General features: G+C 37.9%; 95 protein-coding genes and 3 pseudogenes. 54 read left to right on the forward strand and 44 right to left on the reverse strand.

The annotated features are described in order from the left end of the window. From AC1DDX_RS01365 to AC1DDX_RS01375, 3 genes are all read left to right on the forward strand, one after another. Positions 1-1883: TonB-dependent receptor domain-containing protein (locus tag AC1DDX_RS01365; RefSeq protein ID WP_477621722.1), on the forward strand; the 1883-nt coding region annotated here is incomplete at its 5' end. A gap of 30 nt (positions 1884-1913) precedes the next feature. Beyond that, complete coding sequence (locus AC1DDX_RS01370; protein WP_172661768.1) at positions 1914-3167, forward strand: right-handed parallel beta-helix repeat-containing protein; 1254 nt, start codon at positions 1914-1916, stop codon at positions 3165-3167. 53 nt (positions 3168-3220) lie between these two features. Then, complete coding sequence (locus AC1DDX_RS01375) at positions 3221-4288, forward strand: phytase (RefSeq protein ID WP_216854416.1); 1068 nt, start codon at positions 3221-3223, stop codon at positions 4286-4288. 10 nt (positions 4289-4298) lie between these two features. Here AC1DDX_RS01375 and AC1DDX_RS01380 read toward each other — a convergent pair whose 3' ends face one another. Together AC1DDX_RS01380 and AC1DDX_RS01385 are read right to left on the reverse strand one after the other, a co-directional pair. Further along, positions 4299-6101, reverse strand: coding sequence for a hypothetical protein (locus AC1DDX_RS01380; protein ID WP_172661770.1), 1803 nt, complete (start codon positions 6099-6101; stop codon positions 4299-4301). Positions 6102-6146: 45 nt separating this feature from the next. Then, positions 6147-8033, reverse strand: coding sequence for an AsmA family protein (locus tag AC1DDX_RS01385; protein ID WP_337717306.1), 1887 nt, complete (start codon positions 8031-8033; stop codon positions 6147-6149). Positions 8034-8099: 66 nt separating this feature from the next. Between AC1DDX_RS01385 and miaB the strand changes: the two genes are divergently transcribed. From miaB to AC1DDX_RS01430, 9 genes are all read left to right on the forward strand, one after another. Beyond that, entirely contained in the window at positions 8100-9548 is a 1449-nt protein-coding gene (gene miaB / locus AC1DDX_RS01390; RefSeq protein ID WP_172661772.1) for a tRNA (N6-isopentenyl adenosine(37)-C2)-methylthiotransferase MiaB, read from the forward strand. 16 nt (positions 9549-9564) lie between these two features. Continuing rightward, complete coding sequence (locus tag AC1DDX_RS01395) at positions 9565-10800, forward strand: sigma-54 interaction domain-containing protein (protein ID WP_172661775.1); 1236 nt, start codon at positions 9565-9567, stop codon at positions 10798-10800. Positions 10801-10802: 2 nt separating this feature from the next. Continuing rightward, on the forward strand, positions 10803-11300 hold the full coding sequence (locus tag AC1DDX_RS01400; protein WP_172661776.1) for an LptE family protein: 498 nt from the start codon (positions 10803-10805) through the stop codon (positions 11298-11300). Between the two features lie 45 nt (positions 11301-11345). Further along, the gene (locus tag AC1DDX_RS01405; RefSeq protein ID WP_216854417.1) at positions 11346-12482 is read left to right on the forward strand and encodes a hypothetical protein; all 1137 of its coding nucleotides are present in this window, start codon (positions 11346-11348) and stop codon (positions 12480-12482) included. A gap of 14 nt (positions 12483-12496) precedes the next feature. Then, entirely contained in the window at positions 12497-12856 is a 360-nt protein-coding gene (gene secG / locus AC1DDX_RS01410; RefSeq protein WP_048907793.1) for a preprotein translocase subunit SecG, read from the forward strand. 226 nt (positions 12857-13082) lie between these two features. Continuing rightward, positions 13083-13376 carry a co-chaperone GroES gene (groES, locus tag AC1DDX_RS01415; protein ID WP_048907794.1) on the forward strand — a complete coding sequence of 98 codons (294 nt, stop codon included), beginning with the start codon at positions 13083-13085 and terminating at the stop codon, positions 13374-13376. 76 nt (positions 13377-13452) lie between these two features. Further along, complete coding sequence (gene groL / locus AC1DDX_RS01420) at positions 13453-15093, forward strand: chaperonin GroEL (protein WP_048907795.1); 1641 nt, start codon at positions 13453-13455, stop codon at positions 15091-15093. Positions 15094-15183: 90 nt separating this feature from the next. Beyond that, positions 15184-15843, forward strand: coding sequence for an MgtC/SapB family protein (locus tag AC1DDX_RS01425; RefSeq protein WP_246269625.1), 660 nt, complete (start codon positions 15184-15186; stop codon positions 15841-15843). Between the two features lie 16 nt (positions 15844-15859). Beyond that, entirely contained in the window at positions 15860-17287 is a 1428-nt protein-coding gene (locus AC1DDX_RS01430) for an L-serine ammonia-lyase (protein ID WP_172661780.1), read from the forward strand. 7 nt (positions 17288-17294) lie between these two features. On the opposite strand, the gene AC1DDX_RS01435 is transcribed toward AC1DDX_RS01430, so the two are convergent. From AC1DDX_RS01435 to AC1DDX_RS01460, 6 genes are all read right to left on the reverse strand, one after another. Next, the gene (locus AC1DDX_RS01435) at positions 17295-18641 is read right to left on the reverse strand and encodes a DUF58 domain-containing protein (protein WP_288883779.1); all 1347 of its coding nucleotides are present in this window, start codon (positions 18639-18641) and stop codon (positions 17295-17297) included. 11 nt (positions 18642-18652) lie between these two features. Then, positions 18653-19630 carry an AAA family ATPase gene (locus tag AC1DDX_RS01440; protein WP_172661784.1) on the reverse strand — a complete coding sequence of 326 codons (978 nt, stop codon included), beginning with the start codon at positions 19628-19630 and terminating at the stop codon, positions 18653-18655. A gap of 3 nt (positions 19631-19633) precedes the next feature. Next, positions 19634-20551: a DUF4350 domain-containing protein gene (locus AC1DDX_RS01445; protein WP_477621723.1), complete on the reverse strand. Its 918-nt coding sequence runs from the start codon at positions 20549-20551 to the stop codon at positions 19634-19636. Between the two features lie 255 nt (positions 20552-20806). After that, positions 20807-21529: a DUF4129 domain-containing protein gene (locus tag AC1DDX_RS01450; protein WP_337717304.1), complete on the reverse strand. Its 723-nt coding sequence runs from the start codon at positions 21527-21529 to the stop codon at positions 20807-20809. A 1-nt stretch (position 21530) separates the two neighbouring features. Next, positions 21531-22253, reverse strand: coding sequence for a hypothetical protein (locus AC1DDX_RS01455; RefSeq protein WP_477621724.1), 723 nt, complete (start codon positions 22251-22253; stop codon positions 21531-21533). Further along, positions 22246-23205, reverse strand: coding sequence for a stage II sporulation protein M (locus AC1DDX_RS01460; protein ID WP_172661789.1), 960 nt, complete (start codon positions 23203-23205; stop codon positions 22246-22248). The genes AC1DDX_RS01455 and AC1DDX_RS01460 overlap by 8 nt, the downstream gene beginning before the upstream one ends. Positions 23206-23335: 130 nt before the next feature. On the opposite strand from AC1DDX_RS01460, the gene AC1DDX_RS01465 reads away from it, so the two are divergent. Then, entirely contained in the window at positions 23336-24067 is a 732-nt protein-coding gene (locus tag AC1DDX_RS01465) for an RDD family protein (RefSeq protein ID WP_288883775.1), read from the forward strand. Positions 24068-24074: 7 nt separating this feature from the next. Here AC1DDX_RS01465 and AC1DDX_RS01470 read toward each other — a convergent pair whose 3' ends face one another. From AC1DDX_RS01470 to AC1DDX_RS01490, 5 genes are all read right to left on the reverse strand, one after another. Further along, positions 24075-24788 carry a GDSL-type esterase/lipase family protein gene (locus tag AC1DDX_RS01470; RefSeq protein ID WP_172661791.1) on the reverse strand — a complete coding sequence of 238 codons (714 nt, stop codon included), beginning with the start codon at positions 24786-24788 and terminating at the stop codon, positions 24075-24077. Between the two features lie 47 nt (positions 24789-24835). After that, positions 24836-25171 (reverse strand): DUF2752 domain-containing protein, encoded by a 336-nt coding sequence (locus tag AC1DDX_RS01475; protein ID WP_172661792.1) that lies wholly within the window; start codon positions 25169-25171, stop codon positions 24836-24838. 6 nt (positions 25172-25177) lie between these two features. Further along, positions 25178-25657: a DUF5684 domain-containing protein gene (locus AC1DDX_RS01480; RefSeq protein ID WP_048907804.1), complete on the reverse strand. Its 480-nt coding sequence runs from the start codon at positions 25655-25657 to the stop codon at positions 25178-25180. 79 nt (positions 25658-25736) lie between these two features. Next, complete coding sequence (gene lipB / locus AC1DDX_RS01485) at positions 25737-26432, reverse strand: lipoyl(octanoyl) transferase LipB (RefSeq protein ID WP_172661793.1); 696 nt, start codon at positions 26430-26432, stop codon at positions 25737-25739. 11 nt (positions 26433-26443) lie between these two features. Further along, complete coding sequence (locus AC1DDX_RS01490; protein ID WP_172661794.1) at positions 26444-27085, reverse strand: 4'-phosphopantetheinyl transferase family protein; 642 nt, start codon at positions 27083-27085, stop codon at positions 26444-26446. Positions 27086-27152: 67 nt separating this feature from the next. Between AC1DDX_RS01490 and dcd the strand changes: the two genes are divergently transcribed. Genes dcd through AC1DDX_RS01510 form a run of 4 tightly spaced genes read left to right on the forward strand, consistent with a single transcriptional unit; the run spans position 27153 to position 32068 of the window. Next, positions 27153-27689, forward strand: a complete 537-nt coding sequence (gene dcd, locus AC1DDX_RS01495) for a dCTP deaminase (RefSeq protein WP_048907807.1) — start codon at positions 27153-27155, stop codon at positions 27687-27689. Between the two features lie 47 nt (positions 27690-27736). Next, positions 27737-30421, forward strand: coding sequence for a carboxypeptidase-like regulatory domain-containing protein (locus AC1DDX_RS01500; protein ID WP_288883773.1), 2685 nt, complete (start codon positions 27737-27739; stop codon positions 30419-30421). Between the two features lie 6 nt (positions 30422-30427). Beyond that, a complete protein-coding gene (locus tag AC1DDX_RS01505) occupies positions 30428-31189 on the forward strand; it encodes an enoyl-CoA hydratase/isomerase family protein (protein ID WP_337717301.1) in 762 nt (253 codons plus the stop codon). A 3-nt stretch (positions 31190-31192) separates the two neighbouring features. Next, positions 31193-32068 carry an SDR family oxidoreductase gene (locus AC1DDX_RS01510; RefSeq protein ID WP_288883771.1) on the forward strand — a complete coding sequence of 292 codons (876 nt, stop codon included), beginning with the start codon at positions 31193-31195 and terminating at the stop codon, positions 32066-32068. A 12-nt stretch (positions 32069-32080) separates the two neighbouring features. On the opposite strand, the gene AC1DDX_RS01515 is transcribed toward AC1DDX_RS01510, so the two are convergent. After that, positions 32081-33127, reverse strand: a complete 1047-nt coding sequence (locus tag AC1DDX_RS01515; protein ID WP_172661798.1) for a 3-oxoacyl-ACP synthase III family protein — start codon at positions 33125-33127, stop codon at positions 32081-32083. A gap of 80 nt (positions 33128-33207) precedes the next feature. On the opposite strand from AC1DDX_RS01515, the gene AC1DDX_RS01520 reads away from it, so the two are divergent. Next, complete coding sequence (locus AC1DDX_RS01520) at positions 33208-33489, forward strand: ATP-dependent Clp protease adaptor ClpS (RefSeq protein WP_048907811.1); 282 nt, start codon at positions 33208-33210, stop codon at positions 33487-33489. Here AC1DDX_RS01520 and AC1DDX_RS01525 read toward each other — a convergent pair. Further along, positions 33486-34085 (reverse strand): thioredoxin family protein, encoded by a 600-nt coding sequence (locus AC1DDX_RS01525; protein ID WP_288883770.1) that lies wholly within the window; start codon positions 34083-34085, stop codon positions 33486-33488. The two genes, AC1DDX_RS01520 and AC1DDX_RS01525, sit on opposite strands and share 4 nt — an antisense overlap. 96 nt (positions 34086-34181) lie before the next feature. Between AC1DDX_RS01525 and AC1DDX_RS01530 the strand changes: the two genes are divergently transcribed. Genes AC1DDX_RS01530 through AC1DDX_RS01540 form a run of 3 tightly spaced genes read left to right on the forward strand, consistent with a single transcriptional unit; the run spans position 34182 to position 37949 of the window. Beyond that, positions 34182-36587 (forward strand): TonB-dependent receptor, encoded by a 2406-nt coding sequence (locus AC1DDX_RS01530; RefSeq protein WP_477621725.1) that lies wholly within the window; start codon positions 34182-34184, stop codon positions 36585-36587. Between the two features lie 20 nt (positions 36588-36607). Beyond that, positions 36608-37162 carry an NUDIX domain-containing protein gene (locus AC1DDX_RS01535; RefSeq protein WP_172661801.1) on the forward strand — a complete coding sequence of 185 codons (555 nt, stop codon included), beginning with the start codon at positions 36608-36610 and terminating at the stop codon, positions 37160-37162. A 40-nt stretch (positions 37163-37202) separates the two neighbouring features. Then, on the forward strand, positions 37203-37949 hold the full coding sequence (locus tag AC1DDX_RS01540; protein ID WP_288883768.1) for a lysophospholipid acyltransferase family protein: 747 nt from the start codon (positions 37203-37205) through the stop codon (positions 37947-37949). A gap of 13 nt (positions 37950-37962) precedes the next feature. Here the strand turns inward: AC1DDX_RS01540 and AC1DDX_RS01545 are convergent, their stop codons facing one another. Both AC1DDX_RS01545 and AC1DDX_RS01550 read right to left on the reverse strand, forming a co-directional pair. Continuing rightward, the gene (locus AC1DDX_RS01545; protein ID WP_172661803.1) at positions 37963-38712 is read right to left on the reverse strand and encodes a LytR/AlgR family response regulator transcription factor; all 750 of its coding nucleotides are present in this window, start codon (positions 38710-38712) and stop codon (positions 37963-37965) included. Further along, positions 38709-39740, reverse strand: a complete 1032-nt coding sequence (locus AC1DDX_RS01550; protein ID WP_172661804.1) for a sensor histidine kinase — start codon at positions 39738-39740, stop codon at positions 38709-38711. The genes AC1DDX_RS01545 and AC1DDX_RS01550 overlap by 4 nt, the downstream gene beginning before the upstream one ends. A 229-nt stretch (positions 39741-39969) precedes the next feature. On the opposite strand from AC1DDX_RS01550, the gene AC1DDX_RS01555 reads away from it, so the two are divergent. Continuing rightward, complete coding sequence (locus AC1DDX_RS01555) at positions 39970-40146, forward strand: hypothetical protein (RefSeq protein WP_161662359.1); 177 nt, start codon at positions 39970-39972, stop codon at positions 40144-40146. Positions 40147-40254: 108 nt separating this feature from the next. Here the strand turns inward: AC1DDX_RS01555 and AC1DDX_RS01560 are convergent, their stop codons facing one another. Further along, positions 40255-41613 (reverse strand): M20/M25/M40 family metallo-hydrolase, encoded by a 1359-nt coding sequence (locus tag AC1DDX_RS01560; RefSeq protein ID WP_288883767.1) that lies wholly within the window; start codon positions 41611-41613, stop codon positions 40255-40257. A 168-nt stretch (positions 41614-41781) separates the two neighbouring features. On the opposite strand from AC1DDX_RS01560, the gene AC1DDX_RS01565 reads away from it, so the two are divergent. Beyond that, positions 41782-42159: a BlaI/MecI/CopY family transcriptional regulator gene (locus AC1DDX_RS01565; RefSeq protein WP_048907820.1), complete on the forward strand. Its 378-nt coding sequence runs from the start codon at positions 41782-41784 to the stop codon at positions 42157-42159. Beyond that, a complete protein-coding gene (locus AC1DDX_RS01570) occupies positions 42156-44456 on the forward strand; it encodes a TonB family protein (protein ID WP_337717299.1) in 2301 nt (766 codons plus the stop codon). Before AC1DDX_RS01565 ends, AC1DDX_RS01570 begins: the two co-directional genes overlap by 4 nt. Before the next feature lie 77 nt (positions 44457-44533). Here the strand turns inward: AC1DDX_RS01570 and AC1DDX_RS01575 are convergent, their stop codons facing one another. From AC1DDX_RS01575 to AC1DDX_RS01590, 4 genes are all read right to left on the reverse strand, one after another. Continuing rightward, on the reverse strand, positions 44534-45304 hold the full coding sequence (locus tag AC1DDX_RS01575; RefSeq protein WP_172661807.1) for a succinate dehydrogenase/fumarate reductase iron-sulfur subunit: 771 nt from the start codon (positions 45302-45304) through the stop codon (positions 44534-44536). Positions 45305-45327: 23 nt separating this feature from the next. Then, positions 45328-47307, reverse strand: coding sequence for a fumarate reductase/succinate dehydrogenase flavoprotein subunit (locus tag AC1DDX_RS01580; RefSeq protein WP_288884288.1), 1980 nt, complete (start codon positions 47305-47307; stop codon positions 45328-45330). Between the two features lie 24 nt (positions 47308-47331). Next, positions 47332-48012: a succinate dehydrogenase cytochrome b subunit gene (locus AC1DDX_RS01585; RefSeq protein WP_172661809.1), complete on the reverse strand. Its 681-nt coding sequence runs from the start codon at positions 48010-48012 to the stop codon at positions 47332-47334. A gap of 170 nt (positions 48013-48182) precedes the next feature. Continuing rightward, positions 48183-49706: a Do family serine endopeptidase gene (locus tag AC1DDX_RS01590; RefSeq protein ID WP_288884287.1), complete on the reverse strand. Its 1524-nt coding sequence runs from the start codon at positions 49704-49706 to the stop codon at positions 48183-48185. Between the two features lie 174 nt (positions 49707-49880). On the opposite strand from AC1DDX_RS01590, the gene dapF reads away from it, so the two are divergent. Continuing rightward, positions 49881-50666 carry a diaminopimelate epimerase gene (dapF, locus tag AC1DDX_RS01595; RefSeq protein ID WP_288884290.1) on the forward strand — a complete coding sequence of 262 codons (786 nt, stop codon included), beginning with the start codon at positions 49881-49883 and terminating at the stop codon, positions 50664-50666. Between the two features lie 5 nt (positions 50667-50671). Here dapF and AC1DDX_RS01600 read toward each other — a convergent pair whose 3' ends face one another. Beyond that, positions 50672-52966, reverse strand: a complete 2295-nt coding sequence (locus tag AC1DDX_RS01600; protein ID WP_288884286.1) for a helix-turn-helix domain-containing protein — start codon at positions 52964-52966, stop codon at positions 50672-50674. A 151-nt stretch (positions 52967-53117) separates the two neighbouring features. Between AC1DDX_RS01600 and AC1DDX_RS01605 the strand changes: the two genes are divergently transcribed. Then, on the forward strand, positions 53118-55925 hold the full coding sequence (locus AC1DDX_RS01605) for an outer membrane beta-barrel protein (protein WP_477621726.1): 2808 nt from the start codon (positions 53118-53120) through the stop codon (positions 55923-55925). Positions 55926-55929: 4 nt separating this feature from the next. Continuing rightward, positions 55930-56706, forward strand: a complete 777-nt coding sequence (locus AC1DDX_RS01610) for a GLPGLI family protein (protein WP_337717297.1) — start codon at positions 55930-55932, stop codon at positions 56704-56706. On the opposite strand, the gene AC1DDX_RS01615 is transcribed toward AC1DDX_RS01610, so the two are convergent. The 3 genes from AC1DDX_RS01615 to AC1DDX_RS01625 all read right to left on the reverse strand — a co-directional run bounded on the left by AC1DDX_RS01615 (position 56703) and on the right by AC1DDX_RS01625 (position 59979). Beyond that, on the reverse strand, positions 56703-57398 hold the full coding sequence (locus tag AC1DDX_RS01615) for a response regulator transcription factor (protein WP_477621727.1): 696 nt from the start codon (positions 57396-57398) through the stop codon (positions 56703-56705). The genes AC1DDX_RS01610 and AC1DDX_RS01615 overlap by 4 nt on opposite strands. Before the next feature lie 10 nt (positions 57399-57408). Continuing rightward, a complete protein-coding gene (locus AC1DDX_RS01620) occupies positions 57409-59250 on the reverse strand; it encodes a sensor histidine kinase (protein WP_172661815.1) in 1842 nt (613 codons plus the stop codon). Positions 59251-59613: 363 nt separating this feature from the next. Then, on the reverse strand, positions 59614-59979 hold the full coding sequence (locus tag AC1DDX_RS01625; RefSeq protein ID WP_068887713.1) for a DUF3127 domain-containing protein: 366 nt from the start codon (positions 59977-59979) through the stop codon (positions 59614-59616). Positions 59980-60051: 72 nt separating this feature from the next. Between AC1DDX_RS01625 and AC1DDX_RS01630 the strand changes: the two genes are divergently transcribed. The 5 genes from AC1DDX_RS01630 (at position 60052) to AC1DDX_RS01650 (ending at position 64730) form a co-directional block, all read left to right on the forward strand. Then, positions 60052-61239, forward strand: a complete 1188-nt coding sequence (locus AC1DDX_RS01630) for a THUMP domain-containing class I SAM-dependent RNA methyltransferase (protein ID WP_172661816.1) — start codon at positions 60052-60054, stop codon at positions 61237-61239. A gap of 4 nt (positions 61240-61243) precedes the next feature. Further along, positions 61244-61891, forward strand: a complete 648-nt coding sequence (locus tag AC1DDX_RS01635) for an HD domain-containing protein (protein ID WP_172661817.1) — start codon at positions 61244-61246, stop codon at positions 61889-61891. 62 nt (positions 61892-61953) lie between these two features. Continuing rightward, positions 61954-62982: a sensor histidine kinase gene (locus AC1DDX_RS01640; RefSeq protein WP_172661818.1), complete on the forward strand. Its 1029-nt coding sequence runs from the start codon at positions 61954-61956 to the stop codon at positions 62980-62982. Positions 62983-63066: 84 nt separating this feature from the next. Then, a complete protein-coding gene (locus AC1DDX_RS01645) occupies positions 63067-63708 on the forward strand; it encodes a DUF47 domain-containing protein (protein ID WP_048907832.1) in 642 nt (213 codons plus the stop codon). An 11-nt stretch (positions 63709-63719) separates the two neighbouring features. After that, complete coding sequence (locus AC1DDX_RS01650) at positions 63720-64730, forward strand: inorganic phosphate transporter (protein WP_172661819.1); 1011 nt, start codon at positions 63720-63722, stop codon at positions 64728-64730. Here the strand turns inward: AC1DDX_RS01650 and AC1DDX_RS01655 are convergent. Both AC1DDX_RS01655 and AC1DDX_RS01660 read right to left on the reverse strand, forming a co-directional pair. Beyond that, positions 64727-65833 carry a hypothetical protein gene (locus tag AC1DDX_RS01655; protein ID WP_216854419.1) on the reverse strand — a complete coding sequence of 369 codons (1107 nt, stop codon included), beginning with the start codon at positions 65831-65833 and terminating at the stop codon, positions 64727-64729. The two genes, AC1DDX_RS01650 and AC1DDX_RS01655, sit on opposite strands and share 4 nt — an antisense overlap. Then, entirely contained in the window at positions 65826-66404 is a 579-nt protein-coding gene (locus AC1DDX_RS01660) for an RNA polymerase sigma factor (protein WP_172661887.1), read from the reverse strand. Before AC1DDX_RS01660 ends, AC1DDX_RS01655 begins: the two co-directional genes overlap by 8 nt. A 98-nt stretch (positions 66405-66502) precedes the next feature. Here AC1DDX_RS01660 and AC1DDX_RS01665 point away from each other — a divergent pair, with 98 nt between their 5' ends. The 8 genes and pseudogenes from AC1DDX_RS01665 (at position 66503) to AC1DDX_RS01700 (ending at position 75797) form a co-directional block, all read left to right on the forward strand. Beyond that, entirely contained in the window at positions 66503-68962 is a 2460-nt protein-coding gene (locus tag AC1DDX_RS01665; RefSeq protein ID WP_477621728.1) for a DUF4197 family protein, read from the forward strand. Positions 68963-69052: 90 nt separating this feature from the next. Then, entirely contained in the window at positions 69053-69889 is an 837-nt protein-coding gene (locus AC1DDX_RS01670) for a M23 family metallopeptidase (protein ID WP_288884325.1), read from the forward strand. Then, positions 69889-70275: a bactofilin family protein gene (locus AC1DDX_RS01675; protein ID WP_172661824.1), complete on the forward strand. Its 387-nt coding sequence runs from the start codon at positions 69889-69891 to the stop codon at positions 70273-70275. The genes AC1DDX_RS01670 and AC1DDX_RS01675 overlap by 1 nt, the downstream gene beginning before the upstream one ends. Positions 70276-70330: 55 nt before the next feature. Beyond that, positions 70331-71563, forward strand: coding sequence for a DEAD/DEAH box helicase (locus AC1DDX_RS01680; protein ID WP_172661825.1), 1233 nt, complete (start codon positions 70331-70333; stop codon positions 71561-71563). A 46-nt stretch (positions 71564-71609) separates the two neighbouring features. After that, a pseudogene (locus tag AC1DDX_RS01685) lies at positions 71610-72772 on the forward strand (replication-associated recombination protein A). Between the two features lies 1 nt (position 72773). Further along, positions 72774-74246 carry a DUF5687 family protein gene (locus AC1DDX_RS01690; protein ID WP_172661827.1) on the forward strand — a complete coding sequence of 491 codons (1473 nt, stop codon included), beginning with the start codon at positions 72774-72776 and terminating at the stop codon, positions 74244-74246. Between the two features lie 2 nt (positions 74247-74248). After that, a complete protein-coding gene (locus tag AC1DDX_RS01695) occupies positions 74249-74947 on the forward strand; it encodes an ABC transporter ATP-binding protein (protein WP_172661828.1) in 699 nt (232 codons plus the stop codon). A 169-nt stretch (positions 74948-75116) separates the two neighbouring features. Continuing rightward, the gene (locus tag AC1DDX_RS01700; protein ID WP_099440429.1) at positions 75117-75797 is read left to right on the forward strand and encodes a YiaD family glycine zipper/OmpA-like lipoprotein; all 681 of its coding nucleotides are present in this window, start codon (positions 75117-75119) and stop codon (positions 75795-75797) included. A gap of 78 nt (positions 75798-75875) precedes the next feature. On the opposite strand, the gene AC1DDX_RS01705 is transcribed toward AC1DDX_RS01700, so the two are convergent. Then, positions 75876-76220, reverse strand: a complete 345-nt coding sequence (locus AC1DDX_RS01705) for a hypothetical protein (protein ID WP_048907844.1) — start codon at positions 76218-76220, stop codon at positions 75876-75878. Positions 76221-76354: 134 nt separating this feature from the next. Between AC1DDX_RS01705 and AC1DDX_RS01710 the strand changes: the two genes are divergently transcribed. Then, a complete protein-coding gene (locus AC1DDX_RS01710) occupies positions 76355-77368 on the forward strand; it encodes a Gfo/Idh/MocA family oxidoreductase (protein ID WP_288884367.1) in 1014 nt (337 codons plus the stop codon). Between the two features lie 3 nt (positions 77369-77371). Next, a complete protein-coding gene (locus AC1DDX_RS01715) occupies positions 77372-78151 on the forward strand; it encodes a M90 family metallopeptidase (RefSeq protein ID WP_288884366.1) in 780 nt (259 codons plus the stop codon). On the opposite strand, the gene AC1DDX_RS01720 is transcribed toward AC1DDX_RS01715, so the two are convergent. Next, positions 78146-79135 carry an alpha/beta fold hydrolase gene (locus AC1DDX_RS01720; protein WP_288884365.1) on the reverse strand — a complete coding sequence of 330 codons (990 nt, stop codon included), beginning with the start codon at positions 79133-79135 and terminating at the stop codon, positions 78146-78148. The two genes, AC1DDX_RS01715 and AC1DDX_RS01720, sit on opposite strands and share 6 nt — an antisense overlap. A gap of 88 nt (positions 79136-79223) precedes the next feature. Here AC1DDX_RS01720 and hutH point away from each other — a divergent pair, with 88 nt between their 5' ends. Further along, the gene (gene hutH, locus AC1DDX_RS01725; protein WP_288884364.1) at positions 79224-80714 is read left to right on the forward strand and encodes a histidine ammonia-lyase; all 1491 of its coding nucleotides are present in this window, start codon (positions 79224-79226) and stop codon (positions 80712-80714) included. 65 nt (positions 80715-80779) lie between these two features. On the opposite strand, the gene AC1DDX_RS01730 is transcribed toward hutH, so the two are convergent. The 3 genes from AC1DDX_RS01730 to AC1DDX_RS01740 form a co-directional block, all read right to left on the reverse strand. Beyond that, positions 80780-83101: a TonB-dependent receptor gene (locus AC1DDX_RS01730; protein ID WP_337717293.1), complete on the reverse strand. Its 2322-nt coding sequence runs from the start codon at positions 83099-83101 to the stop codon at positions 80780-80782. A gap of 124 nt (positions 83102-83225) precedes the next feature. Further along, on the reverse strand, positions 83226-83570 hold the full coding sequence (locus tag AC1DDX_RS01735) for a hypothetical protein (protein ID WP_288884283.1): 345 nt from the start codon (positions 83568-83570) through the stop codon (positions 83226-83228). A gap of 116 nt (positions 83571-83686) precedes the next feature. Next, on the reverse strand, positions 83687-84769 hold the full coding sequence (locus tag AC1DDX_RS01740; protein ID WP_288884282.1) for an RNA-guided endonuclease InsQ/TnpB family protein: 1083 nt from the start codon (positions 84767-84769) through the stop codon (positions 83687-83689). Between the two features lie 159 nt (positions 84770-84928). Here AC1DDX_RS01740 and hutU point away from each other — a divergent pair, with 159 nt between their 5' ends. The 5 genes from hutU (at position 84929) to AC1DDX_RS01765 (ending at position 89763) form a co-directional block, all read left to right on the forward strand. Beyond that, a complete protein-coding gene (gene hutU, locus AC1DDX_RS01745; protein ID WP_288884281.1) occupies positions 84929-86581 on the forward strand; it encodes a urocanate hydratase in 1653 nt (550 codons plus the stop codon). Between the two features lie 111 nt (positions 86582-86692). Continuing rightward, positions 86693-87346, forward strand: a complete 654-nt coding sequence (locus tag AC1DDX_RS01750; protein WP_288884280.1) for a TetR family transcriptional regulator C-terminal domain-containing protein — start codon at positions 86693-86695, stop codon at positions 87344-87346. Between the two features lie 6 nt (positions 87347-87352). Next, positions 87353-88654: an ABC1 kinase family protein gene (locus AC1DDX_RS01755; protein ID WP_288884279.1), complete on the forward strand. Its 1302-nt coding sequence runs from the start codon at positions 87353-87355 to the stop codon at positions 88652-88654. Positions 88655-88837: 183 nt separating this feature from the next. Beyond that, entirely contained in the window at positions 88838-89266 is a 429-nt protein-coding gene (locus tag AC1DDX_RS01760) for a response regulator transcription factor (RefSeq protein WP_235207291.1), read from the forward strand. Between the two features lie 20 nt (positions 89267-89286). Continuing rightward, positions 89287-89763 (forward strand): nuclear transport factor 2 family protein, encoded by a 477-nt coding sequence (locus AC1DDX_RS01765; RefSeq protein ID WP_288884278.1) that lies wholly within the window; start codon positions 89287-89289, stop codon positions 89761-89763. On the opposite strand, the gene hisS is transcribed toward AC1DDX_RS01765, so the two are convergent. From hisS to pdhA, 3 genes are all read right to left on the reverse strand, one after another. Next, positions 89756-91144, reverse strand: coding sequence for a histidine--tRNA ligase (gene hisS, locus AC1DDX_RS01770; protein ID WP_337717291.1), 1389 nt, complete (start codon positions 91142-91144; stop codon positions 89756-89758). The two genes, AC1DDX_RS01765 and hisS, sit on opposite strands and share 8 nt — an antisense overlap. A 96-nt stretch (positions 91145-91240) precedes the next feature. Further along, positions 91241-92893 carry a pyruvate dehydrogenase complex dihydrolipoamide acetyltransferase gene (locus AC1DDX_RS01775; protein ID WP_337717288.1) on the reverse strand — a complete coding sequence of 551 codons (1653 nt, stop codon included), beginning with the start codon at positions 92891-92893 and terminating at the stop codon, positions 91241-91243. A 29-nt stretch (positions 92894-92922) separates the two neighbouring features. Then, positions 92923-93918, reverse strand: coding sequence for a pyruvate dehydrogenase (acetyl-transferring) E1 component subunit alpha (gene pdhA, locus AC1DDX_RS01780; RefSeq protein ID WP_172661841.1), 996 nt, complete (start codon positions 93916-93918; stop codon positions 92923-92925). A 233-nt stretch (positions 93919-94151) separates the two neighbouring features. Here pdhA and AC1DDX_RS01785 point away from each other — a divergent pair. After that, positions 94152-94706: pseudogene (locus AC1DDX_RS01785) on the forward strand (C40 family peptidase). Positions 94707-94775: 69 nt separating this feature from the next. Beyond that, the gene (locus AC1DDX_RS01790) at positions 94776-95888 is read left to right on the forward strand and encodes a CapA family protein (RefSeq protein ID WP_288884276.1); all 1113 of its coding nucleotides are present in this window, start codon (positions 94776-94778) and stop codon (positions 95886-95888) included. On the opposite strand, the gene AC1DDX_RS01795 is transcribed toward AC1DDX_RS01790, so the two are convergent. Further along, entirely contained in the window at positions 95885-96142 is a 258-nt protein-coding gene (locus tag AC1DDX_RS01795) for a hypothetical protein (RefSeq protein ID WP_246269628.1), read from the reverse strand. The two genes, AC1DDX_RS01790 and AC1DDX_RS01795, sit on opposite strands and share 4 nt — an antisense overlap. 22 nt (positions 96143-96164) lie before the next feature. On the opposite strand from AC1DDX_RS01795, the gene AC1DDX_RS01800 reads away from it, so the two are divergent. Next, a complete protein-coding gene (locus AC1DDX_RS01800) occupies positions 96165-97097 on the forward strand; it encodes an SPFH domain-containing protein (protein WP_172661844.1) in 933 nt (310 codons plus the stop codon). 71 nt (positions 97098-97168) lie between these two features. On the opposite strand, the gene AC1DDX_RS01805 is transcribed toward AC1DDX_RS01800, so the two are convergent. From AC1DDX_RS01805 to AC1DDX_RS01825, 5 genes are all read right to left on the reverse strand, one after another. After that, positions 97169-99358, reverse strand: coding sequence for a carboxy terminal-processing peptidase (locus tag AC1DDX_RS01805; RefSeq protein ID WP_288884347.1), 2190 nt, complete (start codon positions 99356-99358; stop codon positions 97169-97171). Positions 99359-99520: 162 nt separating this feature from the next. Continuing rightward, positions 99521-100225 (reverse strand): tetratricopeptide repeat protein, encoded by a 705-nt coding sequence (locus tag AC1DDX_RS01810; protein WP_172661846.1) that lies wholly within the window; start codon positions 100223-100225, stop codon positions 99521-99523. A 53-nt stretch (positions 100226-100278) separates the two neighbouring features. Beyond that, positions 100279-102810 (reverse strand): phosphocholine-specific phospholipase C, encoded by a 2532-nt coding sequence (locus tag AC1DDX_RS01815; protein ID WP_172661889.1) that lies wholly within the window; start codon positions 102808-102810, stop codon positions 100279-100281. Positions 102811-102950: 140 nt separating this feature from the next. Further along, positions 102951-103793: an isoaspartyl peptidase/L-asparaginase gene (locus tag AC1DDX_RS01820; protein ID WP_477621729.1), complete on the reverse strand. Its 843-nt coding sequence runs from the start codon at positions 103791-103793 to the stop codon at positions 102951-102953. Between the two features lies 1 nt (position 103794). After that, positions 103795-104670, reverse strand: a complete 876-nt coding sequence (locus AC1DDX_RS01825) for a cyanophycinase (protein WP_477621730.1) — start codon at positions 104668-104670, stop codon at positions 103795-103797. 361 nt (positions 104671-105031) lie between these two features. Between AC1DDX_RS01825 and cphA the strand changes: the two genes are divergently transcribed. Further along, positions 105032-107647 (forward strand): cyanophycin synthetase, encoded by a 2616-nt coding sequence (gene cphA / locus AC1DDX_RS01830; protein WP_172661849.1) that lies wholly within the window; start codon positions 105032-105034, stop codon positions 107645-107647. A gap of 238 nt (positions 107648-107885) precedes the next feature. After that, the gene (locus AC1DDX_RS01835; RefSeq protein WP_477621731.1) at positions 107886-108953 is read left to right on the forward strand and encodes an IS4 family transposase; all 1068 of its coding nucleotides are present in this window, start codon (positions 107886-107888) and stop codon (positions 108951-108953) included. Between the two features lie 33 nt (positions 108954-108986). On the opposite strand, the pseudogene AC1DDX_RS01840 reads toward AC1DDX_RS01835, so the two are convergent. Beyond that, a pseudogene (locus tag AC1DDX_RS01840) lies at positions 108987-109298 on the reverse strand (sigma factor); the annotation flags it as partial. A gap of 168 nt (positions 109299-109466) precedes the next feature. Next, complete coding sequence (murB, locus tag AC1DDX_RS01845; protein WP_172660478.1) at positions 109467-110483, reverse strand: UDP-N-acetylmuramate dehydrogenase; 1017 nt, start codon at positions 110481-110483, stop codon at positions 109467-109469. A 184-nt stretch (positions 110484-110667) separates the two neighbouring features. Between murB and AC1DDX_RS01850 the strand changes: the two genes are divergently transcribed. Beyond that, positions 110668-111273, forward strand: a complete 606-nt coding sequence (locus tag AC1DDX_RS01850) for a TetR/AcrR family transcriptional regulator (protein ID WP_337718246.1) — start codon at positions 110668-110670, stop codon at positions 111271-111273. Positions 111274-111331 lie beyond the last annotated feature (58 nt).

Raw genomic sequence — 111331 nt, forward strand, 5'->3', positions numbered from 1 at the left:
GTACTGCAGATTACAAGTCGAGCCACCCTGCTCCTAACCTAGTAGGTGGTTTATCTATAGGGCAACGTTTTCTTGACAATAAGCTTGGGTTAATTATTGCAGGAAGCTATCAGAACACCTATCGTGGTAGCAACGGCACTTTCTATCGCTCGTCGGCAGCCAATGCATCAAATAAGTTTGCAACAATCACAAGCATGAACGAACGCCAGTATTCGGAACAACAGAAACGCTATGGTTTTCATGGTAAGCTGGATTACGCATTCAACGAAAACAATAAGCTAAGTCTTTATAATGCCTACGTGGATCTGAATAACATTCAGGTTAGAGATGAAAAATCTACAGATTTCTCTACCGGCTATGAACCAGCCGCAGGAAAAGCACAGTTGGAATACGCTACACGATCGAGGGTAACGGAACAACAGATCTATAACAGCACGCTTCATGGAGATCATCAGATTATTCCGGACAAGTTGAAGATTTCGTGGTCGGCAGTCTATTCGTCTGCCAAAAATGAAGTGCCAGATAACACAACCATTACCTTAAGTGGAAAACGCGAGAATTTTATTGACACTCGCACTGTTGCAAAAACAAATGGCACAACGCATCGCTGGGAACGTAACACGGATGAAGACAAAGCCGGATATCTTGACATTAGCTATAAAGTTCCTGTTGGCCAACTCAAAGTAGAATTTTCTGCAGGAGGATTATACCGCGACAAGCAGCGCAGCAGTTTCTTTAACAATTACACTTTAACTCCGGTAAATACCGCAGCTAAATATGGGGTTGATTTTAATAATTATACTGAGATAGACTGGACAGTTCAAACACCGGGTGGAGCCGTAAACAATCCCCTTACTTATGATGCCTCGGAAAAACTTGCTGCTGGTTATGGGATGTTTAACATAAGTAAGGATGCAGTTGAGGTAGTTGGGGGGTTACGCGTTGAACACACAAACCAGGGTTACGCAATGCTGTTCCCTGCCGGAGAACTTCGCCCGAAGGGTAATCAGGTTTATACTGATTTTCTTCCATCTGTAAATGTGAAGTATAAACTGAGTGGAAAGCAGCAGTTAAGGGCATCGTACTTCCGCTCTTTAAACCGTCCCGGGTTTTATGAACTTATTCCGGGAGGTGTGGTTCAGGATGACTACAAGGAAAAAGGAGATCCAGATCTTAAGCGCGCTATTGCGGATAACTTTGATTTGCGCTACGAGCTATTTCCAAATAGTAATGATCAACTATTGGTTGGAACGTTTTATAAAGCGATTAAAAACCCGATTGAATATAGCTTTCAGGCAGACCCTATCCGCCCTCAGGACACCTATTATCTGCCAGGTAATTTCGGAACTGCAAGGAACTACGGCTTGGAAATTGACTACATAAAATTCATTAATCAGTTTGGAATAAAGGCAAACTATACCTATACCCATTCCAGAATTACAACACCAAAGGATTTATTGACAATAGACCCCGAAACCAACGATTCTAAAAAAATCACTGTGTTGCAATCGCGTCCGCTTTACGGACAGTCGGAACATATCGCCAACCTATCCCTTATCTATAAAAACACCAAAAGTGGATGGGATGCCCAGGTTGCCGGCTCCTATACAGGTCCGCGCATTAATACCGTATCACAATTCCTTGATAATGACCTTTGGCAAAAGGGCTTTATCCAGATGGATGCCTCTGCTGAGAAAAAATTCAAGAAAAACCTTAGTGTGTTCATAAAAGCGGGAAACCTGTTAAACACACCTTCGAAGTTATTTATTAAAGGTATTAATCCGGCAAATGCAGATACCGGGAATCAGTTTGATGGTAAAACATTAATCCGCAACGACTATTACGAGCAAACGTACCTGTTAGGCTTGCGCTATAAATTATAAATCAATCTTATTTATTATAAAAGAGAAAAAATGAAAGCAAAACATTTGTTTATCTATCTGGCCATTTTAACATCAGTTATTGCAGGATGCAAAAAGGCCAATATTGATGTGGATCCTGATACGGGAAACGGGACTGTTACCGGTGAGGTTTCGGGAATCTGGCTAAAAGGAAGTACACAATTTATTAAAGGCGATATCATTATTCCAGAGGGCAAATCCTTAACCATTGAAGAGGGCGTTACAATTGTAATGGATACTGTTGCAAAGCCGGAGATTATTGTAAAAGGAAATTTATATGCGCAGGGTACTGCAGATTTTCCAATAAAATTTACAGTTGCAGAGGAATTTAGAACTGAAGCAAAAAAGTTTGGAAGGCTTTGGGGAGGAATTCTTGCTGCACCAAGCTGCGAGGAGTTATTGCTTGACCATACGATAATAGAATATGCAGGTGCAACAACTTCTGATGCTTCAACTTCTGTGAAGCAACACTTGTACAAGGCAGTAGCTGGTGAAAACTTGCCAGCACTTTGGTTTTCGAATGTAAATGGCAAACTAGTAGTAACAAATAGCATTTTCAGAAATCTGCAGGAAGACTGTACTTACATAGATGGTGGTAAAGTAATTTTCGCAAACAATTCCTTTTACACTACTGGAGTTACTGGTGGCGAGGCCATCAATTTGAAATCTGGCTGTGTGGCTGATGTTGCTTACAATTTAGTTTACAGTACAAACACCAATGCATTAAAGTTATCAAACAGTGGCGACCGCACACCGCAGGCTTACATTGTTGTTTATAACAATACTATGGTAAATACAGGATGGCGACGTCCTACAGCAAAGGGAGGATCTATCTGGGTAGAGGCAACGGTACGCGTAAGTGTTTATAACAATATGTTTGCAAATACTCGTTTTGGAATTAAAAGAGATACAAAAAAACCAGAGGACGATAGGTCTGTATTCGGGAATAATTACTATTATGGATTTAATCAGGTTACTGTAGATCAGTTCCAACCAACAAAAGAGATCATTGCAGGGACAAATGATATCATCAGCAAAACAGCCGGGGATAATGATCCTATGTTCATAAATTACCCATTGAACATTCCGGTTGATAATGCAACTTTTAATACCGCATGGGATTTCCATTTAAAACCAGGCTCTCCGGCGCTTGGAAAAGGTACAACAAACTTTACCAGACATTATGCTTCGGGACTGGTTTTAAATGGGGTGACCTATAAATCACCTGACCCATCTGGCTACATTGGTGCATATGGCACAAACTAGCTTAATTAAGAAGTTACCACTTTAAAGAATAAGAAATATTAAATTAATACCTAATGAATAAATACACCCAGATATTTATATTCCCGGCGATGCTTATATCGATAAACATGGCCTGCACCCAACAAAAAACAGATACCAATGACGCGGTAAAGCCTTTATACACTACAGAACCAGTGCAATTTGACTCTGATGATCCGGCAATATGGATTAACCCGGTAGATTCTTCAAAATCATTGATCATTGGAACTGACAAAGACGAAAATGGCGGTTTATATGTGTTTGATCTGAAAGGCAAGATCATTAAGGACAAGACTATAAAAGGATTAAAACGACCTAATAACGTTGATATCGCATATGGTCTGCTGCTTGGAAGTAAAAAGACGGATATAGCAGTTACAACAGAGAGAATGACACATAAACTCCGCATCTATTCTCTACCTGATATGAAGCCCCTCGATAATGGTGGTGTTCCCGTTTATGAAGGTGAGAAAGGTGAAATGTACAGAGACCTGATGGGCATTGCAATGTACACCAGTCCTAAGGGTGAAATCTATGCCATTGCCGGTAGAAAAACAGGGCCTAAAGACGGTTCTTATTTATGGCAATATTTGCTTGAAGACGATGGTACAGGACACATCAAGGCAACCCTGAAGCGCAAATTTGGAAACTACAGCGGCAAAAAAGAAATAGAGTCGATTGCAGTAGACAACGAGATGGGCTATATCTATTACTCAGATGAGCAGTTTGGCGTTCGCAAATATTATGCTGATCCGGCTAAAGGGAATAAAGAGCTGGCCTTATTTGCCAAAGAGGGTTTTACTGAGGATAATGAGGGCATTAGTATCTATAAAACTACGGACACAACAGGTTACATCCTGGTATCAGATCAAAGTGCAAACCACTTTAAAGTCTATAGCAGAGAAGGTGTAAAAAATAAGAACGACCACCAACTCATTACAAGTATTAAGGTATCAACCAACCAGAGTGATGGCTCAGACATTTACTCGAAACCACTTAATGCCGATTTTAAGCATGGAATTTTTGTTGCGATGAGTGACAACAAAACATTTCAGTATTACAGATGGGAAGACCTGGCAGGTAAATTATTAAAAGTAAACTAAAACTGACGGATTAAAAGCTACTCTTTTCTCGGGTAGCTTTTCTTTTTTGTCTGATAAGTCTGCGTTTTTCTCTGTCAGCTTTTATTTTTTCGAATTTCGCTATTTGTTCCTTTATCTTTTTTTCCTTTTGTGGAGTTACACCGACACTGTACTTTATCCCCTGAAAAAGTGTTTTCCAGATAAAACTAAAAAAGGAAGCTGTTTTTTCCCGTTCAAATTTTATTGATGCCGCTATAAGTACACCGTCTGTTTTAGGATTATCTGAATTAATAATCATTGCATTCGCCAAAAAAGACATTAGCCCCTGTTTAACTAAATGATCACGCCCTTCTTCTTTTTTAAGCAGTGCTACAGAAAGGTCGTTAAAAGCAAATTTGACTTTACCAGTTGCAAGGGTTTCATTTGCATCGATATTAAACTCAAGTTTTTTAACGTGCCCGCTTTTCACTTCAACCATTCCTAACGGCTTGGTAATTCTATTAAGCACCCTTCCATCCATCTGGCCCAAAGTTCCTGAGTAAGAAAAAGCGCCATCATTTGCGGCAAGATTAAACTTAAAATTCACATCCAGTTTACCCTGTCCCATCATGTAGCTCGTTAATTTAGCAAACATATAGGGGTTTTTATTTTTGATTTTTTCTGAATTGGTTATGTTGGTTATGCTTCCTGAGGTTTTTTCAAAGGTGATTCTCCCCTTCTGCTTACTATCCTTATCGAATTCCGCATAGGTCAAATCTATATTACTTAAATTAAGCTGTTTAACTGTAAGCAATCCCTTAACCTTTTGCAATAGTTGATGAGGATATTTCCCTATTTTAATCTCGGTTCTTTTAGGAAGTTCATTATTATTAAAAACGGATACGGAGCCATTGTTTACATTCATCTCGGTAGCGTAAAGCTCCTGTTTACGAACATACAAAGGCAGATTAATGCCTTCTAAACTAATGTCACTCATCTGAATATCAAACCTGTCTTTTGAAAAACCTACTGTTTTTCCAAACTTCATTTCATCGTACCGTGGAACAACACTAAAACTCTTTATATTGAGCTTACCTGATGATGCTCTAAAATCTAACTGATTAAGATTGATATGATACAAACTATCGGGCGTGGCGAAAGTGTAATTATTTAAATTTATGACTACGTCTTTAAGCAAATAAAACCTACTGGTATCCCTAACTGAGTTTTTATCGATCAACCAGTTTTTTAGTGTGACATTTAGATTCTTAATGGAATCAATCTCTGGTTTGGCTAGGTTTTTATTAACGTATTTAAAGGAAATGTTTTTAAGGTCGATGGTTTTTACTTTAAGCTCCTTTACAAATTTAGAAATGTAGTCATAAGGCGATTTATCAGAAAATGGCTTTTTGAGTTCATTAAACTCTAACTGTTTATTTACCATTATAATTTCCGGATTATCAAACAATAGGAGGTCGATTTTTACCTTTTTATATCGCAGCAGATCAATAGGATGAAAGTTTTTTATAACCAGCTCTTTTAGCTGTATGTAATAGATGTTATTTGGTGCGTGTTTTAGACGAACCATCTTTTTCAGAATATTAGTATCGGGGGTAATTTTAACGTCTGACAATGAGGCTCTCCCCGTAATAAAATTTGTACCGACGTCAGAAAATTCTATGCTATACAAGCTGTCCGTGGCATTTAAAACGAGGTCTCTGACTTGTGCCTTAATTATTGGTTGAAACCTGACGCTTAGGTGTCTGGATGCCGCAACCAACAGTAAAATAAAGAAAAGCATGATCCCGGAAACCCATTTAAGCGTACTATAACTCTTTCGGACTTTTTTGATCATAGGCCTTAGTGGTTTAACCTAATATACGAATTTATTCATCAGGCGTTAGGTATCAGTCTTTTTTTTCTCGGCCTTTCTTTCGGCGCGTTTCTTCTTTCTTTCTTCTCTTTTTTCGCGCCGTTCCTGTTTTTTATCCTTTACTTTTTCCATTGCTTGTTCGGGTGTTTTCACGGGAACAATGCCTAATCCAACGGTCTCCCTCATACCTATAAAAATACCTTTCCAAAGTAAATTAAAAAACGAGGCAGCAGGTGTTCTTTCAAAAGTAACCCTGGCTGTTCTTAGTGCCGCTCCTTTGCCCGGATTTGCATCTTCAATTAAAAGACTATTTGCAAGAAAAGATAAAAATCCTTTCTTCTTACCTATTCCCCCATTTTCACCTTCTTTAAGCAATTTTATTTTAAGGTCTTTATAATAGAAATGAACAATGCCCGAAGCACCTTTCATATTGGCTTGAATATCGAAATCAGTTCCCTGCATCTGTCCGCTTTCTATTTCAACTAAGCCCATGTTCTTTGCCATTGGGTTTAAAACAAGCATGTTCATTGCTCCTACATTCCCTTTGTAGGTAAAAGAAGCATCTCTAGCTGTTAGGTTAAAATTTATAGTAACCTTAATACGGCTGGTTTTCATTACCAGTGCTGTTAAATTTGCAATAGCATGGTTGTTCTTTGCAAGTCTAACTGAGTCATTAGTTAAATTGAGAATATTCCCAGTCAGGTTCTGGAAATACACTGTTCCTCTTTTTTGAGTGATCGGATTGTACTCTGTATAGGCAACATCGATATTGGATAACTTAACGGTATCGATAATTGTTTCAATAGGTAATCTTTTAAGTGCAATATGAGGGAAGTTATGAGCCTTATCAAAATTAGGGGGAGGAGGCAATTCTCTATTCACAAAAATGCCCGCATTTGCAGGGCCTACCTTTAGGGCTCTTGCATATAAACTGCCTTCAGCACTTAGTTTATTAAAATCTACTCCTGTAAAGGTTATTTCATTAAATTTTAAATCGTACCGATCTTTACCATATTTATATTTTCTGGTAAATGCTAAGTCTGGATGAAGTGGGATCATTTGCAGACCTTTTATACGAATATTTTTATTACTAACCGAACCAGCAACTGTATCTATTTTTGTAGTATACATCCCATCTTTACCCGTAGCTCTATATCCTGTTAATTCAAAACTGATGTCTTTTGTATAATAAAAACGTGTGGTATCAGACTTAGAAAGAGAATCGATAAGCAGATCTTTAACAGTGATATTTAGATGTTTTATTGAATTTAAGGGTTTAGAAGTAGCTCCGTTAATATAATCAAAGTCGGCATCTATTATTTTAATGGCCTTTACATGGATGGATTTTAGTGTTTTAGATATCTGATCATACAAACTGCGCTTATCTGCAGCGGTATCTGTTTTTTTGACAACTTTATAATGAATCATATTAATGGAGGGTTGCTCCATAATGATGGAATTCATGTTTATCCGTTTCTTAAAGTAGGCAGTAAGTACACCAATTCTGCTTAACTGTAGACGCGCCAGTTTTATTTGGAACAAGTTAGCAGGAGCAAGCTGAAGTTCTTTTAGCTGATTAAAAACTGTAGTATCAGGCGTTAAAGTAACACTATCGAGTACTGCACTTCCGGTGATCAGATTAAGGCGAATGTCTTTAAAATTAATCCTATAAAGTTTCTGAGAACCGTTGTAAACCCCATCTTTTATTTTTTCGGTAAGTAGTGGCTTCCATTTTGCACTAAAATATAGAGCAACACCCCCTACTAGGAGGATCAAGGCTGTAAGAATACCCACAAGCCACTTTATTACTTTGTATTTTCCTGATTTATTGGACGTCATATTTGTGTAGCCTGCAATATCAAGGCCATAATGAGAAATAAGGCTGGCTATTGTCACAAAATATTCATTTAGCATTCTGCCAATTTGTCATTTGTAAATTAAATTACGTATTTTTGAAGCCCATAAAACAATTGACCATTTATGATTGATTTACAGCTTACAGATAAGACACATGATGAAGAGCGCCAGGGCGAGGCTTTAATTGTTGATGCACCTTTGGTGCGCAATGGCCGCAAACTGTATATTGAAAGTTATGGTTGCCAAATGAATTTTGCGGATAGCGAAATTGTTGCATCTATATTATTAGATCAGGGATTTGAAACTACTGGTGATTACAAGGAGGCTGATGTAGTATTTATAAATACTTGCTCTATCCGTGAAAACGCAGAACAAAGAGTACGTAACCGCCTATCGCAATTTGGTGCCGAAAAGCGCAGAAACCCTAAACTTATTGTAGGTGTTCTGGGCTGTATGGCTGAACGTTTGAAATCAAAATTTCTTGAAGAAGAGAAATTGGTTGATGTAGTTGTTGGACCGGATGCATACCGTGAATTGCCACAACTGCTAAGTGAAGTAGAAAGTGGTCATAAAGCTATAAATGTGCTATTATCCCGTGAGGAAACTTATGCAGACATTAGTCCTGTTAGGTTAAACGGGAATGGCATTACCGCATTTATTTCTATTATGCGCGGTTGTGATAACATGTGTTCTTTTTGCGTAGTTCCTTTTACAAGAGGTAGAGAGCGTAGCAGAGACCCACATTCGATTATGGCGGAAGCTCAGGACCTATTTGACCGGGGCTATAAAGAAGTTACTTTACTTGGTCAGAATGTAGATTCATACAAATGGAAGGGTAATGATGCTGATGATAGTACTGAAATTGAAGTTAACTTTGCTCAATTGCTTGAAAAAGTAGCTTTGATTAGTCCTGACTTAAGAATTCGTTTCTCTACTTCTCACCCTAAAGACATTACCGACGAAGTTTTATACACCATCGCTAAATACGATAATATATGCAACTATATACACTTGCCTATTCAATCAGGAAGTAGCAGGGTATTAGAATTAATGAACCGTACTTACACCAGAGAGTGGTACATTAACAGGATTGATGCGATCAGGAATATCATTCCTGACTGCGCAATTTCATCTGATATTATTGCAGGTTTTTGTACAGAAACAGAAGAAGAACATCAGGAAACGCTTAGCATTATGGACTATGTGAAATATGATTTCGCATTTACCTTTAGTTATTCTGAGCGACCAGGAACCCTTGCTGCACGTAAGTTTGAAGATGATATTCCGGAAGATGTTAAAAAACGCAGGTTAAGTGAGATCCTGATTAAACAACAGGAAACTTCTTTATATCGTTTACAACAATTTGTTGGAAAAACTGTTAGGATTTTAGTGGAAGGGACTTCAAAAAAATCAGATAAAGATTTCTGCGGCAGAAATGATCAGAATGCAATGGTGGTTTTCCCGGCAACAGAAGGTGTTAGCGCAGGGCAATATGTATATGTGCACATAGACCGTTGTACCTCGGCAACCTTATTAGGAACTGTTGTAGTTGAAGAGCCTGAAATTGTTTAATTAAACACAGATTACATTGGACGTACAAGACATAAAAAATCGTTTTGGGATAATTGGTGGTTCTCCGCTATTAAACCGGGCTATAGATATTGCCAGGCAGGTTGCGCCAACCGACATGTCTGTTTTAATTACGGGTGAAAGTGGTAGTGGTAAAGAGGTTTTCTCTCATATTATCCACCAGATGAGCACCCGCAAACACGGGGCCTTTATTGCTGTAAACTGCGGGGCCATTCCGGAAGGAACCATTGACTCTGAATTATTTGGCCACGAAAAAGGATCTTTTACCGGAGCCCATGAAGCCCGCAAAGGTTATTTTGAGGTAGCAAACGGAGGCACCATTTTTCTTGATGAGGTTGCAGAATTGCCTTTAGGTACTCAGGCACGTTTGTTACGTATCCTTGAAAGCGGTGAGTACCTTAGAGTCGGCTCATCCAAAGTGCAAAAAACAGATGTACGAATTATTGCAGCAACCAATGTTGATGTTTATAACCGTGTAAAATCTGGTAAATTCCGTGAAGATTTATATTATAGATTAAATACTGTTCCATTGCGCATTCCTGCCTTGCACGAACGCAAAGAAGACATTTATTTATTATTCAGAAAATTCTCTGCAGACTTTAGTGATAAATACCGCAGCCCGGGCATACAGCTTGAGCCTGAAGCAATACAGATTTTGAGCAATTACAGTTGGCCGGGAAATGTACGTCAGTTAAAAAATATTGCCGAACAGATCTGTGTTCTGGAGAAAGACCGGAATGTTACAGCAGCAGCTTTGCTGAACTACATCCCTAATGAAAGCGCCACAAATCTACCTGTAGCAATTAACGGGAATACGAAAGAAGATTATACAGAAAGAGATATCCTTTACAAGGTTCTTTTTGATATGAAAAAAGATATGATGGAATTGAAAAAGCTGGTAGCAGAAATCATTCAGAGTGGAGGAAATACTTCGCACATCATGGCAGACAACCCTCATTATATCAATCAGCTTTATCAGGAGGTGGATCAGACTTATGGCAATGAGCAAGCCACCCTTACTATTAAAAAGCCTGTTCAAAATGCTCCTGTGGATTACAACTATACCCATGAAGCAGAAGAAGTTGAGGAATCTCTATCTTTAATAGATAAGGAATCTGATCTGATCAAAAAAGCATTGAAAAAACACAAAGGAAAGCGCAAATTTGCTGCTCAGGAATTAGGCATCTCCGAACGTACGTTATATAGAAAAATTAAAGAATTGAATTTAAACTAAGGATGAAAAATCTATCTATAATCATATTACTATTCTTTTTTAGTAGCTGTACAGTAGGGCTAAAAGGAACTTCCATTCCTCCTGAAATGAAAACAATCAGCGTTAAGGTTTTTGAAAACAATGCCCCTTTAGTAGTAGCTTCCTTAAGCTCACAATTTACAGAGGAATTGAAAACACGTATCAGGAACCAAACCAACTTAAGTATTACACAGAATGATGCTCAAGGTGTTTTTTCTGGAAATATTACCGGATATAGCATCACCCCTGTAGCCATAACAGACAACAAGCAACCTACAGCAGGTGCAAACAGGCTATCGATAACGGTTAATGTAAAATACGTAAACAATCTTGATCCCAAACAAAGCTTTGAGCAATCTTTTGAGCGTTATAAAGATTTTAAACTGGCGGGAAACCTGCAAGCACAAGAACCTGCTTTAATTAAAGATGTTACTGCTCAGCTTATTGAGGATATTTTTAACAGGGCTTTTGCACAATGGTAGGTCAAAATAGAGATCAATTATTAACTTAGCATCGTGGAGCAGGATATGAATATTAAAGAACAGCTAACAAGATTAATTGCTGTACCTGAGAAAACATCTCAGGATGACACAGTTATGCTTCAAGATCTCGTTAAGCAGTATCCTTATTTTCAACCCGTTCATCTGCTGCTGGCAAAAGCCACTTTGAATACAGATGAGGGCAATGCCAATCTTGCTACTGCTGCCCTGTACACGAATGGACAGCTACTCCATAATTTTATTCATGAAACAGAACGCTTAGAGCCGGTAGGTTTCAACGTTGTCAGCTATTCACCTTCAGAATCTTTCGGTAATAACCCTGAAACCTTAGACGAATTTGTAATTGATGAAGTTCCTTCTGAATTGGAAGAACAAAAGATAAGCGATGACCAGGAAGTATTTGATGAAATTGGCGAAGTAAACATAAGTGATTATCATTACGCTGATACACCTCCGATTACTCTTGAAGAAAACAGAGAGAACCCAGAGGATGACCTTGTTTTAGAGAACATTGTAGCTACAGATTTTTTCGCCTTTCAGGAAAATTTCAAAGTTGAACCAGTAACAGAAACTTCGGAAGTTACTGAGAATCAAATTGAGGAATATAAAGAAGAAGAGCCTGTTGAAGAAGATGATACGATTGTGATCAGTAAATATGATGATGATCAGCTTCCTTACACATTTTTATGGTGGCTTGCTAAAACAAGAAAAGAGCATCAGCAAATATTTCAACCTTACGCTTCGCCCAAGCATGTTAAGCAAGAGCAGGAGCAAAAACCGGATAGAAATAAAAAAGCAAATGAGCTTCAGCAGCAATATGTGGAGAATATATTTCACATGCAGAGCCCATTTGATGAAGAAGAAAGTGAATATTCGCCAAATGAGTTTAAACAACGCTCAAAGGGAGCTGAAATTATTGAAAGCTTTATAAAGAACGAGCCTCAGATAAGTCCACCTAAACCAGAGCAAATAAATAACGAGAATAAAGCCAAAAAAAGTGCGGAGGACCATAATGACCTGGTATCTGAAACGCTGGCAAACATCTATATTGAGCAGATGCTTTATGACAAGGCCATAGAGACTTATGAAAAATTAAGTTTGATGTTTCCAGAAAAAAGCCGTTACTTTGCCGACCTTATTCAATCGATAGAAAAAAAAATTTAACAACCTAACATAATATGCTTTTCTTAATTATTTTATTAATCATCGTTTGTATTGCCTTAGCGCTATTTGTTTTGATACAAAATCCTAAAGGTGGTGGTCTGGCAACAGGCGGATCTGGCAGTAATATGTTTGGCGTTCAACGTACAGGTGACGTTTTAGAAAAAGGAACCTGGGTTTTATTAGCGCTTGTTGTAGTGCTTACTTTATCAATTACAACTATTGGTAAATCAGGCGGCTCATCAGCAACTGGAGCTGGTTCTAAAATTCAGGAACAACTTGACAAGACTCCTACTCCATCTCCAATTGGTGGCGGCAATACTGCTCCTGCTCCGGCAAATACGCCACCAGCAGCAACAGACACTACAAAAAAATAAGTTCTTATATTCTATAAGAATGCAAAAGCCCGGAAGTAATACCACTTCCGGGCTTTTTTTTACCCCTGCCACTCTGACACAAAAATAGTTTGCCTTAATCCATTAGCTGACAAGGCTGTGTAAATTTGTCAAGCTTAAGCCCCTTGGCACAAAAACTGATATGTACTTCGTGCGTAATTAAATTACTTTTACATTTATAAATCTAAAAACAAAACAATAATAAGTTATGGCTTTAAACTTTAAACCTAATGCAGATAGAGTAGTTGTTGAAGCTGCTGCTGCAGAAGAAAAAACAGCTTCTGGTATTTATATCCCTGATACCGCTAAAGAAAAACCTCAACAAGGAATAGTAGTAGCTGTAGGACCTGGTAAATATGCTGATCAAACTGGAAATCTAATCCCATTAAGTGTTAAGGTTGGTGATCAGGTTTTATACAGTAAATATGGTGGCACTGAAGTTACTATTGAAGGTACTGAGTATTTAATTATGAGAGATTCTGATATCTTAGGAACTCTTTAATCCAAGTATAATTATTGAAATGAAATTGGTTAATGCTTAATTCATTTCAGCTTAAACAAGAATCAAAAAAAATAAAATGGCAAAACAAGTAAAATATAATGTAGAAGCCCGCGACTCTCTGAAAAGAGGTGTTGACATTTTGGCTAATGCTGTAAAAGTAACTTTAGGCCCAAAAGGTCGTAACGTAATCATTGACAAAAAATTTGGCTCACCTGCTATCACTAAAGATGGTGTTACAGTAGCTAAAGAAATTGAATTGAAAGACCCAATTGAAAATATGGGTGCTCAAATGGTTAAAGAAGTAGCTTCTAAAACTGCTGATATTGCGGGTGACGGAACGACAACTGCAACTGTGTTAGCTCAGGCAATTGTAACTGCAGGTATTAAAAACGTAGCTGCTGGTGCAAATCCAATGGACTTAAAACGTGGTATCGATAAAGCAGTTACTGCAATTGTTGAGAACTTAAAAGCTCAATCGCAAACTGTAGGTGAAGACAACAACAAAATCAAACAAGTTGCGTCTATCTCTGCTAACAATGACGAAGTAATTGGTGCATTGATCGCTGAGGCTATGGGCAAAGTTGGTAAAGATGGCGTTATTACTGTTGAAGAAGCAAAAGGTACTGAAACTGAAGTAAAAACAGTTGAAGGTATGCAATTTGACCGTGGTTACTTATCTCCATATTTTGTAACTAATGCTGACAAAATGGAAGCGGAATTAGAAAACCCTTACATTTTGATCTACGACAAAAAAATCAGCAACATGAAAGAATTGTTGCCTGTATTAGAAAAACAAGTTCAAACTGGTAAACCGCTATTGATCATCGCTGAAGATTTAGACGGTGAAGCTTTAGCTACTTTAGTAGTTAACAAAATCCGTGGATCTCTGAAAGTTGTTGCTGTTAAAGCCCCAGGTTTTGGCGACAGAAGAAAAGCAATGTTAGAAGACATCGCTATTTTAACTGGCGGTACTGTTATCTCTGAAGAAAGAGGTTATAAATTAGAGAATGCTGACCTTACTTATTTGGGTACTGCTGAGAAAGTTGTTGTTGACAAAGACAACACTACAATCATCAATGGTGCTGGTCAGTCTGAAGACATCAAAGCTCGTGTTAACCAGATCAAAGCTCAAATTGAGACTACTACATCTGATTATGACAAAGAGAAATTACAAGAGCGTTTGGCTAAATTAGCTGGCGGTGTTGCAGTTCTTTACGTAGGTGCAGCTTCTGAAGTTGAAATGAAAGAGAAAAAAGACCGTGTTGATGATGCTTTACATGCAACCCGCGCAGCGGTTGAAGAAGGTATCGTGGCTGGCGGTGGTGTTGCTTTCATCCGTGCTATCGAGGCGTTAGAAGGCATGAAAGGTTCAAATGATGACGAAACTACTGGTATCCAGATCATTCGTCGTGCCATTGAAGAGCCTTTACGTCAGATTTGCCAGAATGCTGGTATCGAAGGTTCTATCGTTGTACAAAAAGTTAAAGAAGGTAAAGCTGACTTCGGTTACAATGCCCGTACTGATGTATATGAGAACCTAATTGCAGCTGGTGTTATCGATCCAACTAAAGTTGGTCGTGTAGCATTAGAAAATGCAGCTTCTATTGCGGCTATGTTATTAACAACTGAGGTTGTTTTAGCTGATGATCCGGAAGAAGCTCCTGCAGGTGGTGCTATGCCTCCTATGGGTGGTGGTGGTATGGGTGGAATGATGTAATCATTATTTGCCTACACATATAAAAAAAGACCCGCTGTTATCAGCGGGTCTTTTTGTTTTAAATCTTTGTTATATTTAGGTAGTTAAAACATGATGGAGAATTTTTTAGAGAACGGTCATTTCCTTACGCTTAGTGAAGTGAACAAATTTTTACTGGCAACACTACTATGTGGTTTAATTGGTGCGGAGCGAGAGTTCAGAAGCAAACAGGCTGGACTAAAAACCATGATCATGATTGGTCTTGGTTCTACATTATTCACCATTCTGTCTATAAAAATTGGTTTAAGTAGCCATGATCGTATTGCCTCCAATATTGTTACTGGCATAGGCTTTTTGGGTGCAGGTGTTATTTTTAAAGAAGACAATCAGGTTAAAGGCTTAACTACAGCTTGTGTAATATGGATTGTAGCCGCAATTGGAATGGCTATTGGTTCTGGATATTATGAACAGGCAATAGGTGTAACACTGGTTGTTCTATTGGCCTTACTTACTTTTCCCTTTTTAGAAGATATGGTAGAACGCCGCTTTACTAAAAGAGTTTACAGAATCGTAAAAAGATTTGAAAATGAAAGTCTGGAGAAATATGAAGAAGACATCAAGACCTCTAAATTAAAGCTTACCCGGGGCAAGCAGGAACTCGCTAATGGCATCATCAGTGGAACATGGATAGCCATAGGGAGCCCCAAAAACCACAAAAGATTTGTAGACCGTATGCTTCAGGATAGAAATATCATAGCATTTGATTTTTAAGTTTTAGCTTTGCATTATGCAAAGAGAACAGATCTCAGTATTTGATATTTTTAAGATAGGAATTGGACCTTCAAGTTCACACACCCTTGGTCCGTGGCGAGCAGCACAGCAATTCACAGCTTCGTTAAAACAGCAAAATTTATTAGGTGAGGTTGAGCAAATAAAGATTTTGCTTTACGGATCCTTAGCAAAAACTGGTAAAGGACATGGAACTGATGTTGCCATATTATTGGGACTGGCAGGTGCAGATCCAGTAACATTTGATGTAAACTCGATTGAGTGTACTATTGAATCTATCAAAAAAGAGCAGTCACTAATTCTGGCAGGAGAAAAACCAATTGAATTCAACTATGATGAGGATCTGATATTTCTCCTTTTTGAAAGCCTTCCATTTCACCCAAATGCGGTTACTTTTCAAGCGTTTCTAAAAACGGAAAAAGCAATATCCGAGACCTATTACTCTATTGGCGGTGGTTTTGTAGTTAAAGAAGGAGAGGATGGTAAAGAAAGAGAGCAGGTTGATTTACCTTTCCCTATTGAAAAAGCTGGAGATCTGTTACACTGGTGCCTTACTACAGGACTTAAAGTTTCTGAGGTAGTAATGGAAAATGAACTGGCCTGGCGGACAGAAGCTGCAACAAAAACAGGAATTTTGCAGCACTTCAATGTAATGAAGGATTGCATTTACAGAGGGTGTCATACCTCAGGTTTTTTGCCGGGAGGGCTAAACGTGGCCAGAAGGGCCGCAGCGCTTAATAAAAAGCTGATGGGCAATAGTGTGTACACTAACTATGAAAGTTGGATAATGGCCATTAGAGCAGGCGGAAATGGATTTAATTACACGCTTGACTGGGTGAGCTGTTTTGCCCTGGCTGTTAATGAAGAAAATGCTTCATTTGGCAGGGTGGTAACGGCCCCAACCAATGGCGCGGCTGGAGTTATACCAGCGGTATTACAATACTTTATAACATTTTGTGATGGATTTGATGAAGAAAAAATTACACAGTTCATTGCCTGTGCGTCTGAAGTAGGCAGTATCTTCAAAAAGGGAGCTACAATATCTGCTGCTATGGGCGGATGCCAGGCCGAAATCGGAGTGTCTTCAGCAATGGCAGCAGCTGCGCTCACTGAGTGTTTAGGAGGCTCTCAGAGACAGGTTTTAATGGCTGCTGAAATAGCCATGGAGCATCACTTAGGCCTTACCTGTGACCCTATTGGTGGTTTAGTTCAAATACCTTGTATAGAAAGGAATACTATGGGCGCTATTAAAGCAATTACAGCAAGTCAGCTTGCATTGCAAAGTAACCCGGACAAAGCCAAGGTAAGTTTAGACGCCGTAGTTAATACGATGTGGGAAACTGCTTTAGATATGAATTCGAAATATAAAGAGACATCTGATGGCGGTTTGGCTACCAATATTCCAATAAGTTTGCCTGAGTGCTAAAGTCTTATTAGATTTTCTGTTGGGCTTTAATAGAAAGATATCTGTTGATTACATTTATGGTCAGTTTTTCTGGTGGGGTAAGAATGCTTAAGATTCCATGTTTGGCAAGTTCCTTTACGACTAGCTTTTTCTCATAAGCAAATTTGCTGGCAATGGTTTTAATGTAAATCCCTTCTACGTCTTTTACTTCCTGTTCGGTAAGAGATTTCAGTTCGGTGTTTTCAAAAAACACAATAAGCAGCAAATGGAATTTAGCAATACGCTTTAAAAATGGCAGCTGTCTGTTTAATGCCGACATGCTTTCGAAATTTGTAAAGAAAACTAACAAACTACGCTGCTTTAAAACGCTTCGGATGCTTGTATAAAGGGCCTCCATGTTGGTTTCGAGATATCTTGTTTTTTCTTTATACAAAACGCTCATAATCTTACCAAGCTGAGCAGGTTTTCTATCTGCTGGCACAATACTTCCGGTCTTTTCAGCTATGGTTATTAAGCCCGCTTTATCTTCCTTTAACAAAGCCACGTTAGAAAGAATTAAACTTGCATTAATTGCATAATCCAATAAGCTCAATCCCTCAAAAGGCATTTTCATGATTCTCGATTTATCAATCACACAATAGACATGTTGAGCTTTTTCATCTGTAAAGGAATTCACCATCAACTCTCCTTTCCGGGCTGTCGCTTTCCAGTTAACAGTTCTATAATCATCGCCCTGCACATAACTCTTTACCTGATCAAACTCCAGGCTATGACCTATTCTTCTTATTTTTTTAATCCCAATTTCATTCAGTCTGTTTGATATCGCCATTAATTCGTATCTTCTTAATTGCAAAAAGGAAGGATAAACTGGCACTGTTGTTTCTTGTCCAAAGTTAAACCTCCTTACTATTAAGCTTAGCGGCGAACTAACATACAACCGAACCAATCCAAATACATATTCGCCCCTTTTGGTAGGCCTTAAAGTATAATTAATTGTTTTGTGTTCACGGGGTTTTAAATTACTGGTAAACCAGATGTCTCTCTTCTGAAATTGTAAAGGAATTTCATCAATAATACCAACTTTAGTTGCAAAAGGATAAAAGCTCTCGATATAAATATTGATTTCATTTTCATCGCCGTTACTTAATCTTTCGGGAAGATCCCGTCTTAAAAAGAAGCTCCTATCCTGTCGATAAAGCATGAGCATATCAATAATAACCAATGCTATCAGCGTCCAAAAAGCAATAAATGGGATATCCCCAAGCCATGGCAAAAAGAAAGAAAACAGGAACAAAGTAGCACAAAGCCCAATTCCTGCAAACAGCCTTTTACCTAAAAACAGGTCTTTATAATATGTCTTAAAAAAGTTCTTCAACAGCTTTGGTATTACCTTGGAATTTCTAATTTTTGAATAATTTGACCAACTATATCAGCAGGAGTAAGTCCTTCCATTTCCTTATCTGGTGTTAGCATAATTCTGTGTGCAAGAACAGGTACCGCCACTTTTATGATATCCTCTGGCGTAACAAAATCACGACCCTGCATTGCTGCAATGGCTTTAGCGCTATTGATCATTGCTAAAGATGCCCGGGGTGAAGCGCCCAGGTAAAGTGATTTATTATTCCTTGTTTCATGAGTTATCCTTGCTGCATATTCTATTAGTTTAGGTTCAACATGCAAGGCCTTAATTATTGCCCTGCATTTCTTAATCTTATCGATACTTAGAACCGCTTTAACTGCATTTATCTCTACCTCAAGCTTTTGCTGATGTTGATTTTGAAGGATAATTATCTCTTCTTCCAGTGTAGGGTATTTAACTTCGATCTTAAATAAGAATCTATCTAGCTGGGCTTCGGGCAATCTATAAGTCCCTTCCTGTTCTATTGGATTTTGGGTAGCCAGCACCATAAAAGGCTCATCCATTTGATAGGTATGTCCATCTACAGTTATTTGTCGTTCTTCCATCACTTCAAACAAAGCTGACTGAGTTTTTGCAGGAGCGCGATTAATTTCATCAACCAATATGATATGTCCAAATATAGGCCCTTTTCTATATTCAAACGACGAAGATCTGGGGTCAAATACAGATGTCCCCAATACATCGGAAGGCATTAAATCAGGAGTGAACTGAATTCGTGAAAATGAAGCATCAATGCTTTTGGCAACAAGTTTAGCACTTAATGTTTTAGCCACACCAGGGACACCTTCGAGCAAAATATGGCCATCGGCAAGTAGGGCTGCAATTAGAAAATCTATTGTTTCCTTTTGCCCAATAATAATACTGCTCAGTGTTTGTCTTATCTGATCAACAGCCTGATTAAGTTCAGTTAAGTCGGTTCTTTCATTAAAAATTTCCGGTTCCATAGTTTATTGAGCTTGTTTATAAAATCTTTCAATTAGTTTATTAAGGTTGATCAGTGAGTTATCATCAACAAACTGATTGTTATTTATCACATTTACAATGCTAAACAGTTGGCTAATCGTTTCTTGGGGCACTCCTGATCTGATATTTAAAGCTTCTTCCAATTCTTTATTCAGTGATGTTGTTTTAAGGTTATAGGTACTTCGAATATGCTCAAGAAAATAGCTTACCTTTTTTCTTGCAATATCTCCATTGTCCCGTTGCTGATAGTATACTTTTCCAACAACCTTAACAAAATCTAAGGATGAGTTTTTTAAGGGTTCTATTACAGGAATTATCCGCTGTCTGCGCTTCATTTCAAACAAAACAAAGATGATCAATCCTACCAATGCAATATAGTATGCCCATCGCAGTGATTCATTTCTAAAAATCACTCTTAAAACGGCTGAATCATCGATATTACCTCGTGTATTGTGTTCGTCCCACATTAAACTTGCAGAGCTGGGAAGGTATGATAGGGCCTTTGCTGCATAATCCGCGCCTAAAGGATTTATCAGGCTGTAATTGGTAAATAGTTGAGGATTTGGTAAAATGTATATATTTCCTTTACCAAAACTGTATTTAATAAAGTTTGGCTTCCCATTAGCATTTTTACCCAATACCGTTACCCTGGAAGTATCGATTTTACTAAAATACTGTTCGGCAATTTGCTTTCCGAAGGCATAATTGTATTTCGTTTTCAACTTTGGATTGGTGAAATTAATTCCGGTAGATTTTTCTGTCGAATAGTTATACGACGATCCTATATCAAACTTAAGTGTATCACTTAAAATTTTACCAAAATCAAAGGCGGCAAAAAAAGCATTGTTTCCCTCATTTACAAAGCTGATAAGTTCTTTAAAATCCAGCTTATCAAGTTCCATAGAATGAGAAATAAAAAGGTAGTTGGTATTATTAAACTNNNNTTAAAATATTATATATTGGATCTCGGATTATTCTCACATCTCTTTTGGGAAATAAATCATGTATTTCATGAAACAGAATGTACGTGCCATAGGGGATCTTATCTTCTTTTAAATAGCTGGGGGTCCAGTTTGTTGGCTTGGGTTTATAATACTGGGCAACCAGATAACCAACCAAAAGCACGGCACTCACAATAAGATATCTTCTTAATCCCTTCATGAGCTATGTAAATTAAACCGTTCAAAAGTGTCTTTAATGGCATTGAAATTCTCTTTGTCAATAAAAAACTCGCCGTACCAAACATATTCAAATTGATGAGTAAGCTTGCTGAATTCTTTCTTCTTATCGGAATCATTAATCTCGCTGATATACGTTTGATTTGTTTTTTCAGGGAGCCAGTGAATCAGGTCTTTATCGCTCAGTTTTTTAAGTGTCCGCAAATACAAAAGTCTGACAGCCAATCTATAATTAGCATTCACTATAGCCTTTTCTATCTCCTCATTAAAATTAATTTCATGGATGTTATCATCAGACTCATTATAGGGCACCTCCACTATTTGAGACTTACGGGAAAATATTTTCAGATCTGCACCAATTATTTTTAAGACAATGAAAACTACCAATCCAACCAGTGCAATAATTGCTAAGTATTTTATTAAACCACCAGACACCTTGTTACTTAGTGCTTGGCCTATCAAGCGCCAAAACCATCGCCAAAACCTGTCCCAAAAGCTAAGATTTGGCGCAGGGACATCATCATAAATGAAGTCTGTTTCTTTACTATGTGCTTCCAGTTTACTTTTATCGAACCCACGCAGATCAACCTTAGTCGTATCCAGTCTGACGACTGTTTTTTGTGCAACAGAATCCTGCTTTTCTACATTAGCCTGAACCTGTAGCATTCCAAAAAAAAGAAAAATGAAGAGCAGTAAACGCATGCTAATAATCCTCAGGGGTAGAATTTAAATTCGTTTCGGACTTTCCAAGTTGATTTATCCTTTCCAATAATCCGGTATTATCCAAACGTTCTACCAGATTAAAATAACAGAGTGTAACACCTATAACAGGCAAGATCATAAACACCTGACATACATATTGAATAACTGTAGAAATAACAATGATAAAAGTACTCATACCACCGGATGCTTTGGTAAATGCAGAAACCATAGTAAGTATTATAGCTGGCATAGAGGCCATAGACATGCATGCATAGGTAATTATCCATATAACAAATATTGCTCCTGCGGTTACCCACCATTGATCTTTTAAGAGTTTGAAAGATCTGCTAAATGAATATTCAAAGCTTCCATTCTCTACCACCATTATGGAATAAAAAAGAGACATCRCCGGAAACACATAAAAAAACGGCAAGCCACAGAATAGAAGGCAAATAATAAGAAAAATACACACAGCAATACTACTCCCAAATACCCTAAGGAAATAATATTTGAAATATGACCAAACTTCTTCCACAGTTGGCGCCTGGTTTCCTTTTTGAACGTATAATGCAATAAAGCTTAAGGTTGAAACAGTTATTGCAGTATAATTGAGTAATGAAAATATGATCACAACGAAATAATTGAATGAGAACAACTGCTGGAACATATCATTAATGATCTCACCAAACTCTCTGAGCTTTCTAAATTCTAATTTATCAGACATTGTTTATATTTTGAGTGCGTTTAATAAGTTGGGCAGGATACAATACTACATACCAAACCATAAATAAAAATGAGCCTCCAAGAATGGAAACACTTAACCAAATCGGCATATCGGTATGCCTGGTAACAAAACTTTCAAATATTGCTGCCACCACAATTATAGGTAATATTCCCAAAGCTATTTTAGTTCCGTCTTTTGCACTTTTTATAAATGCCTGAAGGCGTGTATATGTTTTAGGAAACAATAAGCCATGCCCTAAAACCAAACCTGCACCACCGGCAATTATGATGGCAGATATTTCCAAAGTCCCATGAATCCATATTACCAATATAGATTCCAGTCCCAAACCTTTACTAAAGAAATAATATTCGAATGAGCCAAGCATTATTCCATTTCTTAAGATAAAGAATACAGGCCCAATCGAGAAGAATATTCCACTTACAAACATCAATAAAGACACATAGATATTGTTGGCAGCAATCATAAAAAACATGCTGAACTCACCTTGCTTTTTATAAACGCCAAATGGATCTCCCTTAGCAATGTTCTCATTGGTCATATTTACATACCCATCTCCAAGTATTAACCTTAAGAAAGAATCATCATATTTTGCAGACAGAATTCCTATTAAGCTTGAGATTACAAAAAATATTAGTGCATACAGCAACTGCCTGCGATAGGTATAAAAAAGGATAGGTAACTCAAATTTCCAGAATTCAATGAACGTATTGGTGTCCTCTTTTTTATTCTTATAAATAGATTGATGCAGCAATGCAGCAATTCCGTTTAAATATTCTGTTGTTTTTGATTTTGGATAAAATGTTTTGGCGTAAGCCAGATCATTGGTAATGTCAACAAACCTATCAGCCAGCTCATCTGGTGTGGCTGCACTCATTTGTTCATAGGATTTCCATTTACTGGAATTCTGCTTAACAAACAACGATTCTCTCATAGGTTTTGTGAGGGCTCTAATTTTCATGTAAAATAGCATAAAAAAGATTTTTACAAGAAAAATTCACTATCATTATTTTAATTCTCCTGAACATTTCTTTGTTTTAAATTTTATCTAAGTTTGAGTTTATATGGAAACAATACAGGTAAACACAAGTCAGCATGTGGCTATAGACTATCCGGTTGCAGGATTGGGAGAACGGGTGGCTGCAAGGTTGATTGATTTGGGCGCTTTTATCGTCGTAGCAATTCTGCTTATGGTATTAACTGCACTTACAGGCTCTGCACAGTCAAAAATCCTTGTCATTTCCATATGGTCAATTTATGGTGCTTGCTTTGTTTTTTATGACCTTATTTCTGAGATCTTTATGAACGGACAAAGTATCGGCAAAAAGTTACTAAAGATAAAAGTGATTAGCTTAAACGGAGGCCAGGCAAGTTTAGGTCAGTATTTTATCCGCTGGTTGTTTAGACTCGTAGATTTTACACTAACCGCTCAGGTAGGCGGATTAATTTGTGTGGCTATAACAGAAAACAAGCAAAGAATTGGCGATATAGTAGCCGGCACCACACTCATAAAAACAGTTGCCCGTACTGGCTTTAACCACATTGCTTTTCATCCGGTAGAAGAAGAATATACCCCCGTTTTTGCCTATGCTGATCAGCTTACAGATAGAGATGCAGAGCTAATCCATGAAGTTATCAGTACTTTTTACAGAACAAATAATGCTGATTTAATTTATGCAATGTCAGCAAGAATCTCAACACATCTTGCCATTAAAGTGCCAGTGGGAATGAACGAATTAGAATTCTTAAAAACGGTAATTAAAGACTACAGACATATTACTTCAAAGAGAGATTAGGTAATAATTATTTCAAATTCGTCAATACTAACGGAGCAACATTCGCAACCCATCCGGCATACATCTTTCCTGAGGGATGCAGGCCATCTCCGGCAACCAAGGTTTTGTCTGACAGTGCTAATCTGGAAAATGGTGTAATGTTGGAATAATTCAAACCCGCGGCCAATGTCTCTTCTTTGTTTATTACATTAAAAGCATCTATTTCCTTAGCAATGACTTGTGGATCACGTCCGCTTTGCTGGCCATGCGGTGTAGCTCCCCAATCGGGAATTGATATCACAAAAACATGCGATTTTTTGTCTTTTGTGAAATTAATAGCGATTTGCAGGAGCTCTTTAAATTCCTTACGGTAAACATCTTTTGATTCACCTCTATATTGATTATTTACACCTATTAGTAAAGTAACAATATCAAATTTATGCTCAGGTACCCCAGAGTCTTTGATTCCAGATTTCAATTCGCTGGTTGTCCATCCCGTCCTCGCAACTATGATCGGGGAGTTTATTATAAGGCCCTTTTTTGTAAGGTCATTTGCAAGCTGGTTTGGGAAATTCTCATAACGTTCTACTGACTCTCCTATGGTATAGGAATCGCCAAGCGCAAGATAATTTAACGGGTTCACAACCGTGTTTGTAGTGCTATCATTAACCATCGACTTTACCTCTCCTTTCTTACAGGCTAATATCAGTAATAATGATAGAATTACCATCGAATATCTCATATTCGACATTTACGGAATAACAAGAGATACGGATTTGAGAAATTTTACTAGTGCGGATGAGGTATCCACATTTTATAAACGTAACTGACTAATATAATTGACCCCGTAATAAGATATAGTGTTTTAATGAGCTTATCACTTCTTTTGCCGAACCAGTAGTTTGCCGATAACCCTACAATAAAAGTAATGAGAAGAGGAACCGTTGGTGGATACATATCAAAACTCTTTTCCCAATCCCCTTTTAGGAGAAATATTAGTGAGCGTTGAAATCCACATCCCGGACAGTCGATTTTAAAGAGATACTTAAACGGACATGGCAGCAAAAAAATATCCGCCTTGTCTAAGAAAGAAGACCAGGCGGATAAGATATATGTTATAAACACTAACAATTAAATTCCAGGGGTGGTAGGTGGTTTGTTAAATGGATCGTTGAACGGATTATTATTACCAAAAGGGTTGTTTGGATTATTAAAACCATTTTGTGCTTCTGCAGCAGATGGGCCTAAATACTTAGCATCACCAAAGCCTAATATAGGATAGAACACAATTGGCAAAATAATAAGTCCGACGGTAAAGCCTTCTGTTTTTCCGAAACTTTTACTTAGCAGATTCATTAGCCAAACACTAAATACAATATTTACACATGGTATTAATAACCAAAGTATCCATATTGTCGGTTTACCAACAATTTCGATAAGGACAATTAAATTGTAAATTGGTATTATAGCCGCCCATCCTGGTTTTCCGGCTTTAACGAAGGTTTTCCATAATCCGGCATAGACAATAACTAGCACGATTAAACAAAAGAAAACGGTTCCGGCGCCCAATCCGGCGGCGGCTGCTGAAGAGTACTCTGAATTGTAGTCCATAGGTTTTTGAGTTTTAATTTATATAAAGATAATCTTTATGTCAAAAAATCAAAATTTCAAATCCCTTTTTCAAGATGAATCAGATCAGCTGCATGCCAAACAGACTGGCAATATGATTTTTCAGCTTACCTTTAACCTCTTCCATATCTAGCGGATAGCCTAATTCACGTTGTATCGAGGTTACATCCTTATCGTCTATCCCACAAGGAACAATATTTTTAAAGTAGTTAAGATCTGTATTTACATTGAACGCAAAGCCATGCATGGTTACCCACCTGCTGCACCTCACACCCAATGCACATATTTTACGTGCTCTCTCATTATCAGCGTCCAGCCATACTCCTGTATAGCCTGGATACCGACCAGATATAATCCCGTAATCATTCAAGGTTAAAATAACCGCTTCTTCAAGTGTTCTTAAATAAAGGTGGATATCAGTAAAAAAATTATCCAGATCAAGAATTGGATAACCCACTATTTGCCCTGGCCCATGATATGTTATATCACCACCACGGTTAATTTTATAATATTTTGCCTCTTTTTCTAATAAACCTTGTTCATTAAGCAACAAGTTTTCCGGGTGACCACTTTTCCCTAAGGTATATACATGAGGATGCTCACAAAACACCAAAAAATTAGGGGTCTCCAGATTTGTGTTATTTGTTCGGTTTTGTGTTTTCAAAGCCACGCTTTGATTGAACAAAACTTCCTGTTTATCCCAGGCATCCTGATAATCAACAAGACACCAGTCTATAAATTCAACTTTCTTATTCATTTTATGAAAAGTTAAGCTACCACGTAACCTAACATATAGCCATCGTTAGTTTTAAAATAGTGCACAGTAAGCTCCAAAGCTCCTTCAGGAAGATCAACAAGAGCCTTAAGACTTCCTTCATCTTTAAGCTTAAAGGGCTTGATATGAATGTCTCGTTTAAACTCCAGTCCCTTTCTCCCATTCCATTTATAGATAGCTTCTTTTGCACACCAGCACACATATAATCCATTAGTGTTATCACCAATTTGTTTTTGAGCAAGTTCCGAGTCAGACAGAAACTTATTCCTTATGCTCTTTATTTTGTGTTTAATAAGTTCAATATCAACCCCCACCTTCTTCTTCTTACCAACAATTACCGACGCGTAATCGTAAGAATGACTTAAAGAAATATGGTATCCGAGGTTAGGAAGATATGGCTTACCGTGCTCATCCATGCGGCAGTCGATATATTCTGAAGTATTAAGCATTGTTCTTAATAGCACCCTTGTGCTTAGCCAATGAAGCAACCGCTTTCCATTATTTAACGATGAAATCACATCAAGCTCATGCTGCTTCAGTTGTAAACCCGAAATCAGCTGCTCTTCAGTTTCTTCGATTTTCCATACAGCAAGTATGGTATCCTCGTCAATATTTTTATTAAAAACTACAGGCATCTCTATTTTAGAAAACTATGCAAAAGTATCTTAAATTAATCATAATTTCGTCCAAATACTAGATAAAATGATACTGTCCGACAAACGAATACTGGAAGAAATAGATAAGGGAACCATTATAATAGAGCCTTTTAACCCCGAATGCCTTGGCACAAACTCATACGATGTTCATTTGGGCAAGTATCTGGCTACTTACAAAGACAGGGTTCTTGATGCAAAAGCACACAATAAAATAGATCATTTCGAAATTCCAAAAGAAGGATATGTGCTACATCCAGGCACACTGTATCTAGGTGTTACTTTAGAATATACAGAAACCCATGCCCATATTCCCTTTCTTGAAGGAAAATCAAGCACCGGTAGATTGGGAATAGATATCCATGCAACCGCGGGTAAAGGTGATGTTGGTTTTTGCAATACATGGACATTAGAAATTTCATGCGCACAACCTGTAAGAATATATGCCGGAATGCCAATTGGCCAATTAATTTACTTTATGGTTCAAGGCGATATTCAAACAATGTATAACACCAAAACTAACGCTAAATACAACAACAAAACCACAAAACCTGTAGAAAGCATGATGTGGAAGAATAAGTTCTAAAGTTAATATTTCGTATATTGAGGCTTTATTTGTTAAGGTTCTTATTTATGAAACGTAAGCTAATTCTGCCTTTGTTACTATGCTTTGGGATACTTATAACTTTTGCTTACAAAGCGGATGACGATCCGTTTAGTGCATTGATAAAGAAACTGGAGGCATATATTGAAAAGTATCCTCAGGAAAAAGTGCACTTGCATCTTGATAAACCCTTTTATGCCATCGGCGATGACATTTGGTTTAAGGCTTACGTTGTAAATGCTCAAACAGGAAAACCATCAACAATCAGCAATGCACTATATGTTGAATTGATCAGCGAAAAAGATTCCGTTAAAAAGCAGATTAAGTTGCCTGTGATTTCGGGATTTACCTGGGGCGACTTTAAACTTCCTGATTCTTTTACGGAAGGGAACTATCGAATAAGGGCATATACCCAATGGATGAAGAATGCGGGAACAGAATTCTTTTTCGATAAAACCATAAAAATTGGCAATTCATGGGCTAATAATGTTTACACAAACACCAGCTATGCTTTTAGCAAGCAAAATACCGCAGAAAAAGTAGATGCCAACATCAGGTTTACAGATAAAAAAGGTGTTCCATATGCACAAAGTGATGTCTCATACGAGGTTCAGTTAAACTTCAGAAGCCTGGCAAAAGGAAAAGCAGTAACCAATGATCAGGGAGAGGTAAACATCAGTTTTTTAAATACTCAGCCATCTTTGTACAAATCCGGAAAAATTATAGCTACGCTGACTCTTCCAGATAAGAAAAAGATGATCAAAGAAATTCCCGTTAAAGCAACATCAAATGCAATAGATGTCCAGTTCTTCCCCGAAAGCGGAAACCTAGTAGAAAGCCTACCTAATAAAATTGGAATCAAAGCCGTAAATGCTTCTGGATTGGGCGAAGATGTAAAAGGATCAATAATAGATAACGATGGTCAGGAAGTTACTCAATTTAGCACACAACACTTAGGAATAGGTAGTTTTATACTCAATCCACAGCCTGGAAAAACTTATGCTGCTAAAGTAAAATATAAAGACGGGTCTGAAAGCACTATAAATCTACCCCGAGTATTACCAAGTGGTTATATCATTACGGTAAACAGCAATACGGAAAATGTTGTTGCTAAAGTTTTATTGAGTCCCGATCTAATAGGAAATGGTGAGTTAAAACTAGTTGCACAAAACAATGGAAATGTTTATTTCATATCCAAAGCCGCTTCTCAAAAACAAATTATAACCACCTCAATTCCTAAAAAAGATTTACCATCAGGCATAATTCAGCTCACCTTATTCTCTGCTCGGAACACTCCCGTTGCAGAGCGCCTTGTTTTTGTAAATAATGTTAAGGACAAGATAACAACAAAGGTTTCAACCGCTAAAGAAAGCTACGCAAGGAAGGAAAAAGTTAACGTAAATCTTCAGGCAGATTTTGCGGAAAAGCCTGCGCAGGCAAGTTTTTCTATAGCTGTTACCAATACTACATCAGTAAAGCCTGACGAAGAAAATGAAAGCAACATTTTTACGACCCTGCTGCTTACTTCAGATCTTATTGGTTACATAGAAAAACCTAACTACTACTTTTTACATGATGATCAAAAAACACAACAGGATTTAGATAACCTAATGATAACCCAGGGATGGAGAAGAATATTATGGAAAAATATAATTAATAATGCAGGTCCAAATATTCGCTATGAACCAGAAAAATCATTAAAAATCAGCGGAGTAGTTACAAGTTATGGCGGCAAACCTTTACCAAACTCCAAGGTATCACTTTTCTCCTCCTCTGGAGGATTGTTCGCAATTGATACATTATCTGATGCACAAGGACGTTTCAATTTCGACAACCTGATCTTTAATGACAGTACTAAATTCATTGTACAGGCAAGAACCGCAAAAAACAAAAAGAGTGTAGATATAGTTCTTGATGTTGTATCAGGACAGATAGTTACTAAAAATAAAAATACCGGCGACATAGAGGTGAATGTTAATGAGGCCTTATCAGGATATCTGAAACAAAGTGAAAACTATTTTGACGATCTAACTAAACGCGGAATACTGGAACGTACAATTTTGTTAAAAGAGGTGAATATTGTAGAGAAAAAAAATCCAGCTAAAAATTCCTCAAATCTAAATGGTGCCGGTAACGCCGATGCTATTATAACGACAGACCAGCTTCAATACTGCACTACATTGTCGCAGTGTTTACAGGGTCGTGTTGCTGGCTTGATTATTAGAAATGGAACTCCATATTTAATGAGAAACAACGGCACACCAATGTCAATAGTTTTAGATGGTATGCAAATGGAAGGCGATTTTCTGGATAATATTAACCCAATGGATATTGAGACGATTGAAGTATTAAAATCTGCTGGCAACACTGCAATTTATGGTAGTCGTGGAGGTGGCGGTGTATTAGTCATTACCACTAAACGCGGAGGCGGCTATTCCAGCGCATCTACGTTTACACCAGGCATCATTCCTTTCTCGCCCAAAGGATATTATACACCAAGAGAATTCTATTCACCAAAATACGATGCTCCTGATAACAGACCAGATTACAGGACCACCATTTACTGGAATCCTAATATTGTCACAAATGAAAGTGGAAAAGCAGCCTTCAACTATTTCAATTCAGATGAACCCGGAACCTACAGAATCGTTATAGAGGGCATGGATATGCTTGGAAATTTAGCACGTACAGTTTACACCTATGAAGTAAAATAAATATAAATGAATACAATTAGAGTCACCATAAAAGATCACTTAAGCATTATCACGCTCGATAGAGGTAAATCTAACGCACTTAACCGTGAAATGATTACTGAATTAAATGACATACTCATAAACATAGCGGGTGATCCCAATATTGCTGGTGTAATTATCACCGGCAAAGAACATTTTTTCTCTGCCGGGTTAGACCTTATAGAATTATACAACTATTCAGAAGAAGAAGCTGAATCATTCTGGCATCTGTTTCTGAATTTTACAGCAACTATAACTGCATTTAAAAAACCACTAATTGCTGCCATAAACGGGCACAGCCCTGCCGGCGGATGCGTTATAGCCCTGGCTTGCGATTATAGAATAATGGCCGAAGGCAAATACATTATCGGGCTAAATGAAGTTCCGGTAGGCATAATTGTACCTAACAGCATTTTTAAGCTGTACTCATTCTGGATTGGACAGGCTAATGCTACCAGAAGTCTTTTAGAAGGGAAACTATTTACCCCTGGAGAGGCATTGCAGGTTGGTCTGGCCGACGAGATTGTAAATCCAGCCAGTATCCTCACAGCTGCCGAGAGAAAGATCAGAAAATACATGGCTATGGAGCGTAATACCTGGGAACAGAGTAAGCTCAACATCAGAAAAGATTTAATTACAGCAACCAGTGCAGATCAAAGTGAAGCATTGCAAGTAATGCTAAAACAGTGGTGGGCCCCCGCAACCCGTAGCATTTTAAAAACAATTATAGATAACCTGCAAAAGAAATAAGCCATGTTCAATCAGCCAATGTTAAGAGATGATGCCTTAAAAGGAAAAACAATTGTAGTTACGGGTGGTGGTACCGGTTTAGGGAAAGCCATGGGAACCTATTTTCTGAAATTAGGAGCAAACCTGGTGATCACAAGCCGTAAGCTTGATGTGCTTCAGCAAACAGCTTTAGAAATGGAGAAAGAAACTGGCGGAAAAGTCCTCGCGCTAGCTTGCGACGTCAGGGAATATGAACAGGTTGAGCATGTGTTGGTCGAGACATTAAAAACCTTTGGGAAAGTTGATGCACTGCTTAACAATGCCGCTGGTAATTTCATTTCACCAACTGAACGCTTGTCAGCTAATGCTTTTTCTTCGATAATAGATATTGTTTTAAAGGGCTCTGTAAACTGTACCCTTGCTTTTGGCAAACATTGGATAAAAGAAAAACAAACCGCAAGTGTTTTAAACATTGTTACCACCTATGCTTTTACAGGCTCTGCATACGTAGTGCCTTCTGCGTGCGCTAAAGGCGGTGTGCTGGCCATGACACGCTCTTTAGCTGTTGAATGGGGCAAGTATGGTATCCGAACAAATGCCATTGCCCCTGGCCCCTTTCCTACTAAAGGTGCATGGGAACGGTTATTGCCCGGCGATCTGGCAGAGAAGTTCGATTTCAAGAACAGGGTTCCTTTGAAACGCGTAGGCGAACATCAGGAACTCGCTAATTTAGCGGCATTTCTAATCAGTGACTTCGCAGGCTACATTAACGGAGAAGTAATTACCATTGATGGCGGCGAGTGGTTACAAGGGGCTGGTCAGTTTAATGGTCTCGAAGCCATTCCGAATGAGATGTGGGATGCCTTTGAACAAATGACAAGATCAGCAAAGGGAAGCTAGCGCCTATTAAGCTTACCACCTGATTAAAGCACTTGCCCAGGTAAAACCAGAACCAAAAGCCGCAAGACAAACAAGATCTCCATCTTTAATCTTACCCTCTTCCCATGCCTCACAGAGTGCAATGGGAACTGAGGCTGCTGTGGTATTTCCGTATTTCTGAATATTATTAAATACCTTGTCGTCACTTAAGCCCAGTAATTGCTGTACATATTGGCTTATTCTTAGGTTAGCTTGGTGAGGAACCAACATATCAATATCTTTCTCTGTAAGATTGTTGGCGTTTAAAGCTTCTTTTATTACTTCCGGGAATTTTACCACTGCTTTTTTAAATACAGCAGGCCCATCCATATAAGGCAATGCGGCACCACTTTCCAACTGTTCTGCGGTCATGAATAACCCCCCAAGTTCCTGATCAGGATATCCGGGCTTATCCTTAAGCCATTTATTTGCCGAAGCGCCAGGATAATACATTGCCAAAATCTCTGCATCAGCACCATCGCTATGTAAATGTGTGCTTAATATACCCTGGTTCTCTTTCTGGGTAGGTTGTAAAACAACTGCCCCTGCCCCGTCCCCAAATATAACAGAAACATTTCTGCTCCTTGTTTCAAAATCCATCGCAAACGAATGTTTCTCACTACCCACAACAAGTATGTTCTTATACATGCCTGTTTTTATAAACTGATCTGCTACAGATAGTGCATAAACAAATCCTGAACATTGATTTCGGATATCAAGGGCACCTATTTCTTTCATTTTCATTTCGCGCTGCAGCAGAACCCCGCAACCGGGAAAATAATAATCAGGACTAAGTGTGGCAAAAATGATGAAGTCAACATCCTGTGCAGTAATGCCAGCACGTTCGATAGCAATTTTGGCAGCCTCAACACCCATCGTTGTAGTTGTTTCTTCAAGTCTATCCGCAAAACGACGTTCTTTTATTCCGGTACGCTCCTGTATCCATTCATCGTTTGTATCCATAAAACGAGATAAATCGTCATTAGAATAAACATTTTTGGGCACATAGTAGCCAATACCGGCAATCTTTGAACGCTGCATTATATTTGAGTTTAGTACAAATTTTAAGCAAAAATAACTTTAACTGCAACATTATTTTGAAATAAGCTTATTTTTGTAATATGTCAACAGAAACCAAAGAGGAAACATTTACATTAGAAGAGATCCTTACCTCATTAAAAACAGTTCACCGCTTAATATTATGGAACGATGATGTAAATACTTTTGATCATGTAATTCATTGCATGATGAAATATCTGGACTATTCTGAAACCCAGGCAGAAAAAATTGCATGGGAAGTCCATAACAAAGGTAAATGCGCTGTTTTGGAAGGTTCTTTTACTGAAATGGAAGTTTACCGTAAAATTCTTCAGCAGGAAGGGTTAACAGTATCTGTAGATTAGGTTAAATCCTTAAATATTTTCGTTAATTCTTGTTGTGTAGTTTGGGTTTTATCCTTTGCGTACCAGCCATGAAGTTTTTCGGCAATTTCCATCATATCACTGCTGTCTCTTTTCCAACCGGCCAGTAACTCCTGCAGAATGTCAGGTCTTGGGCCCCATTTCTTAACGACATCCCCTTTTTCATCTAGAATTAATAATACTGGAATGGCCCTGCCACCTTTGGTTAGATGCGCATCAATCAATGGCAAATTTTTATCCCTCAAAACAAACCTGAGTTCAAATCTATCAGGAAAGCTCGTTGCTATTTTATCAAAAACAGGCACAATCTGCGCTGCATCCCCACACCATCCTTCGGAAATTACCAGAAACCGATATTTATTTTTTACGTTGTTAAGCACATTCAGGAATTCCTCATTTAATTTCACCGTTTTATCAACCCTGCTCATTCGTTGCACATTCATTTTAGTGTAATGCAACATTGCATCAGAATCATCAGGACCTGTGGTTTTATGTTGTAATAAAAGCTCATCAATCAGAATTCTATACTGCTGATAGGTCATCCCGTCGTTAGAAAAAATATTAGTGTAGTTGATCATATTTGCTGTAATAAAATAGTTACTCCTGTATTATTAAACTTTCCCTCCGTTTCTTTGTCCCTCCTTAAAGAAACCTAATAAAAAAGAAAGATCCGAATGAAGAATTCTACGTGCAAAGTTCTGTTTTTAGCTATTGCCTTTTGTATTACAACTGTAAAACTTAATGCCCAAACCACTGGAGAGGGTCAAATTACAGCCAAAGTTGTTGATGCGCAAAGTAATGAAACTGTACCATTTGCTACAGCCACTATCCTTAACAGAAAAACAAAAGCAATTATTAAAGGTGCACAAACTGATGTAAATGGTAATTTACTTATCAGTAGTCTACCTAAAGGCGTATTTACCTTCAAAATAAGTTATGTTGGTTACCAAACAATGGTTAGAGATTCCATTTCTATTTCCGATGCTCAGAAAGTAATTAATCTCGGCACAATCAAAATGAAGCCAGCCAAAGGAACTGTACTAAATGAGGTGGCTATCACTGCTCAAAAAAGCGCCATTCAACTTGGAATAGATAAAAAAGTTTTCGCTGTTGATCAAAGTTTAGTTAGCGAGGGAGGATCTGCTTCAGATTTACTTCAAAACGTACCCTCTGTTCAATCTGATATTGATGGTAATGTAAGCCTTAGAGGTTCAACCGGAGTAAAGGTTCTGATAGATGGCAAACCATCACTTATAGCCGGTGGAAACGTGGCTCAAATACTGCAATCTATACCTGCAAGCTCCATTGAAAGCGTTGAGCTCATTACCAATCCATCCGCAAAATATGATGCAGAGGGCCAATCAGGAATTATCAATATCGTATTAAAAAAGAATAAGAAATTAGGTTTCAATGGCTCCGCAGCATTCAGTGCAGGCAACCGAGATAATTATAACGCAAGCACAAACTTGAGTTTTCAAAACAAAAAGATAAACCTTTACGGAAATTATGGTTATCGTTATGGCAACCGTATTGGTGGCGGATATAGCAATATCACCTATCTGGACAGCCCCTTCCCTACAATTTTTGCCAATCAAAACACCGATTCAAAATCACAGGATAAAGGCCACAACATAAAAGCCGGTATCGACTATAGTATTACAGACAAAAGTGTAATCAGTTTTTCGGGAGGCTTCAATTCACGAGATAACGACAGGAACGAATTTCTGAATATCGATAAGCTTGATGGTGGTAAAAATCCTCTGGAATTGAGCAATAGAAACAATACAAACAAAGGATTTGGGAGTAGTTATGATCTTAACTTGGACTTTAACCAGAAATTTAAAAAACCAAGAGAAGAACTAACCTTTAATCTAAGTTTCTCTGAAGGCACAAACGACAACGATCAGATCTACAGCACAAACATCTATAATATTGATGGGGATGCAGCCAGCTCACTGCCGAACATCCAGCGAAATGATGGAACGGGCTTTAACAGAAGTTACAATGCAGCATTTTCTGATCAGTTAAACAACCTTACCGGAGAATACGAAGTAAATTTCGCCCTAACCAATGAGTTTAATAGTAAGGACCAGGTTCATGCCCTTTACTTTAATTATCAAAATCAGGTTAAGAATTTTGGTTATCAGGTGGGTGTAAGAGCAGAAGATGCCACATTAGATACTCGTTTAGGGATGTATAAGTTGAATCAGTTAGAATATATTCCTGGAAAAGTAGCCTATACAAGATTGTATCCAAGCGTATATTTAACCCAAAAATTTAAAGGTGAGCAACAAGTACAGCTTAGTTATAGCAGAAGAGTTAACAGGCCAAGAGGATGGGATACCAACCCATTTCTTGACGTATCTGACCCGCTTAATTACCGTCAGGGTAACCCCAATCTGAAACCGGAGGATGTACATGCTTTTGAACTAAGCTATAGTAAGTTCTGGCCTAAAGTAACATTCACTTCCAGTGCATATATACGCCAAACCAATGATGTTATACAGAGGGTAAGAACAGAACCTGATGAAAATGGAATCACAATTGTAACTCCGCAAAACTTAACAAAACAACTATCAAGCGGACTTGAATTAATCGGACGGGTTGATGTTGCTAAAGCCTGGAACTTTACAACTAACGTAAACTTATATCAAAGCAAAATTAATGGAGTACCTGCTTTCGGAATTGTGGAAAACTCTGGTTTTAGCTGGAATGCCAACTTAACCAATAACTTCGTTTTACCTTACAATGTATCTCTTCAGATTAGGGGGGATTATCGTGCACCAGAAGTAATGGCCCAGGGTAAAAGAAATGCAATGTACGGCGTAGATGCAGGTGCTAAGTATGATTTCAAAGACAAAAAGTCTTCACTTAGCCTAAATATAAGGGACGTGTTTAGTACACGAAGATGGAGTATGACCACCAATGGAGTCACCTCAACAATCGATTTTAGAAGATTTATGCAGGGAACCATGGCCAATTTAACTTACTCTTATCGCTTTGGCAACAACGATTTTAAGTTCAAAAAAACTAAAAAACAAGACCAACAGGATTCCAGACCTGACGAAGAATCATTTTAGTTAATTTGTATATTGCGAACATGGAAAGTACAAACCCTTGGAAGACCATCGAGAGCAATAAAATATATGAGAACAATTGGATCAGTTTAACTGAGCATCAGGTTATCAATCCTTCAGGTGGCAAAGGCATTTATGGCGAAGTACATTTCAAAAATATCGCCATAGGAATTTTGCCACTTGATGAAGATTTAAACACATGGCTTGTTGGACAATACAGATACCCGATAAAAGCCTACAGCTGGGAGATACCTGAAGGTGGGGGAGCTCTTTTGGCAAATCCGCTGGATGGCGCCAAACGTGAACTTATTGAAGAGACCGGCCTGATGGCGACAGAATGGATCGAAATTCAACGGATGCACCTGTCTAACTCGGTAAGCGATGAACTCGCAATTATTTATGTCGCTAAAGGCCTAACTCCTGGTGTTTCCTCACCTGAGGAGACAGAGCAGCTTGTAGTTAAAAAGCTGCCTTTTAATGATGCCTACCAAATGGTTATAAATGGAGAAATTACCGATAGCATGAGCGTGGCAGCTATCTTGAAAACTAAAATTCTATTACAGGAAGGTCATTTATAACCAAAATACAGTAATTTTGTTCAGCTTTACCGTATAAACTATGAATAAGTTTTTTGGCTATATTTTTAGCCCCATCTTTTATCTGTTTTTCTTTTTAACACTGGTTATATTCCAACCCATTCAATGGGTCTCTTATCGTTTGTTTGGATATAAAGCCCATAAAACTTCGGTAGATGCACTTAATTTCTTTCTCACTTATTGTGACATTTTCTTAGGCTCTTCAATAACATTTAAAAACGACCAGAATCTGCCGCTCAACAGGCCTATCATCTTTGTTGCCAACCATCAAAGTATGTATGATATTCCGGGCTTAATATGGTTCCTCAGAAAGTACCATGTTAAATTCATTTCTAAAATTGAATTAACAAAAGGCATCCCCTCTATTTCGTTTAACCTGAAATATGGAGGCGGTGCAAACATAGATCGCAAAGACAGTAAGCAAGCTATTTCTGAAATTATAAAACTGGGCAGAAGGATGAAGGAAAACACATGGTCTACTATGATCTTCCCTGAGGGTACACGCGCAAAAGACGGCAAGCTAAAAAGTTTTCAGGTAGGTGGTATTGCAACCCTGTTAAAAGTTGTACCAAATGCATTGATAGTTCCTGTGGCAATAGAAAACTCATGGAAGCTGGTTCGCTACGGCAGTTTTCCTTTAAGCTTCGGCGAACGTTTACGATGGACAGTTTTAAATCCAATAGAACCCGAAGGCAGAAACCCCGAAGTAGTTACTCTTGAAGCTGAGAATGCAATAAGAACAAAACTAAATCAAATAGCTGTGTTATAAGCCGCCATTCCATTTATATATTCTTGTTATCTATGTGTTTAAAAAACTCATCACGATAGGTATCTCCAATGGGAATAATCTTCCCAAAAATAGAAATACGACTTCTTTCTATACTCTCTATTTTATCAAGCGAAATGATATAAGATTTGTGAACCCTTACAAACTGGCCCTTTGGCAAAGTCTCATCCATTTTTTTCATATTCTGCAGTGTAATAATACGCTCTGCCTTTGTATAAATAGATATGTAATCTTTTAAACCTTCTATATAAAGAATATCATCAAGTTGAATCTTCTGGATTTTATGCTCTGTTTTAACAAAAATAAAGTCCTGTATTGGATTCGACGCCACTGGCGAAGGAGCTGTCGCTACAAAGGATTGAGGCACAGCAGCTGGTTCTGCAATCTTCATTTGATTATGCACCTTTTCCACAGCTTTATAAAAACGATCAAATGCAATCGGCTTTAACAAATAATCAGACACATTTAGATCATAGCTTTCAAGCGCATACTGAGAATAAGCTGTTGTTAAAATGTAATTAGCCTTTCCATTCGCTATTTTAAGGAACTGTATACCTGTTAACTCTGGCATCTGGATATCTAGAAACACCAAATCAATGCCCCCAGCCTGAACAAGCTGCAAAGCCTCTATAGCATTTTCAGTCCGCTTAACTAATTCAAGAAACGGAACTTTAGAAACATAGTCCTCAATAATATCAAGTGCTAACGGCTCATCATCAACCGCAATACATTTTAACTTTGTCATATATCAAGCATTAACTCACTGGTGTAATGGGTAGCCGAATTTACAATATTTAATTTATACCTATCCGGATAAAGTAATTGCAATCTCCGTTCAACATTGTTTAGGCCTACGCCACCCATCTCATCCTTATTATATTTATTCTTTTTATTGGTTATACTAAAATGCAATATCTTTTGATTGGCAATAATATTGATCTTAATCGGATTTTTAGGATCATTAGCTACCCCATGCTTAAAAGCATTCTCAACAAATGATATTAATATTAAAGGCACGATCTGTTGATTATCAATTTCTCCATTCATTGTAAATTCAACAGCTGCACCATCTTTAAATCTCAATTTCTGCAGTTCTATAAAACTTTGCACATATTCAATTTCTTTACTTAAAGAAACCCAGCTGTCATTACTTTCATAGATCATATAGCGCATAATTTCTGAAAGCTTTAGTATTGCATCAGCAGTTTTATCAGATTTCTGATAAGCCAGGGAATAAATGTTATTCAAAGAATTGAACAGAAAGTGAGGGTTCAATTGTGACTTTAAAAATTGCAATTCCATTTCCTTCTTTTCACTTTCCAAATTACGCTGCGTATGTTCATTACCAAACCAGTCTATTGCTAATTTAAGCAGCGAACTAACAACTATAAAAAAGCCCGAAATAAACAATGCACTAATTGCATAGGTAGAAATAGGTGTATACTCGGCAACGCCATTACTGTTAAGGTGCTGCAAAATAGTCTCGGCATGCAAAGTAGCTATAACCGTTTTGATGAAACTCATCATCAACATTAGTAAAATGATGGATATGATGTAAAGGCCATACCTCTTGTTCTCTTTTACCAATAAGGGAATTAACAGTGTATAGTTAATATAAAAGATAGAAATATTGATCAATCCCGAAAAGCCAAAGTTTATGGCCAGCTTATATAAAGACACCGGTTCTTTGCTGTAAATAACCAATACAGTCACAAACAGAACAATAAAGAGCCAAAAGAGAAGATGTATAATAATGGAGTTTCTACTTTTCATTAAACGATGACTAAACAAAATTTCATAGGTCCAAAATAAATTAATTAGCGTGCTTAAGCAGTTCGCTTTCGACGAACTGGCATTTTTTTTCTACCAACTCGCAAAATAATACAACTAATCACAAAACTATTCATTTTAACCGTTTATCTAGGATAATATGTACTTCGTCTAAAAGATTTTAGCAGCATTTTTTTATTTATTCTATTTGTTTCATCAAAACAAAACGATTATGAAAAAGTTAGCAAACGTATCGCCATTTTTACTTTTACTGGTTCCTGTTTTCATCATGATGATTTTAACATTTGCCACAAGTATATCAAATAGCCATAATGAAGACGTTGCTTTGAAATCTTCATCAGCCAACAAAACTGAAATGGTAAAAGTAAGCAACCCTTTCTCTAAATAAGAGAACGGTACTATATATAGGTGTACTAAACCTTGTTTAGTACACCACAAAAAATAAGTTTAGTTTTAGTTAATAGTAAGAGATGGCGGTTTAGGTCCGCCATTTTCTTTATCTGCCCGGTCTGGGTGTAATAATCAGACTTTCATGTCCATCGGCATCTGTAGACTGTACTCCAAAAAAATAGTTATCCTTTGAATAAGCAATAGTTGCAGAGGTATCATTTACAAAAATCTTCTTTTCCCAAACTGGCGAGGTAGTTTCGCGCACCAACACATAATAGCCTGACGGAAGTTTTCCTTTAGGAGCATTCCATTTGAGCGTTGTTTTATTGGTAAGTGCTGATGTCAGCATGATTACGTCTTCAGGCTCCCCGGCTGATGAAGCAAGATTTGAAAGTACTGCCAAATTCATTCTGGCTATTTTCTGCAGATAGCCATAGTCAACATATTCCGGTAAATCACCATATTTAAATCCACCTTCAGTCCTAATATCCTGATGCTGCCTATTAAAATCTTCATTCATTTCAGTTATTCTTACAGCAGTAAATCCTTGCAAAGAAAAGGGTGTATGATCTCCCCCTCTTAAAAACCTGTCCCTTCTGTAAACCAATTTCACAGTCAGATTATCTACATACCGCTCTCCAACCTCTTTAATATATCTCGAGGCCTGTCTTGCCATACCATCATTTTCTGCTCCTATAGATTGGCGCATAGTTGCCTCTTCTTTGGTTTCTGCAGCAGGAACACCTTCACTAAACACCCTCACCATTGTGTTATTTTTAATGTCAGTTTCCATTCCATAAGAATTACCTATCATATCATTATTCATTACCAGGTGAACATTCCAGCCTTCTTCCTTTGCTCGCTTTGCGAGGTTTGCAGCCCCGTAAAGCCCCTGTTCCTCGCCAACCATTGCTACAAACATTATTGTGCTGCGAAAATGACCTTTACTCATTACCCTGGCCATCTCCAATACACCAGCTACACCTGAAGCGTCATCATTTGCACCCGGAGCAAAATCTTTAACATTCATTACATCCGTGACTCTTGAATCATAATGTCCGCACACCAATAAAATCCTCTTGTCACTCGGATCTGTTCCAGGCAACACAGCAACCACATTTTTGAGCACTGAAGGGGTAATTATTCTCTTCCCATCTGCTTTCTGAGTAAATGCATCATAAGAAACTTGTAACCGGCCTCCTCCCAGTTTGCCATATTTTTCAAACTCTGATTTTATCCATGTTCTTGCAGCTCCTATCCCTGTTTTTTTACTGGAAGTATCACTTAGCGTATGTCTGGTATTAAAGGACACTAGCTTTCTTACCAGATTTTCCAAATTAGTTGCAGATACGTCATCAACCATTTTACTGATCGTAGCATCTTTTACAATCACTTGCTGTGCATTTACCGCAGCCGAATTAAGAAAAAAGAGTAAGGTAAACCAGAGCAATCTGTTTATTATCATAACAAAGGGTGTAAATATTCTGAGGAAGATACGATTCAAAAATAAATCTTCAATAAATATTTTGAAAACTAAATAATTAGTTTTAAGTTTATACTAAGTTTTTAGTTATACAAATATTGCGCAGTATACATATAGCTAAAATCACACTAAACACTAAACTAATAATTCATGGAAATTAAAGATTTAACAAAAGCAGAAGAACAGATTATGCAAATTTTATGGCAGATAGAGAAAGGGTTCGTTAAAGACGTAATGGATTTCCTGCCAGAGCCTAAACCGGCTTACAATACTGTTTCTACAATCATCCGCATTCTGGAGGTAAAAGGATTTATTGATCACGAAGCCTTTGGCAAAGCCCATAAGTATTTCCCTTTAATTAGCAAGGAGGAATACAAACGTCATGCTACAGAAAAACTGTTGGGCAACTACTTTGAAAATTCAGTGGAAAGCATGTTCTCTTTCTTTGTTAAAGAAGAGAAACTTGATCTGAGTGATGTTGATGAAATTCTTAAAATGATTAACAAAATTAAAAACAGACCAAGATGACCTGGGCACATTACATCCTTCAAGTCAATATTTACCTAGTTGTATTTTATGGCTTTTATAAGTTATTGTTAGACAAGGAAACTTATTTTCTATTGAATAGAATTTATCTGGTTGCTGCCGGAATATTATCTCTTGCAATACCCTTTTTAAGATTTGAATGGTTTACAACACAGCCGGCTACTCAACCGGTATATACCGGGGTTGTTCAAATCAATGATTTTATCACTCAAATGGCAGTCGTAAAAGACGATGCCAACAGCTTTAATCTAGGCAATACGCTGGTGTTTATTTACCTTGCCGGTATTTTATTCTTTGTTGGCAGATTTATCTTTCAGCTCATTTCTGTACAGATTTTACTAAAAAGAAAAAAAAGCGGATCAGCATTCTCCTTTTTTAAGAAAAAAGTTATTGACCAAAACCTACCGCAAATTCAAACCATTCAAAAACACGAGGAAATTCACATCCGACAATGGCACACACTTGACGTACTCTTTTTCGAAGTGGTGGGAATAATCACGTGGTTTAATCCTGTAATCTATTTTTATAAGACAACGGTTAAACACATCCATGAATATCTGGCTGACGAAGAAGCCGCAAGCTATCAGGGAGATAAAGAACAATATGCATTATTACTATTAAGCAGTGCATTTGGAATTCCTGCAAATACACTAACGAATAGTTTTTTTAATAAATCATTGATTAAAAAAAGAATCTATATGTTACATAAACCAAGATCCAGAAAAACTGCAATGCTAAAATACGGGATGTTTGTTCCTCTATTTGCAGTTACCCTGATTATGTCTTCGGCAACAATCAGAAACAATGAGAAAATAAAAAAAATAGCTGAGGAAATTCCTTTCGAAGAACCTTTAAACATTGTTAAACAAGCTATCAAAACAACCATTGTTGCTCCTCTTACATCAAATACTACAGGTATTGATTCATCGTGGACAGAATTTTATAAATACTTAAAAAGATCAATAAGGTATCCTGGAAATGCTTACAATTCGAATATTCAGGGAGCGAGTCAAATAAAGTTTACCGTTAAAAATGGAGTAATTGAGGGGGTAAGTGTTGCTACGAAAGCTTTAGGTGGAGGATGTGATGCAGAGGTAATGAGAGCTATATTAACCTATCCGGACTTTAAAGCAAATAATGACGGAAAGTACAGCCTTCCCTTTTCATTCACATTGATGGGTGACGAAAACACTACTACTACTTCCAATGAAACAAAACCTACACCTATTAGCGGTTATACCCAATTAAGTGAAATCGTTATAAGAGGTTATAAACCGAAAACAACTGATAAAAACGAAACCTTGAATGAAGTCGTTATTAGGTCTGGCGAAGGAAACATCAATGTGCAAAGCGAGCCAGTGTATGATTTTGTATCACTAGAAACACAACCTAGTTTTCCTGGAGGAATGAACCTATTTTACGAATACTTAAAGAAAAGCGTTAGGTACCCAAAAGAAGCTTTTGAAAATAAAATAGAAGGTAAAGTGTTTCTAAGTTTTGTTGTTGAAACAGATGGTTCATTAACAGATATCATGGTAGATAGAAAACTTGGTAGCGGCACTGATGAAGAAGCAGTAAGGGTATTAAAGGAAAGTCCAAAATGGATTCCGGGAGTTCAGGATGGCAAAAAAGTACGGGTAAAATATAACATTCCTATAAGTTTTGCACTAAACAGAACTACTGCCGATTTGCAAGGAAAAACACCAGGAATACAAATCAATGACGCTAGGCTATCAACTATTAATAGTCCTACACAACCTTTGTACGTACTCGATGGGGAAAAACAGAAGGATTTTAAATTAGCAAATCTAAATCAGGATGACATTGCCTCCATAGAAGTATTAAAAGATGAAGCCGCAACTACATTATACGGAAAAGATGCACAATATGGAGTCGTAAAAATTACTACTAAAGCTAAACAAGCACCTGATTTAAAGAAGAAAGAAGCCAAAGAGAAAGTTTATGACTTTGTCTCAACAACTACTCAGCCTTCATTTCCAGGCGGTATGGAGAAGTTCTACGACTACTTAAAGAAAACAGTTAAATACCCAAAAGAAGCACAGGAGAAAAACATTCAGGGAAAAGTTTTTATTTCTATGATCGTTGAAAAAGACGGCTCTTTAACCAATATTCATATAGACAGAAAACTTGGTGGAGGCACGGATGAGGAAGCAGTAAGGGTTATGAAAGCAAGTCCAAAGTGGACCCCTGGAACTCAGGGAGGTCAAAAAGTAAGAGTAAAATACAACATACCGATTTCATTTACGCTCTCTAAATAACGCTCAAATAACACAAAACCCCAGCTAAAATAGCCGGGGTTTTGTGTGTAATACCCTTGTCTCGTTAGATAAATCTATTAAATAGATTCCTCAGATACAAATTTTGCTGAATAAAAATCTCTATTCATACGTGCGATATTCTCTAATGATATTCCTTTAGGGCACTCTGCTTCGCATGCACCGGTATTGGTACAGTTACCAAAACCTTCAGCATCCATCTGAGCAACCATACTTTGAACCCTGCGATAACGTTCTGGCTGTCCCTGAGGCAATTGCGCCAACTGTGATATTTTTGCAGATACAAATAGCATTGCGGAAGCATTTTTACAAGTAGCAACACAAGCACCACAACCGATACAAGCTGCAGCCTCAAAAGCTGAATCTGCCTGAACTTTAGGAATAGGAAGATTGTTCGCATCCTGAGCATTGCCCGTATTTACTGATATAAAGCCTCCAGAAGCAATGATTCTGTCGAATGCAGTACGATCTACCATCAAATCTTTTATCACTGGAAAAGCCTTTGCACGCCATGGCTCAACAACAATGGTATCACCATCTTTAAATGAGCGCATGTGCAGCTGGCAGGTAGTGATACCTTCTTTTGGTCCGTGCGGTCTTCCGTTGATGAACATAGAACATGCCCCACAAATTCCTTCCCTGCAGTCATGATCAAAAACAACCGGTTCTTCACCTTTAGCAACCAGGTCTTCGTTCAGTACGTCGAACATTTCTAAGAAAGACATATCAGGAGATACTTCTGATATCTTGTAATCTACCAAACTGCCTTTGGCTTTGTTATTCTTTTGACGCCAGATCTTAAGCGTTAAATTCATATTTCCTGTACTCATAATATTGAGATTTTAGTACTTAGCTATTTATAACTTCTTTGTGCAACTTTGATATTTTCAAACTTCAATTCTTCTTTATGAAGTTCAAAAGTTACATCACCTTTATATTCCCATGCAGCAACATAAGCATAGTTTTCATCATCACGTAATGCCTCTCCCTCTTCAGTTTGATACTCTTCTCTGAAGTGACCACCACATGATTCATTTCTATTCAATGCATCCATACACATCAACTCACCTAGTTCAATAAAGTCGGCCACACGACCAGCTTTTTCAAGCTCTGGGTTCATTTCATCTGCACTGCCAGGTACACGTAAATCGCTCCAAAACTCTTTACGAAGTTGCTGAATTTCAGCGATACCTTCTTTCAGACCTTTTTCATTACGCGCCATACCACATTTCTCCCACATGATCTTTCCTAATTTTTTATGGAAATGATCTACAGATTTGGTTCCTTTAATAGACAAGAACTTGTCAAGAATCGCCTTGGCACTTGCCTCAGCTTCTACAAATGCCGGGTGATCTTGTGGAATTGGTTTAGTAGCCAGTTCTTTTGAAAGATAAGCACCAATAGTATATGGGATAACAAAATATCCATCAGCCAAACCTTGCATTAAAGCCGAAGCTCCTAAACGGTTCGCTCCGTGATCTGAGAAGTTAGCCTCACCTAAAGCATATAAGCCCGGTACAGTAGTCATTAAGTTGTAATCTACCCATAAGCCACCCATTGTATAGTGAACAGCAGGATAAATACGCATTGGCAATTCATAAGGATCTTCTCCGGTGATTTGCGCGTACATATCAAACAGGTTACCATATTTTTCTTTGATTACCTCACGACCTAATTTCATACAGGTTTCTTTATCCGGATTGTGGATATTGTGCTTACTAGCCTCAATTCGGCCGTAACGCTCTGTATTTGCTTTAAAGTCAAGATAAACGGCAAGCTTAGAATTACCCACTCCGTAACCGGCATCACAACGCTCTTTAGCTGCACGAGATGCAACATCACGAGGAACAAGGTTACCGAAAGCAGGGTATCTGCGCTCTAAATAATAATCTCTTTCATCTTCAGGAATTTCTGAAGCCTTACGAGGATCGTCTTTTTTCTTAGGAACCCAAATACGTCCATCGTTACGTAACGACTCAGACATCAGGGTCAGTTTAGACTGATGATCTCCCGAAACCGGGATACAAGTAGGGTGAATTTGAGTGTAACATGGGTTACCAAAGAAAGCTCCCTTTTTGTGCGCTTTCCAGGCTGCAGTTACGTTACTGCCCATTGCATTTGTAGACAAGTAGAATACGTTTCCGTAACCACCACTACACAATAATACAGCATGGCCTGAATGACGCTCAAGCTCACCGGTAAGTAAGTTACGCGCTATAATCCCTCTTGCTTTGCCTTCCACTACAACAACTTCGAGCATTTCATGACGGGTAAACATTTCAACTTTACCCATACCTACCTGACGCTCTAAAGCGCTATATGCTCCTAAAAGCAATTGCTGACCGGTTTGTCCGGCAGCATAAAATGTTCTTTGAACTTGTGTACCACCAAAAGAACGGTTGTCTAATAAACCACCATATTCTCTTGCCAACGGCACACCTTGTGCCACACACTGATCTATAATATTAGCACTTACCTCAGCCAAACGGTGTACGTTAGCCTCTCTGGCACGGTAATCACCACCTTTTATCGTATCATAAAACAAGCGATAAGTACTATCACCATCATTCTGATAATTTTTTGCCGCATTGATACCACCTTGAGCTGCAATAGAGTGCGCTCTTCTTGGTGAATCCTGAAAACAAAAACACTTAACCTTATAACCCATTTCTGCAAGGGTTGCTGCCGCAGAGGCGCCAGCAAGTCCGGAACCTACTACAATTATTTCGATGCTTCTTTTATTGGCCGGATTAACCAATGGCATAGAAGAACGTAATTTAGTCCATTTATCGGTTAATTCTCCTTCGGGTATATGAGCATTTAATTCTGCCATGTTATTTAAACTTAAGATCAAAAATTAATTAATATAGCCCAGATACATCACAATGGGCATCAATGCAAAAATCAAAGGGATAATGATTGAAAACCAAAAACCGAATCCTTTGATGAGCGGAGTATATTTCTTGTGGTTCCAGCCCAATGTCTGAAATGCAGAAGAAAAACCATGTAATAGGTGATAAGCTAATGAAACCATTGCCAGTACATAAAGTAACACCAACCACGGATTTTTAAACGTTTCTACCATTACAGCAAATAGGTCGTGGTTTCCGTTCGCATCTACTGTAGGAATTCCTGTAAAACGAGACATTACCCAGAATTTAGAAATATGAACAATCAGGAATATCAACAATAATGTTCCCAATAAACCCATAGAGCGGGAGTACCATTTACTATTAGCGGCACCATTGTTCACTGCATACCTTTCAGGTCTTGCAGCACGGTTTTGAAAAACAAGCCTAAATCCTTGAACAATGTGAGCAAGCAAGCCTGCAAACAACACAACTTCCATTGCGCGGATTATCCAGTTGGTGCCCATAAAATGTGCGCCCATATTAAAGGTTAAGCCACCGTCATTAACAATAATCAGTGAATTGATGAAACAATGCACGACAAGGAATGAGATAAGGAACAGGCCGGTGATACCCATTATTAATTTTTTTCCTATAGATGAGGAAAAAGCGTTTCCGAAACTAGCCATTAGAATTATATTTTAGTTCTGTTGTGCAAAAGTATTTAATAAAAGAATTAATATGTTAATTTCAGATACAAATCGACTATTTAGAAACATTCTAATATTACAATATTATGATAAATAAAAAACGGAGAACAACTTTCGTTATCCCCCGTTCCAATTATAGAAAAATGAGCTTAGAAACTGAATGTGTAATTCCCATTCGGTCCAACACCTGAAATGGTAGTCATTCCATTTTTTGATGATGGCAATGCGTCTTCTACATCTTTAATACTGTTCACGGGTTTACCGTTTACTGTTGTAATTAACATTCCTTTAGGAATATCTATAGAATCAAACACCTTACCTTCTTGTATGTCAGTAACAACCACTCCGTTTTTAACGCCATACTTAGCTTTTAGCGCCGCTGGGGCTGGGGCAAAAGAAGCACCAAGTTTCCCAATGCTGGCTCCGGTAGCTTTTCCTGTCGAAGCAGTTTTAGTTGAAACGCCACCTGTATTATCTCCTTTCAAAGTAATGGTAGCATTTTTCTCTGAACCATCTCTTAGATAGGTAAGCTGAACTTTATCACCAGGACTTAAACGTCCAATTTTTTCTTGCAAATCTGGTGAATCATAAATTACAGCACCTTCAACCTTTTTAATGATGTCTCCTTTTTGCAAACCTGCAGCTGCTGCTCCGCTACTAGGCACTACATCAGTAACATAAAGTCCGGTATTTTCCTTAATCTGGAATTTCTCAGCCTGATCCGCATCTAATGGAGCAAACATTACACCTATATAGCCACGCTTAACTGTACCAAATTTTCTGAAATCATCAAGAATCTTTTTAGCCAAATTGATTGGAATAGCAAAGCCGTAACCCACGTTTGTACCAGTTTGTGATGCTATAGCTGCATTAATACCAATTAACTCACCATTTGCATTTACCAACGCACCCCCGCTGTTTCCAGGATTAATAGCCGCATCTGTCTGAATGAAAGATTCAATACTGCTGTTTGTACGTGTAGGCAATTTACCTGTTCTTTGGTATTCATCATACTCTTGCTGAGTTGGCTGATCCTGAGTTCTGGCCAAAATACCTATGCTACGTGCTTTTGCACTTACAATACCGGCTGTAACAGTTGTTTGTAAATCAAGCGGGAAACCTACAGCCAATACCCACTCACCAATCTGAACATTATCAGAATTTCCCATTTTTACAACTGGCAAATCAGTTGCATCTACTTTTATAAGGGCCAAATCTGTATTTGGATCTTTACCGATCACTTTAGCACTCACCTTGCGTCTGTCAGACAACACCACCTCAATTTTATCAGCATTTTCTACCACGTGATTATTGGTAACGATATAACCGTCTGGAGTCAATATTACTCCAGAGCCGGAGGCTGCTCTTGGTGCACGTTGCATTCTTCTGCCCCCTCCACCAAAAAACTCATCGAACATATCCATTGGAGATGACTCGCCACTACCGCCTGAATATGAGGTTCTGATATGCACTACCGCAGGCGAAACTGCAGCCGCCGCTTCAACAAAATCAACCGCCCCAGCCGAAGAGATCTTAGAATTACTTGCAAAAAGTACTTTTTGCTGATCCTGAAACGATAATTGAGCAGTTTTTGGTTCTAACAATTTGTAGCCACCAATTGCAGCTGCACCACCTATAAATGCAGCCAACACTATTAATCCTATTCTTTTCATTTATATATTATTTATTTTATTTCCTTTTGTAAACTCATACAAGTCTCATATTTGCTTACAATTGCTTTTCTTTTCATTGATTTAGTCAAATTTAATACCATATCAACGATATTTGCATCTGAAATAAGTCACGAATACTGTTAAAAAATGTTAAATGAACACCACGCATTAAAGATGAACATTCACTTCTTCAAATACCAGGGAGCTGGCAACGATTTTATTCTGATTGATAATCGCGATCTTTCCTTTAAATATACGGATAATAATGCTGTTTTACAACTCTGTAACAGGCGTTTTGGCATTGGTGCAGACGGTTTAATGCTTTTACAAAACCATGCAGATTACGATTTTGAAATGCTTTATTTTAATTCAGATGGTAACCTGGGCAGTATGTGTGGAAACGGGGGAAGATGTATAGTAGCGTTTGCCAAACACCTGGGTGTAATTGATCAAGAGACTGATTTTTTGGCAGTTGACGGGCCGCATTATGCCAAGATTTCAGAAGAAGGCAATTGGGTAGACCTCCAGATGATCGACATCGACACCATTAATAAAGATGGCGACGCGTATGTTCTAAATACAGGATCGCCTCATTATGTAGCAGAAATGCAAAACTTAAAGGATTACGATGTTTATCAAAACGGCAAGGCGATAAGAAACAACGAAACTTATAAAAAAGAAGGAATCAATGTAAACTTCGTAGAAGATAAAGGCGATTACCTGTTTGTCCGCACTTTTGAAAGAGGTGTAGAAGATGAAACCTATGCCTGTGGAACCGGTGTAACTGCTGTTGCGCTATCAATGGCTCAGCACAATCATCAAATTGGACATATAGAAACTCCAATTAAAGTTCTTGGCGGAGATCTGAAAATCCAATTTGATTACGATGGAAAACAGTTTACCAATGTATTCTTGTGTGGTCCGGCCGAACAAGTTTTTGAAGGGGAGATTAGTATTTAACAATACTATCTCTCTGCAAGATGAGCTGCTACACCTATCTTAATTTCCCCGAAAGAATAATCCCGTCCAAGGTAGTCTCTAATGGGACTCATCTGCAGGGTTTTCAACTCTGTTATTGCATCCAGTATTTTATCCAGTTTTTTCGATCCAATAATATCTTTAGCCGAGACCTCTTGCCTGGCAACATAATGTGCAAGATGCCCTTCAATAGTCCCTATTACCATTTTGCGTTCGGCTGCAATTTCAGCTATCGTTTTTCCCTCCTTTAATAATACAAGCGACAGCTCTTTGGTATCAACTTTAGGTGCCTTTTCTACCTTGGCTTTACCAACACCCGATTTCGGCTTAGAGGTCTTAGATTTCTTTTCTGTAAAATCAAGCTTACCCGGCATAGCAAATACTTTTTCCATCTGAGACGCTCTCTTTGCCTGATCAATGAGCTCACTAACATCCTTCTTGGTAAATTCAACACCATTTATGGTTGCCTTTAATAATGCCGTTGCTTTACTGATTTTCTTTACCTGCTCATAAAACAACCCTTCCATCTCTAATAGCTCTGTTAAAAAAGCCACTACTTGCTTATCCTGCTTTACCAATTCCATTCGTTCAAAGATCCTCTTTGAAAATCCGGACAGTAAAGGATTAAAATAGTTCTCAGCTGCAACAGTTCTATCGAATAATGCAGACAACCCTTCTTCTGTTTTAAGTTGCGACAGTCGTTGTATTTGTCCTAGAAATTTATTTGCATGTGCCTTCAGCTCACTTAGATCCTTTAACAGCTGTGCAGCCCATTTATGATGTTTTTGCTTTGCAGATTTATTGATATCCTTGGTATAAGAATGCACGTGGTCGTAAACGTAATTATCAAGCGGATTCAGATCAAAACACTGCAATAGATAAGAACGCAAAAACGCGTCACTTTCTTCCTTTATCTGCGCTTCCAGCCGGGCTGGTTCCTGCTTATTTCTCGAAAAGAAAGACACATTCTGATCTTGTCGTATACCCGATCCTGAGATAAGAGAGGTAAGAATCAGACCATCTAATGAACGGAGACGAGAAAGCGCCACGTATATCTGTCCGGGCGCAAATGCATTCCCAATATCAATAATCGCCTTTTCAAAAGTTAAACCCTGACTTTTGTGTACTGTAATTGCCCAGGCCAGTTTAAGAGGATATTGTGTAAAAGTACCTGCCAAGTCCTCATGAATTTCGCCTGTAACCTTATCAGTAGTATACTTTATATTCTTCCAGGTATATTTTTCCAGAATGATCTTTTCGTTACTGCCTTCTGCCTGCACTTCAATCAGGTCGGTTTTTAACGCAGTAACGACGGCTATCTTACCATTAAAGAAGCGTTGCTCACCAGTTGGGTCATTTTTAATAAACATTACCTGCGCCCCAACCTTTAACTCTAAAATATGTTCTGCAGGATATGAATACTCACTAAAATCATCTTCAATTTTTGCCACATATAAATACGAAGCAGCCTTTAGCTCTTCAAGACTTTGCTTATTCAGCGTATCGGCCTTATTATTATGTGTAGTTAAGGTAATGTATTTGTCGTTTATCGAGGGCTTAAAATCTGCCTTGTAATACTTTTCAAGCAAAGCTACATCCTGCGCAGTTACCGTATTATTACGTAAATTATTAAGCAGGTTTATAAAAACTTCATCGGCCTGCCTATAAATTTTTTCAAGCTCGATATATATCGGCGGATTGTTTTGCAGAGCAAGTGCATCAAAGAAATAAGCGCTTTTATAAAATTGCCCAAGTAAATTCCACTCAGTCGATTTTACAACCGGGGGTAACTGATGCAGGTCGCCAATAAACAATACCTGAACTCCACCAAAACTTGCCGAATTGTTTCTTCTGATATAACGTAAAATCATGTCTATTGCATCCAGCAAATCTGCACGCAACATACTCACCTCATCAATAATCAGCAATTCCATATCAATAATAACCTTACGTTTTGCTGCGGTCATGTTTAAATGCCTTACAATAGATTTCGGTGTATTATATTGCTGATTGTAGTGATCTCCATCCGCATCCGGCTGTTTTGGCAAATAGGTTCCAAAAGGCAGCTGAAACAAAGAATGTATGGTAACGCCTGCTGCATTTATAGCAGCAATACCTGTAGGAGCAGCAATAACAGCTTTCTTGTGCGTAAGCTCAATTAACCTTCTTAGAAATGTTGTTTTACCCGTTCCTGCTTTTCCCGTAAGGAATATATGCTTAGAAGTATAATTCACAAACCTTGCAGCAAGTTCCGCAGGATTAGCACTTTCAGAATTCGACATGCTACAAAGTTAATAAGAACTTACTACTTAAACCTAATCGGTAAAAAATGCGTTACAATCTGCGTTTTAACATTCTTTAACAAACTTTAACAATTCCCTAATTTCATTACTAAACTTTTAGTTATATCTTGTACCCAACAAAACTCCTAATATGAAATTAACCTCTCTAACACTCCTGCTGGTGTTCAGTTCGATGTTATTGTTTGCTCAGAACCAATATTCGATCAAGGGGGCTGTAGTAGATACTGCTGCCACCTATAAGATGGTAAACACAACAATAACGGTATTAAATCAAAAAGATTCCACACTTGTAAAGTACACACGGGCCACCCCCGAAGGCACATTTGCTTTAAACAACCTAAAAGCTGGAAAATTCATCCTCATGGTAACCTACCCTGGTTATGCCGATTATATTGAAGATTTCGCTCTAGACTCTGCCAAATCAACTAAAGACTTTGGCAACATTAGCGTAATCCTTAAAGCTACCCTACTTGAAGGGGTAATTATACAAGGAAAAGCCGCAGCAATTAAAATTAAGGGAGACACAACCGAGTTTAATGCCGCCAGCTTTACCATACAACCCAACGATAAAGTAGAGGACCTGCTTAAACAACTTCCCGGCATACAGGTCGATAAGGACGGAAAAATTACTGCGCAGGGTCAAACCGTACCAAAGGTATTGGTAGATGGCGAGGAATTTTTTGGTGATGACCCAACTCTGGTAACCAAAAACCTTCGTGCCGATATGGTTGATAAAGTACAGCTCTATGACAAGAAAAGCGACCAGGCAACATTTACAGGAATTGACGATGGAGAAAAGACAAAAACCATTAATATAAAATTGAAGGAGGACAAGAAAAACGGTTACTTCGGAAAAGTTGAAGGCGGCTTAGGCACAGATAAATTCTATAAAAGCCAGGCCATGTTTAACGCGTTTAAGGGGAAACAAAAGTTCTCTGCTTATGGCATATCAGGAAATACCGGCCAAACCGGGTTAGGCTGGGGAGATAGAGATAAATACGGAGGCTCATCCAATAATATGGAGTTTAGCGATGATGGTGGAATATATTTCTATGGGAACAACGACGACTTTGACTCTTTCGACGGACAATACAATGGGCAAGGTATTCCATCAGCTCATAGCGGTGGGCTGCATTATGAAAACAAATGGGATAGTGATAAACATGCCATCAACTCAAACTACAAAATAGGCTCAATTGGTGTTGAGGGAACAAGGGATAACCTCACTCAAAACAACCTGTCTAACGGCGTTACAAACAGCAGTTCGCATCAAAAGTTTGACAACCTGATGTTCAGGCAAAAAGCAGACTTTACGTATACCATAAAGCTAGACACAACATCAACATTAAAAATAATGGTTGATGGAACATTAAAAAACAGTAAAACAAGAGATAATTTTATCTCATCAACCTTAAGGGGAGACAATTCGTTACAAAACTCGACCGACAGAGAGCTAAGTAATGATGGCGACCAGAAACTATTCAACGCAAGCGCCTTATGGACTAAAAAGTTAAAAAAGAAAGGAAGAACCCTCTCAATAAATGTTAAACAAGCAGTAAATGAAAACCAAACTGAAGGACACCTTAATTCAACAAGCGAATTCTTTAATGAACTTGGCGATAAAACCCAAACAGAATCAGTAAACMAATTCAAAACCAACAACACACACAACCAAACATTTAACTCCAACATTACTTACACCGAGCCACTATCCAAAACAATAACACTTGCATTAAGCTATGGTCTGGGTGTTAACAACAGCAATTCCGATCGTAAATCATTTAACCAAACCGCATCAGGAGCGTATGACGAATTGGATAGAGAGTTCAGTAATAACTTTGACCTGGATCAGCTTTCGAACCAGGGAGGAATAACATTCAATTACAAGAAAAATAAATCGACAATAAATATTGGCACCAAGGTAAGTGATGTAAAGTTTCAACAATTCGATGCATATACCGATAAAACCTTTAAAAGAAACTTTACAAACTGGAACCCTCAATTTACTTATCAATACAGGTTTTCTCAACAAAAATCTCTGTATTTCGGGTACTATGGCAATACCAACCAGCCTAGCATTGATCAGATTCAGCCAATTAGGGTAAATACAGATCCATTAAATGAAACCATTGGTAATCCCGATCTAAAACCGTCTTTCAGAAGCGGCCTTAACTTGTATTACAACTCTTACAAAATACTGAGCGACCAATATGTATACTTTAGCAGTAGCTACTCTTTTACCACTAATCCGATAGTAAACCACACTACAACAGATCGTCTTGGGAAAAACTTTTATCAGTCTATTAATCTAAGCGACAAAAGTCCGTACAACTATTATTTCAATTTCGGAACAAGCAGAAAGATCAAATCTATAGATATGAGTGTGGGCCTAAACCTTAGTTCAAACGGAAATGTAAATTATACAAGAGTAACAGACACGGTAAGAACAGAGCTAAACACTACCAAATCGTATGGTTATTCAGGAAGCTTGAACATATCCAAATACAAAGAGAAAAAGTTTGATTTCCGGATTTCCGGAGGACCAAGCTACAACGTTATCAGCTCTTCTTCAAGAAACAGCACCAACAACAAGGGCTGGGGATTTCAGGGAAATGCAAACTTTAACATATACCTACCCGGCAAAATACAAATTGGCTCTGATGGTAATTACCAATTCACCGGAAAGACACAAACCTTTAACGAGGATCTGGAACGCTTTATATGGAATGCAAGCATCACCAAAAAGTTCTTTAAACAAGAAAACCTAAGGGTTTCACTATCCGGAAACGATTTACTTAACCAAAACGTAGGCTTCAGCAGATATGCCAGCGGCAACATGGTTAATCAAAACAGCTATACAACTATACAAAGATATTTTATGTGCACAATTAGCTGGGATTTCAGCAAAATGGGCGGATCAGCACCTACTAAAAAATAAGAATATGAAACACAAACTAATTATACTCAGCTTCTGCTTCTTATTAAATGTAAGCAGCCTGTTTGCACAAAATGTAAGGTTTGCTACAGATGGCGTAATAGAATTCGAAAAGAGCTCTAACATGTTCGCTATAATGAAAAGACAAATGGAAAAAAGCTCCAGCGGATTTATGCAACAAGCGTACGAAGCATACAAAAGAAACCAGTCACAATTCAAGGTATTAAAAAGCACATTAGCCTTTTCTAAAGATAAAACCCTTTATACACCCATAGCCGATGAAAATAATTCAAGAAATTATTTCTTTAGCGATCCATCAACGGGGCAAAGCAATACCATATATACAGATCTTGCCTCAGGGTTGTTTACCACGCAGAAAGTAGTATACGAAGAAACGTTTTTAGTAAAAGATACCACAAGAAAAATAAATTGGAAAATTACCAGCGAACTAAGAACTATAGCAGGCTACGAATGTCGCAGAGCAAATGCCGTTATTTTAGATTCTATTTATGTAGTAGCCTTTTATACCGATAAGATTCCTGTATCCGGGGGGCCAGAATCATTTACCGGCCTGCCGGGAATGATCCTTGGTGTTGCACTTCCTCATGAAAACATAACATGGTTTGCAAAAACAGTAACAGACAAGCCTGTTACCCCAAATGAACTAAAGGTACCTACCAAGGGTAAACCAGTAAACAATAAAACCTTAAGAGAAACTATAAATTCGGCTTTAAAGGATTGGGGAGACTATGCCCAATCAGCCTTAAAGGCTTTCCTGCTTTAATTTACAAGCAGCTTATACCCCTTGCCATGAACATTAAGAATCTCTACCTTAGGGTCTTCCCTAAGGTATTTTCTTAGTTTACTTAAAAACACATCCATACTACGACCGTTAAAGTAGTTGTCGTCATGCCAGATACTCAACAGCGCTTCCTCTCTGGTAAGAACAGCATTCTTCTTTAAGCATAACAGCTGAAGCAATTCGGCCTCCTTTGTCGACAGCTTTTGCTGTTGTCCTTTATAATCTATAAGTTGGGTTGTATAGTCAAAGCTATAGTCGCCAATTTGAAACAGTGTCTGAGCTGCTCCTGATTCTGGTGTTTCCTTTACCGCTACCCGCTTTAACAGCGCATTTATTCTTAAAAGCAACTCTTCAATTCTAARTGGCTTTGTGATGTAATCATCTCCACCCAGGTCATATGCCGATGCTTTATCTTCCATCATGGCCTTGGCTGTTGCAAAAATAATAGGCACATCCTGATTGATCTTTCTAATCTCTTTACCTAACGTAAATCCATCCTTTTTAGGCATCATCACATCAAGTATGCACAGATCAAAATCCTGCTTTGTAAAAGCCCTTAACCCTTCGTCACCATCAACACACAGTACAACATCAAATTTGCCTTTAAGCTGTAGGTAATCCTGTAAGAGAAGCCCTAAATTCGGATCATCTTCTACCAATAAAATTCTTTTCATGTGTGTGTCGTTAATTATGGTTTAATGGTAAGCTTATTTCAAACACAGTTCCTTTATCCTTTTCACTATGCACCTTTATTGTTCCACCCATCTGATTAATGATGTCCTGCACATAGTTCAGTCCTAAACCAAAGCCTTTTACGTCATGTAAGTTACCTGTTGGCACCCTATAAAACTGGTCAAAAATACGCTTGGTCTGATCTTTAGTCATCCCTATTCCTTCGTCCGCAACTTCAATAATCAGGTGCTTACCTGTATTTCTTGTACTTATATTTATTTTAGGGATCTCTCCGCTATACTTATTTGCATTATCGACCAGGTTGTAAATTACATTAGAGAGATGTAGTTCATCACCATAAATGATAGATTTTCCAGCATTCAGGTTTAGGTTAATTGCAGCATTTCTTTTTTGTAACTGAAGCTCCATACTATCTACAACTGCAGCAACAACATCATTAACATCAACTTCACTCTGCTCCAGCTTTAACTCCTTTTTCTCTAATCTTGCAATACTTAAAACCCGCTCTATATGATTCCCCAGACGAACATTCTCGTCATATATAATACCGGCTAATCTACTGATGCGGTTTTTATCTTCAACAATCTCCGGATCTTTGAGTGCCTCGCTGGCAATCATAATTGTAGCCACCGGAGTCTTAAATTCATGAGTCATGTTATTAATGAAATCCGTTTTCATTTCCGAGATCTTTTTTTGTTTCATTATTGCATAAATGGTATAGGCAAAAATAAAGATCARCACAAATAACAAGGCCGCAGACGAGGCCATAGTAGCCCACATATTGCTAAGGATTAAAGAATTTTTGTCGGGAAAACTGATGTAAAGCATTCCCGGATCTCTAATGATATAACTATAAAGAGTAGCCTTGAATGTATTTTTAGGCAACACATTATCAATATTGGTCGAAGCTTTTACATATACTAGCGAGTCCTTTTCTGCAAGGCTAACCCAGAAATCATAGTTCAGTGTTATATTTCTATTTAAAAGTTCCTTTTGAATTAATGTATCCAGGCTTTCCTTTGATATCATCTTGCTGAGCGGGACATTCGCTTCTCTCATCTCCTGCGCTACATCTTTAACCTGAGTTAGAATATCAGAATCACTTTTTAAGGGAATTGTATCAGACATCAGCCTATTCAATCCATCATCATACCTTCTTTTGGCAAGGTTATTTTCAAATTGAAATTTACGTGATAGCTCATTGCTTACTGTGGGTACACTAATGAGCACGCTTTTTCCTGTTGCCGGGTTAACGGCATGGTATCTGATTGTATCGGGCAACTGATTAGAAGCAATGATGAATGATTTTGTTTCCTGCGGCACAAAGGTTGATCTGAATTGCCCGTTGATCAGGTTCCCGTAGGCATCTAAACCTACATTCACATCAACGTGCACTGGCGACTGCAGTGGGTTATTCAAATCAGATGCCGCAAGGTATTCGGCTTCGGTAATCAGTATTGGGTTGGCATAAGACTTTTTAATCTCTAAATCATTCTGATTTAAATCGGCAACAATTAATTTACGCTGCTCAAGTAATCGTTTTTGTTCCTGATCTTTAAAGCGTTCCTTATATTCTACCAGCTGTTGTGCCTGATTGCGAACTTCTGCTTCGCGATCACGTTCCAACTGCTGGTCTCTTTTAGTAATGTAAAGTGCTGCATTACGTTTTTGCACTTTATTAACTACGCTATTAAGTGCCTGATTTACATCCTGTTCAAAAAGCTGTGATTTAAGACTATATGCCTCCCTTATATAATACAATTGCATTACAAACACCCCAAGCAAAGCTATGGTCATAAGGCCGGTGATTAACCAAAGGCTTCTTTTTTTCATATCGGATATTCAAAATTAACGAAGCATTAACACAAAAGCTTTAATTTAACAAATTTTAACAGTCAAATCAGGCAATATCTGCCTTCATGTCTATGAACCTTTCAAAGTTTACTCACCATGATTCGCTATTTGATATGTTTAAACAGGCACTTCGGCTTGGACAGAATCAAGGCAGAATAAGGACTGGAAGCACATTTCTTCGGAAAACAGGTACCTTTTCCCGAAGAAGTCTCGAACCAGCCTTAACGCAGGCCTAAGTTTGATCCTACCAATGTGGCTAGGAGCCGCGGTCTGTGCAAAAAAAAAGTGCCGCCCTGAATCAGGACGGCACGGTGGTCAATTTGTTTATTTAAAAAAGATCTTTTAAAAAGGAAGATCATCTTCCTCGCCCGGTGCGCTGTTTAAATCAGCTGGCGGAGCATATTCTGGAGTAGATGCCGCTGCACTGTTTGTTAATGCATTAATACGCCATACTACTAAACTGTTAAAATAAGATGTTTTTCCGGTTTTATCAGTCCACGGACGACCACGTAAATTAAATGCTACTTCTACATCATCGCCTGGTTTTAAGCTATCAAACAAAGCTGTTTTATCTTGTAAAGCCTCAAACCTGATGTATTCAGGATAAGTAGGGTTTTCTGCATATTCTATGATAAGGTCGCGTTTCTTAAAAGTCTCACTCACCTGCTGTAATGCACCAATTTCATGCACTTTTCCTTTTAATTCCATAACAAATACTATTTTATTCTACTACGAAGTTCAAATCTCTATATTTTTATTGATAACTTCGTACAATTAATTATGCAAGTTTTCCACACAAAAAGTAAGGTTATCATAACCTGCAACAAGCGTCTGTCGCCGTATTTACTAGAAGAAGTTAAAGCCCTTGGCTATGACATAGTAAGAGATTTCTCTACAGGCTTAGAATTAGACATCACTTTGTCTGAATGTATTCGATTAAATTTGAATTTAAGGTGCGCCAGCCAGATTTTATACTGCTTAAAGAGTTTTAAAGCAGCAAATCCGGAAGAGCTTTACCGCGAAATGGTGGAGATGCCATGGGAAGAGTTAATTGATTTTTCAGGTTATTTTTCTGTTACCTCAAATGTTGATAACCCAACTATTACCACTCCTCTTTTTGCCAACTTAAAGGTAAAAGATGCAATAGTTGACCGCATTAAAGACAAGAAAGGTATCCGTCCGAATTCAGGTTCTGATGCCAATAAAGCTGTAATTCATCTATACTGGAAAGATAATGATGCCGACGTATTTATTGATACTTCTGGCGAAACACTTGCTAAACACGGATACCGTAAAATTCCGGGAAAAGCCCCAATGCTGGAAGCACTTGCTGCAGCAACAGTATTAAGCACTAAATGGGATCAGAAGTCTCCTTTTGTAAACCCAATGTGTGGTTCCGGAACATTGGCTATAGAAGCCGCTCTTATTGCAACCAATCGCAGACCAGGTTTATTTAGAATGAACTATGGCTTTATGCACATTATTGGCTACGATGAACAAGTATTTTTTGCTGAAAGAAGAATCCTGAAAGATCAGGTGGTAAAAAATGCTGATCTTCAGATCATCGCTACCGATATTTCTGAAGACGCTGTAGATGTAAGTCGTAGAAATGCTAAAACAGCAGGTGTGGATACATTGATCACCTTCGAGGTATGTGATTTTGCTGAAACACAAGTTCCCGAAGGAGGCAAGGGTGTAGTAGTATTTAATCCGGAATATGGCGAGCGCCTAGGTGTACATTCTAAACTGGAATCAACCTACAAACGTATGGGTGATTTTATGAAGCAGGAATGCAAAGGATATTTTGGATATATCTTTACAGGAAATCCTGATCTTGCCAAAAAAATCGGATTAAAAGCCACACGTAAAATAGAATTCTACAATGGAAAACTAGACTGTCGTATGCTCGAATACGAGTTGTACGATGGCACAAGAAGACCTGAAGGCGAAAGGCTCATTAAGGAATAGGCCAATGGATCCAATAATCAAAAAAACTATTCAATTTGTTAAGGAAACGCTTGCAGATGCAGAAGCAGGCCACGATTGGTTCCATATAGAACGTGTCTACAAAACAGCTTTAACCATTAATGCGCAAGAAAAAGGCGACGAATTAATTGTTGCACTGGCAGCCTTGCTGCACGATATTGCAGATCCTAAATTTAATGACGGCGATGAGGAAATCGGCCCACGTATAGCAGGTGAATTCCTTGAAAGTATTAACGTTGATCCATCAATCATTGAACATGTAAAACAGATCATCATCAACCTAAGCTACAAAGCCAGCTTAGGCATTGTGACATTTCATTCAAAGGAACTTGACATTGTGCAGGATGCAGACAGATTGGATGCTATTGGCGCCATCGGAATTGCCCGTGCATTTACTTACGGAGGTTATAAAAACCGGGTGCTTTACGATCCGGAGATTAAGCCCAACCTGAGTATGAGTAAGGAAGAATATAAAAATAGTACCGGCCCTACCATTAACCATTTCTACGAAAAACTCTTTTTACTTAAAGATTTAATGAAAACTCCGGCAGGAAAAAACATAGCTCAAAAACGTCATAATTTTATGCAAGAATATCTTGATCAGTTTTATGACGAGTGGGCAGGAATGAAATAAAATAATTGTAAATTGCCTGCACCCTGTAAGCGCTCTATCTTACAGTTAATTTGAGTAAAAGAATGAAATTAAGTGTATTAGTTTTAATTGCAGCATTAGCAGTTGGTATTTCGATAGGTCTTGTAAATTTCTACTTTCAGCATAGCTGGTATTTTATGCTGATGTCATTTGGCGTGTCGTTTTTAACATGCTTTATTGTTTTCTACTACCTGCTCGAAAAATACATTTACTCTAAAATAGTTCTTATATATAAGCTTATCCACAATTTAAAATTGGGAAAGGACCTTAAAGATGCGCTTGGCGAATATGTGAGCTCTGATCCAATTAATGACGTTGAACAAGAAGTAAAAGAATGGGCAGGGGCAAAAAAACGTGAAATTGATGTTTTAAAGAAACAGGAACAATTCAGAAGGGAATTCCTGTCTAACGTTTCGCATGAGTTTAAAACGCCTCTTTTTGCCATACAGGGCTACATAGACACCTTACAGGATTGCCTTGTGGATGATCCGGAAATGGCTGCTAAATTTTTAACAAAGGCAGGTAAGAATGTTGAAAGGTTAAGCTATTTAATAAATGATCTTGACTCTATCTCCAAATTAGAAACAGGTGAGATTCCAATTAACTATGAGAAATTTGACTTTGTGCTGCTTGCAAAAGAGGTAATGGAAGGTCTGGAAGACAAGGCAAAACTCAGAGAGATTACACTGTCATTTAAAGAAAAATATACACACCCTGCTTTTGTAAACGCAGATAGAGAAAAGATCAGACAGGTAATGATTAACCTGATCCAGAATTCACTAAAATACGGCAGAGAACATGGTGGTTCAACTGCCATAAAGATCTTTGAACTTCACGATCAGTATCTGATCGAGGTAACTGATGATGGCATAGGCATCGACGAAAAACACCTGCCTCGCCTATTTGAGCGCTTTTATAGAATTGACTCGCACAGATCAAGAGAAGAAGGTGGTACCGGACTTGGGTTGGCTATTGTAAAACACATACTTGAAGCCCATCAGCAAATCATATCTGTAAGGAGTACTTTACAGATCGGAACAACATTTGCCTTTACACTTGAAAAGGTTGGCTAATCATAATCCGCTTAGTTAAAAAAACTTAACACTTAACATTAACTTAACATTGTACTCATACTTTTGTATCATATTTTATAAAAGATGAATAGTATTTTTAAGTTCTTCACCCCTAAAGACAAAAAGTTCCAACCGCTATTTGAACAGGCTGGAAGTAACGTATTGAAAATTTCTGAAGCTCTATTGCTTGCATTAAGTGCAACTGATACAGAAAAAAGAAAAGAATACATTAAGGAAGTTGAACGTTTAGAGCACGTAGGTGATGACATTACCCATTCGATTTTCCTTGAACTTAGCAAGAACTTCATCACTCCTTTTGACAGGGAGGATATCCATGCGCTCGCCAGTGCAGTTGATGATATTGCAGATTACATCCATGCTTCGGCTAGTAACATTGAATTATACAATGTTAAAAATGTAGGTGATGCAATGATCAAACTTGCTGAATTATTGGTAGAGATGTGTACCGATTTGGATAAAGCAATTAAAGAATTAAGAAGTTTTAAAAATATTCGTGTTATCGCTGATGCCTGTGTAAGGATTAACAGCGGCGAAAATCAGGCTGACTACGTTTGTAATTTGGCAATAGCCCGTTTGTTTGAATTTGAAACCAACGCAATTGAATTGATCAAACAAAAAGAGGTTCTTCAAACTCTTGAAATGGCTACTGATAAATGTGAAGATGCGGCTAATGTGCTGGAATCTATTTTGGTAAAGAACGCTTAAACCTTCAAAAAATGGTAACTACCTTATTGGTTGTTGTAATCGTCCTCGCAATAGGATTCGATTATATAAATGGCTTTCACGATGCGGCAAATTCAATTGCTACTATCGTTTCTACAAAAGTGCTTTCTCCTTTTCAGGCAGTGCTATGGGCAGCAGTATTTAACTTTGCTGCTTATTTTTACTTTACAGACCATAAAGTGGCTAATACTATAGCCAAAACTGTAGTAGAGAATTTTATAACGCTTGAAGTTATCCTGGCTGGTCTTATCGCCGCCATTACCTGGAATCTTTTTACATGGTGGTTTGGTATCCCTTCAAGCTCCTCGCACACCCTGATTGGTGGTTTTGCTGGTGCTGGTATGGCTAAAGCGGCTACGGTAGGCGCAAGCGTAATGTCGGCAATTAACCTTGCCCCCATTTTAAAAGTGGTTGCGTTTATTGTTCTGGCACCCGTAATTGGTATGGTGATCTCGGTTATTATATCCATTATCATTTTACATATATCTAAAAATGCCCGGCCTTCTGTAGCTGAGAAATGGTTTAAAAGATTACAGCTGATCTCTTCTGCTGCATTAAGCTTTACACATGGTGGTAACGATGCTCAAAAAGTAATGGGCATCATCTATGTTTCTATGGTTGCGGCAAATGTACTACACACCGGAGATGCAATGCCTGAATGGATTCCTATTTCATGTTATGCTGCAATTGCATTAGGTACCATGAGCGGTGGCTGGAAAATTGTAAAAACTATGGGCTCTAAAATTACTAAAGTAAATGCTTTTGAGGGTGTAGCTGCAGAATCTGCAGGTGCAGTAACCTTAGGTATTACGGAACACTTTGGTATCCCGGTTTCTACAACCCACACTATTACAGGTTCAATTGTAGGTGTTGGTTTGTTAAAAAGAGTATCGGCAGTACGCTGGGGAGTTACCGTTAGCTTACTTTGGGCATGGGTATTAACCATTCCGGTTTCTGCAACGCTAGCAGCAATTGTTTACGGAATTATACATTTGTTTTTTTAGAACTCAATTGTAAGAAATACGATTGGATGTGCAGTGTCCTGCACATCCCAATCTGGCCCTGTCTGTATAAGGCGAATCACTTCCTCATCGAATCTTTCTGAAAAGCCGCGTATCACGGCAACATTTATAGGTCTGAGATCTTTGATTTCAAATCTGAATTCAACAGACTGCCCTTTCTTCGCATCTGTTATATAGCTATTTTTTTCAGTAAGGTAACCGTTGAACTTTGGCCACCCAATTACAGGATGGGTAGTTTCAGACTTTGAATCTTTAGCTACACTCTGCAGTAACTGGTTTTGACGGGCAACTGGAATATCATTAATATCTTTGCTATTGATTGTGAACCTCACGGCATAGGTATCATCAAATTCTTTTTGAGGGGTTGCAAGCCCTCTAATTCTTACGGTACCTTTTACTCCAGGTGCACCTAAGGCTTGCTTAGCAGTTTTTTTCCCATAAGCAGCAACAACAACTTCATTTAATGCAGCACTTGAATCATCTGATACCCTTGCTGCTGATGCTGGAGCTGCTGCTAAAGTTGCCTCAGCAATCGGCGTTGGTTCAGTACTGTTTGCAATGGATTTTGATTTAGGCTTTGAATTGGCAGCATAACTGTTAGTTTTGGCTGCTTTTATTGCTTTATCAATTTCAGAAGAAGCTTTATCTGTACTTTCTGTTTTAAGTGTGGCTACGGCATCTGCATTTTCGATCACACTATCGCTGCTCGGCTTTGGAGCTATGTTTACATCAATCTTTTTAGGTCTTTTGGATGCCATCTCCTGATAATTCACCTGTTTCATCCAGAAAATAATTCCAACAGAAATAAATATCACAGCAGCAGCAGCGGCAATACTTAGGCGTTGCCAAGTTATTACTGTTGCTTTTTTAGCAGAATGATGCTCTGCAACACGTTCATGCAATTGCTTTTGAAGCAAAGAAAGGGATTCAAGAGATCGCTTAGGCGACATGCTTAAGCCAGCCAGCGCTTCGGCTACGAAAGGATCCTCGAGCGCTTCACGCTCTACCCTGTTCATAGTCTTTGCATCAAGCTTACCATCAAGATAATCTTCTAAAACTGCTATATCTAACCAATCGTTATTCACCACTATTCTTTTCTATACAAATTTTTAAGTTCCTTTTACCGTTCTGGATATAGCTCTTAACTTTTAGCATATCGTAGCCGGTAATATCCGCTACTTCTTTATAACATTTCTCTTGCAGATAGAACAAGTCTACACTTACGCGCTGTTCTTCGGGAAGTGTTTCCATACACTTTTCCATAACGGTAAGTTTAGTCTCTTTTGTATCATCAATATCAAGATGCACAAAATCTGTGTTTTCCACAAAAGTATCTTCTAATGAAACGGTTGTATTTTTTGAATTCTTACGAAGGGCCATTAAGCAATGGTTACGAGATAATACATGCAACCAACTTTTAAAGTTCTGTACTTCGTGAATTTTGAGCTTAACCACAAGTTCTTCAAAAATCTGCATTACTGCATCTTTACTTTGCTCCTCGTCTTTTAAATAGTTTAAACACACACCAAATACAAGGTGCATATACTTGTTATAAAGTATACCCAATGGTTCCAGATCACCGCTTTGCCTATAGCGCGTAATTAAAGCAGTGTCGTCCTGCTCCTGGATTTTGGCGTTATTCTTTATGAACTTCAAAGGGTCTTTCAGGTATAATTTTCTCAAGTATAAAAATATTTTTCGACACTGGTGTGGAATTTCTGCAAAGCTTACATCATTTAGAAAAACAGACGATTATGAAAAAGCTATTGTTACCAATATTTATTGTTTTACTGTTTACCGCATTCAAAGCTCCCAGAAATTCGGTTAGGACTATTAGGGGTATAGTAACTGACAGAAATGACAAAACACCTCTCGCGGGCGTTGATGTGTTTTCACATGACAAAAGGATTAGTGCATCAACTAATAAAAATGGGTTTTATACCATTTCAGTTCCGGAAAACGAACAAACTTTAACATTTGAATACATTGGCTATAAACCTTTGACGTTAAAAATTAACGGTACTGTTTTAAATGTTAAATTGGAAAAAGAGAGCATTTCTCTGAAAGAAGAAGTTATAGTTGGTTATGGCCAAAAGGCAATGGCAGCTCCGGGATTAAGAGGAGCGGTTCATATAAGAGGCATCAGCCAATCGACCGTTGTAATGAACTCGCTTCCAGTTACTGAATCATCAGAATCTTATGCTTCTATTAACGAAAATCGATTCAGGGATGCCATAAAAAACCCCCTTTCAACATTTTCTATTGATGTAGACGCCGCATCTTACACTAATATACGCAGGTTCATTAACAACGGAGCCCTGCCTCCTGCTGATGCTGTGAGAATAGAAGAAATGGTGAATTACTTTGATTATGACTATCCGCAGCCTAAAGGTAAAGATCCGATTAATATTGTAACCGAGATAGCTGATGCTCCCTGGAACACAATGCATAAACTGGTAAAGATAGGCTTACAGGGTCGTAAAATTTCTACTGAGAAGTTACCTGCCTCAAATTTGGTATTCCTCATCGACGTGTCTGGATCAATGGCCCAGGCAAATAAACTTCCTTTACTCGTGTCGTCATTTAAATTATTAGCTGAACAACTTAGATCTTCAGATAAGGTAGCCATTGTAGTATATGCAGGCAATGCAGGTTTGGTTTTACCCTCCACTCCTGGAGATCAGAAGATCAAAATCAAAGATGCACTGGATAAATTAAGTGCAGGGGGATCTACAGCAGGCGGGCAAGGTATTGAACTGGCTTACAAGGTGGCTTCAGAAAATTTCATAAAAGGCGGAAATAACAGGGTGATTTTGGCTACCGATGGTGATTTTAATGTGGGTGCATCGAGTGATGATGATATGGAAAAGCTCATTGAGAAAAAACGCAAAAGCGGAATCTTTTTAACCACTCTTGGCTACGGAATGGGAAATTACAAGGATAGTAAAATGGAAGTGCTTGCAAATAAAGGAAATGGGAACTATGCCTATATAGACAATATCACCGAAGCAAGGAAGGTTTTAGTAAATGAATTTGGCGGAACATTATTTACCATAGCTAAAGATGTAAAGTTGCAAATAGAATTTAATCCATCGAAAGTACAATCCTACAGATTAATTGGTTATGAAAACCGCATGCTGAAAGCTAAAGATTTTAATGATGACCAGAAGGATGCAGGTGAACTTGGCTCTGGTCACACGGTAACAGCATTATATGAAGTTATACCTGTTGGTGTAAAGAGCATTTTTTCGGGTAGTATAGATGATTTGAAATACCAGAAAAACGACAAGCCTGTCATTTCAGGAAATAATAAGGAATTGTTAACTGTTAAACTTCGTTATAAACAACCAGATGGAAATGTGAGCAAGCTAATTGAACAACCAGTAATTGACAATAGAATTGCTTTCGACAAAACCACTAACAACTTTAGATTTAGCGCTGCGGTTGCTGAATTTGGGATGTTGTTAAGGCAATCCGATTTCCGCCAGAACTCAAGCTTTGACCAGGTAATTCGTGCCGCAACATTAAGCAGTTGTGACGTACAGAGCCAGGCTCAAATTGGAAAGATATTAAATCAGGTTCAAACAGGTGGCACCCCAACAACAAGTGAAATGGGCTTAGGGATTAAACAAGCTTTGGAGTTGGGCACATCGCATGGAGCAGATCTGCTCTCGGCAAAGGATGGTTTTTTAGGCAATATGGCCGTTAAGATCCTCTTTCCTCCTGAGGCACAAAAGGTAGAGAAAACGCTTCGCAGTGTTGGGTTAGGTTCTCTTGCAGATAATGTAATTACCAGTTTAAACCGTGCAGCAGAGGACGCAGCCAAAGAAGCTAAACCAATATTTGTATCTGCAATAAAACAAATGACTATTGCTGATGCCACCAACATACTTTTTGGAAGCAAAGATGCTGCAACTAATTATTTTAAAAGAGTAACAACAGCTCAACTGATGGAAAAATTTAAGCCTGTTATTACAACAAGTTTGAATAAGGTTGGCGCTACAAAATATTGGGGCGATGCCGCCAATCAGTATAATAAGATTCCGTTGGTAAAACCAGTATCTACAGACCTTTCAGACTATGTAGCACAAAAAGCTATCGACGGAATGTTTATACAGGTAGCCCAGGAAGAACTGAAAATCAGAGACAATATAGGTGCCAGATCTACACCTTTGTTACAGAAAGTATTTGGCTACGCTGATAAGAAAAAGTAGCACTAATATCTTTGCCAAATTGTACGGATGCTTTTATATAAACCTGAAAATGATATATTTGCATCCGTACAAATTTTAAATTCTTAAACTATGGCAAGGAAGAAGGATAGAACAACCATCATCTTTGTAAACAACAATCAGAACTCAAATAAGCCAATACAGGTTCCAAGCAGTTATATATTACATTGGAAAAAATATGTATTTGGATTACTAGGTACTTTTGTTTTTTTACTTGGAATGATAATCTATCTGTCATACAATATGACATTAGTTGAATCATCAAAAGAACTCTTGAGCAAGCAATTGCGGGAGAATAAAAAAGAAGCTACAGTTCTCGATACTTCTGCCCTAAAAAAACACTACGAGTCCATCGACAAGAAGTTGCTTACAATAAATAAATTTCTAAAAGCAAGAGGTATAAAAACCATTGTTAAAAATGAAGGAGGCGAGGGGAATTCTGATATCCTTTCGGTTGAAGAAATAGGTGAGTTCTACGAAGGATACCTTAATAAGATGATTGACTATGTGGCTTTTACACCAATGGGCTATCCCCATTTCGGAGCCATCACTTCTGGCTATGGCCATCGTGAAAATCCTTTTACCGGAGAAAATGTAGAGACGCATAAAGGGCTAGATTTCAGGGGGAAACGTGGTGAAATAGTTAAAAGCACTGCAAGCGGACGGGTAACCTATGCTGGTAGAAGAGGTGGATATGGCAATTGCATTGTGATTAATCACGGCAATGGATTTGAAACCTACTATGGTCATTTGTCAAGGATATTAATCACTGAAGGAACACAAGTAAAAGCAGGCGATAACATAGGAAAAATCGGTTCTACAGGCAGATCTACGGGTCCGCATTTACATTACGAAATCCATAAAAATGGTAAAATAATCAATCCCAGATCTTTTTTAACAATAGAATAATGTTTAAGAAAACCAAACAGTCTCAGATACCAGACATCAATCAACAGGAAATTTCGACATTAATAGGCGACGGTTTTGTTGTTACCGGAGAGCTTACAGGAGCATCGGTTATAAGAATTGACGGCAAAGTAACAGGAAACGTAAAGACTGGAAATGGCATTATTTTGGGCGAAAAGGGCATTATTGTAGGTGATATTGAAACTACGTCAGCCATTATTTACGGAACGGTAAACGGAAAAGTAAAGGTTAGCCAACTTGAAATAAAAAAAACGGGGAGAGTAAACGGTGATATTAAAACTGAAACGCTGGAGATAGAATTCGGTGCGCAATACAATGGAAATCTGGAGATGAAAAAGCTAATTCAGGTTGAAGAGAAAACCGTTTGATGTGTGGCAGAAAAAGGTTACTTTTATACGGATAATGCAAACAACATAAAGTATATTGGATTTTAAAGATTTTAATTTTAACCCTGATTTGTTTGAAGGGTTATCGGCAATGGGTTTTCGTGATGCCACACCTATTCAGCAACAGGCAATTCCTTTAATTTTAAGCAAAAAAGATTTAATTGCCTGTGCACAAACAGGAACCGGAAAAACCGGAGCCTACCTTCTGCCAATCATGAATATGATTGCCGGAACAGAAGAACGTCATAATAACACTTTGATCCTTGCTCCTACACGTGAGCTTGCTCAACAAATAGATTTACAGGTTGAAGCGCTTTCTTACTTCACAAACATCAGCTCTTTAACTGTATATGGTGGTGGTGATGGGATTGCCTATGAACAGCAAAAGAGATCGATGCGTGAAGGGGTGGATATTATTATTGCAACTCCTGGTCGTCTGATTTCTCATCTTTCATCTGGCGTTTTAAAGCTGGATCAATTGCAGCATTTGGTATTGGATGAAGCGGACAGGATGCTTGATATGGGCTTTTATGATGACATTATGCGCATTGTAAGCTATCTTCCTGAAAATAGACAAACTGTAATGTTTTCTGCAACTATGCCTCCAAAGATCAGGAAGCTGGCAGGAACACTGCTAAAACACCCTGAACAAATTAACATAGCCCTATCTAAGCCGGCGGAAGGGATATCGCAACAGGTTTATCTGATACATGATGAACAAAAAGTGCCATTGCTTTCTTCTATTCTAAAAACAGATGAGTATAAGAGCATTATTGTTTTTGCATCGACAAAAGAAAAGGTAAAAAACCTGGGTAAAGTTTTTAGAAACCTGGGACTTAAAGCTGAAGCTTTTCATTCGGATCTTGGCCAGAAGGAAAGAGAAAGCATATTATTAAAATTCAAAAACAGACAATTGCCTATAATAATTGGTACAGATGTTCTAAGTCGTGGTATTGATGTAGAAGGAATTGATCTGGTAATTAATTTTGATGTACCTCACGATGCAGAGGACTATGTACACCGTATTGGAAGAACTGCCAGGGCTGCAACTAAAGGTACTGCAATTACTCTGGTTAATAACAGGGACAAGCGTAAACTGGCAAGCATTGAAAAATTGATTGAAAAACAAATAGAAAGAATGTCTTTACCGGAACATCTTGGTGAAGCCCCTCTGGAAAGTGCAGCTGATTCTTCGGAAAGACCTGTTCGCCACGACAAACCAAAACGTAAATTCTGGAAGAAAAAGCCCGCTAAAAACACGGGATCATAGTATAAAACTATGATATTTTAAACTGGGGTTTTGTATCTTTACTTTTATGCAAAACCTCCCTCCTTTAGCTGAACGCATGCGTCCGCAAAATCTGGACGAATATGTCGGCCAGAAACATTTAGTGGGGCCTGATGCTGTACTAAGAAAGGCCATACAAAGCGGACAATTACCCTCAATGATTTTTTGGGGTCCTCCCGGTGTTGGCAAAACTACCCTTGCATATATCATTTCTCAAACACTTGATCGTCCATTCTTTAATCTAAGTGCTATAAACTCAGGAGTAAAAGATATATTGAACGGGGCCTGGTAACGCTAATAGGAGCCACAACAGAAAACCCTTCTTTTGAGGTAATCTCAGCTTTGCTTTCCAGATGCCAGGTCTATATTTTAAAAGCACTGAATGAGGAAGAGCTCTCTGGTTTATTACAGACCGCCATTAAAAAGGATGTTGTTTTAAAAGAAAAGAAGATCACCATTAAAGAGCATGAAGCATTGATCAGGTTATCTGGCGGAGATGCCAGAAAGTTATTAAATGTTTTGGAGATTGCAGTTAATGGAATTGGTGGCAATAAATTAACGTTGAATAATGAAAACGTTCTGGCTCATGCTCAGCAGAATCTTGCCTTGTATGATAAGGCTGGTGAACAACACTACGACATTATATCGGCTTTCATTAAATCTATAAGAGGAAGCGATCCAAATGCGGCTGTTTACTGGTTGGCTAGAATGATTGAAGGTGGCGAAGATCCTTTGTTTATTGCCAGAAGGCTACTAATCCTTTCATCGGAAGACATAGGCAATGCCAATCCAAACGCATTGCTACTTGCAAACAATTGCTTTCAGGCAGTAAATGTGATAGGGTATCCAGAAGCCAGGATTATCCTCTCTCAAGCAGTTACCTATCTGGCATCTTCGGTAAAAAGCAATGCTTCTTACGAAGCGATAAATAAAGCTCAGGCTTTGGTGAAACAAACAGGTAACTTACCAGTCCCACTACATATCAGGAATGCACCAACCAAGCTCATGAAAAATATTGGATACGGTAAAGATTATGAATATTCGCACGCTTATGAGGGAAATTTCTCCGCTCAGGAATACCTTCCGGAAGAAATTAGCGGAACCAAATTATACGACCCCGGTAAAAATCCGGCTGAGGAAAAATTAAGAGAAAAACTAAAACAGAACTGGAAAAACAAATACAATTATTAATATGCTCATCACTTTTCTACATCATCAATGGAAAGCCTTTTGGCGCTCTAAGAATAAAGGGGGATCCATTGCTGCACAAATTTTTATTGGCTTTATCCTTCTGTATTTGCTTGCAGTAGCAGTTATTGCCGGACTTAGCCTCGAGATTCTGATTGAAAAATCCTTCCCTGGAAAAGATATATTCGGTGTATTTAATGGGTTTATTTTATATTATTTTGCCATCGAAATGATGATGAGGCTTCAGTTACAGGATTTACCCACCCTGAGTATTATACCTTATTTACATCTAAAAATCTCAAAACAAACTATAGTTAACTTCTTAAATGCAAGAGCATTATTTTCTGCTTTTAATATTTTGCCGTTATTCTTATTCGTTCCCTTTTGTGTAACCGCAATAGCCGATGTGCATGGTTCACTTGTAGCAATAATGTATATTGTTTCTATTATTTCCCTTACACTTTTTAATAATTACGCAGCGCTTTACATAAAGAGAATGAGTATATCCAATTTAAAGGTTATACCTATAATGCTTGCTTCAATTTTGACACTGGGGCTATTAGAGTATTTTAAAGTTTTTTCTATTTCGGCAATATCGAACCGCATATTTAATGTGATTTCTTTACATCCTTTAGTTGCGCTAGGGTTTAGTGGGATTGCCCTGGTGATATTTCTTGTGAACTCCAGATATCTTCGTAATAACTTATATACAGAGGAGTTAAGTAAAAATGAAGAGAAAAAAACGAGTACGGATTACCCTATCCTTGGTCGTTTTGGAGAAATAGGCACTTTAGTTGCCCTAGAGCTAAAATTAATTCTTAGACATAAAAGGACACGATCTAGCCTCATTATGTGTGTGATCTTTGTTTTTTATGGCTTCCTTTTTTACAAGAAAGATTTTTTACAGAAGGACAATTTTGCCGCCATGCTATTTGCTGCTGTTTTTATGACTGGCAGTGTAATTAGTATTTACGGTCAATTTATGTTTGGCTGGCAGGCCGCTCATTTTGACGGGCTATTGGTTAACAAAATTGACTTTAGAAAATTCATTAAAGCTAAGTTTTTACTATTCACTGTAATGTCCAGTTTTACCACATTGATCATAAGTCTTTACGGGTTTATCAGCTGGAAGATTTTGGCTGTTCAGTTTGCTGCTTATCTATACAATATTGGCATAGGAACTATAATAGTTCTCTATTTTGCAACTCGCAACTATAGGGCAATAGACCTGACCAAAGCTGCAACATTTAACTTTCAGGGGGTGGGCGCAAGTCAGTGGGTTTTAGGATTACCTTATTTCTTGCTACCTTATGTAATATTCTTGCCTTTCTTCTTTGTTGATCACCCTTATTGGGGCCTTGCTGCATTGGGAACATTGGGTGTCCTTGCTCTTTTAACCCGGGAATTCTGGGTAACCTTTTTAGTGAATCAATTTAATAAAAGAAAATATAACATTGCCGAAGGCTTTAGAGAATAACCATGATGCTAGAAATTTCAAATCTAAAAAAGATATACGGGAATAAAACCGTCGTAAATATTGAAGAATTACAGATCAATGCCGGAGAAACCATCGGCCTGGTAGGAAATAACGGAGCAGGAAAAACAACGCTATTTCGAATGCTGCTTGATCTGATTCGCCCAAATGCAGGTCAGATCCTGTCCAAAGGAGAGAATGTTGCAAAACACGATAAATGGAAAGACTACACAGCATCTTATCTTGATGAGGGTTTTCTGATAGATTATTTAACTGCCGAAGAGTATTTTACTTTTATTGGAGGTCTGCATAATTTTAGTCCGGCCCATGTAATGGATTATCTAAATCAATACATTGAGTTCTTTAATGATGAAATCCTTAATAAAGGCAAATATATTCGTGATTTTTCAAAGGGCAATCAAAATAAGATTGGTATTGCCGCAGCGCTTATGCAGAACCCCGAATTGTTAATATTGGATGAGCCTTTTGCTAATCTTGACCCTACTACTCAAATTCGGTTAAAATCATTAATTAAGAATTTGAAACAGGAGCACAAAATGACAACGCTAATATCCAGTCACGACTTAAATCACGTTACAGATGTTTGTGACAGGATTATTCTTTTAGAAAAAGGCCTGGTAATTAAAGATTTTCTTACAGATGAAAACACCTTGAAAGAATTAGAAGAATATTTTTCAGAATAATAGGTGGTTGTACTGAATTTTGGTCGCTTTCATACAAATTAAAATACGCCATTGTCCTTTTGTAACATTTATGTTTGCAAAAATTGACGGTGCAGGACAATAAAAATATGAAACAATAAAACTGGCATTAGGTTTGAGTTAGGCTCAAAGTAAAACAAACAATTATATTATGATTACTTCAAAATTTAAAATAGCAACATTTAGTATCGCTCTTTCTCTTGGTGCAATGGCATTTCAAGGTTGCGATAGTTTAACAAAAACACAAAAAGGAGCAGGTATTGGAGCTGCAGCGGGTGGTGTGATTGGTGCTATTATCGGTAAAAAAGCGGGTAATACAGCGGTAGGTGCTATTATTGGTGCTGCAGTTGGTGGTACAGCCGGTGGATTTATTGGTAAAAGGATGGATAAACAAGCTGCTGAAATACAGAATGCTATCCCAAATGCTGAAGTTATCCGTGAGGGTGAAGGTATTATCGTTAAGTTTGATAGTGGTATTCTTTTTGGTTTTGACAAATCAGATTTAACTGCTCAGGCTAAAACAAATATTAAATCTTTAGCTGGGTCAATAAATCAATATCCTGGAACTGACATTAAAGTTATTGGTCATACTGATAACAAAGGTACTGAAACCTATAACATGGCATTATCTGAAAGAAGAGCTGCCGCTGTTAAAGCGTATGCAGTTTCTCAAGGTGTTCCTTCATCACGTTTGATCACTTTAGGTAAAGGTTTCTCTGAGCCAATTGCTGATAATGCAACTGAAGAAGGAAGAGCTGCTAACCGTAGAGTTGAAGTTGTTATCGTTGCTAACGATCAATTGAAAAAAGAAGCTCAACAACAAGGCAAATAAGAACATTTACATCTACCTATAAAATAAAAACCCGTCGTACTATGTACTTCGGGTTTTTTACTTTTTATGATATTCTTCCTATTGGTAGATATCTTCAAAATAATGTATAGCAAGGGATTTAAGGAGTAATTCCTGCTCCATCATTGCAAACGAAGGAACCGGCTTTACAAGTTTCCAATGAGGCCATCCGTCCTGATCCAATCCTTCTAACTCGTAGAATCCCATTTCACTTAATAAACGACAGGTGGCAATATGCATTAGCTCCTCTTTTTGACGTTTACTATATTTTCCCGGACCTTTCCCTAACTCCTGAACACCAATCAAAAACAGTATAACTTTTAGATCAGGTACATCAGAATCAAATTCCTGTGCTATCTTTTGTTGCAAAATTTTCCATTTCGCATGTATTTCTGCAGGTTTCATATTACAAAGATACAATTAGACATGAAGCTTTATTACAATAATATTAAGCGTTTAGTAAAGTGATTTCTTATTTTTAGCACAATGTTACGGAGGTTATAATAGCTTCGAAGGATTAAAAGGAAATTTATATTAAAATGGAAAAAAAAATTATAACAGGCTTAATGGCCTACGGAATGTCTGGAAAGGTATTTCATGCCCCTTTTGTTGATGCACACCCAGGTTTTAAATTACATGCTGTAACTGAACGCAACCAAAAACAAGCCGCGGATGATTATCCTGGTGTAATTAGTTATAATACAATAGACGACTTAATAGCTGATGAAGCTATTGAACTTATCATTATAAACACGCCGAACTATACCCATTTTGATTATGCTACCAAATCGCTAAGTGCTGGAAAGCATATCTTAGTAGAAAAACCATTCACTGCTACATCAGCAGAAGCAAAGGAACTTTTCGAATTGGCTGACCGTATGGGTAAAAAAATATTCTTTTACCAAAACAGAAGATGGGATAGTGATTACATAGCTGTACGTGAAGTTATAGAAAGTGGAAAGCTTGGAAAACTGAACGAAGTTCACTTCCGCTATGATAGATATAGATTAGCCATAGGACCTAAAACCTTTAAAGAGGAACCCATAGCAGCAAGCGGATTAATGTATGATCTTGGACCGCACCTATTAGATCAGGCAATTAGCATATTCGGAAAACCAGAAACATTTCATAAAATTCTAGGCAAAAACCGTAAGGATACTAAAGTTGATGATTACTTTTCTATCCATTTAGGTTACCCAAATAGTGTCAATGTTTTTGTCCACTCTAATTTGCTATTGGTTGATCCACTTCCAGCTTTTGTATTACATGGTGAAAAAGGATCTTTACATAAAGAAAGAACTGATATTCAAGAAGAGCAGCTGTTAAAAAGAATGAAACTTTCTGACAGCGCCTATGGAATTGAACCTGAAGGAAAAGAAGGCAAATTGACATTAATTGATGAGCAAGGAAATAAAACGGTGCACTCAGTACCTTCTTTAAGAGGAAGCTACCTACCTTTATTCGAGGCAGTTTATCAGAGTGCTGTTAATGATGTTCCTTATCCGGTTACTCAAGATCAGGTGATTACTCAATTAGAAATTCTGGAAGCATAATAAATGGAAGGTTTATTTATTCTTATCCCAATATTACTTCTGGTAGTTTATTTTATACTTAGAAAAGATAACCGCCATAATTATGTGACCTTAAGCGAGTGGGATAAACAGTTGTTATTTAAGAATGTAAATTATTATCAACAACTGGAAGTAGACGATAAACCCAGATTTGAACAGAAACTTTCCGAGTTTTTAAGCTACGTCCGAATTGAAGGTGTTGGAACTGAGATTACCGTTTTAGATAAACTTTTAATTGCTTCGAGTGCCATTATTCCAGTCTTTGGTTTTGACAACTGGAAGTATAATAATTTAAGCAATGTAGTTTTATATCCAGACACCTTTAATACTGAATTTCAATACGAAGGTGGAGAAAGAAGGGTTATGGGGATGGTAGGTAACGGATTTATGAACGGGCAGATGATCTTATCGAGATCTGCCCTTCTTCAAGGTTTTTCAAATAGTGCAGATAAAGAGAACACTGCAATTCATGAGTTTGTTCATTTGCTGGACAAGTCTGACGGAGCAACCGATGGAGTACCTGAGAACTTATTAAAACACGAGTATACCATTCCGTGGGTTAAAATGATCCATGAGGAGATACAGCGCATTGAAAATGGCAAATCAGATATTAACCCTTATGCCATAACCAATGAAGCAGAGTTTTTTGCCGTAGTTTCAGAATATTTCTTTGAAAAACCTGAACAGTTTAATGTAAAACATCCTGAACTATACAACATCTTATCTAAAATATTTTTACAGAATCCGGCAAAGAAAACATTATAAACTACCCAATAGCGCTACATTAAATTCAGTAGATATTTCTATATGTGGAATATGGCCACAAGCTTCGAATTCAATAATTTTCGCACCTGGTATTTTAGCAGCAGTCTGTTTACCCAAAAGTTTATATTGTCCGTATAAAGCTTGTTGATCAGGACTAAGCAGCCCCTTTCCAACTATGGTCTTATCTTCCTTACCAATAAACAGTACTGTTGGCACCTTAATGTTATAGAATTCATAAACCACAGGCTGTTCATAGATCATAGTATACGTCATGGCTGCAACTTTTGCCCACCGTGGAAAATCACCACTATAGGTTACTCCTCCGGCAATACGGACTAGTTCCTCATACTCGGCTTTCCAAACAGTAAAATAAGACCCTTGATAATATTTCCTAATGCTTTCAGCGGTTGCTGTTAATTCCCTTTTATATTGTTCTTCGGTAGTCGAATAAGGTATAAAACGACGATAATCTTCTAATCCAATAGGGTTTTCAAGCAATAGTTTCTCGGTTTTTTCAGGATACATTAGTGCAAATCTGGTAGCCAGCATGCCCCCCATAGAATGGCCCAGAACACTAACTCTTGTAATACCTAAACCATCCAACAACTCTTTATTCCATTTGGCCATTTGATGAAAGCTATAATGGATAAAGGCCTTTGACGACTTACCAAACCCGATCTGATCGGGTACAATAACCCTAAACCCTCTGCTTGTGAGTGCTTTTATAACATTTGTCCAGTAATATCCTCCAAAGTTTTTACCATGAAACAACACCACTGTTCTTCCGTTATTAAGTTGGGTTGGAGGAATATCCATATAAGCCATGCGAAGGTCTTGCCCCTCTGTATTAACGGCAAAATATTTTACGGGATAAGCATATTTAACATTTTCTAAGTTGATGGAAATGGTATCTGTTTTTTGAGCAAATACTGAGGCAGCTGCACAGAATAAAAGAAAGAAGGATAAGGATATTGTTTTTAACATAGGTTAGTTTTAAAATGAAACAATAATAAGGTAGTGAAAGTTCTAAACTTAAGCATTATTTATAATTTTGCTAAAATATAAACAAAGAATGAGCATTCATTATTTAGGTCAGGAAAGGTTATGCCTTGCCCAGATCACAAAAATCATCGCCGAAAAGCAAACCATCGAACTATCTGACAGTGCTATTGAAAAAATTGAAAAGTGCAGAAAGTATTTGGACGATAAATTAAATCATAATGACGCTCCGATATATGGAATAAATACGGGTTTTGGATATTTACAAAATGTAAAGATCGAGGCCGAAATGCTATCTCAATTACAGCATAACTTACTTCTATCTCACGCATGCGGAACGGGAGAAGAAGTTCCTGCAGAAATTGTAAGGCTAATGCTTTTACTGAAAATACAATCGCTTAGTTATGGACATTCTGCAATAGCATTAACTACGGTTGAAAGACTTATAGCCTTTTACAACAACGACATTCTACCTGTAATCTATACCCAGGGATCTTTAGGTGCATCTGGAGATTTAGCTCCTCTGGCACACCTTGCTTTACCACTAATAGGTGAAGGTAGTGTAATTTACAAAGGAGAAAAGATTGCAACTGCTGATCTGTACCTTACATTGGGCTGGCAGCCACTCGTTCTACAATCGAAAGAAGGGCTTGCGCTAATAAATGGCACTCAATTTATGAGTGCCTATGGAATTTACTGCATTTCTAAAGCGCAGCATCTTGCAAAGTGGGCAGATGCCATAGCAGCTACTTCTATTGATAGTTTTGATTGCAGAATAGATCCATTTGATGACCTTAGTCATCTCATAAGGCCTCATGTAGGCCAGCTTCAAACTGCTGCTAATATTAGCAAATGGCTAGAAGGGAGTGAATTGATTAAGCAAAAAGGCAAACAAACGCAAGATCCTTATTCGTTTAGGTGTGTACCCCAGGTCCACGGAGCAAGTAAAGACAGCATTAATTATATACAATCTGTTTTTGAAACGGAGATTAACTCGGTAACAGACAATCCGAATGTTTTTCCGGATGAGGACAGGATCATTTCTGCCGGTAACTTCCATGGGCAACCATTGGCATTAACGCTGGATTTTATGTGTCTTGCTTTAGCAGAATTTGGATCAATCTCCGAAAGAAGAACTTTTCAACTGATCTCCGGACAAAGAGGCTTACCTCCTTTTCTGGTTAAAAATGCAGGGTTAAATTCAGGGCTGATGATAACGCAATACACTGCGGCATCCATTGCCAGCGAGAACAAGCAACTGTGCACACCGGCATCCGTAGATAGCATCGTATCTAGTAACGGGCAAGAGGACCATGTGAGCATGGGTGCAAATGCAGCAACTAAATGCTTGAGGGTTGTAAATAATTTAGAAAGAATTCTTGCAATTGAGCTGTTAACCGCAGCGCAGGCTTTAGAATTCAGGAGACCTCTTAAAACTTCTCCTGAACTGGAGAAGTTGATTTTTGCTTTCAGGCAAGAAATTCCGGCCCATGAAAATGACAGACTACTTTCCATAGAAATACAAAAATCTGTACAGTTTTTAAATGTATATAAGGGAGTATGATAACTTAAAAATAAGAGAGGAGCAAATTTGATATTTGCCCCTCTCTTATTTTCCTCATCAATGGGTTACTTTTTTAAAGTAAACGGGATGTTCACTCCAAATGTAACATTTCGTCCCTGATTATAGATACCAAGAGTTGGGTCTTCATCACTTAACCTTCCAGGCTTAAATCGACTTAAGTGATCATAATAAGCTTTGTCCAGCAAGTTTTTACCAGCAATATAAACCGTAATATCTTGAGTTTTACTCAACTTAACGGTTGTTCCAATTGCTGCATTTAAAAGCGTGTAGCCAGATGAAGGCTGTTCAAAACTGTCAATTTTACTCTGTTTAAAGAAATTATCAATACCAACAGAAAGATAAGAATGTTCGGTGCCATTTATTTTTGGCTCGAAACGCAATTCGTTGCGTAAAGTTGCCGCAGGAATAAAGGGCAGAGATTCCTTAGTAGTACGATTGGTGGCTCTTGTAAAGGAGAATCCATTCTCTAAGTGAATAAAACTTACAGGATGTAATGTTAAGGAGGCCTCTATACCTCTTAAAAAGGCATTATCTTGAACAAAGTTGTAGACTGGGAAATTTCTGCCATCAACTTCTTTCGTTTCCCCGCTGGTATTATAATAGATATAATCATTAATATAATTTGCAAAACCACCTAAACTGGCACTTAGATACTTGTTCTCGTAATCAAAAGAGGCATCAAACTGATAACTCTGCTCTGGCTTAAGGTTTGGATTACCTACCTCATAACGAAATACTCCTTCATGTACGCCGTTAGATGATAACTCTGCAATATTTGGTGCTCTAAAAGCGCTTCCGGCATTAGCCTTAAAACTTAATGCATCATTAAATTCATGGGTATAGCCAAGGGCCCCGGTAATGTGCGAAAATTTGTTGCTAAACGCACCAAAATCTACATCATCAGTATGAAAATCTTTGCCGATCATTTTTCTATAATCGAACCTGGCACCAATGTTAAAAGTGTTTTTGTCCCATGTTTTCTTAACAAAAGCAAACCCTCCAAATGCCTGACTGTCAAAATCTGGGATTAGCTGCTCTTGTCCACCTGTATTTAAACTATGAATGAATTCGCCCGAAGCACCTACTACAGGAGCCCAGCCATTCACTTCATTAAAAGAGTATTTTAAATCATAGCTATAGGTATAACTATTTAAAAACAAAGCGGGATCTTCCTCTGCCGCCTCCAGTTCTCTTCTTAAATTGTGCTGATAGCCCAAAGTTGCTTTTAGACTGCCTTCACCTAATAAAATATTACTGTTTAAGGCAACTTTATAATGACGGACATCTTGTTTTGGAAATGCTAGCGTCCTGTCTTTATTCTGCTCATCTGTAAATGGAGCTCCATCTTCGTTCACAAGTTGCCCATCTTCATTTCTCGCCGGTTCATAGAACCCAATATTAGTGCGGAAACTCGATGCATCCAAATGCGCATAACCCCATCTTTTGTTTAACCCGATCTGTCCTTCAAAGTTAGATTCATTAAATCCTGAGTTGGGAACATATTCTGTTGGTGTTTGATAAGAATAAGCATTTTTATACGAACCCCTTGCTCTATAAACAAATCCGTTTTCGTTACCTTGAAGCATTAATGAGCTACCCGTCAAACCATTGTTGGTGGCATAATTCGTTAAAAACTCTCCTTTTATGGTCCCTTCTGGAGCCGGTAGCGCATCAAGGATATTAATAACCCCACCTAAAGCGTCAGATCCATACATTAAACTTGCCGGGCCCTTTAATACTTCAACCCTGTCTGCACTGTATTGATCAATTTCAATTCCGTGCTCATCTCCCCATTGCTGTCCTTGTTGTTTAACACCATTATTTAGTGTAACTACCCTATTGTAGCTTAAGCCACGGATAACCGGCTTTGATATTCCAGCTCCAGTTGTGATTTGAGATACGCCAGGTGTACGAGATATAGCATCTATTAAGTTGGTTGAAGGACGATACAGCAAATCAGCCTTGCTTACGGTTGCTATAGAGGTGCTATTTTTTTTGTTATCGGAACTATTTGCCGATCCTGTTATAACTACCTCCCGCCCCTCTATTACGCTTGACTTTAAGGCAAATTCCATCGACCCTACATTCTTAAAGTCGACAATTTGGGTTATTGTTTGATAACCTACATATCTAATCTGTACAAGGAAGCTTCCGCGAGCGGGTACATTTTTTAAGGTAAATTCACCCGATTCATTCGTCATAACAGAAACCCGAAGGTCTGGAATTAAAATCGATGCCCCTGGTAACGGTTGTTGGGTTTCTGCATCCACAACTTTACCTTTCAATTCTATTAATTCAGCAGCAAAACCAGTTGCAGAGAAAAACGTATATAGTAGTACAACTATTAAAAATTGTATCTTTTTCATGAATATAATTATATGATTACAAACCTCCCTGAATGTTCAAGTCGGCTTCAATTGAGTGTATAAAATYATGATGCAACGCACAAAATCCATGCAGCGTCATGACAAGTAATAAATTAAAGAAATATTAAGCTATCGGTGGGCCTCTTAACCCTAAACGGATTAAGTCAGCATAAGAATTGCTGATTGCCTCTACAGGTTTTAAACCAGATTTGCTAACCTGATATAAAGTGTAATGAGAGTGAGTGGTGATGTAGTCTTTTTCGAAATGAGCCGCACATATTAAACAAGTATCAGCATGCGTGCGCACGTGAAATTGATGTTTACAGGTCTCTCCATTTTTTGCACATTGTGTCTCCTCCTCATGATGACTATGAAGAATGCTAAATGGCGTAAGTGCAATGGAAAAGACCATTAACAAAACGATCGAGATAGCTTTATTGATATGTAAAACCTTTTCTTTCAATTTCAAAAACCAAACTTAACCAATTCTATATAATTATATACATTTGTCTGGTAACATTGCCTTTATATGACTGCTATTGTAAACTACCCAACCGCACTTTGTGATGGATTGGGCTTTAGACATCAATAATGTACAGTACAACTATACCTATCGTATCTTTCGGGCAGATTTACAGCAACCCCAAGCAAAGCAATGTTTTGAGCAGCATTAAAGTCCGCATCGATCACATCCACTTTGCAATTTTTATTTGTACACTTAAAAACCTTATTGGTTCTTTTACCAATGTATCTACAGTAATTACAGGTTTGAGAAGTGTATCCAGGTTCTACAACGACCAGCTTAACAGCATTCAAACGACATTTGTATTCCAGAAAAGAACGAAGCTGTGCAAAAGACCAACGACCAAGTTTTGTTCTAAACTTTTTATTTCTCGGTTTAGAACTAAATCGGATGTTCGTCAGGTTTTCAATAGCAATTCCTTTTCTTTGATCCTTAGCGGATTTTACAATCGATTTGGAAATGGTGTGGTTGATTATAGCAGATGTAGTTCGTTCCTTGCCACTAAGCCGTTTGCTCAACTTTTTGGAGTTGCGTGTGCCTTTGCGTTGAACAGAACTACGAACCTTTTGTCTTTTTTCTCTGTATTGATTCATCCAGTCAGCGGAGTGTTTACCGCCATCAGAGGTAACGGCTATATCGGTCAATCCAAAATCAACACCGATAAATCCCGATATATCCTGTGCAGCTGGTTCTGGAATGTCCAGGGTTTGATAAAGAAAGAATTTGCCTTTTTTATAAACCAAATCAGCTTCACCTTTGAGGTATGGAATATAATCGGGGTTGTGACAAATAAAGCGAATGTTTTGACGACCACCTATGCACCACAAAGAGACCACATGATCCTGCTTGTATGTCATGATACGCGCATCATAAGTAATGCTTCCCATTGTTTTAAAAGCGCGTTTGGTTTTCTTATCCAATTTATAAGCATGGGCAACTTTTGTAAATGCGCGTACAAGCATTTGGGAAGAAAGCCCAAATTTACCTTTGTAAGAATCGTAAAGCTGGTAATGGAGTTTGAATTTATTGAAAATACGCTTTTCCCAAGCGACCTCAGAAATCGCATTGCAAGCAAGGTTTGCTTCCCGAAAGGTTTCCAGAAGCAACTCGGTTTGTTCAGCAGTTGGAAGCAATTTTATTTTCAATACCAATTTCACAATACTAATGTACGGACTTAATTAAATAACTAAAAACAATAGCTATATTGACTAAAAACAATAGTAATATTTTAATTTTAAAATTAGGGGATAGCTGCTTTCCCCCCACCCACGCTTAGGCGATGAGTGGGTTTCCGCAGCCTTTTTATGAATTTAAATCTTGATCTCAGTAAAAAAAATACACCAATCGGCACCACATTAACCTGCAAAGGGTGGGTACAGGAAGCCGCGTTGCGAATGTTATTGAATAACCTTGATCCAGAGGTTGCAGAGCGTCCGGAAGAGCTTATTGTTTACGGTGGCAGAGGCAAAGCAGCAAGAAATAAAGAAGCCTTAGCGTTAATCATTAAAGCTTTACAAAACCTGGAAGACACGGAGACGCTGTTAATACAGTCTGGCAAACCAGTAGGAATATTACCAACGCATAAAGATGCACCAAGGATATTGATATCGAACTCCCAACTAGTACCAAAATGGGCTACCCAACAGCACTTTGATGAGCTGGAAGATAAGGGCTTGATGATGTATGGTCAAATGACAGCGGGTTCATGGATTTATATAGGCTCGCAGGGCATCGTACAAGGCACTTATGAAACCTATTCGGCATTGTCAAAAAAGCACTTTGGCAGTAACTTAAAAAACACTTTAAATGTTACGGCTGGACTTGGGGGTATGGGGGGTGCCCAACCACTCGCAATAACAATGAACATGGGTGTATGCCTGGCAGCTGAAGTCGAAGAATGGCGCATTCAGAAAAGATTAGAAACTCGTTACATCGACGAAATTGAACATAACATAGATGCTGCAATTGACAGGGCATTGCAATACAAACAAGAAGGTAAAGCATTATCCATCGGTGTGGTTTGTAATGCAGTTGAATTATTACAGCGATTGATAGATAGAAGTATTACACCTGATACTTTAACTGATCAAACTTCGGCACACGACCCTTTAATTGGATACTTCCCTGAAGGATTGAGTGTTTCGGAAGCCAATGCTTTGCGTACTGCAAATCCTGATAAGTATGTAGAGCGCTCTTATGCTACAATGGCTAAGCATGTGCGGCAAATGCTGGAATTACAGAAAAGAGGAGCCATCACATTTGATTATGGCAACAATCTGCGTGGGCGCGCACTGGAAGTCGGTGTTAAAAATGCATTTGACTTCCCTGGTTTCGTTCCAGCTTATATTCGTCCACTTTTTTGTGAGGGCAAAGGTCCTTTTAGATGGGCGGCTTTAAGCGGGGATTCACAAGACATTTACGAAACAGACAAATTGATCCTCGAATTATTTCCTGAAAACGAAAGTTTAAAACAATGGATTACCATGGCCCAGGAACGAATTGCATTCCAGGGTTTACCTGCCAGAATTTGCTGGCTTGGACAGGGAGAACGCGAAAAAGCTGGCGTTGCATTTAATAAATTAGTGGCCGAAGGAAAGGTAAAAGCTCCGATTGTAATCGGTAGAGATCATTTAGATACAGGTTCTGTTGCTTCGCCAAACCGGGAAACAGAAGCAATGCTGGATGGTTCAGATGCTGTGGCAGACTGGCCCATTCTTAACGCATTAATTAATACCGCTGGTGGAGCAAGCTGGGTTTCACTTCATCACGGTGGAGGAGTTGGAATTGGATATTCCATACATGCTGGAATGGTAATAGTTGCTGATGGTACTGCCGATGCTGAAGCGCGAATTAAACGTGTGCTACATAATGATCCGGCACTGGGGGTTATAAGGCATGCTGATGCGGGATATGATATTGCAAAGGACACCTTAAGAAAACATCGTTTAGGCCTGTAAAATCCAGCTCCGTTCAACGTTTTATTACAAAACGATGATAGAATAATTCAATACCTTTAATTGGTTTTTGAAACATGCTAACTACTTATACGTTATATAAATAAAAAGGAAATGGCAACTGCTCAGCAAATTCGAAATGGTTACATCGATTACGTTTTAATGAACGATGAGAAACCTAAATCAGTTTATAGTTTTGTTAAAAAATTAAAGATATCTGAGTCCGATTTTTATGAGTTTTACGCCTCTTTTGAAAGTATAGAAAAGATTATATGGGTAGAATTAATAGTAGAAACCATTGGTACTTTACAGCAGCAGGAGGTCTGGAACGAGTACTCATCCAGAGATAAAATCCTTGCTTTTTTCTATAGCTATGTTGAAGTACTCAAAAAGCAAAGAAGCTTTGTAATTTATAGCCTTAAAACAACTAAAGATAGATTCTCGACCCCTGACGCACTTTCGGGAGTAAAACCAATATTTGAACATTTTGCTGAAGAGATCTTGAACGAAGGCCTGGAAACAGGAGAATTGGCAGAAAGAAAATTTTTCAGCAAAAGGTATAAAGACGCCCTTTGGATTCAATTTGCTTTTATAGTAAAATTCTGGGTTAGTGATGATAGTACGGGATTTGAAAAAACTGATGAGGCAATAGAAAAAGGCATAAATGTAACCTTTGACCTATTTCAAAGATCACCTATCGACAATCTGTTGGAATATGGAAAGTTCCTCTCAAGGAACGGGCATTTTAAAGAGAAGATGAGATTTTAAGATCAAATGAAAGAGCAAAGCAGTATCCCGGTAACTAAAACGCAGAGGTCAGCAAAATTTGTAAAAACAGGATTTCAGATCGGTGGCAACTACATCAAACACTATTCTAAGAAACTATTTAATCCACAACTGACTAATGATGAGTTAAATGAAGACAATGCTACAGACATTTATAAATCACTTAGTGAACTAAAAGGAAGTGCATTAAAGATTGCCCAAATGTTAAGCATGGATAAAAATATCCTGCCTAAATCTTATATTGATAAGTTTACACAATCACAATATAATGCTCCTCCACTGTCAGGGCCACTTATTGTAAGAACTTTTACCAAAAGCTTTGGGAAAACTCCAGAAAAAATCTACGACAAATTTAATCTCAGATCAACCAATGCCGCATCAATCGGCCAAGTTCATACTGCTGAATTAAAGGGGAAAAAACTTGCAGTGAAAATTCAATACCCAGGTGTTGGCGATAGCATCTCTTCTGATCTTAAAATGGTAAAGCCCTTTGCTTTTCGTTTATTAGGTATGAGCGAGAAAGAATTGAATATTTATATTAAAGAGGTTGAAGAGCGCTTATTAGAAGAAACCGACTATGAACTGGAAGTAAAACGTTCTATCGAGTTTTCTGAAGCCTGTAAAAATTTAAATAATGTTGTTTTCCCAACTTACTACCCGGAACTGTCGGGAAAGAAAATAATCTCGATGGATTGGATAGATGGTCATCATCTAAAAGAATTTTTAAAGACAAAACCTTCACAGGAATTACGAAATAAAATTGGTCAGGCCCTTTGGGACTTCTATAATTTCCAGCAACACGAATTAAGAGCAGTTCATGCTGATCCACATCCCGGAAATTTTTTGATCACTCCGGAAGAAAAACTAGGGGTTATCGATTTTGGATGCATCAAAGAAATGCCCGATGACTTCTATTATCCCTTTTTCTCACTCATATCTACTGATGTGATTAAAGATAAAGCTAAAACAATTGAAGCATTTCGAAAACTAGAAATGATTCATAAGGAAGATAATGCTGAACAGATCGAATTCTATTATCATGCTTATCGTGAAATGATTGAACTATTCGCGAGGCCATATACAAGCGAAGTATTTAATTTTGACAATCCGGATTTTTTTGCACGGCTATATTCCTATGGCGAAAAGATTTCTAAGATGGCTGAGTTTAAACAAGCAAGGGGCGTTAAGCATTTTATTTATGTAAACCGGACAAATTTTGGTCTGTATGCCATTTTACAAGAGCTTAAAGCGATTGTAAATACAACTACATACAAACCTCATTTGAAATAAGAAAGGGCATAGTCGCCACAACCACACCCATTCTAACCTAAAACTCTATTCTTGGACTTTAATAATGTAAAAAGGTTCAATGAAACTCCCAGATTATTTTAACGTCGCAGCAGTAACCATTAGGCATACTATTGCAATAATTTGTTCAAATTTCTCAAATAAACAATAAACAAATCATTCTACTTGAATATATTTGTACTACTAAATATCTCTATTTTGGCAAAAGGCTCTACAATTTACAAAAACATACTTGTTATTGAGGATAATCACGCTATCCTTGATGTGATCACCTTGATTTTACAAAGTGAAGCATATAATGTAACAGGCCTTAACAAGAGCGCAGATATGATGTTTCATATTGAGCAGCTTAAACCGGATTTACTTATTCTTGATATCATGTTGCCTGATGGAGATGGCCGCGAATTGCTAAAAACACTTAGGTCTGATGCAACTACGGATCAAATCCCTGTATTGATGATATCTGCGAGATATACAGCTCAAAATGTTGAACATGGTGAATACAAGCCAAATGGTTTTCTTGCTAAACCATTTGACATTGATGATCTTTTGGACAAAATAGAAGGTATTTTGGCCGGTAAAACTTACATCTAAACCAGATAAACGTTGCTGTTATGACTCAAAATGAAGAATTGATCCGCCACTTTTACGCTAGCTTTCAAAATAAAGACGTAAAGGCTATGCAAGATTGCTACGCCGATAGTGCTACCTTTAGCGATCCTGTATTTACTAATTTAAATGCAAAACAGGTACGTTCTATGTGGGCTATGCTTATCAAAAGCGGCAAGGATATGCGAATTGAGTTTAAAAATATTTCGGGAAATGAGATGGGGGGAAGCGCCGAATGGGACGCATATTATACTTTTTCCGCTACAGGAAACATGGTAGTTAATAGAATTAAAGCCTCCTTTCTAATAGAGAACGGGAAAATAACAAAACATACTGACCAGTTCAATTTTTACACATGGGCTAAACAAGCTCTTGGATTTACAGGGCTTTTATTAGGATGGACAACCTTTTTAAGAAATAAGATCAGCACTAAAGCAAAAAGAAATTTGGAGAACTTTATGGCTTCCTCAAAGACTAATTAACTTTTAACAGTTCAACAACAGCAGCAATAGTTAGCTTTTCTTGTTGCCCGCTTTTCATGTTTTTCAATGTTAAGACATCATTGCTCATTTCTTCACTTCCGATGAGTATTACGTAAGGAATATGTTTATCGTCAGCATAGCTCATCTGCTTTTTAAGCTTCGAAGAAGATGGATATAGTTCCGCAGCAATATTTGCCCCACGCAGTTGCTGTAAGATTGGCAGAGCATATCTTTCGGCTTCCTTATCAAAGTTACTGATCAGAACCTTTGTGCCTGCAGCTGCAGATTCAGGGAAAAGATTCAGTTCCTGTAATACATCATAAATTCTATCCGCACCAAAAGATACCCCAACCCCGGTTAAGCCCTTTAAACCAAACATACCGGTTAAATCGTCATATCTTCCTCCTCCTCCAATGCTCCCCATAGAAACCTCATTGGTTTTCACTTCAAATATGCAACCTGTATAATAATTCAATCCTCTTGCCAGCGTAATATCTAATTCAACATTCGGATTCATAGACGAGTCTGCTTTAAGCATTGAATTTACATAGTCAAACACCGCCTCTATCTCTTCAACGCCTTTAAGTCCTGTTGCTGAAACAGACAATACTGTTTTTAAACTATCCAGCTTTTGTTCGTTAGTACCTTCAAGCAAAATAACCGGCTTTAACCTATCTATATCTGCTTCAGTAAACCCACGCTCCAATAGCTCTTTAATTACGCCATCTAAACCTATTTTATCAAGTTTATCAATAGCAACAGTCATATCTATAATTAATTCAGGCTTACCTACAACTTCAGCAATTCCTGATAATATCTTGCGGTTATTGATCTTTATTGTAAAGTCCTTTAACCCAAGATTGCTTAACGCTTCCTGATAGATCAATATAAACTCAGCCTCGTTTAATAAACTATCAGATCCAACAACATCCACATCACACTGATAAAACTCTCTGTAACGTCCCTTCTGTGGTCTGTCAGCACGCCATACAGGTTGTACCTGGAACCGTTTAAAGGGGAGAGAAATATCATTCTGATGCATCACAACATAGCGTGCAAAAGGCACCGTTAAATCGTAACGTAAGGCTTTTTCGCTAATGGATGATGTAACAGCATTTGAATTTGCTTGCGAAAGCAGTTCCGGCTTTACCTTAGAAAGGAAATCACCACTGTTTAATATCTTAAATATAAGTTTATCGCCCTCATCACCATATTTACCAGTTAAGGTTGATAGATTTTCCATTGAGGGCGTTTGTATCTCTGCATAGCCATATTTTTTAAACACCATTTTAATGGTATCAAAAATATAGTTACGTTTTACCATTTCCTGTGGAGAAAAATCTCTGGTTCCTTTAGCTAAAGAGGGTTTGATATTCGACATGAGCGCAAAAGTACAAAAAGTAACAAGCATAAAAAAGCTTGCCTGTATTATACACAGGCAAGCTCAATATTTAAATCTCCTTGAAGAGAATTCTGATTAAACTAATAACCTAACAGGTTCTTCCATTAGTGCTTTAAATGTTTGCAGGAATGCAGCACCTGTAGCGCCATCAACCGTACGGTGATCACAACTTAAGGTAACCTTCATTATATTTCCTGGAACAACAGCACCATTTTTAACAACCGGTACTTGTGAGATTCCGCCTATAGCAAGAATACAAGAATCAGGAGTATTGATGATAGCAGTAAATTCATCTATACCAAACATACCTAAGTTTGAAACAGTGAAAGTTGAACCTTCCCAATCAGCAGGCTGTAATTTTTTAGCTTTTGCACGTTGTGCGAAATCCTTAACCTCAGCAGAAATACGGGAYAATGATTTTCCATCAGCAAAACGTACTACAGGAACCAATAATCCATCTTCAACAGCTATAGCTACACCTATGTTTACATGCTCGTTGTAACGAATTGCATCTCCTCTCCAAGAAGAGTTTACATTTGGATGTTGTTTTAAAGCCACAGCTACTGCTTTTAGAACTAAATCATTGAATGATAGTTTAACAGGCGAGAATTCATTCATCTTAGTGCGTGCGGCAATGGCAGCGTCCATATCGATAACCATGGTAAGGTAGAAATGCGGCGCAGTGAATAAGCTTTCGCTTAAACGCTTAGCAATTACCTTACGCATTTGAGAAACAGGTTTCTCAGTGAATTTCTCTTCGCCTAAATACTGTGCAAGTACCGGTGCAGATTTTTCTGCAGGGGCACCTGATTCAGCTGCTTTGGCAGCAGGCTTAAAGTTTTCAATATCTTTTTTAATAATACGTCCACCATCTGCACTACCAGCAACCTGACTAAGGTCAATTCCTTTTTCCTGGGCAATCTTTTTAGCTAACGGAGATGCTTTTACGCGATCAGTGCTTCCTGAAGCAAGAGGAGCTTCTTCTTTCTGAGACACTGGTGAAGATTTCTCTTCAACTGGAGCATCAGATTTTTTATCAGCAGCAGGTTTTGCCGGAGCGTCGCCCTGGCTAAGTATTCCACTAATGTCAGTTCCTTCCGGACCTACAATGGCAATAATCCCATTAACTTTAGCTGCCTGCCCTTTTTCAACACCAATGTGTAATAAAGTTCCTTCAGCATAACCCATTACCTCCATAGTAGCCTTATCGGTTTCTACGTCAGCAAGGATGTCATCATTTTTAACTTTATCACCTACTTTTTTATGCCATTCAGCAATTACGCCTTCAGTCATAGTATCACTTAATAAAGGCATACGAACAACCGTAACACCTTGTTTCTCTAAATCTGCATCAGTTATTGCCGGAGCTGAGGCAGATTCCTTTTTCTCTTCAACAGGTTTCTCCGATGATGATTTATCTGCAGCAGGTTCTTCTTTAGCAGCAGGTGTTGCACCGCCTTCCGCGTCAAGGGCAGCTTTGTAATCTTCACCCTCTTTACCAACTACAGCAATAATAGCATCAACAGGAACAGCTTTACCTTCTTCTACACCAATGTACAATACGGTACCATCCCAATATGATTCTAAATCCATGGTTGCCTTATCGGTTTCCACTTCGGCCATAACATCGCCGCTTTTAACTTTATCGCCAACTTTTTTATGCCACTTAGCCATAACACCTTCTGTCATGGTATCGCTCATTTTGGGCATTCTAACTATTTCAGCCATTCTATATATCTATTGAAATGCGTTCTAAATTAATCTTGTACGTATGGGTAGTCTTGTTGCACATAAACATCAGTATATAATTCCGATGCTTCAGGCCAAGGAGACTCTTCAGCAAATTTCACAGATTCATCAACAATCTGTTTTACTTTATTTTCAATTTCTTCGATCCATGCCTGATCAGCATATTTCTCTTTAAGAATCACTTCTCTTACTGTTTCAATAGGATCTTTAGCTTTGTACTCTTCTAATTCGTCTTTTGTACGATATTTAGCAGGGTCAGACATAGAATGTCCGCGGTAACGGTAAGTTCTCATCTCTAAGAAAGTTGGGCCTTCACCATTTCTTGCACGTTGAGCAGCTTCATCCATTGCGTTGTGAACTGCAACAGGGTCCATTCCATCTACCGGGGCACATGGCATATCGAAACCTAGTCCTATTTTATAAATATCAACCATGTTTGTAGTACGCTCCACAGAAGTTCCCATTGCATAACCATTGTTTTCGCAAACAAATATTACAGGTAATTTCCAAAGCATCGCCATATTGAAAGCCTCATTTAAAGCTCCCTGACGAACGGCTCCATCACCCATGTAGCAAACATTTACATTTTTAGTGCCTTTATATTTTTCAGCAAACGCAATACCTGCTCCAAGAGGGATTTGTCCACCTACAATACCATGGCCACCATAAAAATTAAATTCCTTACTAAACATGTGCATAGAACCACCTTTGCCTTTTGAGCAACCTGTAGCTTTACCATACATCTCGGCCATAATGCTATTTGCACTTACGCCTTTTGCCAAAGCATGAGCATGATCACGGTAAGCAGTTATCATGGAATCTTCCGGCTGTAATGCAGAAATAGCTCCTGCAACAACGGCCTCCTGGCCAATATATAAATGACAAAATCCACGGATTTTCTGTTGTCCGTATAGTTGTCCAGTTTTTTCTTCGAACTTGCGCATCAGCAACATCGACTCAAACCACTTCAGATAGGTATCTTTATTAATTTCTACTGCACTCATTGTTGGGTGTTGATTTTTATTTACGAGAGCAAATCTACTTCTTTATTGCAACATATCGAAGAAAATGATGTAAAATGCACACTAAGGTTACAAAAAATGTTAATAACTTTTAATATTAGGTCTATGACATTTGGATAACATTTGTAAAATACATATGTTTGCCATCCAAACAATAAGCCCTAGTGGTGTACGTTTAAGTGTAAGTGCCTTTTACCCAAACTTAACAGTATAACATGATAAAAAAGTTTTTGTTGTCTTCCCTGATTGTATTGTGCAGCCTCTCGGCCCTCAACGCACAAACAAAAACAAAAGAAACTAATAAATTAGAGGATCCCGATAATTTAGCTTCGCAGTATTTTTCGCAGGTGATGGGTGTTGCTGTTGATGCAACTTCTAATATTAAACTCTACAAATTCATTTACGAATGGATTGGCACCCCTTACAGATTTGGGGGAAACACGAGTAAAGGGATTGATTGTTCCGCTTTTACAAAAGCTATTTACGATAAAGTTTTCAACACTACTATATTAAGAAATTAAAGAGACATTTTCAGCATGGTTGACCCATTGCCAAAAGATGAACTAAAAGAAGGTGATCTTGTATTTTTTAAAATAAAAAGCAGAACCATTACGCATATCGGTATCTATTTGGGAGATAATCGTTTTGCCCATGCTTCATCAACGCGTGGTGTTGTAATCAGTAATTTAAATGAACCTTATTACTCTAGATATTTTTATAAAGGCGGAAGAATAATTGATGCCGTAAAGAATGATCTGATTGAAGAATAAATCCTATTTGAATAGAAACGCATTTAAGTCTTCCTAATATTTTAGGAAGACTTTTTTTATAAAATAATAATGAGACTTCTAAGCATAAGCCTTTTAAATATCGTAATCAGTTTAATCCTGTCAAGTTGCACTACCACGGCTTCAACTACTGACCTTTCACAGATTCAGGATATCATACAAAAGGATACTACAGCTTTAAAAAAAGATACCATTTCTATAATTGGCGTTGGCGATATTATGCTTGGATCAGCCTATCCTGATAAATCAAATTTACCAAAGGGCGATGCTATAAAGAGCTTTAAAAATGTAGATACCTTTTTAAAAGGAGATATCGTTTTCGGGAATCTTGAAGGATGTTTCCTGAACAGTGGGAAATCTACAAAATGCAAGGATACGACCGGAAATAGTTGTTTTGCTTTTAGAATGCCCGAAAGATATGCGGTAATTATAAAAAATGCTGGTTTCAATTTACTAAGTGTTGCAAATAATCATGTCGGTGATTTTGGCTTTAAGGGCAGGAAGAGAACAACCACAATTCTTGATTCACTAAATATAAATTACGCAGGCCTGCAGTCGCACCCTTCAGTAATTTTTGAAAAAGATAGTATCAAATATGCTTTCTGCGCATTTGCCCCTAATGAAAACACCGTTTCTATTAATAATCTTGACAGTGCAAAATCACTCGTTTCAAGATTAAAAGCACAAGTTGACATTGTTATTGTCTCCTTTCATGGTGGTGGCGAAGGAGCTAAATTTGAACACGTTCTCAGAGCCGATGAAATATTTTATGAAGAGAACAGAGGTAACGTATATGCGTTTGCACATGGTGTAATAGATGCGGGAGCAGATGTAGTTCTTGGTCATGGTCCGCATGTTACCAGGGCAGTAGAAGTGTATAAAAACAAGTTCATTGCATATAGCCTTGGTAACTTCTGTACTTATGGAATGTTTAGTCTTAAAGGGCCTAACGGATTTGCTCCATTATTACAGCTTAAGATCAAGTCGAACGGCGATTTTATTCTCGCAGACATCATTTCAGTAAAACAAGATAAAATCCACAATTTAACTATAGACAACAATTACACTGCCTTTAAAAAGATCCAGTGGTTAACCAATACTGACTTCCCCGAGCATCAGTTAACTTTCTCTGCAAATGGACGCATTGAATTAAAAAAGAACTAAGCTTCGTCCTTTGTATTCTTTATTAAGCCTATACCAGACACAAAGAAAATAATACCAATAATGGCAACTACAATCAATTCTCTTGTCTGAATGCTATGTTGAACATATCCGTACCCAGCATAAATAAGCGCTATTATTCCCAAAACAGTTAAGATAGTTCCAAAAGTTCGTTTAACATTCATAAGGTAAATTTTAGTTACATTAGTTACTAATACAATATCTGTGCCCGATTGTTCGTACCTTGACTTATTCATTATTCTAATTAATTATAACGCTATGGAATACACTTTTTACATTATCCTTTTTATCGCAGCTGTGATATTAATCAGTTCATTTGTAACGGTTAAACAAGGCACAATTGCAGTAGTAACTATTTTCGGAAAATACAGAAGATTATTAAGCCCGGGACTAAGCTTAAAAATACCCCTTATTGAGAATATTCACTCCAGAATTTCAATACAAAACAGATCTGTGGAGCTTTCTTTCCAGGCAGTAACACAAGATCAGGCCAATGTATACTTTAAGGCCATGTTGCTATACTCTGTAATTAATCATGACGAGGAGACGATTAAAAACGTTGCCTTCAAATTTGTAGATTCTACAAACTTAATGCAAGCCCTAATTCGTACTATAGAGGGCTCCATAAGGGCATATGTTGCCACCCAAAAACAAGCAAATGTGCTTGCACAGAGAAACGAAATTGTTGACCATGTTAAGCATCAGATAGATCAGGTACTAGAAAGCTGGGGCTATCACTTACAGGATCTGCAACTTAACGACATTACATTCGATGAAGAAATTATGCGCTCTATGAGTCGCGTTGTGGCCTCAAACAATCTAAAAGCTGCTGCCGAAAACGAAGGCCAGGCTTTATTAATTACAAAAACCAAGGGTGCTGAGGCAGACGGTAATGCTATTAAAATTGCTGCTGCTGCAGAACGTGAGGCTGCCCAGCTTAGAGGTCAGGGTATTGCGCTGTTTCGTGCAGAAGTTGCACATGGTATGACCAAAGCCGCACAAGAAATGGAAGAGGCTAATCTTGATATATCAGTTATTCTTTTTACTATGTGGACAGAATCTATTAAACAATTTGCCGAGAACAGTGAAGGCAATGTTATTTTCCTTGATGGATCTACTGAAGGTATGAATCGAACAATGAAAGAAATGATGGCCATGCAGATGCAAAAGACCTCTGACAATAAGAAATAAATATAGGAAGATGGTCTAAAAAAAGAGCCTTGAAAATCAAGGCTCTTTTTCGTAAAACTACAAATAATCCTTTATTGGAATTCTTTTACAGTTTTAACAACACTCTTATCTTTAGGATTTGCTGACTTCATAAAATCAAGCATTACTTTTAAACTCTCTTCTTCAACAAAATCAAAGCTTTCTTCCTTAGCAATTTTGGCGCCTTTCTTTATTGGAGCAAGTCCTCTTTCTGCCCTCAACAGATTTGTTTTCTCTAGCGATTTAGCTTCAAGACTGTCGCGCTCTGCTTTAAGTTTGCTTTCATTTAAAGTTATCGAAACCTCTTTTTCTCTGTTCTTCATGTCAGCTATATCCTGGTTAAGTATCTTGTAATCTAAAGACTTAGCCATTCTTTCCTGATGAAGTTTGATCAATTCTGGTTTAATAGGATTAAGATCTGCAACTGCCATAAAATTAGATTTCTTCACTTCATCCCAAGGTAATGCTGATTTCTCAGTGTCTTCTCCAATTTTATCCATTGGATATACAGAAGGGAACACTATATCAGGCATTACACCCTTATGCTGTGTACTGCTACCCGTTACACGATAGAATTTAGCCATTGTTAAATTGATCTGACCGAGTTGAGGTGGAGCAACTCCATCTTTACCCGCAGCTCCGCCTGCTACATTTTTACCTACTAAAGCAGCAAGTCTTTGCAGGATCGACGGATTTACAAGCTGATTCATGTCAATCGAAGATTGTACGGTTCCCTTACCGTAAGTCTGAGTTCCCATGATAATTCCACGTCCATAATCTTGAATTGCACCCGCAAAAATCTCCGAAGCAGAGGCACTCAATCTATCAACCATTACACCAAAAGGTCCTTCCCAAATTGCACCTGCATTTGTATCCTCATTAACTTCAATCCCCCCTTTAAGATCTTTAACCTGCACAACAGGCCCTTTATCAATAAATAAGCCCGTAAGATCAATAGCTTCTACCAGAGAGCCTCCACCGTTGGCTCTTAGATCCATAACTATTGCATCAACCTTATCACGATTTTTAAGGGTATCAATTAATAATCTTACATCACGGGTTGTACTTTTATAGTTAGGATCTCCGGCTCTAGCAGCTTTGAAATCCGCATAAAATGCCGGAACCGTAATGATACCAATCTTATATGGCTGCCCGTTAGATTGTATTGTTTTAACTTTTTTCTTAGCAGATTGTTCTTCCATAACAATCTTTTCCCTCAGCAACTCAACAATCACCGGTTTCGAAGAAAGATCCATTCCTACAGGAATTATTTTCAATCTAACTTTAGTTCCTTTAGGACCCTTAATTTTTGCTACAGAGTTTTCTATTCTCCATCCAATGATATCTTCAAATTCAGCATTTCCTTGTGCTACACCAACGATTCTATCTCCTGCACTTAGCAGTTTGCTTTTAAAAGCCGGGCCTCCAGGAATGATCTCTGAAATTTTAAGCACCTCATTCTCCAATTGCAATCGTGCTCCTATACCTTCAAATGAGCGAGCCATGTCTTCATTAAAGGCCTGTGCATTGGCCGGATTAAAGTAATTAGTATGCGGATCTATTGTCTCTGTAAAGGCATCCATAATGGTCTGGAATATATCCTGATTATTAACTTTAGATGCCTGCGACTTTAAATTCTGATACCTCTTGGTTAAGGTTTCAACATTTTTAGCTTCGGTTGTGCCTGCAATTCTTAGGTTAACAAGCTCATATTTTACTTTCTTTTTCCAGATATCGTTCAAAGCTGTTGAAGACGTTGCCCACGGCATTTTTTCACGATCAAAAGTATAGGTATCATTTTGATTGAAATCATACTTAGCTTTTATCTGATTTAAAGAATATGCCAGCCATTCGTTATATCTTTTCAGATAAACATTAAATATATAAAAAGGGGCATTTAGATTTCCACTCCTAAAATCATCATCTAAAGAAAACCTAAATTTTTCAAACTCTTTTATGTCTGATGATAAGAAGTAATACTTATAAGGATCAAGATCCTTTATATATTTATCCAAAATCAAAGAAGATATTGAATCATTAACTTTTATTTTTTTGTAATTCCAGTTTTCAATAAGCGTAACTATTTCTTTGCATACCAGTGCTTGTTTTTCATCGGGCACAATATTACTTACACCCTGAACCATTTGCTGAGGTTGCGGTGATGCATGACATGCGAGTACAGCTGCGGTAAAGGTTACCAATAATATTCTTTTCAACATCTCTTTTACTAATTTAAAATCCATTTTATAATTACACACTAATATGATACCAATTTCATAAATAAACAGAAAAGAGACAGTAATAATACTGTCTCTTTTCTGTAAACTTACGAAAGTTATGGAAATACTATTAAAAAAACTAAACTAAAAACACCTTCAAATACAGAAGATTACAATTATGTATTTTTATTTCTTTTTTGATGATTTCTTTACCGTTTTAGTGGCTGCTAGTGCAGGGAGCATAGATCGTGCCTCTTTAATCTGATTTTTGAATTCATTGGTATTTGCAGCTTTTGCTAAAAGCTCAGCTCTATTAATATCTTTAGTTGCTAAAGTGTATTCTTTTTTTCTGATTTTTACATTCGCGGCGCCCAACACAGACTCTATATAAGCGGAACTATTACCTATTTGCTTTGCCAATATCCCTTGCTGGGTATAAAACCATAAAGACTGAGTAGGCTTATTCAATGCCAGATAAATTCTACCCAACTGGCTATAAGACTCCATTTGACCATTTCGGCTCCCGATTTTTGAGTAATTTTTTAAGGCAACATTTAAAACCACTTGTTCTGCTTCACTAAAATGAGCCAACTGATAATGAACGTTACTTAATCTCATCAAAGCCTCACCATAACGGGCAAATTGTTTAGCACTATTATATTCAAAAGCCGCTTTCCCAAATAAGGTTACTGCTTCGTTAAGTTCTCCATTTCGTTCATTTTTCTCAGCTTCAGCAAAATATGTATCTCCTTCGTTCTCATCCAGATTGGATACCACAATATTTATAGCTCCACTTCCCTGAGGGGGCTGCTGAGGCAGAAAATGACTGGTTTGGGTCATCGCTTGATTTGATATAATCAGAAAAATGATTGCTAACCAACTCTTGTTCATATGGTAAAGATATAACAAAAGTAATAAACAACACTATATCATCTTTATCAACCCTAGACAATCCCACCCATTAGGGGGTCTGTTTTAGCTTCAATACCGCTTTCTACTCTTCCCGCAAACCGCTCTTCAAAAACATCGTTTCCTTGTAGTTTTACACTGATATCGTACCAATGGTAAGATTTTGAAAGGTCCAGAACAATGCTCGTCTTACTGCCAGCCGCAACTAATTTAGTTTGGCGACCTTTGCCATAACTATTGTCTATTATAATCAATGTCTGAGCTGTCGCTCCATTATTAACAATATCAAGTTTAATATTGCCAGTCAACTTAGCCGGATTAAGTCGATTATGCTCATAATTAGCATGTAACCTTACTTGCGGATTATTCTTGTTTCCAATAAACTCTCTATAAAACCCATTAGGCCCATGAATGCGGAGATGATAGACACCACTTTCAAATGCATTAACAGGCCAGCTATAATTTAAATGATCTCCAGCAGAGACAGCGAATGACCAATTTCTGGAGATTTCATCTTTACTTATTTCGTCGTTGTACTTGACAGGGACACTTACAGTAAATGGAGATCCAAGTGCTTTTTTATCGAAAACCCTATTCCCAGACATGAAATTGATCTCAAAACCTGTCTTGTCCTCACTTAGCCCTCCGTCAACATATAGTTCATAAGGCAAGGCGCAAGATGAGCGTATTCCTTTTTCCTGAATCAACATTCCTGCCTTTTGGCCTTCAATTTTCCTGATCTCCGCATCCGAAAGTTTTTTGAATCCTATGGGATTACCTTTAAATTTAGCATTATATATGGTTTCAACATTTTTATTCCTGTCAAGAAAAGCGATCTTTTCTAATTTATCGCCATTATAAGGAGTAAAAGCAGAGGTAAGATCCCCACAAATTGTCCGACGCCATTCGCTAATATTATCAAGCTTTATATTCTTTTTGAATTTCTTATTTACAAATCCTTCCAAAAATTGTAAGGTTGAAGTATGGTCAAAAACCTGTGAACACACCTTACCTCCTCTAGTCCAGGGAGATGCAATAACCATCGGCACCCTAAAACCTAAACCTATAGGAGCTTCGCGCGCCTGACTTTTAGGAATTCCCTGTTTTAACTCGTTTTCCAAACGTACATGTTCTATCTCAGTTTCTATACCTACAGAACATTTTCCGGTTCCTGGTAATTTAGCATCTGAAATCGAAAAAGGGGGAACATGGTCAAAATAACCATCGTTTTCGTCATATGTAACAATGAATATTGTTTTCTTCCAAACTTCAGGATTCTTAGTTAGAATATCCAAAATCTCTGACACATACCATGCCCCATACCATGGAGCACTTGGATGATCCGAAAAGTTTTGGGGTCCTGCAAGCCATGACACAACCGGCAGTTTTCCAGTATTTACATCTTGCCTGAATTGATGAAGCAAATCTCCTTTTGGCACAGTCACCTTTCGTTGTTCGCTTTGATCATTATAGGTTAAAGCGGTAATAGATCGAAAATCAGGATCTCCGGAATTGATTACAAAAGCTCTTTTGTAAAGGTTCTTTTCTTTCTCCGATAGCTTTTCATAACTTTCCTTGTTCCACTTCGAAAGTTCACTACGAGCATTATCCAACACTTCCTGCTTTTTTCGAACGCTTTCAAGAGCCTTTTTCCCATCCTCTTCACTAGATGGAGTTCTTTCCTGCAATTTATTAATCTCTCCGGGAAGCTCTTCCGCTTGCTTCTGTAGATTTTGTATATACCGCTCGGAGAATTTAACATTATAAGCTTTAAAGAATTCCAAAAGATTACACCCGAAGTTTGACAACCAGGACCTTTCTTCACCGATAAATCCACCTCCACAGCTTAAATCATTTTGATAAAATTTCCAGGGGATATTATTCTCTTCCAACAGTTCCGGAAAAGTACTCCATGGCATATTCCCATAACCAAAATCTGTATTTCTGATGTTGGCTTTAGGAATGTCATTCTCATCATGAGTAATTTTGCCCGTCCAAAAAAATGAACGATTAGGTGTAGTACTGGTCATTGCAGAGCAAAAGTTCTGGTCACATACCGTAAAAGCGTCGGCCATGCTATAATTAAATGGTAAGTCCTCACGGGTATAATAGCCTAATGTTAAAGGCATATCCGCATATGCTTTATTCCCCGATCGTTTTGCTGGGAGCCATTTATCATATTTCCCAAAATTATTAGCATCTACTTGGCTAGCTCTCGAATGAGGGAGATCTCCCATCCATGTAACTTTTGTATCTTTTATATTTAATCGAAATGGCGAGTAGGTACTACCAGTTGCATCCGTTTGCAACCATACAGGTTTTTTATCCGGCAGGTAAACAGCGCGTGGATCATTAAACCCTCTTACTCCCTGCAAGGTTCCAAAACAGTGATCAAAGGAGCGGTTCTCCTGCATTAGTATAACCACATGTTCGGCATCAAGATAGGTACTACCTATTTCCGGATTTATAGCAAAAGCCCTTTGTATTGCAGAAGGCATCATGGTTGCGATGGCCGTACTGCCTGATAATAACGCTACCTTTTTTAAAAAGTCTCTGCGTGAGTCAATTTCGTTCATAATTAAGTTTTCGTGCGACAACGTCACAGGTCAAATATCTTTCACGAAATTAAAATTAATGTTAGCGCGTAGTTAATCTATAAGAAAAACAGTATTATAACTGTTACGTTATCACAACCAGCGATGTGTTATTAGGGAAATACCTGCAACCTGTCATCAAAAGCAGCCCAAACCATATAAGGATGAGAGTCTAAGTGATAAATTTCTCCTTTTGATGAAATCCCTATTACACCTGCAAAACCATCAATAAGTTTCAACTCTGCAAAAGATTTATCACAAGCATCTTTCAGACTAAACCCATCCGTTACACGAGTAACTATTTTTGCTGCCATAGCAACGTTAACAATATCCTCTCCCACACCCGTACAAGAAATACCAGCAAACTGATTTGCAAAATTTCCCGCTACAGTGGCAGAGTCACTTACTCTGCATGGGATTTCAAAGCCCTTTCCCCCTGTCGAAGTTGCCGCAGCAATATTGCCATCAGCGTCCAATGCCACACAACCTACAGTTCCTTTCCTTTCCTGCTGGTTCAATTTTGCCTCGTACTCTTGTTGTCTTTGGGGGGTAATAGGATCAAAATAGTCAAAGCCGTTTTTGGCGGCAAAAGMACATGCTCCTTCACCACTTAATACCCTGTCTTCATACTTGAGTAATTTCTCAGAAACCTGAATAGGATTTTTTATGTCCTCAATATTGATAACCCCACTAAATTTTTGAGTTTTACCATCCATTAAAGATGCACTTAAACGCACCTTGCCGTCACTTTGTATCTGGGATCCCAAACCTGCATTAAACAATTGGTCATCTTCAAGCAAACTAACGGCATAAACTACCGTTTCTAATGCCGTATGTGTTTTCAAATAATTATGGGCTTGGCTAACTATAGAAGCCAAGGCTTGTTGCTTTGACTTTTTTGTTTCCTGATTGGTACCAGATTCGCTAAAAAAACCGCCATGTATAATTACTTTCATCCTAATCTGTTGAAACAACCTTTGGGTGATGAATGGTCAACTTATGCTCAGTAAGGTTATAGGTATCTCCATCACACATCACATGTACAATCATATTTTTAATAGAAACCGGCTGCCCCATCTCAACATCTGTTAAATTGGTATCGGCCATATCTCTGCCATCAACCAAAATGACCATTCCACTGCCTATAGCTTCMATCTTATTTCCTTCCGAAATATACAATCCTGTATCTTCACCTAACCCTATACCCAGAATCCCCGGATTACTTGCTGTAGCATATAACAGACGACCGATTCTACCTCTTTGGACAAAATGTGTATCTACAATTACACCATCGATAAACCCTAGTCCGCCGGTAATTTTCACCTCTCCTTTCAAAAGTGCATCCTTGGAACTTCCCTGATAGATCATATTTTTTGAAGATGCTGCAGCTCCTGCTGATGTCCCCGCAATTACTACAGGTTCATTCTGATACTTATCTAATAAGATCTGATGAATCGATGTCCCTCCAAATATGGATGACAAGCGAAGCTGATCTCCTCCTGTAAATATAATTACATCAGCCGCCTTAACCCTCTCGCAATTCTCATTTGAATTAGCTTGTTCCCGACTACTAATATTTAATACACCAACGTCATGTACATCAAGCTGTGCAAATGCCTTTATATATTCTTCTCCGACTTTCTCTGGAATAAGGGAGGCTGTGGTAATGATTTCAAATCTGGATTTACTATCTCTTACAGATTCAACAGTGATTTTCTTTAAAATACCCCTTTCAAAAAAGTTCATATTTTGGGGCAACCCGAACTGAGTTTCGGTAAAACTTCCGGTATTTATTGCACCCCCTATAATAATTAATTTACCCTTCGGAGTCATTTTAAATATTTATATTTCCAATAGGGCCAAACTTAGATAAAATTGATTTGTAATGCAATTTTAACCCAATTAACAATTTCATTATTTAAACTTTACTTCCAAATTATTTATATAAAATATATTCACAACAAATTGGATTAACAACTGCATAATTCTCAGAAAATTTTTATACTTTAATCTCTCCATTTAAAGCATAAAGTAATCCGGGTAAAAGTTCGAAATACTTTTAAAAATATGCTGTAAAAAAGCCAAGGGCATTTTCTTCAAAGAGAGCAACAGTAAACAACAAACTTATTTAAGCTTAGCGTGTTATAGAACTAACGCTAGGTGGATTTAATCATTAAAGAACAAATTTATACCAATGAAAATATTAGGCATACAGGTGCTTCGTGGACCAAACATTTGGTCGATAAACAGAAAAAAGTTGATTCAGATGAGGCTGGATCTTGGGGAAATGGAGCAGAGGCCTACCAATCTTATCGATGGTTTTAGAGAACGTATTGAAAAATTGATCCCAACCTTGCAAACTCATCGATGCTCCAAGGGCGAACCAGGTGGTTTTTTAGCAAGGATTGAGGAAGGCACCTGGATGGGTCATGTAATTGAACATATTGCATTAGAAATTCAAACCCTGGCAGGTATGGACACTGGATTCGGAAGGACCCGACAAACCAAAACGGAAGGCATTTATAATGTCGTATTTAGTTACATTGAAGAAAAGGCAGGAATTTATGCTGCCGAAGCCTCTGTTCAAATTGCTGAAGCATTAATAAACAACCATGAATACGATCTGGAAACAGATATACAACGCATGCGTGAGCTTAGAGAAATGGAAAGACTGGGCCCAAGTACAGGTTCTATTGTAGCTGAAGCAATCTCAAGAGATATCCCGTGGATAAGGTTAAATAAAAGTTCCCTGGTCCAGTTGGGATATGGTAAAAATCAGGTTCGCTTTCGCGCTACCATGACGGAAAAAACCAACAGCATAGCGGTTGATATTGCCGGCAATAAAGATGAAACTAAGAGACTGTTACAGGATTCTGCTATTCCAGTTGCTAAAGGAGTGACCATATCAGACATCGAGGACCTTCCCGATGCTATAAAAAAGGTAGGCTTCCCACTGGTATTTAAACCACTGGATGGAAATCATGGCAGAGGTGCCACTATAAATGTCAAAACTGTTAAGGCGGCCACTGAAGCTTTTGAATATGCTAAGAATTATTCAAGAAGAATAATCATTGAACGGTTTATTACCGGATACGATTTCAGGGTACTGGTAATTGATCATAAAATGGTTGCAGCTGCTCTGCGAGTTCCGGCACATATCACCGGCAACGGACAAGATACTGTTCAGCAATTGATAGACAAAGAAAATGAAGACCCACGAAGAGGTTATGGCCATGAAAACGTCCTAACTGAAATTACGGTCGACAGGGATACCTTAGACTTACTGGCAAAAAAGGATTACACATTAGATTCTATACCTCCACAGGGTGAAACAGTTTATCTAAAATCAACGGCAAACTTAAGTACAGGTGGTACGTCAATTGATGTTACAGATCTTGTTCATCCGCAAAACGTTTTTATTAGTGAGCGCATTTCAAGAATAATTGGCTTAGATATTTGTGGTATAGACATCATGGCCGAAAACTTAACCCAGCCACTTCCAGAAAACGGAGGGGTTGTTTTAGAAGTAAATGCAGCTCCTGGTTTCAGAATGCACCTTGCGCCTAGTGAGGGCTTACCAAGAAACGTAGCCGCCCCTGTTATTGACATGCTATATCCGCCAGGCAAGGACGCAAGGATTCCAATTATTGCGGTTACAGGAACCAATGGAAAAACTACCACTACAAGATTAATCGCTCATATTGTTAAAAGCAATGGAACCAGGGTTGGCTTTACAACATCAGATGGGATTTACGTGCAAAATACAAAACTCATGAAAGGCGATACAACTGGTCCAGTTAGTGCAGAGTTTATTTTAAGAGACCCTACTGTAGAATTTGCGGTATTAGAAACTGCCCGTGGAGGTATTTTGAGAGCCGGGCTAGGATTTAACAAGTGTGACATCGGTGTTGTTACCAATATTCAGGAGGATCACCTTGGAATATCCGACATCCATACACTAGATGATCTTTGCAGGGTAAAAGAAGTAGTAATCGGTGCAGTAAAACGAACCGGATGGAGCGTACTTAATGCAGATAACAAATATTGTATAAAAATCGCGAACAATGCAGATAGCAATGTCGCTTATTTTAGCATGGACGAGAAAAATCCCGTTATTAAAGAACATTGTAAAAAAGGTGGTATTGCCGCTATTTATGAGAACGGGTACATCACTATCAAGAAGGGCGACTGGAAAATAAGGGTAGAGAAGGTTACCCACATCCCATTGACTTTTGGTGGCAGCGTTGATTTTATGATCCAGAATGTCCTCGCAGCTACCCTTGCTACATTTTTATGGGGATATAAAATCGAAGATATCAGAATGTCGTTAGAAACATTTATACCTTCGGCAGCTCAAACACCGGGCAGAATGAATACCTTTAAATTTAAGGAGTTCAAGATCCTGGTTGATTTTGCTCATAACCCTGATGGCTTTAACGGAATAAAAGCCTACTTACAAACCATTGAAGCAACCGAACATGTAGGAGTAATATCAGGCACTGGCGACAGGAGAGATGAAGACATAAAAGAGACTGCCCGAATTGCTGCACAGATGTTTGATAAAATCATTATCTGTCAGGAGAAATACCTGAGAGGTCGTGATCAACAAGAAATAATTAATCTGTTGATAGACGGAATCCATGAAATAAAGCCAAACATGGAAATCATTATCAATAATAATGGAAATGATTGCTTGAAATATATTATAGCAACTGCAAAATCAGGATCATATGTTACCATTTTAAGTGATACTATTGACAATGCTATTGTTAAAGTTTCTGAATACTTAGATAAAGAATTCGGGGTTTAAAAAAATAGTACATCATAAAAAGGCCGGGAATCTCCCACGAATGGTCGGAAGATTAACTCTTCCGACTTTTTTTATTTTTAGGCAAGCTTAATTTTGTTTCAACTATCTGATTATCAATTATTTATTTGCAATTCTCGTTGGTTTTAAGTATATTAAATGCTGTAAATCAATAAGATATGGCTATTTTTAAAGATCATAATATCACTGTAAAACAATTTATTTATTGCTTTATGGGATTTTGGACAATGATAGGCTAAGCCAGCGAAGYCTTGAGGACACATTCAACGATTCTGTATTCAAGATACTTTTCAATCTCGATGAAGATGAAAAAGTGCGCAGGAGTTCTATTTCCGAAAGATTGTCCAGGGTTGATCCCGATTATTTCAGACAGATTTATGAGTTCATTTATGAACAGTTTTCCGGGGTCTATACTTTAACACAAAGAAAGCAGTATAATCTCATCCGTGTAGACAGTACGATAGTGAGTGAAACCGCTGGTAAGCTAAGCGAAGGGATAGTTAATCCCGGCAGCAGCAAGAAAGCGGTCAAATATAGTCTTGCCTTCGATGGGATGCTGCCTGGTCTGGCACAGGTGTTCACCAACCCAAAGTATATTAACGAAGACAATGCATTGCCAGAGGTTGTCATGGCGCATGTAAAAAAAGAACCCGGTCATCAGAATATCTATGTACTGGACAGGGGTCTTCAATCCACCAGGACAATGAAAGCATTCAGTGAGAACCAGGTAACTTTCATCTGCCGCGYAAAAGAGAACAGAAAGTTTGAACTAATCCAATCACTCATTGTCGAAGGACAAGATATGGACATGGGCGAATCTATGCTGCTCAGAGATGGTATTGTCAGGCTTTATACGGGTATACCTATAGCCAACAAACGAGGGAACAAGCATTACAGAGAGGAACTGGTGGAAAGTACTTTTCGCCTGGTCATCGTCAAAAGCAAAGCGCAGGAAGGCAAAGAGTACTGGCTGTTAACTAACGATTTCAGCTTGCCTGCTAAAGAAATTGCCCAGGCCTACCGCAGGCGATGGGACATCGAGGTTTTTTTTCGCTTTCTAAAACARGAACTCAACWCAAGCCACTTAGTTTCCCTTAATAAAAATGGCTTGCAGGTGATGTTATACATGACCCTGATAACGAGCATGCTCGTTCTGATATACAAAAAGGCGAATAAACAAGGCTATAAGACCTCAAAACGAAGGTTCGCAATGGAGGTGAGAGACTTAGCTATAGCCTTGATTGTGGTGCAGTGTGGCGGTGACCCTGGTCTGTTTTTCAAAACATAAAAAATGGCCGGAATTTCTTCCGACCATTCGTGACTTACTGTCGCTGGTATTTCTAGAAGCGCTGTAATGAAGATTTGCCGAAGAAATATCATCCGATTTCGTAATTAATGCGTTTGTTTTTACCAAACGGCGATAATTATTAATAAAGGTGTTTTTCATAATGGTAAACAACCATCCTTTAAGATTTGTTCCTTCTTTAAACTTACTATAGTAAGTTACAGCCTTCAACATAGTATCCTGCACCAAGTCGTTTGCATCTTCAATATCTTTTGTAAAATTTAAAGCGAATGACTGTAAAGAGACCGAGTGGTCATTTAATTTGAGGTTGAATTCATTTTTTGTCATAATGTTTTAAGTTTTGGGTTAAAAAAGCAAACAAACAGAGTTTTATGAGTGGCGCTCACCAGTTTGTTTAATCTTACTCTCCAAAACATATACAACATATGTACCAAAAAATAGATATCCATGTTATGAAATTAATTTTCGATGCCTACAGTATCGAATGGAACGTTGTCACAGAATATTTACTTCTCTTTCTAATTGAACGCCAAACTTGGCATTCACATCATTTATAATTTGTTCTGAAAAACTATACACTTCCGTCCCGGTAGCAGCGCCATGATTAACCAAAACCAATGCCTGATTCTTCCATGTTCCTGTTTGTCCTACAACAATCCCCTTAAATCCACATTGTTCTATTAACCAGCCTGCTGCAAGTTTTATTTTACCATCTGGAGCCGGATAATGAACCACATTCGGATGTTCAGATTTAACTTTTTCAAATTCAACCCAGGTAATAACCGGGTTTTTAAAGAAGCTTCCGGCATTACCAATTGTAGAAGGATCAGGCAGCTTGGCAACCCTTATTTCAGAAACAACATTTGAAATATCTGCAATTGTGGGAACAGCAATGCCTTTACGATTTAACTCTTCCTGTATAGCTCCATATTGGGTATTAATCTTTGCAGATTTAGTTAATCTAAAACTAACAGATGTAATTATATACTGACCTTTCAGTTCATTTTTAAAAACACTATCTCTATATCCAAAATGACAATCTTCAAAATTGAAGATCCTCTTTTCAGAGGTAGTTATTTCATAAGCCACACAAGATTTAAAAACATCTTTTAACTCTACTCCGTAAGCACCTATGTTTTGTATCGGCGATGCTCCCACAGTTCCCGGAATAAGGCTAAGGTTTTCTATACCAGCAAAACCATTTAAAACACAGTACTTTACAAGATCATTCCAAACTACTCCTGCCCCAGCTGTCACAATAATATCATCCCCCTCTTCAACACTTGAAATCCCCGGTATACTAATTTTAACCACCAGGCCATTAAAATCTTTTGTAAACAATACATTGCTCCCCCCACCTAAAACCAATAAATTCTGCTGCTTAATAAGCTCCGATTTCAATACATCCTTAAGGTCTTGTTCAGAAAGGATTTCGGCAAAATAGTTTGCATCTACAGATATACTAAATGTATTGTAAGGTTTTAATGATTTATTCTTTTGCACGTCCAACATACAGGTTTCAACAGATTAAGTAAACACTACAAATGTAATTGATAAGCCCTGTAATAAACATGTTAAAATCAATATTTAAAAATTTTGACTATTTTTCATGAAATTTTACCGCAACAGGCACATTATACGATTATAGGGCGTTGAGGTAAGTTCAAGAACAGTAAGGGAGAACACTAATATTTGTATGGAAAATCAGGATAAGAAAAGAATTTTAATTATTGAAGCTGCGTTAAAAAGGTTTGCTCATTATGGATTATCAAAAACCACAATGACAGAAATTGCCAAAGACATTTCTTTTTCAAAAGCTCTTCTTTATTATTATTTTCCTGATAAGTTAAGCTTGTACGTAAGCTCTATCGAACACCTTATGCAAATCATGAGCAGAGACCTTGTTAAGTCTATTGATAAAACCACAACTGCTACCGAGGGTGTCCTTAAATTACTTCAAAAACGTCAGGGTTACATTCAGAAATACTATAATTTATTTGAGTCGAACCAGGTAATCAGCACAGAACTACCAGAAGGTCTTTATGAAAAATTCCAAAGGGCCCGAACCTTCGAGGCAATTATCATCGGCTCTCTTTTTAGCAGAGGAATAGCGAGCGGTGAATTAGCGATGGAAGATCCTAAATTAGCTACTGATATATTTATCGATGCACTGTCGGGAATCCACTTTAATATTCTGAGCAGAGATAAAATTATGTTCCCCGGAAAAGAACAGTTCAAGCAAATTTTTGCAAAAGAGAAAATGCTTGCAGAGATTTTCCTGGCTGGTTTAAAGGCCAAATAACCTGATAACCTCCATCTTCACATCACAATTCTTACATCTGTAAAAGACTGTCAACCAC

Source organism: Pedobacter sp. 10L46_2 (assembly GCF_056395165.1).

Bases quoted from the DNA above. Each gene is read 5' to 3' on its own strand.
- AC1DDX_RS01490 (WP_172661794.1), bottom strand. From the start codon at position 27,085: ATGCCTGTAGTTTTTAATAAAAATATTGACGAGGATACCATACTTGCT.
- AC1DDX_RS01690 (WP_172661827.1), top strand. From the start codon at position 72,774: ATGCTCATCACTTTTCTACATCATCAATGGAAAGCCTTTTGGCGCTCT.
- dapF (WP_288884290.1), top strand. From the start codon at position 49,881: ATGAACATTCACTTCTTCAAATACCAGGGAGCTGGCAACGATTTTATT.
- AC1DDX_RS01600 (WP_288884286.1), bottom strand. From the start codon at position 52,966: ATGTCGAATTCTGAAAGTGCTAATCCTGCGGAACTTGCTGCAAGGTTT.
- AC1DDX_RS01445 (WP_477621723.1), bottom strand. From the start codon at position 20,551: ATGGAACTTGATAAGCTGGATTTTAAAGAACTTATCAGCTTTGTAAAT.
- AC1DDX_RS01700 (WP_099440429.1), top strand. From the start codon at position 75,117: ATGATTACTTCAAAATTTAAAATAGCAACATTTAGTATCGCTCTTTCT.
- AC1DDX_RS01695 (WP_172661828.1), top strand. From the start codon at position 74,249: ATGATGCTAGAAATTTCAAATCTAAAAAAGATATACGGGAATAAAACC.
- AC1DDX_RS01440 (WP_172661784.1), bottom strand. From the start codon at position 19,630: ATGGAACCGGAAATTTTTAATGAAAGAACCGACTTAACTGAACTTAAT.
- AC1DDX_RS01385 (WP_337717306.1), bottom strand. From the start codon at position 8,033: ATGCTAAATGAATATTTTGTGACAATAGCCAGCCTTATTTCTCATTAT.
- AC1DDX_RS01790 (WP_288884276.1), top strand. From the start codon at position 94,776: ATGAGACTTCTAAGCATAAGCCTTTTAAATATCGTAATCAGTTTAATC.
- AC1DDX_RS01795 (WP_246269628.1), bottom strand. From the start codon at position 96,142: ATGAATAAGTCAAGGTACGAACAATCGGGCACAGATATTGTATTAGTA.
- hisS (WP_337717291.1), bottom strand. From the start codon at position 91,144: ATGTCGAATATCAAACCCTCTTTAGCTAAAGGAACCAGAGATTTTTCT.
- hutH (WP_288884364.1), top strand. From the start codon at position 79,224: ATGAGCATTCATTATTTAGGTCAGGAAAGGTTATGCCTTGCCCAGATC.
- groL (WP_048907795.1), top strand. From the start codon at position 13,453: ATGGCAAAACAAGTAAAATATAATGTAGAAGCCCGCGACTCTCTGAAA.
- AC1DDX_RS01450 (WP_337717304.1), bottom strand. From the start codon at position 21,529: ATGCGTTTACTGCTCTTCATTTTTCTTTTTTTTGGAATGCTACAGGTT.
- AC1DDX_RS01375 (WP_216854416.1), top strand. From the start codon at position 3,221: ATGAATAAATACACCCAGATATTTATATTCCCGGCGATGCTTATATCG.
- AC1DDX_RS01480 (WP_048907804.1), bottom strand. From the start codon at position 25,657: ATGGACTACAATTCAGAGTACTCTTCAGCAGCCGCCGCCGGATTGGGC.
- AC1DDX_RS01715 (WP_288884366.1), top strand. From the start codon at position 77,372: ATGGAAGGTTTATTTATTCTTATCCCAATATTACTTCTGGTAGTTTAT.
- AC1DDX_RS01650 (WP_172661819.1), top strand. From the start codon at position 63,720: ATGGTAACTACCTTATTGGTTGTTGTAATCGTCCTCGCAATAGGATTC.
- AC1DDX_RS01705 (WP_048907844.1), bottom strand. From the start codon at position 76,220: ATGAAACCTGCAGAAATACATGCGAAATGGAAAATTTTGCAACAAAAG.
- AC1DDX_RS01610 (WP_337717297.1), top strand. From the start codon at position 55,930: ATGAAACACAAACTAATTATACTCAGCTTCTGCTTCTTATTAAATGTA.
- AC1DDX_RS01800 (WP_172661844.1), top strand. From the start codon at position 96,165: ATGGAATACACTTTTTACATTATCCTTTTTATCGCAGCTGTGATATTA.
- AC1DDX_RS01765 (WP_288884278.1), top strand. From the start codon at position 89,287: ATGACTCAAAATGAAGAATTGATCCGCCACTTTTACGCTAGCTTTCAA.
- AC1DDX_RS01425 (WP_246269625.1), top strand. From the start codon at position 15,184: ATGATGGAGAATTTTTTAGAGAACGGTCATTTCCTTACGCTTAGTGAA.
- AC1DDX_RS01370 (WP_172661768.1), top strand. From the start codon at position 1,914: ATGAAAGCAAAACATTTGTTTATCTATCTGGCCATTTTAACATCAGTT.
- AC1DDX_RS01555 (WP_161662359.1), top strand. From the start codon at position 39,970: ATGAAAAAGTTAGCAAACGTATCGCCATTTTTACTTTTACTGGTTCCT.
- AC1DDX_RS01515 (WP_172661798.1), bottom strand. From the start codon at position 33,127: ATGCAGCGTTCAAAGATTGCCGGTATTGGCTACTATGTGCCCAAAAAT.
- AC1DDX_RS01810 (WP_172661846.1), bottom strand. From the start codon at position 100,225: ATGAACAAGAGTTGGTTAGCAATCATTTTTCTGATTATATCAAATCAA.
- AC1DDX_RS01645 (WP_048907832.1), top strand. From the start codon at position 63,067: ATGAATAGTATTTTTAAGTTCTTCACCCCTAAAGACAAAAAGTTCCAA.
- AC1DDX_RS01585 (WP_172661809.1), bottom strand. From the start codon at position 48,012: ATGGCTAGTTTCGGAAACGCTTTTTCCTCATCTATAGGAAAAAAATTA.
- AC1DDX_RS01675 (WP_172661824.1), top strand. From the start codon at position 69,889: ATGTTTAAGAAAACCAAACAGTCTCAGATACCAGACATCAATCAACAG.
- AC1DDX_RS01470 (WP_172661791.1), bottom strand. From the start codon at position 24,788: ATGAGATATTCGATGGTAATTCTATCATTATTACTGATATTAGCCTGT.
- AC1DDX_RS01560 (WP_288883767.1), bottom strand. From the start codon at position 41,613: ATGATAATAAACAGATTGCTCTGGTTTACCTTACTCTTTTTTCTTAAT.
- AC1DDX_RS01625 (WP_068887713.1), bottom strand. From the start codon at position 59,979: ATGGAATTAAAAGGAAAAGTGCATGAAATTGGTGCATTACAGCAGGTG.
- AC1DDX_RS01405 (WP_216854417.1), top strand. From the start codon at position 11,346: ATGAATATTAAAGAACAGCTAACAAGATTAATTGCTGTACCTGAGAAA.
- murB (WP_172660478.1), bottom strand. From the start codon at position 110,483: ATGTTGGACGTGCAAAAGAATAAATCATTAAAACCTTACAATACATTT.
- AC1DDX_RS01720 (WP_288884365.1), bottom strand. From the start codon at position 79,135: ATGTTAAAAACAATATCCTTATCCTTCTTTCTTTTATTCTGTGCAGCT.
- AC1DDX_RS01465 (WP_288883775.1), top strand. From the start codon at position 23,336: ATGGAAACAATACAGGTAAACACAAGTCAGCATGTGGCTATAGACTAT.
- hutU (WP_288884281.1), top strand. From the start codon at position 84,929: ATGAATTTAAATCTTGATCTCAGTAAAAAAAATACACCAATCGGCACC.
- AC1DDX_RS01505 (WP_337717301.1), top strand. From the start codon at position 30,428: ATGAATACAATTAGAGTCACCATAAAAGATCACTTAAGCATTATCACG.
- AC1DDX_RS01460 (WP_172661789.1), bottom strand. From the start codon at position 23,205: ATGAGAGAATCGTTGTTTGTTAAGCAGAATTCCAGTAAATGGAAATCC.
- secG (WP_048907793.1), top strand. From the start codon at position 12,497: ATGCTTTTCTTAATTATTTTATTAATCATCGTTTGTATTGCCTTAGCG.
- AC1DDX_RS01565 (WP_048907820.1), top strand. From the start codon at position 41,782: ATGGAAATTAAAGATTTAACAAAAGCAGAAGAACAGATTATGCAAATT.
- groES (WP_048907794.1), top strand. From the start codon at position 13,083: ATGGCTTTAAACTTTAAACCTAATGCAGATAGAGTAGTTGTTGAAGCT.
- AC1DDX_RS01530 (WP_477621725.1), top strand. From the start codon at position 34,182: ATGAAGAATTCTACGTGCAAAGTTCTGTTTTTAGCTATTGCCTTTTGT.
- AC1DDX_RS01670 (WP_288884325.1), top strand. From the start codon at position 69,053: ATGGCAAGGAAGAAGGATAGAACAACCATCATCTTTGTAAACAACAAT.
- AC1DDX_RS01850 (WP_337718246.1), top strand. From the start codon at position 110,668: ATGGAAAATCAGGATAAGAAAAGAATTTTAATTATTGAAGCTGCGTTA.
- AC1DDX_RS01525 (WP_288883770.1), bottom strand. From the start codon at position 34,085: ATGATCAACTACACTAATATTTTTTCTAACGACGGGATGACCTATCAG.
- AC1DDX_RS01710 (WP_288884367.1), top strand. From the start codon at position 76,355: ATGGAAAAAAAAATTATAACAGGCTTAATGGCCTACGGAATGTCTGGA.
- AC1DDX_RS01590 (WP_288884287.1), bottom strand. From the start codon at position 49,706: ATGAAAAGAATAGGATTAATAGTGTTGGCTGCATTTATAGGTGGTGCA.
- cphA (WP_172661849.1), top strand. From the start codon at position 105,032: ATGAAAATATTAGGCATACAGGTGCTTCGTGGACCAAACATTTGGTCG.
- AC1DDX_RS01550 (WP_172661804.1), bottom strand. From the start codon at position 39,740: ATGAAAAGTAGAAACTCCATTATTATACATCTTCTCTTTTGGCTCTTT.
- AC1DDX_RS01630 (WP_172661816.1), top strand. From the start codon at position 60,052: ATGCAAGTTTTCCACACAAAAAGTAAGGTTATCATAACCTGCAACAAG.
- AC1DDX_RS01535 (WP_172661801.1), top strand. From the start codon at position 36,608: ATGGAAAGTACAAACCCTTGGAAGACCATCGAGAGCAATAAAATATAT.
- AC1DDX_RS01545 (WP_172661803.1), bottom strand. From the start codon at position 38,712: ATGACAAAGTTAAAATGTATTGCGGTTGATGATGAGCCGTTAGCACTT.
- AC1DDX_RS01665 (WP_477621728.1), top strand. From the start codon at position 66,503: ATGAAAAAGCTATTGTTACCAATATTTATTGTTTTACTGTTTACCGCA.
- AC1DDX_RS01380 (WP_172661770.1), bottom strand. From the start codon at position 6,101: ATGATCAAAAAAGTCCGAAAGAGTTATAGTACGCTTAAATGGGTTTCC.
- dcd (WP_048907807.1), top strand. From the start codon at position 27,153: ATGATACTGTCCGACAAACGAATACTGGAAGAAATAGATAAGGGAACC.
- AC1DDX_RS01575 (WP_172661807.1), bottom strand. From the start codon at position 45,304: ATGAGTACAGGAAATATGAATTTAACGCTTAAGATCTGGCGTCAAAAG.
- AC1DDX_RS01540 (WP_288883768.1), top strand. From the start codon at position 37,203: ATGAATAAGTTTTTTGGCTATATTTTTAGCCCCATCTTTTATCTGTTT.
- miaB (WP_172661772.1), top strand. From the start codon at position 8,100: ATGATTGATTTACAGCTTACAGATAAGACACATGATGAAGAGCGCCAG.
- AC1DDX_RS01750 (WP_288884280.1), top strand. From the start codon at position 86,693: ATGGCAACTGCTCAGCAAATTCGAAATGGTTACATCGATTACGTTTTA.
- AC1DDX_RS01500 (WP_288883773.1), top strand. From the start codon at position 27,737: ATGAAACGTAAGCTAATTCTGCCTTTGTTACTATGCTTTGGGATACTT.
- AC1DDX_RS01805 (WP_288884347.1), bottom strand. From the start codon at position 99,358: ATGGATTTTAAATTAGTAAAAGAGATGTTGAAAAGAATATTATTGGTA.
- AC1DDX_RS01635 (WP_172661817.1), top strand. From the start codon at position 61,244: ATGGATCCAATAATCAAAAAAACTATTCAATTTGTTAAGGAAACGCTT.
- pdhA (WP_172661841.1), bottom strand. From the start codon at position 93,918: ATGAGTGCAGTAGAAATTAATAAAGATACCTATCTGAAGTGGTTTGAG.
- lipB (WP_172661793.1), bottom strand. From the start codon at position 26,432: ATGAATAAGAAAGTTGAATTTATAGACTGGTGTCTTGTTGATTATCAG.
- AC1DDX_RS01430 (WP_172661780.1), top strand. From the start codon at position 15,860: ATGCAAAGAGAACAGATCTCAGTATTTGATATTTTTAAGATAGGAATT.
- AC1DDX_RS01580 (WP_288884288.1), bottom strand. From the start codon at position 47,307: ATGGCAGAATTAAATGCTCATATACCCGAAGGAGAATTAACCGATAAA.
- AC1DDX_RS01400 (WP_172661776.1), top strand. From the start codon at position 10,803: ATGAAAAATCTATCTATAATCATATTACTATTCTTTTTTAGTAGCTGT.
- AC1DDX_RS01755 (WP_288884279.1), top strand. From the start codon at position 87,353: ATGAAAGAGCAAAGCAGTATCCCGGTAACTAAAACGCAGAGGTCAGCA.
- AC1DDX_RS01570 (WP_337717299.1), top strand. From the start codon at position 42,156: ATGACCTGGGCACATTACATCCTTCAAGTCAATATTTACCTAGTTGTA.
- AC1DDX_RS01520 (WP_048907811.1), top strand. From the start codon at position 33,208: ATGTCAACAGAAACCAAAGAGGAAACATTTACATTAGAAGAGATCCTT.
- AC1DDX_RS01510 (WP_288883771.1), top strand. From the start codon at position 31,193: ATGTTCAATCAGCCAATGTTAAGAGATGATGCCTTAAAAGGAAAAACA.
- AC1DDX_RS01640 (WP_172661818.1), top strand. From the start codon at position 61,954: ATGAAATTAAGTGTATTAGTTTTAATTGCAGCATTAGCAGTTGGTATT.
- AC1DDX_RS01730 (WP_337717293.1), bottom strand. From the start codon at position 83,101: ATGAAAAAGATACAATTTTTAATAGTTGTACTACTATATACGTTTTTC.